The organism is Streptomyces sp. ISL-1 (genome assembly GCF_018614585.1).
GTDB classification, from domain to species: Bacteria; Actinomycetota; Actinomycetes; order Streptomycetales; family Streptomycetaceae; genus Streptomyces; species Streptomyces maoxianensis.
In genome coordinates this window covers 228,706-330,255 of record NZ_JAGGOI010000031.1, presented here as the reverse complement: position 1 = coordinate 330,255, position 101,550 = coordinate 228,706, and the positions used below count along the sequence as shown (strand labels likewise).

At 68.8% G+C, this 101,550-nt stretch carries 95 protein-coding genes and 11 pseudogenes; 44 read left to right on the top strand and 62 right to left on the bottom strand.

Translation table 11 applies throughout. The annotated features are described in order from the left end of the window. Nucleotides 1–27 precede the first annotated feature (27 nt). A protein-coding gene (locus tag J7E87_RS22985; RefSeq protein WP_374195214.1) for an IS5 family transposase occupies nucleotides 28–803 on the top strand; the annotation gives its coding sequence in 2 pieces (ribosomal slippage) (nucleotides 28–337 and nucleotides 337–803; 777 coding nt in all). A 69-nt stretch (nucleotides 804–872) separates the two neighbouring features. Here J7E87_RS22985 and J7E87_RS22980 read toward each other — a convergent pair. Beyond that, nucleotides 873–1,643, bottom strand: a complete 771-nt coding sequence (locus tag J7E87_RS22980) for a transposase family protein (protein WP_215096366.1) — start codon at nucleotides 1,641–1,643, stop codon at nucleotides 873–875. 299 nt (nucleotides 1,644–1,942) lie between these two features. Next, the gene (locus J7E87_RS22975) at nucleotides 1,943–2,935 is read right to left on the bottom strand and encodes a hypothetical protein (protein WP_215096365.1); all 993 of its coding nucleotides are present in this window, start codon (nucleotides 2,933–2,935) and stop codon (nucleotides 1,943–1,945) included. 479 nt (nucleotides 2,936–3,414) lie between these two features. On the opposite strand from J7E87_RS22975, the gene J7E87_RS22970 reads away from it, so the two are divergent. From J7E87_RS22970 to J7E87_RS36205, 5 genes and pseudogenes are all read left to right on the top strand, one after another. Beyond that, nucleotides 3,415–3,558, top strand: a complete 144-nt coding sequence (locus tag J7E87_RS22970; RefSeq protein ID WP_215096364.1) for a helix-turn-helix domain-containing protein — start codon at nucleotides 3,415–3,417, stop codon at nucleotides 3,556–3,558. Between the two features lie 15 nt (nucleotides 3,559–3,573). Then, a pseudogene (locus tag J7E87_RS22965) lies at nucleotides 3,574–3,909 on the top strand (helix-turn-helix domain-containing protein); the annotation flags it as partial. Beyond that, the gene (locus J7E87_RS22960; RefSeq protein WP_215096363.1) at nucleotides 3,836–4,624 is read left to right on the top strand and encodes a hypothetical protein; all 789 of its coding nucleotides are present in this window, start codon (nucleotides 3,836–3,838) and stop codon (nucleotides 4,622–4,624) included. The pseudogene J7E87_RS22965 and the gene J7E87_RS22960, both read left to right, overlap by 74 nt. A gap of 2 nt (nucleotides 4,625–4,626) precedes the next feature. Next, nucleotides 4,627–5,196: a hypothetical protein gene (locus J7E87_RS22955; protein ID WP_215096362.1), complete on the top strand. Its 570-nt coding sequence runs from the start codon at nucleotides 4,627–4,629 to the stop codon at nucleotides 5,194–5,196. Continuing rightward, entirely contained in the window at nucleotides 5,193–5,672 is a 480-nt protein-coding gene (locus J7E87_RS36205; protein WP_215096390.1) for a hypothetical protein, read from the top strand. The genes J7E87_RS22955 and J7E87_RS36205 overlap by 4 nt, the downstream gene beginning before the upstream one ends. 19 nt (nucleotides 5,673–5,691) lie before the next feature. Here J7E87_RS36205 and J7E87_RS22945 read toward each other — a convergent pair. Further along, nucleotides 5,692–6,348: pseudogene (locus J7E87_RS22945) on the bottom strand (hypothetical protein); the annotation flags it as partial. 270 nt (nucleotides 6,349–6,618) lie between these two features. Here J7E87_RS22945 and J7E87_RS22940 point away from each other — a divergent pair. Continuing rightward, nucleotides 6,619–7,485, top strand: coding sequence for a GNAT family N-acetyltransferase (locus tag J7E87_RS22940; RefSeq protein WP_215096361.1), 867 nt, complete (start codon nucleotides 6,619–6,621; stop codon nucleotides 7,483–7,485). A gap of 1,062 nt (nucleotides 7,486–8,547) precedes the next feature. Here J7E87_RS22940 and J7E87_RS22935 read toward each other — a convergent pair. Both J7E87_RS22935 and J7E87_RS22925 read right to left on the bottom strand, forming a co-directional pair. Then, on the bottom strand, nucleotides 8,548–11,220 hold the full coding sequence (locus J7E87_RS22935) for a DUF6461 domain-containing protein (RefSeq protein WP_251017823.1): 2,673 nt from the start codon (nucleotides 11,218–11,220) through the stop codon (nucleotides 8,548–8,550). A 92-nt stretch (nucleotides 11,221–11,312) separates the two neighbouring features. After that, nucleotides 11,313–11,584 (bottom strand): annotated as a pseudogene (locus tag J7E87_RS22925) (transposase); the annotation flags it as partial. 192 nt (nucleotides 11,585–11,776) lie between these two features. On the opposite strand from J7E87_RS22925, the gene J7E87_RS22920 reads away from it, so the two are divergent. Next, a complete protein-coding gene (locus J7E87_RS22920; RefSeq protein WP_215096360.1) occupies nucleotides 11,777–12,274 on the top strand; it encodes an N-acetyltransferase in 498 nt (165 codons plus the stop codon). Between the two features lie 52 nt (nucleotides 12,275–12,326). Then, nucleotides 12,327–13,094, top strand: a pseudogene (locus J7E87_RS22915) (IS5 family transposase). Between the two features lie 308 nt (nucleotides 13,095–13,402). Here the strand turns inward: J7E87_RS22915 and J7E87_RS22910 are convergent. The 8 genes and pseudogenes from J7E87_RS22910 to J7E87_RS22880 form a co-directional block, all read right to left on the bottom strand. Then, nucleotides 13,403–14,086 (bottom strand): SDR family oxidoreductase, encoded by a 684-nt coding sequence (locus J7E87_RS22910; protein ID WP_215096359.1) that lies wholly within the window; start codon nucleotides 14,084–14,086, stop codon nucleotides 13,403–13,405. Beyond that, nucleotides 14,083–15,366: a cytochrome P450 gene (locus tag J7E87_RS22905; RefSeq protein ID WP_308313021.1), complete on the bottom strand. Its 1,284-nt coding sequence runs from the start codon at nucleotides 15,364–15,366 to the stop codon at nucleotides 14,083–14,085. The genes J7E87_RS22910 and J7E87_RS22905 overlap by 4 nt, the downstream gene beginning before the upstream one ends. Next, nucleotides 15,363–16,028: a hypothetical protein gene (locus J7E87_RS22900; protein WP_374195213.1), complete on the bottom strand. Its 666-nt coding sequence runs from the start codon at nucleotides 16,026–16,028 to the stop codon at nucleotides 15,363–15,365. Before J7E87_RS22900 ends, J7E87_RS22905 begins: the two co-directional genes overlap by 4 nt. A 5-nt stretch (nucleotides 16,029–16,033) precedes the next feature. Then, nucleotides 16,034–16,942 carry a cytochrome P450 gene (locus tag J7E87_RS36200; protein WP_215096357.1) on the bottom strand — a complete coding sequence of 303 codons (909 nt, stop codon included), beginning with the start codon at nucleotides 16,940–16,942 and terminating at the stop codon, nucleotides 16,034–16,036. 592 nt (nucleotides 16,943–17,534) lie between these two features. Then, nucleotides 17,535–17,685: pseudogene (locus J7E87_RS22890) on the bottom strand (pirin family protein); the annotation flags it as partial. A 352-nt stretch (nucleotides 17,686–18,037) separates the two neighbouring features. Then, a complete protein-coding gene (locus tag J7E87_RS35320) occupies nucleotides 18,038–18,271 on the bottom strand; it encodes a hypothetical protein (RefSeq protein WP_251017822.1) in 234 nt (77 codons plus the stop codon). Between the two features lie 40 nt (nucleotides 18,272–18,311). Beyond that, nucleotides 18,312–18,719, bottom strand: a complete 408-nt coding sequence (locus J7E87_RS35315; protein WP_251017821.1) for a hypothetical protein — start codon at nucleotides 18,717–18,719, stop codon at nucleotides 18,312–18,314. A 212-nt stretch (nucleotides 18,720–18,931) separates the two neighbouring features. Further along, nucleotides 18,932–19,426, bottom strand: coding sequence for a GyrI-like domain-containing protein (locus tag J7E87_RS22880; protein ID WP_285427368.1), 495 nt, complete (start codon nucleotides 19,424–19,426; stop codon nucleotides 18,932–18,934). A 219-nt stretch (nucleotides 19,427–19,645) separates the two neighbouring features. Here J7E87_RS22880 and J7E87_RS22875 point away from each other — a divergent pair, with 219 nt between their 5' ends. Both J7E87_RS22875 and J7E87_RS22870 read left to right on the top strand, forming a co-directional pair. After that, the gene (locus J7E87_RS22875; protein WP_308313020.1) at nucleotides 19,646–20,038 is read left to right on the top strand and encodes a hypothetical protein; all 393 of its coding nucleotides are present in this window, start codon (nucleotides 19,646–19,648) and stop codon (nucleotides 20,036–20,038) included. Between the two features lie 278 nt (nucleotides 20,039–20,316). Then, nucleotides 20,317–20,862 carry an AAA family ATPase gene (locus J7E87_RS22870; protein WP_215096355.1) on the top strand — a complete coding sequence of 182 codons (546 nt, stop codon included), beginning with the start codon at nucleotides 20,317–20,319 and terminating at the stop codon, nucleotides 20,860–20,862. A gap of 387 nt (nucleotides 20,863–21,249) precedes the next feature. Here J7E87_RS22870 and J7E87_RS22865 read toward each other — a convergent pair whose 3' ends face one another. From J7E87_RS22865 to J7E87_RS35305, 4 genes and pseudogenes are all read right to left on the bottom strand, one after another. After that, entirely contained in the window at nucleotides 21,250–21,771 is a 522-nt protein-coding gene (locus J7E87_RS22865) for an AAA family ATPase (RefSeq protein ID WP_215096354.1), read from the bottom strand. A gap of 310 nt (nucleotides 21,772–22,081) precedes the next feature. Beyond that, nucleotides 22,082–22,705 (bottom strand): hypothetical protein, encoded by a 624-nt coding sequence (locus J7E87_RS22860; protein WP_215096353.1) that lies wholly within the window; start codon nucleotides 22,703–22,705, stop codon nucleotides 22,082–22,084. A gap of 148 nt (nucleotides 22,706–22,853) precedes the next feature. Then, nucleotides 22,854–23,024, bottom strand: a pseudogene (locus J7E87_RS36195) (low temperature requirement protein A); the annotation flags it as partial. Between the two features lie 67 nt (nucleotides 23,025–23,091). After that, nucleotides 23,092–23,445, bottom strand: a pseudogene (locus tag J7E87_RS35305) (low temperature requirement protein A); the annotation flags it as partial. A 69-nt stretch (nucleotides 23,446–23,514) separates the two neighbouring features. Here J7E87_RS35305 and J7E87_RS35300 point away from each other — a divergent pair. Continuing rightward, on the top strand, nucleotides 23,515–23,784 hold the full coding sequence (locus tag J7E87_RS35300; protein WP_251017819.1) for a DUF6193 family natural product biosynthesis protein: 270 nt from the start codon (nucleotides 23,515–23,517) through the stop codon (nucleotides 23,782–23,784). A gap of 133 nt (nucleotides 23,785–23,917) precedes the next feature. Here the strand turns inward: J7E87_RS35300 and J7E87_RS22850 are convergent, their stop codons facing one another. After that, entirely contained in the window at nucleotides 23,918–24,364 is a 447-nt protein-coding gene (locus J7E87_RS22850; RefSeq protein ID WP_215096352.1) for a cupin domain-containing protein, read from the bottom strand. Between the two features lie 284 nt (nucleotides 24,365–24,648). Then, a complete protein-coding gene (locus tag J7E87_RS35955; protein ID WP_308313018.1) occupies nucleotides 24,649–24,945 on the bottom strand; it encodes an Rrf2 family transcriptional regulator in 297 nt (98 codons plus the stop codon). A gap of 548 nt (nucleotides 24,946–25,493) precedes the next feature. Between J7E87_RS35955 and J7E87_RS22840 the strand changes: the two genes are divergently transcribed. Continuing rightward, the gene (locus tag J7E87_RS22840) at nucleotides 25,494–26,246 is read left to right on the top strand and encodes an SDR family oxidoreductase (protein ID WP_215096350.1); all 753 of its coding nucleotides are present in this window, start codon (nucleotides 25,494–25,496) and stop codon (nucleotides 26,244–26,246) included. 243 nt (nucleotides 26,247–26,489) lie between these two features. Here the strand turns inward: J7E87_RS22840 and J7E87_RS22835 are convergent, their stop codons facing one another. Next, on the bottom strand, nucleotides 26,490–27,353 hold the full coding sequence (locus J7E87_RS22835) for a LysR family transcriptional regulator (protein WP_215096349.1): 864 nt from the start codon (nucleotides 27,351–27,353) through the stop codon (nucleotides 26,490–26,492). A 93-nt stretch (nucleotides 27,354–27,446) separates the two neighbouring features. Here J7E87_RS22835 and J7E87_RS22830 point away from each other — a divergent pair, with 93 nt between their 5' ends. Further along, the gene (locus J7E87_RS22830) at nucleotides 27,447–28,184 is read left to right on the top strand and encodes an SDR family oxidoreductase (RefSeq protein WP_215096348.1); all 738 of its coding nucleotides are present in this window, start codon (nucleotides 27,447–27,449) and stop codon (nucleotides 28,182–28,184) included. Nucleotides 28,185–28,321: 137 nt separating this feature from the next. Here the strand turns inward: J7E87_RS22830 and J7E87_RS22825 are convergent. Further along, nucleotides 28,322–28,526: pseudogene (locus J7E87_RS22825) on the bottom strand (site-specific integrase); the annotation flags it as partial. Here J7E87_RS22825 and J7E87_RS22820 point away from each other — a divergent pair. Further along, on the top strand, nucleotides 28,497–28,964 hold the full coding sequence (locus tag J7E87_RS22820) for a hypothetical protein (RefSeq protein ID WP_215096389.1): 468 nt from the start codon (nucleotides 28,497–28,499) through the stop codon (nucleotides 28,962–28,964). The pseudogene J7E87_RS22825 and the gene J7E87_RS22820 sit on opposite strands and share 30 nt — an antisense overlap. A 174-nt stretch (nucleotides 28,965–29,138) precedes the next feature. Here the strand turns inward: J7E87_RS22820 and J7E87_RS22815 are convergent, their stop codons facing one another. From J7E87_RS22815 to J7E87_RS22805, 3 genes are all read right to left on the bottom strand, one after another. Further along, on the bottom strand, nucleotides 29,139–29,495 hold the full coding sequence (locus J7E87_RS22815; protein ID WP_215096347.1) for a DUF6256 family protein: 357 nt from the start codon (nucleotides 29,493–29,495) through the stop codon (nucleotides 29,139–29,141). A gap of 25 nt (nucleotides 29,496–29,520) precedes the next feature. Beyond that, nucleotides 29,521–29,757 carry a DUF6186 family protein gene (locus J7E87_RS35950; RefSeq protein WP_215096346.1) on the bottom strand — a complete coding sequence of 79 codons (237 nt, stop codon included), beginning with the start codon at nucleotides 29,755–29,757 and terminating at the stop codon, nucleotides 29,521–29,523. 239 nt (nucleotides 29,758–29,996) lie between these two features. Further along, entirely contained in the window at nucleotides 29,997–30,293 is a 297-nt protein-coding gene (locus tag J7E87_RS22805; RefSeq protein ID WP_251017818.1) for a hypothetical protein, read from the bottom strand. 412 nt (nucleotides 30,294–30,705) lie between these two features. Between J7E87_RS22805 and J7E87_RS36545 the strand changes: the two genes are divergently transcribed. From J7E87_RS36545 to J7E87_RS22790, 3 genes are all read left to right on the top strand, one after another. Beyond that, on the top strand, nucleotides 30,706–31,317 hold the full coding sequence (locus J7E87_RS36545) for an NAD(P)H-binding protein (protein WP_215096345.1): 612 nt from the start codon (nucleotides 30,706–30,708) through the stop codon (nucleotides 31,315–31,317). Nucleotides 31,318–31,565: 248 nt separating this feature from the next. Then, nucleotides 31,566–32,297, top strand: a complete 732-nt coding sequence (locus tag J7E87_RS22795) for an aminoglycoside 3'-phosphotransferase (protein WP_308313017.1) — start codon at nucleotides 31,566–31,568, stop codon at nucleotides 32,295–32,297. 450 nt (nucleotides 32,298–32,747) lie between these two features. Then, a complete protein-coding gene (locus J7E87_RS22790) occupies nucleotides 32,748–33,794 on the top strand; it encodes a LacI family DNA-binding transcriptional regulator (RefSeq protein WP_215096344.1) in 1,047 nt (348 codons plus the stop codon). 50 nt (nucleotides 33,795–33,844) lie between these two features. Here J7E87_RS22790 and J7E87_RS22785 read toward each other — a convergent pair whose 3' ends face one another. From J7E87_RS22785 to J7E87_RS22770, 4 genes are read right to left on the bottom strand one after another with little or no spacing between them, the layout of a single operon-like run. Then, nucleotides 33,845–36,085, bottom strand: a complete 2,241-nt coding sequence (locus J7E87_RS22785; RefSeq protein ID WP_215096343.1) for a glycosyl hydrolase family 65 protein — start codon at nucleotides 36,083–36,085, stop codon at nucleotides 33,845–33,847. After that, complete coding sequence (locus J7E87_RS22780; protein ID WP_215096342.1) at nucleotides 36,085–36,969, bottom strand: carbohydrate ABC transporter permease; 885 nt, start codon at nucleotides 36,967–36,969, stop codon at nucleotides 36,085–36,087. The genes J7E87_RS22785 and J7E87_RS22780 overlap by 1 nt, the downstream gene beginning before the upstream one ends. After that, the gene (locus J7E87_RS35290) at nucleotides 36,966–37,919 is read right to left on the bottom strand and encodes a carbohydrate ABC transporter permease (protein WP_215096341.1); all 954 of its coding nucleotides are present in this window, start codon (nucleotides 37,917–37,919) and stop codon (nucleotides 36,966–36,968) included. The genes J7E87_RS22780 and J7E87_RS35290 overlap by 4 nt, the downstream gene beginning before the upstream one ends. 14 nt (nucleotides 37,920–37,933) lie before the next feature. Then, nucleotides 37,934–39,346: an ABC transporter substrate-binding protein gene (locus J7E87_RS22770; RefSeq protein WP_251017816.1), complete on the bottom strand. Its 1,413-nt coding sequence runs from the start codon at nucleotides 39,344–39,346 to the stop codon at nucleotides 37,934–37,936. Between the two features lie 283 nt (nucleotides 39,347–39,629). Here J7E87_RS22770 and J7E87_RS22765 point away from each other — a divergent pair, with 283 nt between their 5' ends. Further along, nucleotides 39,630–39,767 carry a hypothetical protein gene (locus J7E87_RS22765; protein WP_215096340.1) on the top strand — a complete coding sequence of 46 codons (138 nt, stop codon included), beginning with the start codon at nucleotides 39,630–39,632 and terminating at the stop codon, nucleotides 39,765–39,767. A 15-nt stretch (nucleotides 39,768–39,782) separates the two neighbouring features. Here the strand turns inward: J7E87_RS22765 and J7E87_RS22760 are convergent. After that, nucleotides 39,783–41,256 (bottom strand): annotated as a pseudogene (locus J7E87_RS22760) (glucoamylase family protein). 468 nt (nucleotides 41,257–41,724) lie between these two features. On the opposite strand from J7E87_RS22760, the gene J7E87_RS22755 reads away from it, so the two are divergent. Further along, nucleotides 41,725–42,360 carry a ParA family protein gene (locus tag J7E87_RS22755; RefSeq protein ID WP_215096339.1) on the top strand — a complete coding sequence of 212 codons (636 nt, stop codon included), beginning with the start codon at nucleotides 41,725–41,727 and terminating at the stop codon, nucleotides 42,358–42,360. Continuing rightward, nucleotides 42,357–42,623, top strand: a complete 267-nt coding sequence (locus tag J7E87_RS22750) for a hypothetical protein (RefSeq protein ID WP_215096338.1) — start codon at nucleotides 42,357–42,359, stop codon at nucleotides 42,621–42,623. Before J7E87_RS22755 ends, J7E87_RS22750 begins: the two co-directional genes overlap by 4 nt. A 124-nt stretch (nucleotides 42,624–42,747) precedes the next feature. Here the strand turns inward: J7E87_RS22750 and J7E87_RS22745 are convergent, their stop codons facing one another. Then, complete coding sequence (locus J7E87_RS22745) at nucleotides 42,748–43,203, bottom strand: alpha/beta fold hydrolase (protein WP_251017815.1); 456 nt, start codon at nucleotides 43,201–43,203, stop codon at nucleotides 42,748–42,750. Between the two features lie 26 nt (nucleotides 43,204–43,229). Here J7E87_RS22745 and J7E87_RS22740 point away from each other — a divergent pair, with 26 nt between their 5' ends. Then, complete coding sequence (locus J7E87_RS22740) at nucleotides 43,230–43,667, top strand: hypothetical protein (protein WP_215096337.1); 438 nt, start codon at nucleotides 43,230–43,232, stop codon at nucleotides 43,665–43,667. A 24-nt stretch (nucleotides 43,668–43,691) separates the two neighbouring features. Here the strand turns inward: J7E87_RS22740 and J7E87_RS22735 are convergent, their stop codons facing one another. Both J7E87_RS22735 and J7E87_RS22730 read right to left on the bottom strand, forming a co-directional pair. Beyond that, nucleotides 43,692–45,092 carry a serine/threonine-protein kinase gene (locus tag J7E87_RS22735; protein ID WP_215096336.1) on the bottom strand — a complete coding sequence of 467 codons (1,401 nt, stop codon included), beginning with the start codon at nucleotides 45,090–45,092 and terminating at the stop codon, nucleotides 43,692–43,694. Between the two features lie 545 nt (nucleotides 45,093–45,637). Further along, nucleotides 45,638–46,576 carry a YafY family protein gene (locus tag J7E87_RS22730; RefSeq protein ID WP_215096335.1) on the bottom strand — a complete coding sequence of 313 codons (939 nt, stop codon included), beginning with the start codon at nucleotides 46,574–46,576 and terminating at the stop codon, nucleotides 45,638–45,640. A gap of 100 nt (nucleotides 46,577–46,676) precedes the next feature. Between J7E87_RS22730 and J7E87_RS22725 the strand changes: the two genes are divergently transcribed. After that, the gene (locus tag J7E87_RS22725; protein WP_308313015.1) at nucleotides 46,677–47,984 is read left to right on the top strand and encodes an ATP-grasp domain-containing protein; all 1,308 of its coding nucleotides are present in this window, start codon (nucleotides 46,677–46,679) and stop codon (nucleotides 47,982–47,984) included. Beyond that, nucleotides 47,981–49,228, top strand: a complete 1,248-nt coding sequence (locus tag J7E87_RS22720) for an MFS transporter (protein WP_215096333.1) — start codon at nucleotides 47,981–47,983, stop codon at nucleotides 49,226–49,228. The genes J7E87_RS22725 and J7E87_RS22720 overlap by 4 nt, the downstream gene beginning before the upstream one ends. Before the next feature lie 362 nt (nucleotides 49,229–49,590). Here J7E87_RS22720 and J7E87_RS22715 read toward each other — a convergent pair whose 3' ends face one another. The 4 genes from J7E87_RS22715 to J7E87_RS22700 form a co-directional block, all read right to left on the bottom strand. Further along, complete coding sequence (locus J7E87_RS22715) at nucleotides 49,591–50,214, bottom strand: glyoxalase (protein WP_215096332.1); 624 nt, start codon at nucleotides 50,212–50,214, stop codon at nucleotides 49,591–49,593. A 5-nt stretch (nucleotides 50,215–50,219) separates the two neighbouring features. Further along, nucleotides 50,220–50,693: a helix-turn-helix transcriptional regulator gene (locus tag J7E87_RS22710; protein WP_374195211.1), complete on the bottom strand. Its 474-nt coding sequence runs from the start codon at nucleotides 50,691–50,693 to the stop codon at nucleotides 50,220–50,222. 134 nt (nucleotides 50,694–50,827) lie between these two features. After that, complete coding sequence (locus J7E87_RS22705; protein WP_215096330.1) at nucleotides 50,828–51,238, bottom strand: VOC family protein; 411 nt, start codon at nucleotides 51,236–51,238, stop codon at nucleotides 50,828–50,830. A 252-nt stretch (nucleotides 51,239–51,490) separates the two neighbouring features. Then, nucleotides 51,491–53,191, bottom strand: a complete 1,701-nt coding sequence (locus J7E87_RS22700) for a penicillin-binding transpeptidase domain-containing protein (protein WP_215096329.1) — start codon at nucleotides 53,189–53,191, stop codon at nucleotides 51,491–51,493. Between the two features lie 630 nt (nucleotides 53,192–53,821). Between J7E87_RS22700 and J7E87_RS22695 the strand changes: the two genes are divergently transcribed. Continuing rightward, on the top strand, nucleotides 53,822–54,346 hold the full coding sequence (locus J7E87_RS22695; RefSeq protein WP_215096328.1) for a hypothetical protein: 525 nt from the start codon (nucleotides 53,822–53,824) through the stop codon (nucleotides 54,344–54,346). A 215-nt stretch (nucleotides 54,347–54,561) separates the two neighbouring features. On the opposite strand, the gene J7E87_RS22690 is transcribed toward J7E87_RS22695, so the two are convergent. Next, a complete protein-coding gene (locus tag J7E87_RS22690; RefSeq protein ID WP_215096327.1) occupies nucleotides 54,562–54,978 on the bottom strand; it encodes a VOC family protein in 417 nt (138 codons plus the stop codon). 550 nt (nucleotides 54,979–55,528) lie between these two features. Here J7E87_RS22690 and J7E87_RS22685 point away from each other — a divergent pair. After that, a complete protein-coding gene (locus J7E87_RS22685; RefSeq protein WP_215096326.1) occupies nucleotides 55,529–55,813 on the top strand; it encodes a hypothetical protein in 285 nt (94 codons plus the stop codon). Between the two features lie 413 nt (nucleotides 55,814–56,226). Here the strand turns inward: J7E87_RS22685 and J7E87_RS22680 are convergent, their stop codons facing one another. From J7E87_RS22680 to J7E87_RS22665, 4 genes are all read right to left on the bottom strand, one after another. Beyond that, a complete protein-coding gene (locus J7E87_RS22680) occupies nucleotides 56,227–56,967 on the bottom strand; it encodes a VOC family protein (RefSeq protein WP_215096325.1) in 741 nt (246 codons plus the stop codon). A gap of 200 nt (nucleotides 56,968–57,167) precedes the next feature. Continuing rightward, nucleotides 57,168–57,725: an XRE family transcriptional regulator gene (locus J7E87_RS22675; RefSeq protein ID WP_215096324.1), complete on the bottom strand. Its 558-nt coding sequence runs from the start codon at nucleotides 57,723–57,725 to the stop codon at nucleotides 57,168–57,170. A gap of 9 nt (nucleotides 57,726–57,734) precedes the next feature. Next, nucleotides 57,735–59,933: a helix-turn-helix transcriptional regulator gene (locus J7E87_RS22670; protein ID WP_215096323.1), complete on the bottom strand. Its 2,199-nt coding sequence runs from the start codon at nucleotides 59,931–59,933 to the stop codon at nucleotides 57,735–57,737. Between the two features lie 328 nt (nucleotides 59,934–60,261). Further along, nucleotides 60,262–61,377, bottom strand: coding sequence for an AI-2E family transporter (locus tag J7E87_RS22665; RefSeq protein ID WP_215096322.1), 1,116 nt, complete (start codon nucleotides 61,375–61,377; stop codon nucleotides 60,262–60,264). Nucleotides 61,378–61,651: 274 nt separating this feature from the next. Between J7E87_RS22665 and J7E87_RS22660 the strand changes: the two genes are divergently transcribed. Further along, nucleotides 61,652–63,388: an FAD-dependent monooxygenase gene (locus J7E87_RS22660; RefSeq protein WP_215096321.1), complete on the top strand. Its 1,737-nt coding sequence runs from the start codon at nucleotides 61,652–61,654 to the stop codon at nucleotides 63,386–63,388. Nucleotides 63,389–63,888: 500 nt separating this feature from the next. Here J7E87_RS22660 and J7E87_RS22655 read toward each other — a convergent pair whose 3' ends face one another. Next, nucleotides 63,889–65,115, bottom strand: a complete 1,227-nt coding sequence (locus J7E87_RS22655; RefSeq protein WP_215096320.1) for a cytochrome P450 — start codon at nucleotides 65,113–65,115, stop codon at nucleotides 63,889–63,891. 116 nt (nucleotides 65,116–65,231) lie between these two features. On the opposite strand from J7E87_RS22655, the gene J7E87_RS22650 reads away from it, so the two are divergent. Further along, a complete protein-coding gene (locus tag J7E87_RS22650) occupies nucleotides 65,232–66,464 on the top strand; it encodes an FAD-dependent oxidoreductase (RefSeq protein WP_215096319.1) in 1,233 nt (410 codons plus the stop codon). Between the two features lie 465 nt (nucleotides 66,465–66,929). On the opposite strand, the gene J7E87_RS22645 is transcribed toward J7E87_RS22650, so the two are convergent. The 7 genes from J7E87_RS22645 to J7E87_RS22620 all read right to left on the bottom strand — a co-directional run bounded on the left by J7E87_RS22645 (nucleotide 66,930) and on the right by J7E87_RS22620 (nucleotide 71,806). Beyond that, the gene (locus J7E87_RS22645) at nucleotides 66,930–67,859 is read right to left on the bottom strand and encodes a DUF4344 domain-containing metallopeptidase (RefSeq protein WP_215096318.1); all 930 of its coding nucleotides are present in this window, start codon (nucleotides 67,857–67,859) and stop codon (nucleotides 66,930–66,932) included. Between the two features lie 715 nt (nucleotides 67,860–68,574). Next, a complete protein-coding gene (locus J7E87_RS35285; RefSeq protein WP_374195212.1) occupies nucleotides 68,575–69,021 on the bottom strand; it encodes an SDR family oxidoreductase in 447 nt (148 codons plus the stop codon). 81 nt (nucleotides 69,022–69,102) lie between these two features. After that, complete coding sequence (locus J7E87_RS35280; protein WP_251017813.1) at nucleotides 69,103–69,333, bottom strand: SDR family NAD(P)-dependent oxidoreductase; 231 nt, start codon at nucleotides 69,331–69,333, stop codon at nucleotides 69,103–69,105. 27 nt (nucleotides 69,334–69,360) lie between these two features. After that, nucleotides 69,361–69,516, bottom strand: coding sequence for a hypothetical protein (locus tag J7E87_RS22635; protein WP_215096317.1), 156 nt, complete (start codon nucleotides 69,514–69,516; stop codon nucleotides 69,361–69,363). 258 nt (nucleotides 69,517–69,774) lie between these two features. Beyond that, entirely contained in the window at nucleotides 69,775–69,975 is a 201-nt protein-coding gene (locus J7E87_RS22630) for a DUF4236 domain-containing protein (RefSeq protein ID WP_215096316.1), read from the bottom strand. A gap of 599 nt (nucleotides 69,976–70,574) precedes the next feature. Next, a complete protein-coding gene (locus J7E87_RS22625) occupies nucleotides 70,575–70,778 on the bottom strand; it encodes a cold-shock protein (protein ID WP_215096315.1) in 204 nt (67 codons plus the stop codon). A 353-nt stretch (nucleotides 70,779–71,131) separates the two neighbouring features. Then, the gene (locus tag J7E87_RS22620; RefSeq protein ID WP_215096314.1) at nucleotides 71,132–71,806 is read right to left on the bottom strand and encodes a type III effector protein; all 675 of its coding nucleotides are present in this window, start codon (nucleotides 71,804–71,806) and stop codon (nucleotides 71,132–71,134) included. Nucleotides 71,807–71,934: 128 nt separating this feature from the next. Between J7E87_RS22620 and J7E87_RS22615 the strand changes: the two genes are divergently transcribed. The 3 genes and pseudogenes from J7E87_RS22615 to J7E87_RS35275 all read left to right on the top strand — a co-directional run. Further along, entirely contained in the window at nucleotides 71,935–72,369 is a 435-nt protein-coding gene (locus tag J7E87_RS22615) for an Hsp20/alpha crystallin family protein (protein WP_215096313.1), read from the top strand. A gap of 87 nt (nucleotides 72,370–72,456) precedes the next feature. Further along, nucleotides 72,457–72,852, top strand: coding sequence for a DUF2267 domain-containing protein (locus J7E87_RS22610; RefSeq protein ID WP_215096312.1), 396 nt, complete (start codon nucleotides 72,457–72,459; stop codon nucleotides 72,850–72,852). Nucleotides 72,853–72,927: 75 nt separating this feature from the next. Then, nucleotides 72,928–73,129 (top strand): annotated as a pseudogene (locus J7E87_RS35275) (IS1380 family transposase); the annotation flags it as partial. A 129-nt stretch (nucleotides 73,130–73,258) separates the two neighbouring features. On the opposite strand, the gene J7E87_RS22605 reads toward J7E87_RS35275, so the two are convergent. Then, a complete protein-coding gene (locus tag J7E87_RS22605; protein ID WP_215096311.1) occupies nucleotides 73,259–73,969 on the bottom strand; it encodes a calcium-binding protein in 711 nt (236 codons plus the stop codon). Nucleotides 73,970–74,736: 767 nt separating this feature from the next. Next, nucleotides 74,737–75,570, bottom strand: a complete 834-nt coding sequence (locus tag J7E87_RS22600) for an alpha/beta fold hydrolase (RefSeq protein ID WP_215096310.1) — start codon at nucleotides 75,568–75,570, stop codon at nucleotides 74,737–74,739. Between the two features lie 418 nt (nucleotides 75,571–75,988). Between J7E87_RS22600 and fabV the strand changes: the two genes are divergently transcribed. Then, nucleotides 75,989–77,197 (top strand): enoyl-[acyl-carrier-protein] reductase FabV, encoded by a 1,209-nt coding sequence (gene fabV / locus J7E87_RS22595; protein ID WP_215096309.1) that lies wholly within the window; start codon nucleotides 75,989–75,991, stop codon nucleotides 77,195–77,197. Nucleotides 77,198–77,359: 162 nt separating this feature from the next. On the opposite strand, the gene J7E87_RS22590 is transcribed toward fabV, so the two are convergent. Next, nucleotides 77,360–77,920, bottom strand: a complete 561-nt coding sequence (locus tag J7E87_RS22590) for a TetR/AcrR family transcriptional regulator (RefSeq protein WP_215096308.1) — start codon at nucleotides 77,918–77,920, stop codon at nucleotides 77,360–77,362. A 95-nt stretch (nucleotides 77,921–78,015) separates the two neighbouring features. Here J7E87_RS22590 and J7E87_RS22585 point away from each other — a divergent pair, with 95 nt between their 5' ends. After that, complete coding sequence (locus J7E87_RS22585; RefSeq protein ID WP_215096307.1) at nucleotides 78,016–78,618, top strand: DUF2867 domain-containing protein; 603 nt, start codon at nucleotides 78,016–78,018, stop codon at nucleotides 78,616–78,618. 46 nt (nucleotides 78,619–78,664) lie between these two features. Here the strand turns inward: J7E87_RS22585 and J7E87_RS22580 are convergent. Then, nucleotides 78,665–78,988 (bottom strand): annotated as a pseudogene (locus J7E87_RS22580) (IS5/IS1182 family transposase); the annotation flags it as partial. Here J7E87_RS22580 and J7E87_RS22575 point away from each other — a divergent pair. The 3 genes from J7E87_RS22575 to J7E87_RS22565 all read left to right on the top strand — a co-directional run bounded on the left by J7E87_RS22575 (nucleotide 78,962) and on the right by J7E87_RS22565 (nucleotide 81,604). Then, nucleotides 78,962–79,216 carry a hypothetical protein gene (locus J7E87_RS22575; RefSeq protein ID WP_215096306.1) on the top strand — a complete coding sequence of 85 codons (255 nt, stop codon included), beginning with the start codon at nucleotides 78,962–78,964 and terminating at the stop codon, nucleotides 79,214–79,216. The pseudogene J7E87_RS22580 and the gene J7E87_RS22575 overlap by 27 nt on opposite strands. A 189-nt stretch (nucleotides 79,217–79,405) precedes the next feature. Then, entirely contained in the window at nucleotides 79,406–80,365 is a 960-nt protein-coding gene (locus tag J7E87_RS22570) for a DUF6454 family protein (protein WP_215096305.1), read from the top strand. A gap of 159 nt (nucleotides 80,366–80,524) precedes the next feature. Continuing rightward, entirely contained in the window at nucleotides 80,525–81,604 is a 1,080-nt protein-coding gene (locus tag J7E87_RS22565) for a glycerophosphodiester phosphodiesterase family protein (protein WP_215096304.1), read from the top strand. Nucleotides 81,605–81,719: 115 nt separating this feature from the next. Here the strand turns inward: J7E87_RS22565 and J7E87_RS22560 are convergent, their stop codons facing one another. From J7E87_RS22560 to J7E87_RS22530, 7 genes are all read right to left on the bottom strand, one after another. Beyond that, a complete protein-coding gene (locus tag J7E87_RS22560) occupies nucleotides 81,720–83,117 on the bottom strand; it encodes an aldehyde dehydrogenase family protein (protein ID WP_215096383.1) in 1,398 nt (465 codons plus the stop codon). Between the two features lie 7 nt (nucleotides 83,118–83,124). Continuing rightward, entirely contained in the window at nucleotides 83,125–84,447 is a 1,323-nt protein-coding gene (locus J7E87_RS22555; RefSeq protein ID WP_215096303.1) for an NAD(P)/FAD-dependent oxidoreductase, read from the bottom strand. A gap of 37 nt (nucleotides 84,448–84,484) precedes the next feature. Beyond that, nucleotides 84,485–85,591 (bottom strand): ABC transporter ATP-binding protein, encoded by a 1,107-nt coding sequence (locus J7E87_RS22550; RefSeq protein WP_215096302.1) that lies wholly within the window; start codon nucleotides 85,589–85,591, stop codon nucleotides 84,485–84,487. A 4-nt stretch (nucleotides 85,592–85,595) separates the two neighbouring features. Beyond that, a complete protein-coding gene (locus J7E87_RS22545; RefSeq protein ID WP_215096301.1) occupies nucleotides 85,596–86,528 on the bottom strand; it encodes an ABC transporter permease in 933 nt (310 codons plus the stop codon). After that, a complete protein-coding gene (locus J7E87_RS22540) occupies nucleotides 86,525–87,427 on the bottom strand; it encodes an ABC transporter permease (RefSeq protein WP_215096300.1) in 903 nt (300 codons plus the stop codon). The genes J7E87_RS22545 and J7E87_RS22540 overlap by 4 nt, the downstream gene beginning before the upstream one ends. 4 nt (nucleotides 87,428–87,431) lie before the next feature. Further along, nucleotides 87,432–88,568 carry a spermidine/putrescine ABC transporter substrate-binding protein gene (locus J7E87_RS22535; protein ID WP_215096299.1) on the bottom strand — a complete coding sequence of 379 codons (1,137 nt, stop codon included), beginning with the start codon at nucleotides 88,566–88,568 and terminating at the stop codon, nucleotides 87,432–87,434. A gap of 216 nt (nucleotides 88,569–88,784) precedes the next feature. After that, entirely contained in the window at nucleotides 88,785–90,074 is a 1,290-nt protein-coding gene (locus J7E87_RS22530) for an aromatic ring-hydroxylating dioxygenase subunit alpha (protein ID WP_215096298.1), read from the bottom strand. 385 nt (nucleotides 90,075–90,459) lie between these two features. On the opposite strand from J7E87_RS22530, the gene J7E87_RS22525 reads away from it, so the two are divergent. The 8 genes from J7E87_RS22525 to J7E87_RS22490 all read left to right on the top strand — a co-directional run bounded on the left by J7E87_RS22525 (nucleotide 90,460) and on the right by J7E87_RS22490 (nucleotide 98,630). Beyond that, entirely contained in the window at nucleotides 90,460–90,900 is a 441-nt protein-coding gene (locus J7E87_RS22525; RefSeq protein ID WP_215096297.1) for a hypothetical protein, read from the top strand. A 38-nt stretch (nucleotides 90,901–90,938) separates the two neighbouring features. Continuing rightward, nucleotides 90,939–92,276, top strand: a complete 1,338-nt coding sequence (locus J7E87_RS22520; protein ID WP_215096296.1) for an NADH-ubiquinone oxidoreductase-F iron-sulfur binding region domain-containing protein — start codon at nucleotides 90,939–90,941, stop codon at nucleotides 92,274–92,276. An 11-nt stretch (nucleotides 92,277–92,287) separates the two neighbouring features. Continuing rightward, nucleotides 92,288–92,479, top strand: a complete 192-nt coding sequence (locus J7E87_RS22515) for a ferredoxin (protein WP_215096295.1) — start codon at nucleotides 92,288–92,290, stop codon at nucleotides 92,477–92,479. Nucleotide 92,480: 1 nt separating this feature from the next. Continuing rightward, the gene (locus J7E87_RS22510) at nucleotides 92,481–94,538 is read left to right on the top strand and encodes an acetate--CoA ligase family protein (protein WP_215096294.1); all 2,058 of its coding nucleotides are present in this window, start codon (nucleotides 92,481–92,483) and stop codon (nucleotides 94,536–94,538) included. A gap of 48 nt (nucleotides 94,539–94,586) precedes the next feature. Further along, complete coding sequence (locus J7E87_RS22505) at nucleotides 94,587–95,759, top strand: acyl-CoA dehydrogenase family protein (RefSeq protein ID WP_215096293.1); 1,173 nt, start codon at nucleotides 94,587–94,589, stop codon at nucleotides 95,757–95,759. 35 nt (nucleotides 95,760–95,794) lie between these two features. Continuing rightward, a complete protein-coding gene (locus tag J7E87_RS22500) occupies nucleotides 95,795–96,967 on the top strand; it encodes an acyl-CoA dehydrogenase family protein (RefSeq protein WP_215096292.1) in 1,173 nt (390 codons plus the stop codon). A gap of 72 nt (nucleotides 96,968–97,039) precedes the next feature. Further along, on the top strand, nucleotides 97,040–97,900 hold the full coding sequence (locus J7E87_RS22495) for a 3-hydroxybutyryl-CoA dehydrogenase (protein ID WP_215096291.1): 861 nt from the start codon (nucleotides 97,040–97,042) through the stop codon (nucleotides 97,898–97,900). 118 nt (nucleotides 97,901–98,018) lie between these two features. Next, complete coding sequence (locus J7E87_RS22490; RefSeq protein WP_215096290.1) at nucleotides 98,019–98,630, top strand: TetR/AcrR family transcriptional regulator; 612 nt, start codon at nucleotides 98,019–98,021, stop codon at nucleotides 98,628–98,630. A 253-nt stretch (nucleotides 98,631–98,883) separates the two neighbouring features. On the opposite strand, the gene J7E87_RS22485 is transcribed toward J7E87_RS22490, so the two are convergent. Both J7E87_RS22485 and J7E87_RS22480 read right to left on the bottom strand, forming a co-directional pair. After that, nucleotides 98,884–99,114 carry a hypothetical protein gene (locus J7E87_RS22485; RefSeq protein ID WP_215096289.1) on the bottom strand — a complete coding sequence of 77 codons (231 nt, stop codon included), beginning with the start codon at nucleotides 99,112–99,114 and terminating at the stop codon, nucleotides 98,884–98,886. Between the two features lie 11 nt (nucleotides 99,115–99,125). Continuing rightward, nucleotides 99,126–101,240, bottom strand: a complete 2,115-nt coding sequence (locus tag J7E87_RS22480) for a DUF1996 domain-containing protein (RefSeq protein WP_215096288.1) — start codon at nucleotides 101,238–101,240, stop codon at nucleotides 99,126–99,128. Between the last annotated feature and the right edge of the window lie 310 nt (nucleotides 101,241–101,550).

The window sequence follows — 101,550 nt, the reverse complement described above, 5'->3', positions numbered from 1 at the left end:
GCTTTCGATACAGGCCCTAGTACGGGCCTGTGGGAGATTGCGAGGCCGTTGTTGCCGCCGGCTCGAGTGCGGCCGCAAGGCGGCGGGGTCGCGAACATCGATGATGAGGCGGTCTTCGCCGCGATCATCTACGTACTGGTCAGCGGTTGTGCCTGGCGGGCCTTGCCCCCGTGTTTCGGGGCATCGAAGTCGACCGTGCATCGGCGGTTTGTCATCTGGTCGCGTGCGGGGGTCTGGGGCCGACTGCATCAGAGGGTTCTCCAACTCCTGGACGAACGGGACCTGATAGACCTCTCCCGCGCGGTCCTCGACTCTGCCCACGTCCGCGCTAAAAAAGGGGCGAACTTGCAGGTCCGAGCCCCGTGGACCGAGGTAAGCCCGGTTCCAAAATGCATGTCCTGTCCGACGCGGCCGGGCTGCCCCTACGCGTCGGACTCTCCGCGGCCAACACCCACGACAGCCAGGCGCTGAAGCCGATGCTGTCCCATTTCCACATGGGACACGAATCCCACGCAGCCGAATCCAAGCCCCAACGCCTCCACGCGGACAAGGCGTACGACGTCCCCCACCTGCGAAAATGGCTATGGGGCAAACACATCGGTGTCCGCATCGCCCGCAAGGGCATCGAGTCCAGCGAACGACTCGGCCGGCGCCGCTGGGTCATCGAACGCACCATGTCCTGGCTAACCGGCTACCGCAGACTCAATCACCGCTACGAACGACATCCGGGCAACTACCTGACCTTTCTCGGGCTGGCCGCCGCCATCTGCTGCTACAAACGCTTCCGCAACCTCACCATGTAGGACACGGTCTAAAGCGTGTTGCAGAAGGCTGCGATTTTGCAGGTCGGAGCGCGGTTGGTGCTTCTCTGATCACGTGGCGAGAGCGAGGTTGTGCATGTGAACCACCGCCTGGACTGCGTGGTGTAGACCGCTGCTTCGCTGCCGGCAGTCTCGGAGGATCTTGTAGTGCTTCATGCGGGCGAAGGCGTGCTCGACACGGGCACGGACCCTGTGGTGCTCTGCGTTGTCTTCTTCCTCGCCGGCCAATAGGTCCCGGCCGGGGCGTTTGCGGTGCGGGACGACGAGTCCGGTGTTGATGTAGGCGCCGTCGCCCAGCACGGTGACTCCTTCGCAGTGCTGGGCGAGGCCGGAGTTCCGCCAGACCTGGGCGTCGGCCTTGTTGCCCGGGGCCGGCCGGGCCGCGGCGACCACGAGTTTCGTGTCAGCGTCAATGATGACCTGCACGTTTGCTGAGAAGCGGTAGTTGCGCGAGGAGGCTCCGACCTTACGGTCGCGGACCGGGATCAGGGTGCCGTCCACGATCCACAGCCGTTCCACGCCGTCGGCGGGCCGGGACACCGGTTCGATGGCCAGCAGAGGCCGCAGCCGCTGGATGACCCGGCACACCGTCGCGGGCGAGACCCCGAACAGCGGCGCGAGCTGCCGCATCGTGAGGTTGGTGCGGTAGTAGACGGCCACCAGCAGCACCCGGTCCGCCAGCGGCAGGCACCACGGCCGCCCGCCACCGGGACCGTTTCCGCCCCGCTCCCGCACCACCCGCAACAGCTCCTCGAACTGCCTCATCCGCAGCCCGGTGAACGTCTCCACCCACAACGGCTCAGCCCTCAACACCCCACGCATACAAGGGAAATGCCCAGACCAAAGCCTTCTGCAACACGCTTTAGGGTGCGTCTCAGAAGTGGATCTCGATGTGGGTTCGTGCCGACACGGCGTACGGTTCCCGCGCGAATCGCGCCTACCTGCGCGAGCGGGTAATCCGCTGCACGATCCCGGAGAAGCGCGACCAGGTCGCCGTCTCCGGTAACCGACCGCTCAACGTCGCGGCCAGGCGGAGGCACCTCCTCGTTGCGTTCCGCTGTAGCGCGCGCATCTGCACGTTCCGTCCCAGGCCACGCTCCGGTGCCGTTCTCGAAATTGCGCTACGGCGTATATTCCGGGATGACGAAGTAGGCCCCGTACTTGAAAGAAATAAACGCCAGTACCGCGAACGTCATAGCCAGTGTGATCGGTTTAGCCTTGGCCAGAGAGGTGGCCGCGGGCAGCAGTAGAGTGAATCCGGGCAGCAGAAAGCGGGGCTTGATTTGAATGTAGCCGCTCACGCCTACAGCTACGGCTACCAGGACCAAGCTGAAGACGATTACGGCCGTCGGCGGACGCGAGCTCAGGAGGGCCCACAGGAGTACGAGGCCTGTGATCACGATGAGCACGGAGGCTTGCTCCACCGCGCTCACGTTGCCAGCGGCCACCCTGCTTGTGGACGCGATCACAGACTGGCCGAAGTCGACGCGCGTGTTCCAGTCGCGCTGCACATCGAAGTAGCCCAGCGGTCGCCCGGTACACACTCCGGCCCACACGAAATAGCCGAGCAACCCCAGTGGCGCGATGACGATCGCGGAGAGCGTTCGACGCCCGCGCGAAGAAGCGAGCACCGCCGTAATGACGACAGCAGCTACTACTGCGACGCCCAACGGGCGGGTCAGGCCCGCAGCCACGGCAAGGAGGGACGCCGTGATCAGACGCTGCGTCACCAGGGCATACAGCGACCAGGCGCACAGGGCGGTGAACATTGCCTCCGGGTAGGCCATGGACTGGATGAAAGCCTGCGGCAGCAGACCCCACAGGATGACGAGCAGTAGCCCAACGCGCCTGCCGTGCAGGACTGTTCCGAGAGCATGGATCCCCCATGCTGCGACACAGGAGGACACGCATGTGATCAGCAGTGCGGTACCGACGATCGTCATCGGTAGCAGTTCGCTGACCGCTCGCACGACACCCGGATACAACGGAAAGAACGCGAGGTCCTGCCATCTGCCGGCCGGGCCACCGCCGTAGCCGGGAATCAGATCTGCCTGCCCGTAGCCATGCTGCGCAATTCCCAGGTACCACTTCGCATCCCACACGTAGCCCAGCAATGTGACAAGAGACTTGTCACTCTCGCTTGATTGCAGCGCAATCCATGAGACACCTAGGACCTTGCATGCCAGGTAGCAGAAGAGTGCCAGTCTGGCGCGTCGATACGACAAGATGACACGTCGAACTAGAATGCTCCGCCGCGATTTCTGCAGAACTACCTGTCCGGTTTTCGCACCAGCCTCGACGGTCAATTCGTGCCCAATCATCGGCGCCGCACCAGTAACTCTCAGGAGTCTACTAAGAGCACGCCCGAGAATGCGCGCAATGGAAAGCTACTCGCCGAGGGCCAAAGATTGGTCACCGATCGGGTGACAGTCGGCAGTCCATAACGGGCGAGTTCCTCGTCGTCGACAAGGACACTGGTGATAACGGCCGGGCCGCGCAGTGACTCCCCGCAGTTCCAGGTGGTCCTTGCGCCCTAGGTCTAAAACTGACGGACGTTATTGACAGGTGGGTCTCTCATATCTAGGAGACCTGCATGACCGAACGCGAGCTTTCAAGGCGTGCCAAGCACCGGCTGGCGGTGCTGCGCCATGTGGAGGAGGTGAGCGGCAGTGTTGCCGCCACCTGCCGCTACTACGGCATCAGCCGCCAGTGCTACTACATCTGGCTGCGACGCTAGGAAGCCGAGGGGCTTGAGGGGCTGAAGGACCGCTCGAGCGCACCGCACCACACGCCGCATGCCACCAAGGCAGAGGTCGTGGAGAAGATCTTGTGGTTGCGGCAGCAGTACCACTTCGGGCCGGCCAAGATCGCGATGTACTTGCAGCGGTACCACGACGTCAAGGTCAGCTCGTCCGGCGTCTGGCGCATCCTGAAGAAGGTCGGCCTCAACCGGCTGCCGGCCTCCCAGCAAGCGCCGCTCCACCCGCATGGCGGCGGCGGCCGGAGGCACAGCGGTGGTGGACGCCGCCGGTTCGGATCTCTGGGCATGGTTCCGGACGCGGTGCGCCCGACTGGTCGGCCGGGGTGATCCGGGGCGCGAGGACGAGGCACTTGACCGACTGGACCGTACCGCCACCGTTCTGGACGCCGCGGGCGAGGCTGAGCGGGAACGGGTGCGCGATGTGCACGCGCGGTTGTGGCAGGGCGAGTTCTCGTCCCTGCTGGAGAGCCTGGAAGAGGCCGATCGGGAGCGGTTCGTGGCCGAACTGCGGGCCTTTAAGGAGGAGTTCGGCGGCGGTGTCACCGGGGGGGCCGTCTCGGGCAACACCTTCCACGGGCCGGTCGCCTTCCAGACCGGTGCGAACAGCACCCTGAACATGAACCACTACGCCGTGCCCGCCTCACCGCTCGACGCCTCGGCCGACGAGCTGGCCAGGGCGGTGGGCGCCCAGTGGGAGGAGGAGGCGGCGCTGCGGCGGCTGTTGGTACCCGCTCCGCTGCCGGTGCGCTGGCGGGTGACCAGCCGAAAGGTCACGGCCCAGGTCGCCGGTGCGACCGCCGAAGGGAGGCGGGCCCGGTTCGCCCCGCTGCCCGGTCTGGCGACGGTCACCCGCGAGCAACTGCGCCGGGGCGGCGGCCTCGCCGAGTTGTACGCGGTGTACGGCGGGCTGGCCTCGGGCCGGATGTACCTCCAGCGGCGGACAAGACGGCTGCCGCGGTGCTGTTGCTCCTGGATGGGCTGCGGTGCCGGGCTGATGCCGCCCCGCAGGACCGGGCGCGCGTTCCGGTTCCGGTACTGCTGACCTTGGACGGCTGGGATCCGGCCCGGGAGAGCCCGACGGAGTGGGCGGCGGGCCGGCTCTCCCGCGGGTACACCCTGTTCCGGGGCCGGGGCGGGCTCGAGCGTGCCCGGCGGCTGCTTGAGTCGGGCCGTGTCGCGCTGCTCCTGGACGGGCTGGACGAGGTCGGCGGCAAGCTGCGGAATGCCATGGTGAGCGCGCTGGAGCAGGCGCCGTTCCGGCTGGTCCTGATCTCCCGGGCCAAGGAGGCGGTGCTGACCGCCAAGTGGGCTGGCTTGGCCGGTGCCGTGGCCCTGGAGATCCTGCCGGTCGCCCCGTCCGACGCCGCCGCCTACCTGCTCGACGATCTTCCCGAGCAGGCTCCGCTCGCGTGGCGGGCGCTCACCGAGCGTCTTCTGCACGACCCCGACAGCGCGGTGGCCCGGGCGCTGGCCAGTCCGCTGGCCGTCACGCTGCTGCGCGAGGTGTACACCGACGCCGGCCCGGTCGACGAACTGCTCGACGACAGCCGGTTCGCCACCCCGGGCGCGACTACCTCACCACACTGCCGCTGGGGTTCACCGGGGTGCTGGTGACGGGCCGCGGGTACCGGATCGTGGCCGGCACGCCGTTCCTGTCCGCCGGGGCGGGCTCCTGGTACGACGAGGTACGGGAGTTCTACAACCACCCTCCCGTGGCGGACACCCGCTCGATCGGTCCGCGCGAGGCGTGGCGGCACCACATCGGACTGCGCCTGGTCCTCGGGCTGCTCACCGGACTCGCGGCGGCACTGTTCACCGCCCCTCTCGTGGCCTGGTGGTTCGGGCTCGGGGGCGGCGTGGTGAGCGGAGTCTCGGCGGCCCTGGTGGTCGGCGTCATGACGGGACCGGTCTGCAACCTCGCCGTCGCCACCGCCCTCACCGCCGTACAGCTCTCGGCAGAGGAAGGCACCCCTGTCCGCCTGATGGCCTTCCTCGAGGACGCCCGCCGCCGCAACCTCCTGCGTGCCACCGGCCCCGTCTACCAGTTCCGCCACGCCCGTCTGCAGAAGCGCCTGGCCGTGCGGGAGTGATCAGCTCGGCGCCCGTTCCTTCTCGCCGCATGACCCTCTCGCTGCTGCCCGCCGCGGCCGTCACCACCCGCGCCCGAGGCCCCTGCAGCGCATACGTCAGCCCGAACCCCTCCCCGACGACCACCGCGCCCCCGACCGCGTCCAGCACCCCGGTGATTCCGGTGACAACAAACGCGGTCACCGTGAAGAAGCGATGCAGCAACCCCAACCCCTTCATCCGCCACTTCGGCGCCACGACCGTGATGACGACCCCGCACCACAGCGACACCCGACGTTCCGCAGCCAGTCCACCTTCACGACCGCGTGATTCGCCCAGTGCTCGATGTCGAGGCGCAGCCACCGCTCCAGGTCCAGGATCTCCTGGCCGTGTGTCTCCGCCCTCGCCCGGCCCTCCGGGCTGCTGCCGCCCGTCGCCGCGAGGCGGACCCTCTGGTACGCCGTGTACGTGACGCGGATCAGCAGCAGCTCCAGGAGCAGGTTCGGGCGGCTCAGGACTCTGCGCAGGAACGACAGCAGCGGGATGTGCCGGAAGCGGGTCGGGACCGGTGGTGAGTACTGCGTCGGTATCGGTGACTGGTAGTACGAGGACGTGCGGGACAGGAACGGTACGAGCGTCGCTGCGGCCAGTGCCGCCAGCAGCACCACGTTGTCCCCGCAGCGGGTACAGCGCCGCCATTCAGCATCATCTTCCCCGGGAGGCCGCCTGCTCGCCAAGGCAGCGGGTCTTAACTTGCGTCCTGTTGTGTCAACGCTGCCACCGCTTGAGGCGACGGCCGAGGAAGGACACCCGGATGAAACCGCCGGCACCTTGGTACGCCCGCAGTCATGTCGGCAAAGGATCCTTTGCCGACAAGAGCCTGCGACTGATCGGGAGCAGTTACGTCACGTGGCTGAAAGACGTTGAGCAAGTGCTCCCCAGAGTCGAGGACATCCGGGATCATGGGGCATGCTTCCGGATGACTGGCACCTCACTCAAGACGTCGACGATTTCCTCGTCCGAGCCGGCGACTTCTTGCGCTCGCGCCCCGCCCTACACAACACGCCGCTGACGGACATTGAGAAAATGCGGATACGCGGGGCGGCCGGACACGACGCCGAAGCCCCCGTCTTCGGCCGATTGGAGTCAGGAGGCGAAGTCCGCGCGATCTTCTATCTCACTCCGCGCGGCCGTCTGGGCCTCACCCCCCTCTCTGTCGAGCAGACCGACGCCCTCGCTGCTCACCTGGCCGGCCTCGGCCACTCGCCCTCCAACGTCATCGCGGACCACGACACTGCCGGCGCTTTCGCCGAGTCATGGCAGCGGCACACGGGCGCAGCGCCGGTACCTTTCTGGCGGACGCACCTCTACCGCCTCGGCCCGCTCACCCCACCGCAGCCGCGCCCAGAGGGCCGGGGTCGCATCACGAGCGGGAAGGACCGTGAGCAAGTCGTGTGCTGGTGCCGTGAGTTCTGTGTCGACGTCGGGGAGCAGCCCTCCATAGACTTGATTGACGTCGGCTCCTGGGGCGACTCGCGTTTCGGCGACAGGCACTTCACGTTCTGGGAGACCCCGGACGGCACCCCCGTCTCGATGGCGGCCGCGACCTCGATCGTCGGCGGCATGGTCCGGGTGGACCCCGTCTACACCCCGGCCCATCTCCGGGGCCGCGGCTATGCGGGCGCCGTGACGGTCGAGGCGAGCAGGGCAGCGCTGGCCGCGGGCGCGACGGACGTCGTCCTGTTCACGGACCCGGACAACCCCACCAGCAACGCCCTCTACCAGCGCATCGGGTACGTCCACGTCGCCGACTTCGCCGGGTACAAGTTCTCCTAAGGCGCACCACAAGCAGGGTGAGGGGCATGATCGACGCAAACGCACCTGCCACCAGTACCGGCTGCGACCGCCGCGAAGAGGCTGACGAAAGCGGTGGCGCGCACTCTGATCAGCCTTCTGGTCGGTGACGCTCAGAGGGTGTTTCATCCCGTTGTTTCATCCCAGATTGCCGGTTTGAGTAGCGCAGCAAGCTGATCATCGCCGTCAACGACGTGGTCACCGTGTACCCCGCCCTGACCGCCCTCGGTATGGGGTACGACGTCCAGATTGTCGCCGACGCGGGCGGTTCCGCGGCACGTACCGCCGACGACTTCGCCCTCCGCCGGATGCGCAGGGCGGGTGCCGTCATCACCTTCACCTCCCAGGAGCGAAGACGACCGGCGCGTGCTGTGGTCCGAGTTCACCAGTTGGGTCATCCGAATGGCAGACGACTACGAGCTCACCACCGAGCAACTCCCCCACGCATGCTGGTGGCAGCACGGTGCCGTGGTCGCCGAACTCACATCCCTGTGGACCGGATGGGAGTCTGCGCACGCCGTCGAGGACCACGCCGCGGCAGGACCATATCTGTGGCACGACGCCTGGTCCCGTGCGATCGAACGCATCGGTCGCGTACGGCTCGGCGAATGCACCAATGGATACCACCAGGAGAATCCAGAAACTCGTGGGGCGCTGACATCAAATACAGGGTGACGGTTCGGGATGCAGGCCCGTCAGGCTCGGCGGCGGCGGCCTGATCGACATGCTGTGCGCGGCGGCCGCCGCGAGACCGACCTGGAGATGCTCGCCCTTTCGGCTACCCCTACCTGGACCACGTCGTCGGCGGCTTCCAACGGGCGAAACCCCGCCCCAACGGATGGACACCGCGTAGGACTGGTGCTGCGCCTGGGCTCTTCGACTGTCTACGCGGAATTGGCCGTAAATCGGCTCGGGCGGCGCTCGCGCTGTGAGCGCGGGCACCGCCCGGAGCGACATCGGCGGCGAGGAAAGCGAAGGAGCTTGATTCAGAGAGGAGTTGAGAAGGAAGTCCCTTCATGGCCTCGCCGTGAGCGACACTAGCAGTCAGCCCGGGATCAAGTCGCGCAGATTTTCGAGGGTGATGACCCGGGAGTCCGGGTGCAGCCCCTCGGGACGTTCGAGACCGATGTACATGACGGGCTCGTCCGGGACCGGCCCGCCGTCCCACAGGTCCACAGTCGTGGTGTCGTCGGACATCAGGCCGATCAGGTAGCGCACGGTCAACTGCTCGCGCTCCACGATGGCGCGCACCACCTTGGACACCGATACCTGGTTCTCCTCGACCCGGTTGGCCGACGAGATGCCTTTCAGATACAGGTGCAGCCACTTCGCGCGCCACCGGCCGTCATCCTCGCGGCGGAACACCAAAGGCAGTGCCACTCGGCCCACCCCGCGCAGCTCCGACTTCATCCGCACCGTGCGCGGCTCGAACGGCCGGCCCCTCTGCTGCCCGTCGCGCACCATGAAGCCGAAGAACGACTCCTCGACCTCCTCGAAGCTTTCGCCGGCGTAGATATTGACCTGCGGAACGATGAATGTGCTGCGTACCCGGTCCAGGGAGAGGTTGATGAACTCTGAGGCGCCGTCGGGCGCTTCGGTGATGTCGCCCGAGTGGTTGCCCCCGACAGCCCTGAGGGATGTGTAGGAGAGCCAGGAGTCGGTGCTGTAGTCGGCGTGGAGAAGCAGCGCCGAGAGGTCGTAGTCGGTCCGGTTCTCGGTCTCCTTCCAGTACACGAAGAAGCGCAGCTGGTCGCCGTCAACCGCCGAGAGCGACCCTCGCGGCAGTACGCCGAGTCCGGCTGCGGTCGCCCTGCCGCTGAGCGGAAGCGCCACGTCGAGAACATCTGGGTCCAGCAGCAGCGGGCCCGGTGCCGGGAGCCGACGGCGCATCTCGGCGTCGAGGGCGGCGATCAGACATTCGGTGTCGACGGCGGGGACTGGCGGCCGGAAATCGGGGGTGACCCAGCCGCGGCCCCGGCGGTTGATGAAGACCCGAGGTTTGTCGGTCTCCTGCTCCCGGTTCTTGAAGTGCTCGAGGACCGAAAACACGACGCGGCCGGAGACGTCGGGAGCGACCCGCACCGCGGCGGCCACCACTGCATCCCGCTCCTCCTGGTCAACGGCGATGCGCAGCAGAAGGTCCAAGGCGCGGAATAGTCTGCCGGGAGCGGACTGCAGCAGCTTCACCGCACCGAGGACGTCGAACTCGTCGAGCAGCTTCTCGACGCGGCTGTCGAAGGACCGTGCCTCCTTCTCGCCCCGCGCGACGGCGAACACATCGGCGGCGTGCGGCCAGCGCGGGTACTCGTGCGGGTGGAGGCGCTCACCGAGCCGCTTGAAAGGCTCGCGGTGCGCGTGCACATCCGCCAGCTTGGCTGGACTCGCCGCGACCACAGCGTCGAGGCCTGCAACCAGCGCCCGGCGGGTCGGCCGCGACAGCGCCCGAAACCGGGTCGGTTCCCGCAGCGTCACGTCCCCGCCCGACAGTACGCAGGCCAGCCGCAGCACATCGGTGACGGTGTCGAGGACGAGGGGGGCCCCGACGCCGAGCCGGGCCTCGTTGACGACCGCCCTGTTCTCCCGGACAGGGATCGCCTCCGGCTGAGGGCCGAGCGCGCACCGCTCGGCGAGGGTCTTGAGGTCGCGCAGGTCGTCCTCGCCCAGTGGCGTCGTGCTGCCAGCCAGGGCCAGGTACAGGTCGGTGAGTTCGTCGTCCAGGTCCCGCCCGAGGTGCAGTACGGTGACCCGGTCGCCGGCAGAGGCGATCAGCTCGTCCTGCGCCGCGAGCATCTCCTCGTAGGTGTGCTGGTAGCGGCCGTAGGTGGGGAGGATGAGGAGGTCCAGTACCCCGTGCGCCAGTTGCGTCAGCACGTTGTCGCGCGACATTTCGTCGCCGAGCGCCTTCGTCACACACTGCATCCAGAACTCTTCGGTGTCCGGCACGTTCGCCGGGAAGTCGATGAAGTACGAGTTGTGCCGGACGTGGTCGCCCACCATCTCGCTCACAGTGCTCAGCGTCCGCTTGGCGGTGTGCACGACTGCGGCCTCGGACAGCGTCGACAGCCGCTCCAGCAGCTCCGCCGAGAGCTTGAAGCCCACGGATGTCAGCGCCGCGTCGAACTGCCGTGCGGCGGTGGCCCCTTCCCCGGCGGAGCCCTTGAGGGAGGAAAGGCGGTGGGTGTGCCGGATGACCAGCGATTCGAAACTGTGCGCCATTCGGGGATGATCGCAGAGGTGTGCGAGCCAGCGCACAGGAGTTTCTTGCACGCGCACCGACGTTGAGCTCACGCCTGCCGCAGCAAGAGTCCGGCAGTGACCGTTCTCCCACCAGTTGAAGAGCTTCATACCCTTGGCGCTCTGGTAGTAGTGGGAGACGATCCGTGTCCCGGTCGAGGCAGGGCCCATGTACTTGGCGGAAGAGCCCATGAAGCCATCGGCCTCCACGGCGACGGTCCAGGGACCGTCACGGCCGGGCACCGATGTCGCACCGATGAACCGCCACGGCTCACCAAACTCAAAGGGATCGTCCCAGTGCTGGGGGGTGATCCTGTCCGCGGGGATCGTGGCGAAGTCCAGCGTGACGCCGTTGCTCAGGTCGACCGCGATGAACGGGCCCCACTCGGCGGTGATCTCAAGGCTCAGCAGGTTCGCGAAGAATTCTGCGGACTCCCGGTTGTCCCGAGCGTGGACGGTCGTGTGGTTCAACTCGACTGACAAGGAATGCCTCCGAGGGCATCTCCCTACACCTCCATGCCTCACCCAGCCGGTGACCGACACGCGATGTCGCCGTAGATCCTAGTCGCCGTTGTCTACGTAGTAAGTCGGCGGTAGGCGATGAGGCTTGCGGCTATACCGATGAAGGCCAGGAAGTGCTCGGCCTTGCGTTCGTAGCGGCGGTGCAGGCGACGGCAGCCGGCCAGCCAGGACACCGTCCTCTCGACGACGCAGCGGTGTCGGCCGAGCCGCTGGGATGACTCGATGCCTTGCGGGCGATGCGGTGGCGGATGCGGCGTTGGCGGAGCCATCGGCGCAGGTGGTCGTAGTCGTAGCCCCTGTCGGCCGTCGGCGGCACCACCCGCCGAAACAACACCCACAACTCATCCGGCGCCAACCGCTCAACCAGATTCATCATGCACAGTTCAACGAACGATCACGCCATAAGAAACGGCGTCTTGGTAGATGCGGACGGTCTTGTCGAAGCCCGGTGGTCGTCCGCCGTGGCGCCCGCGCCGTCTGGATCATCCCGCGCCGACCGGCTGTAGCATCGGACCTTATGAGTTGGCTGCCTGACGACTTCGTCCACCCCGTCTACGTGCCCGTGCCCGACACCGCGGTTCACCTGCGGCCGATCCGGGAGGCGGACACCGCGCTCGACTACCCCGCCGTGATGGGCTCCCGAGAACGCTTGTGGGAGATCTTCGGCCCGGCCTGGTCTTGGCCCAAGGAGACGATGACCTATGAAGAGGACCGCATCGACTTGCTGCGGCACGAGAAGGAGATAGCCACGCATCAGTCGTTCAACTACGCGCTGTTGAACGAGGAGGAGACGGCGATCCTCGGCTGCGTCTACATCGACCCGCCCGAGCGCACCGGCTCCGACGGAGAGGTCTCCTGGTGGGTGGTGGACGACCTTGTCGGCGGCGAGGTGGAGCGCGCGCTCGACGCGCTGGTGCCGCAGTGGATCGCCGCCGACTGGCCCTTCCAGCAGCCCCGTTATGTGGGCCGGGACACTACCTGGCAGGACTGGCTCGCGCTGCCGCGCGCCTCGTGACACGTCCGAGGCGATGCCTGGATCGTGTCTTTAAAGATCGTCTGATCGTTGCGTGGATGTGCCGTTGACTGATGCCCAGTGGGCGTGGATCGAGCCGTTGCTCCCTGACCGGTCGCCGCGCCGCGGCCGCCGGTGGCGCGATCACCGGCAGGTGATCGACGCGACCGCATGGAAGTATTAGACCGGCGCGCAATGGCGGCGCCTTCCGCCGGAGTACGGGTCCTGGAAGGGCGTATACACCCGGCTGCGCAACTGGGCGATCGACGGGACCTGGCAGAAGGTGTTTACCGCGTTGGTGTCCCGAGCGGATGCCGGGGGCGAGCTTGAGTGGGTGTTGGCCGTGGACTCCACCATCGTTCGCACTCACCAGCACGCCGCCGGGGCCGTAAAAAAAAGGGGCGGGAGTAGACGGCGAGCCGATCGACCATGCCCTCGGCCGCTCCCGCGGCGGCTTGACCACCAAGATCCACCTCGCGGCCGACCCCGCTGTCGGCCCTTGGTCCTGCTCATCTCCCCGGGTCAATCAGGCGACGCCCCGCAGTTCCCGCTGTCGATAGACGCCCTGCGGGTGCCGCGCTCTGTCGGACGCCCGCGCACCAGGCCCGAGGCGGTGCTCGCCGACAAGGCGTATTCGTCCAAAGCCATCCGCGAGCACCCGCGCCGCCGCGGCATCCGCGCGATCATCCAGCAGCCGGCCGACCAGATCACCCACCGAAAACGCCGCGGGCGCCACGGCGGACGACCACCGGGCTTCGACAAGACCGCCCGCATCTACCAAGCCGCCCTGTACATCGCAGCAATCTTCCTCTGGACCAAGTGATCCAACGGACAGGCTCTAGCCCATCGCCGAAACGCACTCCCGGCCTACGCGCCGAGAACCGCCACCCTCATCGACGAGCGCGCCAGCGAACACGCCGAGCAAGAGCGGCGACGCACCGGACGACGCATTTTGCGTCTTCACCCGCGCGAGCGTCCACCGCTGGGCCGACCCGGGAGGGGAACGTGGTGCTCGGTCACATCTACGGTTGCCACAACGTCACCAACGCCATCGCCGCAGCGCGGCCAGCCCTGCCTCAACGACTGAGGCAGTTCGTCACCGCATTACTTCTGCCGACTGAGGGTCAGTGTTCAATCGATGACGGTATTGGTCACAGTCGCGTCTGCCGGCGCCCTTACCGCGTTCAGCACGATGGCCGCCACCGACTCCGGCCGCAGGAACTGCTCCGGGCGGTACTCGTGGCCCGCCCGTTCGGCTGCCTTCCGCTGCAGCTCGGTGTCGGTCGGGCCCGGGTGGATCGAAGTCACTCGGACTCCGTTGGATTTCTCTTCGGTCTGAAGGGCGTCCGCGAACGCTCGCAACGCGTATTTGCTGGCGGCGTAGGGACCACGGTTCGACTTGATCCGGAGTCCGGATCCCGCATTGATCAGAACCACGTGTCCTCGGCCGTGGCGGAGCGATGGCAGGAGCAACCGAGTGAGTTCGGCGGCCGAGAAAAGGTTGACCGCGAAGATTCGCTGCCACACGTCCAGTGAGGCATCGGCGATCGTGCCGGGCTCGGCGACGGCGGCATTGTGCACGAGCACGTCGAGACGATCGATATCCGCCGTGGCCTGGGCGAGTTGGCCGGGGTGTGCCAGATCGGCCACCCATGGACGGGCCCTTCCTGGCAGGTCGCGGGCGAGCAGCTCGAGTGACCGGGCATCGCGGCCGCCGAGGAGCACATCGTATGTGGGCGCAAGTGCGCGGGCTATGGCCGCCCCGATGCCCCGGGAGGCTCCTGTCACGAGTGCGCGCGGTCGTGGAGTTGTCATGGCGTAGTACCTCGCGGAACGGGCCGGAAGGTGACCGGCAAGCTTGTCAGTCCACGCATAAACCGGCTGTGTCCCCAGGTCAGTTCGGAGGGATCGACAGCGAGGGCAAGTTCGTCGCAGCGTTCCAGGAGGGCGAGGAGCGCGATCGTGCCTTCCGCTTTGCCGAGCGGCGCGCCCAGACAGTGGTGGATCCCGTGCCCGAACGCGAGGTGTCCTCGGCTGTCGCGGAGGATGTCGAACCGGTCGGGCTCGGCGAAGCGGTCCGGATCCCGATTGCCGGCGCCGTAGGACAGCAGTACAGCTTCTCCGCCCCCGGGAACGGTGACGTCTCCGATCTGCATGTCGCAGGTCGTGATCCGCAGTACGGGCGCCATTTTGATGGGGCCGTTGTAGCGCAGGATTTCCTCGATCGCCTGCCCCATGAGGTGCGGGTCCCTCCGGAGCATGTCCAGCTGCCCGGGGTGCTCCAGCAGTGCCAGTACCCCACTGCCGATGAGATTCGCGGTCGTCTCGAATCCGGCCACCAGGAGGAGGAAGGACATGCTGATCACCTCGTCCTCCTGGATATCGGCCTCGAGAAGCCGTCCCAGCAGGTCGTCGGAACCGGTGGATGACTCCCTCTTCGCTCTCAGGAGTCCGCTGAGGTAGTCCCGCATCTCGGAGGCGGCATGAGGCATGCGGCTGTGGTCGCCCTCGCTCATCTCGACGTAGACGCCCGCCATCCGCGCGAAGGTGTCCCGCCCCTCGGCAGGCACGCCCAGCACTTCCGAAATGACCGTGAGCGGCAGACGCTTCGCGAAGTCGGTGATGACGTCGAAGCGTCCCAGCGGAAGGAACCGGGAAATGAGATCGTTCGTGATCTCCTGGATGCGTGGACGCAGGGCTTCGATGCGGCCCGGGGTGAACTCACCTGCCACCAGTGCACGGAGTCTGGTGTGGTCCGGGGGGTCGCAGCGGAGCATGTTGCGCGTGACGGTGTAGGTCTCGGTGGCGAAAACCCACGGAGCAGACTGCACGGCCCTGTTACCGCGCCGCGGATCGTTGCTCAACTGTGGATCCTTGCTCGCTGCCCGGATGTCCTCATGGCGCGTGACGAGCCACACGGGAACACCTGCGAACATCACGCGCCGTACAGGACCTTCGGCCCGCAGCTGCGCGAGCAGCGGATACGGGGCGTTGACGTAATTCTTCTGCTCCATGAGATCGGTGACACCGTCGGGGGCCATGCGCTCGGGTGGCATGCGGAAAGTGACGGCGTTGTCGGCCTGTTCGGAATTCACGGGTCCTCCATGTACCGCGGAGTCGCTTGTGTCCGGTGGACTCGTGCAGGAGCGGGCAGTGCCAGGCGCACCGGCAACGCGTCGCAATGCGGGTTCGAGGGATCAGAGATACGTGGGGTCCAAGCGCCCCATGAGTGATAGATGCTGCGGTTCCGGCGCTCCAGGTAACAAATGAGATTGACTGGCCACCCGGTATTGGCGAAGGCATACTTGTCCATCCGCGTCGGGCGCTCGCTCAGCGGTGGCCCTTTGCCGCCCGGTGAGTCGATGTTGTGCCAGTCGGGATGGAGGTGTATGGACCCGAGGATGTCAAGCTCGTCCACTTCGGCGTCCCGCATGATGCGAAGCAGGTCGGTGGAATCGCACCAGTACCCGCGATGGGGGTTTTTGTAAGCCGTTCCGAAACAGGGAACGATGGATTCGGAGAACTCCCCCAGGGCCGCACTGTCGGTGGCCCGGACATTGCGGCCGAACTCGACGCGCTCGATGCGGGCACTTTCGCCGCGCATCGATCCGACCAGCACACCGAAGCACGAGTAGGGGAAGCCCGGCCTGATCGCTTCATAGACACGAACAGCGGCGTCGAGGAACGTGGAGCAAGGGGCGCTCTCCAGGAAGACATGCACGCTGTCCGCGTGTTCATTGGGACCACTACCGTTCATCACGATCAGCGCTCCCCACGTATGACAGGAACAGACGTGAAACCGCGTAGCCGCCCGAACCGCTGACAAGGGGGCTGTGCCGGCGCGAGATCGGGAAGACGGTGCCGTAGCCGCCGCAGCAGCATCGACATCTCCAGGTAAACCAGTTCGGCGCCCAGGCAGTAGTGCGCACCTCCGCCGAAGCTCAGGTGACGTGAGCCGTCGCGCCCCGGCCTGAACTCATCCGGCTGTGAGAACACTCCTGGATCCCGGTTGGCGGCACCCAGCACCGGCCAGACCTGTGCCCCCGCCGGTATCGTCACTCCGCTGAGGACCACCGCTTTCGTGGGGATTCGGGGGGCGGGGGTGAACTGTACGGGCGCGTCGTAGCGGAGCACCTCGTCGACGAACAGCCGGGCGCCGACCGGGTCGTCCAGGAAGACCGCCCGGTCCGGGTGGCGCATCATCAGAACGACCCCGGTCTCGATCCCCGCAGCTATCTGCGGGTACCCGGCGACAATGAGTCCGGTGAGAACACTGATCAGTTCGTCATGAGGCAGAGCCTCAGGGCAGTCGGTGTGCGCACGGACGAGTTCGGACATCAGATCATCGCCAGGTGCGCGGCGCCGGCGAACCACTTCTCCCTGAAGGTAGTCGATGAGCATCCGCATGGCCGCAGCACCAGCACGGTCCTGTCCGGGCAAGGGCCCGGAGGTGGGAAAGATGTCGGCGACGAGCATCGACACGAGGTCTCGATCACCCGGGTACAACCCGAGCAAGTGCATGATCGTGTCGCGGGGAAATGCCTCGGCAAGTGCGGTCATGTCGGCCGCCCCGTTACGGAGGGTCTCGACCAGAGGTTCGAGCAGTTGGTCGCAGAGCTTGCTCAGCCACGGCTGCTGACGTCGCACATGCTCGACAAATCGCCTGGCCACCGCGGTACGCATTCTGGTGTGCCGGGGTGGGTTCTGTGAGCTCATGACACGCGACAGAACAGGCGTCGGATGGTGCACTGTCCGGCCGGAGGGGCCGTGGCCGCCCGGTGCCCGAAAGCATTCCCGTTCGACCAGAACACGCTGACAGTCCGTGTAACGGGTCAGCAGGTAGGAGCCGGTCCGGAACAGATGTACCGGTTCCGTCTCACGCAGTCGTTCATAGACGGGATACGGGTCGCCGGCGTGAACATCTGCAAGGGCGTCAGCGGAGCCGATGGTTCCCATGGCATCAACCCCTCGCGGTGACGGTGGTTGTGGCCCGTCCAGTCCTTTCCGTGTCCAGGGGGCGGAGGTGCCCCTTGCGGGGTGGAACGGAGATCTCGCGTCAGCTCACCACCATTGACCACTCCGATCGGGTGATGTGCGACTTGGAGCACAATCGGGTTACTCCGAACGGGTGAGTCGTCTCTCGTCCGCAATGGACTGGCGCTCCACCGTGACGTCGTCGGCTCAGCGCACCCGGCCGCGCGGTTTCAGTGGCGTCGCGGGCATCGGCCGGACAGCGCAGCAGCGCACGGGCGATAATCCCAGGTCAACGTACTCGTCCCCGCGGTTTCAGGGGCACTGGCGGGAGTTCGGGGAGCGGGCAGCGGGGCGCCGTCGTACCCCTACACCTCGCCGAAGCGGGAGCCGGTCATCCAGTCCGAGCGGGCCTGCTCGATCTCCTCATACGAACGGCCCACCACCCACGCCCCCGCCTGCCAGCAAAGCCCCCAACCCAAACAACCCGAACCCGCCCCCATGCCTGCGCCCAGCAAAAGCCGAGCGCAGCGGCGGTCCTCCCCGTGACCGACACCGCTCCCTTCATCCCTCACCACAAGGGAAGTCGGCGTGGCAGGACCACTCACCACGGCCCCTGAACTGGGCATATGAGGGTGGTGACGCTCCGTGGGCGCCACTGTTGTTGCCACCGTTGGTGCAAGGGATGTTGCCGCAGTCACTACGGGTGGGTAGCCGTCGGTGACCCCGTCCCGGGCTCTCCGGCAGCCGGCCATCCCTGCGCCCAACAAGTGACCAGCCAACTACTGCCACGGTTCAGCCGCCTGTCGGTGCAACCCTCCCCGCGGCCGGGATGGACTGCGGCAGGCGAGACGAAGGCCAGGACGGGTTCCACCGCCAGGCCGCCCGCGCCGCGGCGTTCGCAAACGGGCCGCCGCGTTTCTTGAGCATCGCCAGGACCTGGGCGCGGGCGTCGTCCACGGCCTGGTGCTCGATGTCGGTGATGATGCCGAGGCGGCGCACATGGCGTACTCGTCTTCGTGCTTCCACTGCCAGCGGGTCAGGTCGGGGTCGATGACGAGGTCCACGGTCAGGTCGAAGGTGTCGAACCCGTCTTCGGTGCGGCGGGTGGGTGCTCGAAGTTCACGTACCAGTTCCGCAGCCCGGCGCCGGTGTAGAAGGCGTTGATGCTGAACCACGCCGCCGGCGGCTTCCACAGCAGCAGTTCGGTGTCCTGCCACCGCCCCGGGGCGAGCTCCCACTCCCCCGTCGCCATCGCCTCGAACGCCTCGGTGCGCACCGAACGGTCGCCGTCGACGCGGGCCTTGGCGTACAGCGAGGGCCACAGCGCCTCGGCTCCGGGCAGGCAGGCGCTCACCAGGGCCTCGGTGCTGTCGGCGATGACCCGCAGCGCCAGCTCGCTCCACACCCGGCCGCCGCGATGAACGTCCCGCGGAACGACCGTCTCACCGACGTCGAAGTACCGCACTCCGGTCACCTCTTCCTGTCCCCGGCCGGGCAAGTCGCCACGGCTTGCCCGGGCTGGCAGTTGGCTGGCCCAGCGGCTCCACTCAAGCGCTCATCCGCCAAGGGAAGCGCACAGCCACATGGGCTTGTGACTGAGCACGCTAGTTGGTCACTCTGAGCATCACGGTTGGCCGCAGAGTAGCGATGGACCGGGGCCTGCGCTCGAATCCTGCTGCAGGTCTGTCAGTCCGCGACTGGCCAGTGGAGTTCGGTACGCAGGTCACGCGAGTCCATGTCCGGGGAGGGCTGCGTGACGTAGGTCTCCCACCTGTCTTCTGCGGCGGACAGCCCCCGCGCCCGCATCCATGAGCGCAGCCGTTCCCAGGAGGACCCGAGATCGTCGAACGACCCGAAGTGCGTCAGCCGCGCGACCTGCCCTCCGGGAAGCGAACCGACCACGACCCCAGCCTCCGGCTGCACTGCCCGGTCCGTGACGAAGCCGACCTCCAGGTCCAGGGTCTCTCCCGGCGACCCGTGGTAGAGGCCGAAGGCAGGGCTCAGCATGATGATCCGCTGTGCCCCGATGGTCCGGGCCAGGGCACTGAACGAAGCATCGAAGAAGTCCCGCAGGTCAGCCATCGGGACGACGCCACGGACAACCGCTGTCGTCGTCGGGTCCAGATTCACAAGTTCCGGCTCCGAGGCAAGGGCCTCACCATCAGATCCCCGACTGCTCATACCGCTCCCATCCAAGTTCCAGGGCTACTCAGGACGTGTAGACCCGACGGGCGCCGAGAACTCATCGCCCTGGCAGGCCGAAGGCCAACTGTGATGATCAGAGTGGCCAACACAGCACGCTCAGTCACAGTTGTGACTGACGCCATAGTTGGCCCGAGGGGCCAGATACGCACTCAGTAGCCGGTGGTGCCGATCCACAGCGTCCCATACGGTCGGTCCGTGATGATCAAATTCGGCGAGCCGCGCAGGCTCGGTGTCCCGGCCCCCGAGGCGCGGTTGCGCTTCGAGGCGGAGCAGCGGGAGACCGGGGGCGGGCCGGGGCGCAGGTTGCTCGTGGTCGACGGGGAACCCTTCTTCGAACTCAGCTTCTGGTGCGGAACATGCGCGTTCCTGTTCCGCCGGTTGGAAACCGCCCGGCAGACGTTGTCGCTGGAGAGCGTGCAGGAGCGGCTCACCGGCGCGCCGGCCGATCCGGACGACGGCGGCGTGATCGATGCGTTCGGTGCGTTGCTGCCGGAGGGCGAGTACCTTCCGGTACGACCGGCACCTGAACCAGCGCCGAAGACCACACCTGCGGGCCAACCACAGCGCACACTCGAAATGGCCAACTGAAGCGCTAAGTCACAATGTGTGTGACTGAGCGCTTGAGTTGGCGGGTTTCGCCAAATGGGACGCTCAGCCTTTCGGCCGCGTCCATGCAGGCTCCTCGTAGAAGCTGATCTCGGCTTGGCGGTGTGAGCTGACCCCGCATGTCAGGAGGTTCGACCTCACCTTGCGATCTTTCGGGCATGATCTGTCAGTGTGATTTTGCCCCACCTGGGCGTCGCGGTGTGCTGTCGGGACATGGCCGTGCCCAGGGCGCGGGCGGCCGACGACGGGGGGAGAAGCGTGTGATCGTCTGGGTGAACGGTGCGTTCGACAGCGGGAAGAGCACGCTGGTGGACGAACTGCGTTCGCGTTGGCCCGAGGCGCTGCTCTATGACCCGGAGATGGTCGGGTATGTGCTGCGCGAGATCGTAGAGGTGCCGACCGGCGATTTCCAGGATCTCCGACTGTGGCGGCGGCTGGTCGCGGACCTGGCCGCGGGCTTGGTGCATGAGTATCAACGCCCCGTCCTGGTCCCCATGACGTTGGTCAATCCCGGGTATGTCGGCGAAATCTTCGGTGCGCTGAAGGACGCGGGCATCGAAGTCCACCACTTCTTCCTCAACGTCTCGCCAGAGGTCTTGGTGAAGCGGATCGACGGACGGAGCTTCACCCCCGGTGATCCCGACAAGGATGAGCGGGTCCGGCAGTGGTGCAAGGACAGGATCGAGCCGTGCACCGCCGCGGCCGACACCTTGCCCAGTGACACCGTGTTCCTGGACGGCGAGCTGACGCCGGGGGAGCTGGCCGACAGCGTGCTTGCCTGTGCCAGCCCCAGTCCGAACGGGTAATCCGCCCTGCACGTAAGGAGCGCTTCAGTTGGCGGGCTGGTGCTCAGCCAACTCCAGCAGACCCGCGATCCGCGGATCGATCGTGTACGGCACGACAAGATCATCCAGGGTGCAGTGTGCGACCACACGGGCCCGGACCCGACCTCTGGCGTACAGACCGAAGACTCCATGCGCCCAGCACAGCCCTCGCCCGCAGCGTCCTGTACCACTTCACCAGAAACCGGATCGGGCCCATGGCCAAGCACTACCCTGCTGCGACTTTTCGGGATGGATGACACCGCGGTGCTGGGCTGAGCCGGGCCCCTGGTTGAGCCTGTTCGCACTACTCGACACAGGAAGGTCGTTCTTTGCTACCACCTGCGCCTGTTTTCGCGTGGCGGGCGGACCTCAACTCTCGACGGCCTCTGCGATCTGCAGGGCGGCCTGGACGGGCGTGAGGTGCGTGGTGTCGACGACCTCGGCCTCGCCGTGTAGCCACGTGCGGGCCGCCTCGGCGTAGGGCTCGAGGTATTTGAGACGGAATGGGGAGGGACCAAGAAGAGTGTCCCCCTCGATGCGCCCGCGGAGGGTGTCTTGGTCAGCGTGGAGGACGAAGTGCCGTACCGGAATGGCATGTTGGGCGAGGCCCGTGCTGATCTCACGCCAGTACTGCTCGATCAGAACAGTCATGGGCATCACCAGAGTGCCACCGGTGTAGTCGAGTACGCGGCGGGCGGTCTCGACTACGAGCGGCCGCCACGGCGGCCAGTGCTGGAAGTTGTCCGTCCCGGGCAGCCCCGGCGTGATGTCCATGAGCGTCTCGCCGACCTTCTCGGCGTCGAACACCCGTGAATCCGGGATCAGCTGCTGCACGAGTGCACTGGTCGTCGTCTTGCCCGCGCCGTGGGTGCCGTTGAGCCATACGATCATGGGACCCAACGCTAGCGCTGTGCGGGCCGCGGGAGCGGGCGCAGCAGAAATCCGGTACGGCTTCGGCGTTTCTCAGGGTCGTGTCAACCACCAAGATCAGGTGTCGCCTATCTCGAAAAGTCGCGCCTGCCCGCCAAGTGAAGCGCTCAGTCACGATGCGACAGAGCGCGCCGCGGCCAGGCTCGCTTTCCCTACTGGGAGACGCCGACGCTGCAGGGGAAGGTGGTCGATGCCCGGATGGCGCTGAAGCACGTCCACGAGCAGGCCGAGGACGAGGCGGCGTAACCCGTTCCGGGCTCGGCGCGGGTGTTCATTGGGGTGGGTGGGCGAGGGCTGCGGGCATCACGACGCCAGCGCTGAAGCGGGCGCGGACCTTGTCGGCGGCGGCTTCAATCCGGTGAGCTCTGTCGTCTCCCGGGTCGAAGGTGAGCTGCCGGGTGGCGCGTTCGGCGCCCTGAATGTCTTCCGCGCGCAGCGCGATGCCGCGGACGCGGGCCCGCTGGAGGCCGAGGGTGGTGTAGATGTCGTATGCGGTGCGAGCCAGGGCTGCTGTGTGGTTGGTGGGTTCGGGCAAGCGGCGGGTGCGCACGGTGGTGGAGCGGTCGGCGTAGCGCGCGGTCAGGGTGAGCCGGCTGGCCACCTGTCGCTCTTTACGGAGGCGGGCGCCGAGCTGTTCGGCGACGGCGAGTACGGCTTGGCGGTGGCGGGTGGGGGTCGAGTTCGTCGCGGGGGGAAGGCGTGGTCGGCGCCGCAGGAGCGCGCCGGTGCTTGGGGGGGTGACCGGGCGCGGGTCCTCGGCTCGGGCCCGTTCGTGGATCAGTCGCCCGGTGGCCTTTCCCAGGAGGGGCTGCAGGGTGCCCAGGGGTGTGTCGGCGACCGCGCCGATGGTGTGCAGTCCGTGACGAGTAAGGAGGCCGGCGGTCGACGGGCCCACCCCTACAGAGCGGTGACCGGGCGGGGGCGCAGGAAGGCTGCGATCGCCTCCTCGGTGTGGTCGAGGTGGGTGATAGCGGCCGCAGGGCGGTGAATACGCCGGCCGTGGCGAGGAGGCTGGGGACGTCGACAGGGGCATCGGCCATCGCACGGCCGGCAGTGAGGACGGTCTCGCCGAGAAGAATGATGAAAAACAGCCTGAGGCGCTCGATCATGTGCTCGGCGTCGAAGGCGAGCTCCCGGCTGCTGAGGGTACGGCCGGGCAGCGAGTGGGCGAGCCACGTTCCGGTGAGGTCGACCAGGGCGGCGGCCCACCACACAGGCGGGGTCCGAGCCGACCGCCGCACCGATGATCCACAGTGAAGCGGAGGCCGCCATCCAGACCATGGTGCGGCAGAAGTGCTCACGCAGAGCGTCGGTGCGGCCGGCCAGGGCGGTGACGGTGCCTGCGAAGAACAGGATCAGAAGCAGCGGGATCACGAACGCCCAGGCCCGGTCGTCGAATGCGTGGGAGATCGCGGCGTTCATGAACAGCCCGAGGCCCATAACGATGACGATCATCCACCGGGTGACGTTGCGATGGATGTCGAGGAGCGTGGCCTCGTAGCTGGTGTAGGCCCACGAGGGTGACGGCTTCCTTGATCTGGATGCGGTCCTCGTCCGTGAGGTCGTCGAGGTCGTCGCGGACTCGTTTGACCAGGCGGCGGACTCGGGTGATTTCCTCGTCGGAGGGCATGGCATCGGCCTTCGCCCACGGGTCAGCGGCGAACGCGGCGAGACGTTCCCGGCCCCGCAGGAGATCAGCGAGGTATGCCTCCAGGTCGGGGAGGTAGGAGACGTCGGTGCGGACGTGCTCGCACCCCACGCATTGGAACCGGACGGGGCAGTCGTGCCCGTCGGCGGCGACATTGGTGGGCTCGATGCAGAGCATGCCTGAGCGCGAACGGCGACGGCACGTACGGAGTGGGCAGGGGCTTCATCAGCCAGGACCTCGGCCTCTTCGCCACAGCGCAGGAGGCCGTCGCCGTGGCAGTGCGCCAGCTGTCGTCCAGCCCCGGCCCAACCTCGCTCGGCGGGTGATCCCGCTCCGCCAGCGGCTCGGTCGACAGCGCAGCAGCGGACTCAGCACCGCACCTGGCGAACAGGGCCCCTGAACTGCAGCGCTCAGCCACAAGTGGTGTGACTGAGCCTTGCAGTTGGCCCCTGAGCGTTCTCAGGACGGTCGTGGAGCTCGCCTGTCCTTGCGCTGTATGAGTTCGTCCTCGTCGACGAGGACGAGCATGGGCTGGCCGGGCTCGCACATCATCGTGACGACGAATCGACTCGGGACATCTTTGCGATTGTTGCCGTCCTGATAGTGGATCACGTCGCCTCCCGGCTCCCAGAACGCCTCCCCGGCGCGGATCACCCGCTCTGGCTCTCCCTCCAGCTCGAACAGCATCTCGCCCTCCAGCACATAGCCGAAGGCCGGTCCGGAGTGCCGGTGCGGAGGTGTGCCGGGGTCGCCGGGAGGAAACTCGACGAACAACGTCATGACCTCTGCGCCTTCGGGGACATGGGGAGGTTTCGCCTCCTGAATCAGGGTGACCGCCGTCTTCCACGCCTCGGACCGCTGCCCCTGGTTTTCCGGTGAGTCCGAGACGGGTTCGCTGTTCGCCATTACGCCACCTCCGGTCTCGGCGCCGATACGGAGCGCCGATCGGCTGCGTCACAGGTGTCGGCAAGAACCTGTGCGGCCCGGGTGTCGCCTCGTCATGCGGGCCAGGCAACCGATGACCGCCGTCCGCGCCAGGACGCCGACTGCACGGACAGCCGTACCAGAAAAAGCCTACGCCGCCTCCGTGCGCGCCAGCGCGCCGAGAACCCGGCGCTGCCGCACCCCGGCGCACACGCCTTACTCTCGGCCGAACACCCGGCGGACGGTCCTTGTCACGGCGGGGTCATTCAGTCGAGCTCTCTGCGGACATCGGAGAGTTTCTGCGTCGCAAGGGCTTCACGCCAGGCCAGGTCGGCCCGGTACATGGCTCGCTTGACGGCGCAGGCGGCGGCATCGTTGCCGCCCGTGTGGAGCTCGGCGATCTTCCCGCACTGGCGAATTTCCGTGCAGCGGAAGAGGCTTTCGTTTCCTTCGATGGCCAGCACGACATCGAGCAGGGTGATCGAGTCCGGGTCGCGGGCCAGCCTGAACCCACCGCGCGGCCGACTACCGCTACTCGCCCATGGCGTAGCCGGCCGGGCCACCCCGGCAGCCAGTCCCGGAGCACGGACACCCGTCCCGTGTCGCCGGCTGCCGCCATGGGGGGAAGCCGCTCGTGCGGCCCTCGCACCCTGCGGTGACCGGTCCACAAGCGGCGAAGGAGCCCGGCTCCTTCGCCGCTTGTCCGTATGCGTCGCCGACGGCTCTCGACAACAGCACCTCACCGCTCACGGCATTCGGTCAGTCCTGAGCGGGGCCGTCGAGAAGCGCACGCCTACGAGCGCGCCGCCAGGCCCGCCGTCTTCAGGCTGCTCTCCCGGCAGCCGTCCCGCAACCGGCACCCGACCAAGGCGCGCTCGACACCGGCCGGCCCGCGCCTCACCACTGGTGATGCGTACGGTGGTCGAGGGCGATACGTTCGATCCGTGGGCACGGGCGATGCCAACCGTTTCCGGCATCGGCGTCCGCACGCAGGGCACGGGCTCTGCCCGGTTCGGCCGGTTCGATGCGTACCCGGTACCTCCGCACACAACCGGACGGCGAGTCCGCCCGGACGCCCTCGTGAACCTGAACGCTCGACGAAGGGTGCGCCATGAAGTTCACAGTCCTGGGGGGAACCGGCCGGGTCGGCACACAGGTGGTCGAACGGCTGCGAGCGGCCGGCCACGACGTCGTACCCGCTTCACTGTCCACTGGAGTCGACGTGCTCAGCGGCAAGGGCCTGGACCAGGTTCTCGAGGGCGCAGACGTGCTGATCAATCTGACGAACTCCCCGGCGTTCGACGAGACTTCCATCAGCTTCTTCGAAACGTCGATGAACAACGTCACTGCCGCAGCGGAGGCGGCGGGAGTCCGCCACCATGTCATTGCCTCGATCATCGGCGTGGACCAGGTGCCGCAACTCGACTACTACCGGGCCAAGGTCGCCCAGGAGAACATCCTCAAGAACGCGCCGACACCGTACTCGATCGTGCGCTTCACACAGTTCTTCGAGTTCGTCGAACCGATCATGTCGTGGACGACCGACGGTGACACCGTCCGCCTGCCGGCCACCCCTGTGCAGCCGATGGCCAGCGCGGACGTCGCCGCGGCGGTCGTGCGAGCCGCCTCCGAAGCCCCGCTGCAGGGCATCCGCAACGTCGCGGGCCCTGATGTCTTTCCCCTTGACGAGCTGGGCCGGATCACTCTGGCCGCACGCTCCGACGGCCGCAGCGTGGTCACCGATGACCAGGCAGGCATGTTCGCCGTGGTCACCGGAGACGTGCTCACCGCGCCGGAGGACGCCGAGTTCGCCCCGACGCACTACAGGGACTGGCTTCAGGGGCAACAGCCGAACGCGCGCTGACACCGGCCCAGGAGAGGCGCGGGCGCAGCCGTTCCCGTGTTCCCGTGACGGAGCCCCCGGACGGAGCCGTGTCGCCGAAGCCGTCGCCGGCCACACGGGACACCGCCGAGGAACTCGCGCTCACGAACCACTGACTGGGTACCGTGCCGCCCGTGCCCGTGGGCGGGCGGCGGTGGGGTGTGGGGGCCGGCGGTCAGGGGGTGTGTCATCAGGGTGACGGTGGCGATGGAAGGCAGGAGAGCGTCATAGCTGTGCGGCCGTGCGGATCAGCCCGGCGAGGGCGAGGGAGCGGCTGTGCGCGGGCCAGGCGATGTGAGTAACGACGGGGGGTGCGTCGGTCAGGGGGACGGCGGTGTGCTCGGCCCACAGCCAGGCGCGGGCGGAGTCGGGGAAGACGGCCACGGTGCGTCCGAGGGCGATCAGCTGGGCCAGTTGCGTCTGGTCGTGGATCTCGGGGCCCGGGCCGGGTGTGTACGTGCCGTGGCGGGGCCAGCGGGCGAGCGGAAGATCGGGGACGTCGCTGACGTCGGCCAGGGACAAAGTCTTGCGCGCTGCGAGGAGGTGTCCGGCGGGCAGGATCGCGATCTGCCCCTCGGTCATCAGTTCCTCGCTGTCGAACCCGGCGAGGGAGTTGAACGGCGCGTGCATGAGAGCCACATCAGCGCGGCCATCGCGCAGCATCCCTTCCTGCTCACACAAGCCGCTCGGCAGCACCTCGATCTCGGCGGCATCGGGCGCGGCCGCGTAGGCGTCGAGCAGCTTCTGCAGCAGTTCGTGAGACCCGGCGGCCTTCACCGCCAGCACCAGGCGATTGCGGGGGCCGCCCGGACTGTCAGCGCCACCGGCGCGACGGGTGCGGTGAGCGGCGGCGGTGGTCGCGTCGAGGGCTGCGCGGCCCTCGTGCAGCAGCACCTCTCCGGCACCCGTCAGGGAGACGCCGCGGCGGTTACGTTCCAGCAGCGAGACGCCGATGCGCCGCTCAAGCTGCTGGATCGCCCGGGACAGCGGCGGTTGGGCCATGCCGAGGCGCTCGGCGGCGCGGCCGAAGTGCAGTTCCTCGGCGACGGCCACGAAGTACCTCAACTCGCGGGTCTCCAAGGTGTCCACGGCCACAACATACCTCAGTGATACCTACCGGGTATGACAGGACACCGTATCGGTGTTGGATGCACCGCTCGTCCGCGAGCGAACATCAACGGCATGAGCGAATCGAAGATCGCGCTGGTGACCGGCGCGAACAAGGGAATCGGGTACGAAATTGCGACCGGGCTGGGCGCCCTCGGCTACCGCGTGGGCGTGGGAGCCCGCGACGAGGCCCGGCGCGAGACCGCCGTCGAGAAGCTACGCGCCGCCGGGGTGGACGCATTCGGGGTGCCGCTGGACGTGACCAGCGACCAGAGCGTCACCGCTGCCGCGGAACTGATCGAACGGCAGGCCGGGCGCCTGGACGCCCTGGTCAACAACGCCGGCATCTCAGGAGAGATGGGTCCGGGGTGGGTGCAGGACCCGACCACGCTCGACCTCGACGTGGTCCGCACGGTCGTGGAGACCAACGTCATCGGTGTCATCCGGGTGACCAACGCGATGCTGCCGCTGCTGCAGCGCTCGACGTCGCCACGCATCGTCAACGTCTCCAGTGCCGTCGCCTCCCTGACCCGGCAGGCGGACCCGGACATCGAGATCGGCCCCGTCATGGCGGCCTACTCGGCGTCGAAGTCGTTCCTCAACGCCGTCACCGTGCAGTACGCCCGGCAGTTGGCCGATACGAACATCCTGATCAACGCCGCCTGTCCGGGCCTGGTCGCGACCGACTTCACCGGCTTCCACGGGCCCCGCACTCCTGAGCAGGGCGCAGCCACAGCGATCCGGCTCGCCACGCTGGCCGACGGCGGCCCGACCGGTTCGTTCTTCGAGGACGACGGCGTCATCCCCTGGTGACCCCGAACCTGTCGTGATCATGCTGTAGGCCCTGCCGTTGCTCGACGCGACCGCGGATACCGAGGCCAGTGGCGTGGGGTACTACTGCTCCCAGCCCGACAGGCCGTCCGCCGCACGCTGACCACCCGATCGTGTGGTCAGCGTTGGCTGTCGCCGGGCGCGAGCAGGCTCGTGACCTCGGCGATCGCCTCTGCCGAGGGATGGAAGTACTTCCGTACGTTCTCGGGCTTCTTGTGCCGGGACTTCGCCATCAGCATCAGCAGGCTCGCCCCGCCTCGCCGAGGTACGTGAGCCCGGAATGCCCTGTCACTCGTGCAGATCCCAGCCCGTGCCGCTCTGTCGTTGCAGGCCAACTCCTGGAATGACGGCGGCTGGCTTGCTTCCCTGGTGCTTCCTCCCCGGCAACTGGCCCCGCACCTCGGGAGTCATGTCGCCAAGGAACGCGTCGGCCTCAAGGGCGTCTACGGCGGTGTCAAGAACGTACGCGAAGGTCTCCACGCGTCGCGGAAGGTGTTCCCCGAGTGCTTCCTGCCGACCCGCGACGGACTGACCGAAGCCGGCCGCGGCCTGTTCCGCATGGTGGAGACGCGAAACGACCCGAGCTACGGCGTGTCTACGGTGGAGAGCTGGTTGGAGCGGGCTGAGGTCAACCGGAGACGCGGCGCGGAACTCATCGGTGAGAGCGCGGTGTCCGACATCATCAGGGAGCAGAGGACCGCACTCCGGTTCATGCGCGAAGGCCGCTTCACCGTCGTTCGTATGGTCTTCGAGAAGGTGTGAGTCCCCGACTGCCGCGGCCGGGCCCGTTCACACGCGGCGCTCTGGATCGCTGGGGCGAGCTCTCTGCCCACCACAAGCTCACGCCCGATGCTGGAGCGGAGCCGATGAGGTCATCGATGCAGTGGGCCGTGGGACAGAGACCGCGGATTGCCACTGCACGCCGGTGGCCGAGTCCTATCTGGGCCGGCGTGTGACCCATGAGGTGAGAAAGAACGCGGGCAGGGTGATGCCGACCAGCAGCGCGGGGCCCGTGACCGCGCTCGAGAGGAATCGGCCTCCCAGGTGAGCGACGCCGTGGTAGTAGCCGACCGCCACGGCCACAAGCATCATGTATCCGCCGAGCGCGGTGCCCGCGACTTGGCGGACCAGTGCGGGCCAGCCGCGCCCGGCCGGTGCCGGCGCGAGCCGTCGCGCAAGAGTCCAGGGTCTGGTTGGGTGGCGTCGCATCATGAGCAGGCCGAGGCCGAGATAGCCCATGACCAGGAGGTAACCGGTCAGTATGAGCGTGATGTTGAGGGATACGGGCAGCATGGCCGGCTCCTGGTCGTGATCGCTTTCAGGAAGGGTCTTGGAGAAGGAAGTGCCAGCCGCGGACGAAGGTGTGCCAGCCGAACCACAACCACAGGGCGAACAGGGTCCAGCGGCCTGCGGGGTAGCTCATGACGGCCCTGGTTGCGTCGCTGAGGGTGGGGAAGCCATCGTGCAGCCGCAGCAGGCCGATGCCTTCCCAGGCGAAGATGGCGCCGAAAAGCAGGGCCCAGACGAGGTAGCCGATCACCGGATGCTCTGCCACTGCGTCTCCCACACTCTCGTGCCCTGCCGAGGCTGTCAGCTTGATCATCGGCTATGACGAGTCCGGGATTCGGAGGCTCACCGTGAGTCCCATCCGCGGCCGCTAGCGGCGTCCGTCGGCCTGGTGTCCAGTCCTGATGTCAGCTTGTCGCTTAACTCGTGCGGTGCGGGTGAGCATGCCCATGCCAGGCGTCGCGAGCGAGGACGTGTAGTTGTCGTCAGTCCATTTTGGTCTTGTCTTCAGCGTCCCCCGCGGTCGAGGGCGGCGACCTCGCGTACGGCCTCGGCGACGGCCGGGGAGTCCTTCTTGAGGATTGCATCGTGATTGCTGGCGACTTTCGTGCTGATCTTGATGTTTGCGTTGCGGGCGGTCACCCCATCGAGGCTGGCGCGGATCCGCTCCTGCTCGTCACCCTTGCTTCCGAGGGACGTCCCCGAAGCAACCACATACAGCGCCGGTACGGTGATGTTGTCCAGCACGGGGCCCAACTCGCGCTCGCCGGCGAGCTTGCCAATCTCGATGTTGCAGTTGGCCATCAGCGGGGTGCAATCGGCCGGCGCCTCGCCAAGACGGCGGGCCTGAAGTGACCGCTCCTACGGCGGCTCCACGCCAGCGGAACCCGGCCCATCGCACCGTCATGCTGCGGCGGGGTGGTGCTGAAGCAGTGCCTCCAGCTGCTGCACGGCTCCGACAGCGGTGCTGACGAGGCCCGCCGCGTGGTGAGCGTGATGGCGAACTTCGCCTCGCCCACGCGCCACATTTCTTCTAACCGCTGCTTCGATCGCCTGCCGATGCTTCCCGCCACTGGAGACAGCGGTCAGCTGATGGGGAGAAACGACCTGAAAGCTCAGCCCCTTCGTTCGGGCACGGACTCGCTTTTGCTCTGCTCGCCAGGTCGCCGCGCCCGCCGACAATCCAGCAGAGCCACAACCGAGAAGGAGTTTCGACGTGAAGGTAGTTCTCTTTGGCGCATCCGGCATGGTTGGCCAAGGGGTACTCCGCGCATGCCTGGAAGACCCAGGGGTGACGGAAGTCATCGCCGTCGTCCGACGGCCACTCGGCCGCAACGCCCAAAAGCTTCGTGAAGTGGTTCACGCGGATTTCACGAACCTCGCCCCGATAGCAGCGGACCTGACAGGGGCCGACGCGTGCTTTTACTGCCTGGGAGTATCCGCGGCAGGGCGCAGCAGGTCGGAGTACGAGCAGATCACATACACCTATGCCGTGGAAGCCGCGCGGGTGTTGGCTGCCCGCAGTCCGCACCTGACGTTCGTGTACGTATCGGGAGAAGGCACCGACAGTACGGAAGAAGGGCGCGTGTTCTGGGCCCGGGTGAAGGGCGCGGACGGAGAATGCTCTGATGGCCATGGACATGGACATGCACGCCTATGCCTTCCGTCCCGGGTGGATCCAGCCCGTACACGGGGAGACCTCCGGCACGAGGTGGTATCGACTGTTCTACCGGCATTCTTCGGATCGGCTACTTCTGCTCAGCTCGGCAGAACAACGCACGCGGGCAACGGCTCGATGCTCACGATGTCCGATTTCGAACGGGAGTAGTTGTCAAGTCCTGTGGATCGAGCGGCGGCACAATGGCTGGGCGATCTTGCGATCGCGGCGGGGCGCCCGCGCCGCGCTGTGGGTCTCTCTGCGTTGCCGAGTCGCCGCAGTTGCTGGCGGCGGTGTCCGGGAAAATTGGTTGACCGACTACCGTCAGGTCCGGCGAGAATGGCCTGGTGATAGCCACGTCGCCTCAAGGACCGGTCGAGCTTCCATGGATCGTCACCGAGTTCGCGGCGGGGCGGCCGGTGCAGACCGTATGGAAGAACGAACTCGGCGGCCTGACGTTTCAGATCGGTCCGGGGGATGCACGGCAGTTTCTGAAGTGGACGCCAGCGGGCAGTGGTATCGACTTTTCAGCCGAGGTGGTGCGCCTGCGCTGGGCAATGGCTTTCACTGTGGTGCCGCGCGTAGTCGACGAAGGCGCGGACGAAACGGGGTCCTGGATCGTCACAGCCGGTCTGCCCGGACGCATGGCGGTGGACGACTACTGGAAGCGCGACCCCAACACCGCAGTACGCGCTCTCGGTACTGGGCTGCGCGCCCTGCATGAGGAACTGCCCGTTGCGGACTGCCCGTTCGGGTGGTCGGCCGAACAGCGGCTGGAGACGGTGCGGTCACGAGCGGCGGCGGGCCGGATCAATCCGGCGGACTGGCATCAAGACCTTCGGCACATCGGGACCGTTGAGTGTGCGCTCGGCGTGCTCGCCGACATCCCGCCGGTCGATGAGCTCGTCGTCTGCCATGGCGACGCCTGCGCTCCGAACACCCTGATCGGCGACGACGGCACGTGCAGTGGCCACGTCGACCTCGGCGCGCTCGGTGTCGCCGACCGCTGGGCCGACCTCGCCATCGCCACGTGGAGTACGCAGTGGAACTACGGTCCCGGTTGGGAAGAACCGCTGCTCGAAGCCTACGGGGTCGAGCCGGACCCAGAACGGATCATGTATTACCGGCTGCTGTGGGAGCTGTCGGACTGAGCCGGTGGACACGCATGGTGCGGTCCATGTCAGATCGTGCGCTAAGCCCTCTCCGGGGCTGACTGGCGCTTTGGCCTGGGGTGATCGGACGGGCGTCGGAGCCTTCGCGGGTCGTCGCTGTCGACCTGCGGACCTTGGCTCGGGCGAGATGTTCCAGCGTGGGCATCCCAGCCCCGCGTAGCCGCACGCTGTGTGGGGACTCCACACCCGTCGCACGAGAGGTGGGTGTGCACGGACACGTGAAGTAGCTGCTACGTCCGCCAACGCTCGTTGGTCGTGGCGCCCCTCCCCTTCCGTCCAGCCTCGACAGCCCAGGCTTGAACGATAAAATCGATCCGTCCGGCATGCGGGGCGCTGATCTCCGTTCATGCACATACATATGGGTCAACCAGCGGGGGGATGCACATGACAGCCGGTACCCATGGCCCACGTCTGACTCCGGGGCCGTCCGTGACCATCTCGGACGTTGCCGAGGCGGCCGGGGTGTCACGACAGACGGTGTCCAACGTGCTCAACGCGCCCGACCGGGTCCGCGCCGAGACGCGGGAGCGGGTCAACCGGGCTGTCTCCGACCTCGGTTACCAGCCCAACCGGGCGGCACGCTCGCTTAAGTCCAGCTCTCCCCGCATGGTGGGGTGCAGGATCCTGCCGGTCCACGCGGGGACGGTGGCCTCCATCCAGGACCGCTTCCTTCACGCGCTCGCCGAGGCGGGCCAGGCATGCGACCACCATGTGCTGCTGTTCACGGCGACGGATGCCGACGAGGAGACCGAGCGGTGCACGGCGCTGTGGCGCGCCGGGGCCGTGAGCGCAGTGGTGCTCTACGACGTCACTCCGCACGACCCGCGTCCACGGCAACTGGTGGCAGCCGGCGTCCCGTTCGCCGCGTTCGGGCGTACGGCGACCTGTGTCGACGGCTACAGCTGGGCCGACGTCGACAACACGGCCGGGACGGCCTCGGCCGTCGATCACTTGGTTGCCGCCGGCCACCGGCGCATCGGATTCCTGGGGTGGCCCGAGGGCTCCAGTGTCGGCGACGCCCGGGCGCACGGCTGGCTGGCGGCCATGGACCGGCACGGCCTGCTCGCTCAAAGCCACCGGCTCGACGTACGGGGCGACGACACCATGTCGAGTGGTACGCGGCTCATGGCGGAGCTCCTGGACCGGCCGGAGCCGCCGACCGCTGTGGTCGCGGCAACCGACACCCTCGGAGTCGGCGCGCTGCACGCCGTGCGCCACCACGGGCTGCGCCCCGGCGAGGACTTCGCGGTGGTGGGATTCGACGACACCCCGGCCGCAACGGCGGTGGGTCTGTCGAGTATCCGTCAGCCGATAGAGGAGGTCGGCCGGTTGATCATGGCGGAGCTGCTGCGGCTCGTCGGCCGGAACGCGGACAAGGACGTCGACGGGGCTGCCGACTCTCTGCACCGGCTGCTGGTTCCGGAGTTGGTCGTGCGCGCGAGTTCGGCGCCGCTGCGGCGCGCGCCCGGCGGCTGATCCGGACGCGCGCCCCTGCCCCTGCCCCTGCCCCTGCCCCTGCCCAACGGTTAACGGTCCGCCACTGGTGTGCGCGAAGCGAGCCTGACTTCTCCCCCGGCCGGGACGTGATGGAGCTGTCCCGCGGCCTCCACCGGGAGCGCTTCGCCCGCGTGCAGCCGTACCGTCGTACCGTCGTGCCGGATGTCGATGTCGAAGACACGGCCCCTCCAGCGCAGCCCCCGCAGAGCGATGCCGTCCAGCGGGTCGGGCAGGATCGGTGCGAGGACGACCCGGTCCGCGCGCCAGCGCAGTCCCGAGTAGCCGTGGAGGAACTCCTGCAGAAAGCCGCCGTGCCCGGTGAGGAAGGTGAAGGCTCCCCCGGTCCGGGCCTCGGCGAACTGCTCGAAGGGCGGCCGGAGGAAGGGCTCGACGCTGCGCCGGGTGTGCTCGAACGCCGCCTTGGCGTCGCCGAGTTCGGCGTAGACGATGGAGTGCACCGAATCAGTCATCGACGGCCCGTCCTCGTGCGTACGGGGCACGTAGTACTCGAGGTCGGCCCGGGAGACCTCCGCGGGCTGCGGGTTCTCCCACGGGTAGGCGAGCATCACCACGTCGGCCTGTTTGATCCGTTGGCCTTCGTATCCGGTGAACTCCGGGTGGATGCCTTGGGCTTGATCGAACGGGATGACAAGCCGGTCCGCGACGTCCGTCCAGCGCGGGTCGGCCGGCTGCCCCAACGTCTCGGCGGCCCGGGCAGCGAAGCGGAGTGCGGCCCGGGCAGCTACGTTGGTGTAGACGGAGTCGTCGTGCGGCCCTTCCGCGTACTCGTCCGGCGGAATCACCCCGTTGATGTGACAGCGGCCCTCGGCATCGGCGGTGACCCGGCTCGTCCAGAAGTCCGCGACCGCACTGAGCACGGGCAGTCCCGACGTACGCAGCCACCGCTCGTCGCCGGTGGCCAGCCAGTACTGCCAGAAGGCCAGCGCGACATCCGAGCTGACGTGTTGTTCGAGACGGCCGAACGGAGCCCATGCCGGTGTGTCCTCGTCGCCGGTGAGACCGCTCTCCCAGGGGAAGCGGGCGCCACCGTGCCCGCCGTCGGAGGCGTAGGCGCGGGCCGCGTCGAGCCGCCGGACCCGGTAGTCGAGGACGCTCTCGGCGATCTGCGGATGCTGGGCGAGGAGGCTCGGCAGGATCCAGGTCTCGGTGTCCCAGAAGACATGGCCGTTGTAACTGTCACTGGAGAGCCCGGCGGGTGAGGGCGACCACGGCGAGTCCTCGCGCACGCTGGTCAGGAGGTAGAACTTCGAGGCCCGCACCTGGCGTTGCAGGCGGGCATCGCCGCGGACGACGATGTCGCCCTCCCACTCCCGCGCCCAGGCCCGGTGGTTGTCGTCGGCGAGCCGGCCGTATCCCGCACGGGCGGCCGCGTCGGCGTGGGCTCGGGCGGCGCCGGGCGGGTCGTCGGCGTCGTGCGAGGTCACGACGGACACGTATTTGGTGAAGCTGCAGGGGTGGCCCGGCAGCGCTCGTACCGTGACCGTCCACGCCGCCGTCCCCTCCTCCACCGGACGCGGCGGCGCAGTGCCCGCGGCGTCGAGAACGGAGACGACCGCGGCCACGATGCCACTTCCCTCGGCCTCCGTGACGGTCCAGATCCGTCCCGCGCCCGCTCCCTGCCGGGCAGGTGTCGTGCGGGAAGCCGCCCGGTCGTCGAGGGTGTCGGTGACGACGAGTGTCCCCGCCCAGTGCGGAGTGACCGTCACGGTCACGGCGGCCACGTGGGGCCGGGACCGGTCGGTGAGCACCTGGTAGCGCACATCCGTGACCCGGCCCGCCGGCGAGGTCCAGCGGGCCTCCGTGGTGATCACTCCGGTGCGCAGGTCAAGGGACTGCCGGTACCGCTCGATGCCGCGAGCGGCTCCGGCTTCCGGCCGTGTCACCGCTGCCCAGTCACCTCCGACAAGCTGCTCCTCCGTTTCGCGTACGGAGCTGAACGCGTCGTTGAACGAGCCGCTGCCATCGCTCACGTCGAGCGTCGTCCAGGCGGGCAGGGACGCCTTGCGGGACCATCCGCCGCCGCGGCCGGTGTAGAAGCCGGCGACATGGAACTGGGTACGCACGGGGGCCTCGGCGAAGCCGTTGCCGGCCGCCGGCACGCGCGCGGCCAGCCGGCCGTTGCCGGTGAAGGCGGGGTGGTAGTCGGTCAGCGGGTCGTCGGTGCTCAGCACCCACTCGTCAAAGGCGGCGGACACTCCGCTGGTCGGGGCGCTCCCTTGGGTCGGTCCTCCCGCCGTGCGGGCGTCCACTATTTCAGTCCTCCTGCCGTGAGACCGTCCACGATCCGCCGCTGGAAGAACAACACGGCGACGACGAGCGGCAGGGTCACCACGACCCCGGCCGCCATCTGTGTGCCGAACGGCTGGTCGTACTTGTACTGGCCGGTGAAGAGCGACACGATCACGTTCGCAGTCATCATGTGACGGTCATTCACCACGCTGACCGCGATGAGGAATTCGTTCCAGGCGCAGATGAAGACGAGGATCGCGGTGGTGAAGACGCCCGGTGCGGCGAGCGGGAGCACGACCTTGCGGAACGCCTGCGCGGGTGTGCACCCGTCGACCTGCGCGGCCTTCTCCAACTCCGCGGGCATCTGACGGAAGAACGCGGTGAGGTTCCAGACGGCCAGCGGCAGGGCGAAGCTCATGCTCGGGACGATCATCGCCTGGTAGGTGTTGATCCAGCCCGCGTCCGTGAAGAGTTCGAGCAGCGGCACCACCAGGATGATCGGCGGGAACATCGATGCCGCGATGATCAGCGTCAGGATCAGTGTCTTGCCGCGGAACTGCAGCCGCGCCAGCGCGTATCCGGCGAAGATGGCGACGACCAGCGTGACGGCGGTGGTGACACCGGCCACGACGAGGCTGTTGACGAGGGCCCGGCCGAATCCGTTGCGCGCGTCAAAGGCCGCGGAGTAGTTGTCGAAGGAGACCGGTGCGGGCAGCGGCGCGTTGGAGAACTGGTCGGCCGGTCTGCGCAGGCTGGAGACGAACATCCAGTAGAAGGGCGCGAGGCAGTAGGCCACGACCGCCGCGATGCCGAGGCGGCGGGCCCAGGCCGTACCGCGCCCGGCCCGCGTCGTGCCACGCCGTACGGTGCTGGCCTGCCGGAGCCTGAAGATCGTCGTACTCATGTCTCGCTCCTGGTGCCCCGGCCGATCAGATCGGCCCCGAACAGCTTCACGAACGCGAGGGCGACCACGGCGACGTACAGGAACAGGACGGTCGCGTACGCGGCGGCGGTGCCGAAGCGCAGATTGGTCATCTCCTCGAAGGCGATCATCGAGAGTGTCTCGACCGAATGTTTTCGCGGCCCCACCAGAACGTACGGCAGGTCGAACATGCGCAGGACGTCCAGGAGACGGAAGAGCACGGCGACCGCGAGGGCCGGGCGGACCAGGGGCAGGGTGATCCGCCAGAAGACGCGCCATGGAGACGCGCCGTCGACGCGGGCTGCCTCGTACAGCTCGCCGGGGATGATCTGCAGTCCGGCGAGGACGAGCAGCCCGATGAACGGCGCGGTCTTCCAGGTGTCGGCGATGACCACGGAGAGCCAGGCCTGGAACCCGTCGCTGCTCCACAGCACTTGGGCGCCGAGGATCTCGTTGGCGACTCCTTGGCTGTTGAAGATCCACTTCCAGAGCATGCCGGAGATCGCGGTGGGGATGGCCCAGGGCACGAGGACGGCGGCGCGGACAAGGGCCCGGCCCCGGAAAGCCCGGTGCATCACCAGGGCCATGGCGACACCGATCAGGACCTCGAGGGTGACCGAGGCCAGGGCGAACGACGTGGTGTTCCACCAGGGCCGCAGCAGCCGGTCGTCGGAGAAGACGGACGTGTAGTTGTCGGCGCCGAAAGAGGAGGCGCTCACCTTGAAACCGGTGTCCGGGTCGATGGACTCGCTGGACACCTGGAAGGACAGCCGCAGGGCCGCCACCACGGGGTATCCGATGACCAGGACGAGGACGAGCAACGTCGGTGAGAGCAGGGCCGCGGCCAGACCGGCCGTCCCGGCCCGGCGCGATGAGCGCGCGGGCCGGGACGCCGCGGACTTGCGCACCGGCGCCGGCGTCGTGACGGACACGTGGGTGGCCCCGTCTACTTCGCGGCGACGGCGGCGGAGAGGTTCTTCTGCATATCGGCCAAGGCCTCGTCGACCGACTTGGAGCCGCTCAGCGCGGCCGCGGCACTCTCCTGGATGGCGGCCGTGGCATCGCCGTAGTGCACGACCACGGGCCGGGGCGTCGCCGTGTCCAGTGACTCCTTGAGTGTGGCCAGGTACGGAAACTGCTTGCGCAGCGCCGGGTCGTCATAGAGGCCGGTGTACGGCGGAGCCGCGGAGGTCACCTTCAGGTTGGTCCTGGCGTTGGCCTCGTTGGAGAAGAATTTGATGAAGTCGAGGGCGGTGGCCTTGTTCTTGGCGAACTTGCTGATGGCCAGGTCGAGTCCGCCGAGACTGGACTTGCCGGGGCCGTCGAGGCCGGGCAGCGCGGCGACGCCGAACTTCCCCGCCACCTCGCTCGACCCGTCCTTGGCGTTGGCGAGAGACCACTGATAGGGCCACTGACGGTGGAAGAGGAGCTTGCCCGCCTGGAAGGCGCGGCGGCCGTCTTCCTCCTTGTAGGTGGAGGCCTGTTGGGGAACGGTGCCGTCCTTGAACCCGTCGGCGAGGAACCGCAGACCCTGCTTCGCAGCCTCGGTGTCGACGGTGGCCTTGCCCTTGTCGTCGACGACGCTGCCACCGGCGGAGGCCACGGCCTCGGAGAAGTTGACGGTCAGCCCCTCGTACTTGTCGAACTGCCCGGCGTAGCAGTCGATGCCCTTACCCTCCGGGAGCTTCCGTACCTTCACGCAGGCCTGCTTCAACTCGTCCCAGGTAGTGGGGGGTTGGGTGCCGATTTTGCCGAGGAGGTCCTTGCGGTAGAAGAGCAGACCCGCATTGGTGTTGAACGGGACGGCGTACTGCTTGCCGAAGTACTCGCCGGTCTTCACGACGGCGGGGATCATCCTGTCGAGCGGGAACTCCTTGGCGGGGAGCTCGTCGATCCACTGGTTGGCCGCGAACTCGGCGACCCAGATCGGGTCGAGGTTGAGGACGCTGTAAGTACCGGACTTGGTCTGAGCGTTCTGGATGAACTGCTGGCGCTGCTGATCGGCGCTCTCCGGGAGCTCGACGAGAGTGACCTTCTGGTCGGGATGCTGCTTGTTCCAGCGATCGAGCTGGCCCTGCAGGGTGCCCGTGGTGTCCTTACCGCTGGCCAAGGTGATCGGGCCGCGGTCCTGGGACTTCTCCGGCCCTCCGGAGTCCGCGTCGGAGGAGTCCGAGCCACCGCATCCACTGAGCACCGAGGCGCACATCACCGCGGCCACCACCGCGGCCGCCCGCCGCACCGGCCTCGCGCCCGGGGGCTTCGGTCGGCCCTGTCCCGCACCGACGGCTATCCGCGAAGAACTCACGGTGTCCTCCTCGTTGTTCGCCGGCAGATGCAGTCGCTGCGTCGACCGGCTCATGGCAGCGGCCCTGCCAACGGCTGATTTGATCGTTCAAGATGCCCTCGATACGTTCTCCCGTCAACCCTTCCGACAGCGACTGCGCTCATTCTCTTCCAGCCGCTCTCACCAGGGAGTTGGTGCCCCAACTGGCGCCCGGTGAATGCCTCTGGACGGAGTAGTTTGATCGTTCATACCTGGGAACAGGGCGGACGGCTCGCGACCGGCAGGGGTGGCGGCTCACGTCGCGTTCGCTGTCACTTTGTGCAGCGAACGATTTCAGCCTGCCTTCCGGCACAGGAGCGTGACCGGACCCATCGTCCTGCAGCAGACCCGGTTCGCCGATGTGCCTGAGAGCCAAAAAGCCCAGGTGAATGCCTGCGACGGAATGACTTTCGCCGCCGAGCGGGGCGCCGTGTCGGCAGTGCACGGCGCGTGCTGACTGCTCGCCGGGACCTCAGATGCTGAAGTGCTCCCTGGCCAGCAACGGCCGCACCCGCGAGGCGAACCTGCCCGTGGTGAAGGCCCCCTGCAGCAGGCCGGGCCGCAGCTCCTGGGCCAGCGCCGCGGCGATCATCCCCTGGTCCAGGGCCAGGACGAAGTCGCTGACCCGGCCCGTACGGACATTCACCGAGTCACGGAAGCCGTAGCCGTCGTCGTAGGCGCCGAAGTCCCGCTCCAGGGCCCGCAGATTGGCGATGGCCTCACCTCGGGCGTGGGGCAGCGCGAGGAAGGAGGCGTGCGGGGTGACGACACCGTTCGTGTACGCCGCCGCGGGAGGCTGTGGCTGCCCCGAAGTGACGTACGTACGGTCGGTGTTGGAGGCGTAACCGTCGACCGCCATACCGATCGCGTCGACGCCGTACTCCTGGTAGCCGCCCTCGGGGACGTTGCACGGCGAGAAGCCCTAGTAGCCGTACTCCGCCTCGGCGAGTCCGTGCTCGATCTGGGACCTGACGAACCGGCGGTGCGTGGTGCCCCACGCGCGGGGACCAGGTGGCTTCCGGCACGAACAGGGGCACCATCAGCGCCTCGAACATCGAACCGCCCCAGGTGGGGATCAGCTTGCGCCCGCGGTGGACGTAGTGCCCTTGCCAGAGATGGACCCCGTCGACGGTGTCGTGGAATCCCCCGGGCTGCTGCTCCTGCTCATGTTCCGGCAGCATGGTGCGAAGCATGTGCCAGTAGTGCTCACCGGGCAGCGAGCCGTCCGCGACGCCGAGATAACTCGCCATGCGGGGCTCGGTGTTGAGTGCTCCGTAGTGGTGAGGCGTCGGCTCGCCCGTGTCCGTCCAGAACCCGCCGCGCAGCTGGCCGGGGCCGGCGACAGGATCGGCGGGGTCGTACGGCGTGTAGAAGTACGACCAGTCGGCCGGCGCCAGGAGCCGGGCGATGCGGCTGCGCAGGCGGGGCTCGGCCGCGGCCGCGATGCGCAGACCGGTGATCAGCCAGGCGTTGTCGACGGACGAGAGGAACGGCCGGACGGGGTCTCCGGTGCCGGGCCAGGTGGTGAGGACGGTGCCGTCGTGGGCGTCGTACCAGTTGAGCCAGAAGCCGTCGTGGCGTTCGAGTTTCTCCACGGCGGTCACGGTGCGGGTGAGCCGCCGGTGCAGGGTGTCGGCGTCGATGACACCGAGGCCCGCCGCGGCGACGGTGGCCCACAGCCCGCATCCGATGTTGGTGGGCGAGGTGTTCTGCGACGCTGCGGGGCCGCCCGCGAGTCCGAGGCGGAGCGTGTCGGCGGCCAGTCCGATGTCGGTCGTCATGACCTCGATCGAGCGATAGGTGTCGCGGAACCATCGGCGCAGGAGTGCGGGGTCGGCCTCGGGTGCGCGGGGCGCGGCGGCGGCCGTGCCGTTCAGCGGGAGCAAGGACAGGGCTGCGGCCCCGGTGCCTGCTGTGGTGGCTGCGAGGAACGTACGACGGTCCATGCGGTGGGCTCCTGAAGTCTGGGGACCGGGAGGGTTACGTACTGCAGGTGGTGCCGCGCCGTCGCGCGGCTTGGTGGTGCGGGGACGGGCGGATGTCAGGGGTCCGCCCGTCCCCGGTCCGTGCCGGGTGGTGTGCCCGGTGGCTCCGGGGCGGCACGCCGGGGTGCCGGCCGGAGATCAGACGTCGTCGCGCGGCAGCCGGCGGGTCCGGCCGAGGCCGCCGAGCCAGACGCCGCTGTACGGCGAGAGGCCGGCCCGCTGCCGCAGGCCGTGCACTTACACAGCTGAACGAGGGCGGACGAGCCACAGCGGACTACCGGCAGACTCGCCTCGGCCTGCCGGGCGGCACTCCACGTGCGGCTCGTCCACCGGCCGAAGAGCGGTTTCCTGGCTGCTTGCGAGTGAACGATGGAGCTCCGCACTCGCGTCGAACCCATCCGGTCGATCATGCCCGATATGGTTGGTTCCATGCTGCTGAGCTTTGCCTTTGTGAATCTCAAGCCTGGAGTCGGCAAGACGACCAGTGCCGTATGGCTGGCCCACGCGCTTCACGAGTCGGGCTACTCGCCGCTTCTGGTCGACGGCGACCCAGCCTCCTCCGCGCTGCGCTGGAGCGAGTTGGCCGACGGTTTTCCGTTTCCCGTCATCGCCTTGCCGGTGGGTGACGTGCATCGCCGCGTGAACGACTTCCTGGGCAATCGGCAGGCTGTGGTGCTCGATGCACCGCAGTTGGAGGATCATCCTCGCATCGCCCGCAGCATCATGAGGTACGCGAGTGCGTGGATCGTCCCGGTGACGCCCGCCCCTATCGAACTGGACCGGATGGCTCCCATCCGCTCCGAGATGGACGATGTCCAGTCCCTGCGCGCCGAGCCGGCCCGCACTGCAGTCCTCCTGAACCGGACCAATCGCCCCGACGCCACACGCACCGGCCCCGATTCCGACGCTCGTGAGGCGCTCACCGAGTTGGGGTTCGTGGTGCTGGACACCCAGATTGCGCGGCTCGAGTTGTACGCCCAGTCGTTCGGAAGTCCGGTGCAGGCCAAGGGGTCGGCGTTCATGGATCTCGCCGATGAACTCATCAAGCGTCAGGAAGAAGCATGAAGGAGCGCAAGGACAGGTACCGCGCGGCGTTGCAGCGCGGAGGGGACATCGCTGCCAGGTCCTCCAAAATCATCACGCTGAACAGCAGATACGTCCGGATGACCATCGAAGTCGACCCGAACCTGCAGCGAGACCTGACGCGATGGGCCAGTCTGCCGGTCTCAGCACTGGTGCTCGCCAGCACGACCGTTCTGCGCACCTTGGCCGACACCGCCGCGGCTGTGCCCCGATCTGTGGGCGGCGCCCGACATACGGGGCCGTAGAGGCCCAGGTCGTCGTAACGCGCCCGAAGGGGCAGCGGGAGGTCGCTTCAGTGGTTGCCCTTGCAGACTTGTGCGGGAGGGATGCGGCTCCGGCAGCTGGACCGGCCGGCAGGGCCCGGCCGCCTCAACTCTGGGCCTGGACTTGCCGCCAGAAGGCGTCGACCCGTGCGTTGAAGGTGTCGGGGACCTCCTGGAAGGGCTGATGGGCCTCGCCGGGCAGCACCTCGAAGAGCGCACCCGGGATCCTCTCGGCGACCGCGCGCCCGAGGCGCGGCGGCGCGGCGATGTCCAGTTCACCGGCCAGCACCAGTGTCGGCGCGGTGATCCGCGCCAGGCGGTCGAGCGTGTCATGCGTCCTGAACGGTGCGAGCTGGCGCTGGAAAGCCTCGACGGACTGCGGATGCGGGAAGGCCAGCGTCTCCTCGATGATCCGGTCGACCGTGCCGTCGGCGTGCGCCCGCGGAGTGTAGATCCACAGCAGGCCTGCGAGCGCTACGTCGCGGAGGTTCCCGAGGAGGCGGCACCGCTCGCCGTCCTCGGCCGGATACCGAAGGCCGAGGAGTTCCCGGGGGCGGTGCACGGTGAACCCTTCTGGCGCTCCTCGCCGTGTCCCTCGGTACGGGTGAGGCCGCGGCCGAAGAGGGGGAGCGCACGCTGCGGCCGCTCCGGGAGGTCACCGAGCCTCTCTGTGACCTCAGCGAGGTAACCGCCTACACCGAAGCGCAGCGCTTCCTGGACGAGGACTACCCGAACGGCAGGCTCTACTACTGGAAATCCGTGAACGCACCCGAGCTCAGCGACAAGCTGATCGAGCGTCTCGCCGAACACGCCGCCGCGGCTCCCTCGCCCGACTCGACCATCGACCTCTGGTACCAGGGCGGCGCGATGGCACGGGTGGGCGAGGAGGAGACCGCCTTCGCCAACCGCGGCGTGCCCTATCTTTTCGGACAGCGGTTCGTAGTTCCCGCCATAGCCCTCCCGCAGGAGTTGCTCACCCTCTTCCAGGAAGCCGGGGAAGTTGAGGTATCAAGTCAGGTGCCCTGACGTTGCCTGATCGAAGAGACACGCCTAATTCTTCTTCGGCGGCTTGGCCTTCATCGGCTGCAGCTCGGTCCTGTCACGCACCGGACTTCGCACGGCCGGGCTCTGCGGAGTGCCGGGCTTCCCCCTGGCGGCGGCGGGAGTATCACGCTCGTCGGCCGCCGAACTCGTCTTTGCGGCCGCCTCCTTGGCGGCGGCGGGAGACATCGTCAGCGGATCGGGAGCAGAGGCCGCTGGCTCAGGGGAGGAGGAGGGTCCCGGACGATCCGCCCGGGGCGATGTCGGTTCCGTCGTGGCCTGACGCGGTGGCCGAGAGGCCGCATCCTCACCCTCGGCAGGCAGGCCGCCGATCGAGCCGCTCAGCGTGACTCCGAGCACGGCCAGCGCCGCACCCGCAGTCAGCAGGGCGCGCCTGACACGAGGGGAAGCGGGTGCCGGGGAAATGGGCTTCGGGGCCGCGGGCCCATCGCTCGGTGTCGCCGCGAGCACCGGGACGGCGCCACCCGTTCGGGCACCCGCCCACTGCGACCGCAGCGTGTCGTCACCCGCGTCGCGGTCGTCCGGCACAGGGCCCGCCCCGTCGGGGAAGGACGCCGGGGGCCCGCCCTGCGGCACCAGGGCCAGTGCCCGGAAGCAGGCGTGGGCGTCCGGCCGGCCGTTCTCGTCCGGAGCCGTCATGGCCTCCAACAGCTCGACGAGATCCCCCGGAAGGCCCGGCGGGATGACCGGGGGCCGGTGCAGCCGCGCGATCGCGGATTCCAACGGGGCGCCCCCGTACTCCCTTTCACCCTTCAGGGACTCCAAGAGCACCAGGCCGAGGCTGTAGATGTCCGCGGCCGGCCCCGCTCCCCTGCCCCATACCTGCTCCGGCGCCATATACGCGGCGGTTCCCACGAGTACGCCGGTGGCGGTGTGGGTGGTGTTGTCGAGCAGCCGGGAGATGCCGAAGTCAGTCAGGTGCGGGGTGCCCCTCTCACCCAGGAGGATGTTCGAGGGCTTGACGTCGCGGTGCACGACACCGGCCGCGTGCACGTGTGCCAGTGCCGAGGCCAGTGCGGACCCGACCCCGGCCGCCTCGGCGGGGGTCAGGCGGGCCGCGGCGATACGCCGGCGCAGGGTCGCGCCCTTGATGAGCTGCATCACCAAGTAAGGCCGGCCGGCCTCCTGGCCGGAGTCGTACACGGTAACCAGCCCGGGGTGCTGCAGTTGGGCCAGCACGCGGCCCTCGTCGTCGAAACGCTCCTCCGTGTGGGCATCGCTTTCCGGGCGGAAGACCTTCACGGCTACCGGTCGGCGCAGTCGCAGGTCCAGCCCCTCGTACACGTCAGCCGCGCCCCCGCACCCCAGCAGGTCATCGAGCCGGTAGCGGCCGCCGACCATGTGCGTCGTCAGCCGGAAATCCGGCCGGTTCGACCACGGGACGTTCATCTGTACTCCCTGCGCTGGGTTGCCACCTGCCGTTATCCCCCGCCACCTGCGTCCGTGCCGGGCGGATGCCCCGGCCGGACGACTGCCGGGAGGCCGCCGCCGAACAGCCCGGCCGCGGGCCCGCCCCGTGTGCGAGCACGGACTACGCCTGCCCCCAGATCCTCCAGGCATCCGTGGAGACACCGGCACATCCGGACCGGAGGCGGGGCGGCACCGGACCCCTGCGGCACGCACCGGCATCGCGGCTGTCGCGCACCCGGCGGTTGTCCCGGGACTACGAGACGCGCCCCGACACCGCCGAAGCGATGATCACCTGGTCGATGACGAAGGTCATGACGCGGCAGCTGGGCCGGGCGCGAGCCGGTAGGCCCCCCGACCGCTCGGAGAATCACGTGACGTGCGGCTCCCGATCGTCGAAAGTCATGAGGCCGCTCAGCCTCCGTGCGGCGCACCGCACGGAGGTGCCGAACTGATCCTCCCCCAGCCGTGACGCCATTCCCGACTCCCGCGTCCGGCCGGCGCATGCCCCGAGCGGACGACGGCCTCTAGGACTCCACCGCCGCCGTGAAGCGCGCCGCCACCGCCGACACCGCCGCCCGGAGCTCCGGGCCGCCCTCGACGCGGAACCCGAGCGGAATCCTCGCCAGCCACTCCTGCGCGTACATCGCCGGAGTGCTCGTACTGCCGACCAGCACGCACTCGTCGCCCGACGCCTCAAGTCGTCCCATGGGGGGCCTGATCCACCGCGCCACCTCGGGCAGGGGGGCGTCGAACACCACGCGGGTGGGGTACTCCCAGCCCGTGCCCAGGTTCTCCTCCAGCGCCGCCACCGGGTCGAGGTTGTCGGGCGGGTCGAACGCGCGGGTCGTCTGATGGACCGCGCCGATCCGGTCGACCCGGTACGTGCGGATCGCGTCCGCGCGATGCGAGCGGCACAGGAGGTACCAGCGCCCATGGCGGACGACCACCGCCCAGGGGTCCACCTCTCCCTCCGACTCCTTCCCCGACTCGCTCCGATACGCCACCCGCACGCTCCGTCGGACCGCGGACGCCGCGACCAGTGCGCTGGTGGTGGCCGGATCAGGCCGGGCCGAGTAGGGGTCGGGCGCAGTCGACGCATGGTCGCGCAGCGTCGCCGCCTGCCGGCCGACGTTCTCCGGCAGCGCTCGGATGACCTTGCTCAGCGCACTTGCCACAAGCTCGTCGGCGTCGTCGAGCGCCGCCATGACCAACCCCAGTGCTTCAGGCTCCGTGAAGACCACCGGCGGCAGCCTCGTCCCGCGTCCCAGCCGGTACCCGCCGTAGGGGCCCCGGGTCGACTCGACCGGGATGCCCGCCTCCCGGAGGATCCCGATGTACCGGCGCGCTGCCCGCTCCGTGACACCCAGCGACGCGGCGAGCTCGTCCGCCGTCGCGCCGGGGCGGGTCCGGAGGATTTCCATGGTGCGCAGAGCCCGTGCGGTGGGGCTGAGATCGGTCGGCACACGAGCAGATTAGGTGGTCACTTCCTATACCGGAAGCAGATTGTCCGGAACCCCTCGTAGCGTGATGCGCCATCCAACCGCACGAAAGAGGGAACTGATCGTGAGAGAGGGAGCCACGTTGTCCGGCGATGGCGTACCCACCGGCCAACGGTCCTCGGCGGTCGCCACCGGACGGCCTCGCGTCCTGGTCATCGGCGGCAAGCTCGAGCATGTGCGCAAGGCGCGGGAGCTCGGCCTGGACGTGGTTCACGCCCAGTTCCCGGACGAGTATGACCGCGGCCACTGGCCCTACGTCGATCAGGCTCTGCTGCTCGACTACGGCGACACCGACCGACTCCTGCCGCTGGTCCGGGCGTTGCACGAGGCATACCCGTTCCAGGCCGCCGTGTCGCTGTTCGAACTCGGGCTGCTGCCGACGGCGCGGATCAACGAGGCGCTCGGCCTCGGCGGCGAGTCCGTCGCCACCGTGGAGCTGCTGCTGGACAAGTGGCGGATGCGCCAGCATCTGGCCGCGAAGGGCATCAGCCCAGTGGCCTCCGCGGTCGGCCGATCCGCGCAGAACGTTCGGGAGTTCGTATCGGCGCACGGGCTCCCGATCATCGTCAAGCCGATCCGCGAATCGGGCAGCCTGGGGGTGTTCTGCATCCGCGACCGAGCCGACGTGGACGTCGTCGCCGAACGGTTCCGATCCCTCGACGACGGGCATTGGGCCGCCAAGGACCTGTCCTGTGCCGATTCCTTCGACGAGTTCCTCATGGAGGAGTTCCTGGACGGTCCGGAGATCAGCGTGGAGACCCTGACCTTCGACGGCCGGCATGTGGTCGTCGCGGTGACCGACAAGGAGTGCGTCGGCCCCGGTTTCGTCGAGATCGGACATTCGCAGCCCAGCGGCTGCTCGGCGGAAACGCTGCGCGAGGTCACGCGGTTGGTGACGGACTTTCTCGACGCGGTGGGGCTCCTCAACGGTCCAGGGCACACCGAGGTCAAGCTGACCTCGCGCGGCCCGCGGATCGTCGAGTCGCACAACCGCATCGGCGGTGACCGGATCAACGAACTGGCCGAGATCGCCTACGGCGTCGACATGGAGCGCTACGCGCTGGGCGCCAGGTTCGGCGTGGTGGAGCCGCTGACCACGTCGCCCGAGCCTCGGGGCGGGGCGGCCGTCCGGTTCCTCACGCCGGAGCCCGGACAGGTCGTGGAGGTGACCGGCGTCGACGCTGTGCGCGCGGACCCGGCGTTCGTCGACCTCCAGTTGGAGGTGGAGCCGGGCGACGAGGTACGACCGCTGACCTGGAACGAGGACAAGGTCGGTCACGTCATCGCCCGCGGCGCCACCGCCACAGAAGCGATCGCCCAGGGCAGACGGCTGGCCGCAGCGATACACGTGCGCACCGAGCCCGTCGCGTGAGCACCGCGCCGCCGGACCAGCCGAGCGTCGACGAGCAGCGATTCCGAGACGCGCTGCGCGGGTTGCCCGGCCGGGTGTGGATCATCAGTCTCGGCATCCTGGTCAACCAAGTCGGCAACTTCCTGCCGGTGTTCATCGTGCTCTACCTGACCGGGCGCGGCTATTCCGCCGGTGCCGCGGGATTGGTGCTGGGCGTGTCCGGTCTGGGCAAAGTGCTCGGCAACGCCGTCGGTGGCTACCTCGCCGACAAGATCGGCCGGCGATGGACCATCGTGCTGTCCTCCGTGACCACCTCCGGGCTGACGGCGATCGTGCCGTTCCTCGGACCGCTCCCGCTCGTCGTCACGGTGGTCGGGCTCATCGGCGTGACGTCGCAGATCTACCGGCCGGCCGCGGCCGCGGTGCTGCTCGACTCCGTGGCGGCGACCAACCAGCAACGGCTCGCCGCCTTCGGGGTGTTCCGGTTCGCGATGAACATCGGCGCTGCCCTGGGCGGCGTCATCGGCGGTGTGCTGGCCAGCACCTCCTATGTGGGGCTCTTCCTGGTCAATGCCGCCGCGTGCCTGCTGTTCGGCGTGGTCGTGGCGGTGCTGCTGCGGGATGCGCCCCAGCCGCGGTCCGACCCGGCCGACGCCGACACGCGGGCGGACCGGGCGGTGGGGTACCGGCAGGCGCTCGCAGACCGCACCCTGATGCGATTCCTGCTGATGACCGTGTTCGCCGAGTTCGTCTACATCCAGTCCAGCGTCGGCCTGCCCCTGCACGTCAGCGACGTGGGTCTGAACGAGCGCGACTTCGGTCTCCTCATCGGGCTCAACGGTCTGCTGGTATTGGCCCTTGAGCTGCCCATCACCGGCGCGGTCTCCCGGTACCGGCCGGAGTACGTACTGGCCTTCGGCAACCTGATCGTCGGTGCCGGTCTCGCGCTGACCGGGTTCATGAGCAGCATGGTCCTGCTGTCGGCGACGGTGCTGATATGGACGTTCGGCGAGATGATAACCAGCTCCATCTCCCAGGCCTACCTGGGGAGTCTGGCTCCGCCGCGGATGGTCGGGCGCTACCAGGGGTTGCACGGCGTCGCGTACACGATCGGTACGGGCGCCGGACCGCTCATCGGCGGCGCCGTGTACGCGATCGGCCCATGGGCGCTGTGGGCCCTGGTCGGCGCGGCCGGGCTGCTGTCCGCCCAGCTCAGTCTGCCGCGCCGCCGCGCGAAATCCACAGTGGACGCACCGGATTCCTGACCTGGGGGTGGAACGATGGACGACGCGACGTCACCGGCCGCCGGCGTACACGAGATCTGCTACGCCTACGTGGCCGACTACGCCCGGCTGCAACCCGCCGGCCGACGGCGCCTGCTCCGGCGCCCTGGCGCGCCGCCCTCGGCCGATCCCGCGGCGGACCGACCACGAAGCTCCACCCCTTCCTCCAGGGGAGGGGCTCCGTCGGTCATCGGTCGGTTCATCGAAACCGCGGGCTTCGCGGACGGCATGGCCTCCAGCGCCCTGATGGCCTCGCGCACACCGCCCGTCTCGTGGGCCCGGTGGACACGAAGCGTACGCATCCGTTTCGGCGGCGACAGCACCCGAACCTCCGCAGTGACGGATCAGGGCCTGGGTGTCAGCGACATGGCCTCCCAGGCGAACCCGTCCGGGTCGGTGAAAGACCCGGCAGCGCCGCCGAGCATGAGCCGGTGCGATCCGGTGCCGTCGGCAGGAACGCCGACGTCCTTGGCAAGGGCACGGCGCCCGTACAGCGCCAGCTTGACGGGACACGACGGAGTGGCGAACTCGACGTACTTGCGGCCGAAGCTCTTGGCCACGGCGAGGCCGCGGTCGATGTAGAACCGCTTGCTCTCGGCCACGTCCGTGGCTCCCAGCAGGAGCACGATCTCGTCGATCTGCCGGGTGGCCGGGCCGGTGTCCTTCCTCGCCGACGTGGCGACCTTCCAGATCGTTCCGTCCGGGGCGCGTACGACGCCGCCGTAGCCCCAGAATGACTTCGCGGCAGGCTTCAGCGGCGTGGCGCCGGCGTCGAGGGCGGCGCCTATGAAGCCGTTGACGGTAGCCGGCTGGGACACCGTGAGCGACAGCGCGAACCCACGGAAGCCGGTCGTCGGCGCCTCCGAGGCCCGCAGGCGCACCTGAGTGCCCAAACCGAAAGCGGTGTAGAAGCGGTTGGCGGCCGTGGGGTCGGCCACCTCGAGGGTGACGGATTCGAAGGAGGTCATGTCCGTCACGCTAGTTGCGGCTCGGCCCCCGGCGCTTCTCGATTCCTGACCGGTCTGGTCACCTGTTTCGTCACGCACGACGGCATGCCCGCCCCAGCGCCCGCAGCGCCCGCCTCGCGGCGCTGGTAGGCGCTGGGCGGCATGCCGACCAGCTCGGTGAAGCGGGTGCTGAAGGTGCCCAGCGATGAGCAGCCGACCGCGAAGCAGACCTCGGTGACGCTGAGGTCGCCGAGCCGCAGCAGCGCCGTCGCGCGCTCGATGCGACGCGTCATCAGATAGGCGTACGGCGACTCGCCGTAGGCGAGCCGGAACTGCCGGCTGAGGTGCCCGGCCGACATGTTCGCGCCGCGGGCGAGCGCCTCGACGTTGAGCGGCTGCGCGTACTCCCGGTCGATCCGGTCGCGGACGCGGCGCAGTCGCGCGAGGTCGCTCAGGCGCTGCGCAGCGGTGAGTGCGCGCATCCGTGCGGGATGACACATGAGAGAACCCTTTCATCGATGTTCGCAAGCACCTGAGTACATGCTGAGGGTGAAGAACGTCTCGGCCTGGCGGCCGACATCGCGAGGACGCATGGAAGCGCCGGCCACCGATGCCCGATCCATTACCGAACGGCTCAGCGAAGCTCTTGGATGCGGATCAGGTTGCCCGCGGGATCACGGAAGGCGCAGTCGCGAACGCCGTACGGCTGATCGGTCGGCTCCTGGACGACCTCGGCGTCGCCGGCCTGCAGCTTCTCGAAGGTGCCGTCGAGGTCCCGGGTGGCCAGCAGGATCCAGCCGTAGGTGCCCTTGGCCATCATCTCGACGATGGTGCGGCGCTCGTCCTCAGTGACCCCGGGGTCGGCGGCCGGCGGTGCCAGGAGGATGGAAGTGCCGGGCTGATCGACGGGGCCGACCGTGATCCAGCGCAACTTGCCGTGTCCGACGTCGCTGCGGACCTCGAAGCCGAGGGTGTCGCGGTAGAAGGCCAGGGCGGCGTCCGCGTCGTCATGAGGAAGGGAGGTCGTGTGAATGGTGATGTCCATGGCCGTCACGTTAGCTGCGGCCGGTGACCGACGCTTCTCGATTCCTGATCCGTCCGGCCACCTGTCGCGCGCGCCGCTGCCTGCTGGCGTCCGTGGTCTTCGCGGGGCCTGGTGGACTGCTCGCATTCGTGATGCCTGCCACCACATACTGGGGCGCGCTCTCCTCCGCTGCGACCTCGTCATGGGCGGAACGCCAGCGGTCGGTGTACTGAGCAGGCGAGTGAGTTCCGTTCCCCCTGTGGGCGGCCGCCGTCAGCTGGCCGCCTTCAGCACCGCCGCCACCAGCGGCCCCGTCGACTTGCCGCCCCGGCCGCCCTGTTGGACCACCGCCGCTGCGGCGAGGTCGCCGCGCCATGCGGTGAACCAGCCGTTGGGCTTGGTCTGGCCGTCGACCTCCGCGGAGCCCGTCTTGCCGCCTATGTCCGATCCGACGCCCGCCATGGCCTCCGCGGCGGAGCCCGACGTCGCGGTGTAGTTCAGGAGTTCGTGCAGCTGCGTCTGCGCGGACGCGTCCAGCTTGCGCGCGGCCTTCGCGAGCGTGCGGTCGTCGACATCGGGCGAGACCAGGTACGGCTGCCGGAAGACGCCCGTCTTGGCCGTGGAGATGATGGATGCGACGTTCAGCGGGTTCATCCGTACCCCGCCCTGCCCGATGAGCGACGCCGCCATCTGCGCATTGCTCTGCACCGGCACGGCCCCGTCGAAGCTGGACACCCCGATCGACCAGTTGTTGAGCCCGAGCCCGAAGACCTGCTGGGCCTGTTTGGTCAGATCGTCGTCGTCGAGCTTCTCGGCCTGTGTGATGAAGGCGGTGTTACAGGAAGCAGCGAAGCTCGAACGGAACGTACCGTTCTTGATCTCGAACTTCTCCACGTTCTGGAACTTCCAGCCGCCGTACGACGCGTACTTGGGGCACGGATGCGGCTTGTCGACCGACGCGAGGGCCTTCTCCAGCAGCATCGACGCCGTCACGATCTTCATCGTGGAGCCGGGCGCCAGGGACCCCTGGAGCGCCGTGTTGAAGCCATGGCTCGAATTGGCGGCGGCGAGGATCTCACCGGTCGACGGCTTCATGACGACTATGGACGCCCCCTTGCGCTCACCCACTTCTCGCTCGGCGGCGGCCTGCGCGGTCGCACTGAGCGTGGTCTTCAGTGTCCCCGGCGTGCCATCGGACAGCGTCAGCAGCGTCTTGTCAGGGGTCTCGTCGTCGCTCTCCTCGCTCTTCCCAGAGCCGTCATTCGTCTGCGAGGCGTCCGCGCTGTGCCCGCGGACCACCCGCAGTTCGATCCCCGCCCTACCCCCGGCCTTCTTGCCGTACTTCGCCCGCAGCCCGTCCAGGACGGTGCCGAGCGAGGGGTACTTCGCCTCGGTGAGCTCCGCGCCGTCACGGTCCAGCGCCTTGACGGGCGGGTCCCCGGCCACACCGGTGACCAGGGTGTCGCCCTGCTTCAGGTCCGGGTGCACGACGGACGGCTGCCACCCGACGAGTGCCTTGCCGTCCTTCGCCCGGCGTACGACCGTGAGCCGGGAGTCGTAGGCCAGGGGCTTGCTCTTGCCCTTGTACGAGACGGTGCCGGAGACCTTGAACGTCACCGTGGCGCCGGACGCCTCGCCGCGGGTCAGCGTCACATCGCCGATGTGCGCGTTCTTGTGGAACCCGGTCAGCGCGGCCTGCGCCGCCGCCGCGTCGTCGGTGTACGCGGCGGCCTTCGCGGCGTTGCCTCCCTGCCACGCGGTGAGGAACCCGACGGTCGTGGCCCGGACTTCCGCGGCCGTCACCGGGCCTGCTTTGAGCGTCTTCGCAGTGCCGCCGCCCGTCGTGTCCTCGTCCGCCGTGGCGCCGTAGATGCTGTACGCGGCGAACCCCGCGCCGCCCACGACCACCGCGACCACGCCGCCGATCAGCGCAGGGTGCGTTCTCCTGCGCGGGGCGCGCCCTCTCTTGCCCACAAAGTCCTCCGCCGTTCGCCGATCCCCCAGCTCCTCACCAAGAGGTCCCCCACACTAGGGGCGGCAGATGTGCGGCCGCTCCTCAGCCCCCGCCCTCAGCCCCCGCGCGGACAACCGCCGCCACGATCGGGCCCGCCGCAGCGCCGCCGTGGCCGCCCTCCCGGGTCACCGCGGCCGCCGCGACATCGCCCCGGTATCCCGGGGACAGCACGGGTCGAGCACGTCGCCCGGGCTCCGCCCGCTGACGACCTTTCTTCGAGATCGCGGCCAGCACCGCCACCCAGGCGTCACCTCGCGTGACCATCACGCTACGTGTTCGGCATCGGTGACTCCGGCTGCTGCTGCGCTTCGGCAGGTGTGAATCGGGCGAGGGCGGTGATGGTGCGATCGGTGTCGAGGTGTGCCACGGCAGTCCAGCCGCGGCGCCGGACGGCTGCGCAATTGTCCGTCATGTCGTCAATGAGCAGGCACTGCTCGGGCCGTGCGTTGAAGGTTGCCTCGGCGAGGCATGCCGCCCCTGCAAACTGGCCAGGCAGTCTCGTTTGGATCTTGCCTGGCCCGCCCACCCTCCATGCGCCAACGGGGGTTACGCGTAGGGTCGGCTGACTCGACGATCACGGGGGGAATTCCATGTTCAAGTCCTCAGTGCGGGGCGCGGCCGTTGTCGCCGTAACCCTGGCCGCGCTCAGCGTCTCCTGCAGCACGACCCCGAAGGCCGACAAGCCGGACGGCGGCCCGGCCGCCGCCGCGGGCGAGGCCAGTGCGCCGGCGAGCACGCCCGCCTCGCCCTCGGCGTCCCGCGAAGCCTCCGCTGTCTCCGCACCGCCCTCGGCGCCCGCTGCAGCATCGGCCGAGAAGGTCCGCGACGCCTTCGCCGGGCTCCAGGCGACCCTGGGAGACTCGTGCACCCCGGGCAACTGCGCCTACTTCCTCGGGCGGGTCTACGACGAACTTCATCGCATGGACCGGGCCATGAAGGCGGACCCGAAGGGTCCCGGCCACTTCCCCGAGCCGATCGACCTGATCAAGAAGCTCGACGCGGAGCTCGGCGGCGACCGATCCTACGAGAACCTGAAGAAGCACCAGACCTCACTGATCGGCACCCGCGACAAGATCAACACGTGGATGCAGGGCCACCCCGACGACTACCGCTGATGTCCCGACCTAAGCGTTTCGTTCGGATCATCGGGTGGACCGGAGGGGGAAGATGCCCGCGACGAGCCCACCTTGCGAAGGGCTTCGGCGGGTGTGGGCCTACCCTCCCCGCGCGTGCGGGGAGCAGCGCCGGCCGGCGACGGCCGCCCATGACCCCGGGCCGTCCCAGGGGCCCGCACCGGCGGCAGGGCCCTTGGGGACGATGCCAGGGAGCATCAGGCCCCGGACTCAGCGATGTTGACCATCCAGCCGATCCCGAACTTGTCCGTACACATGCCGAACACATCGCCCCACATCTGCTTCTCCAGCGGGACCGACACATTGCCGCCGGCGGACAGCTTCTCCCAGTAGCCGCGCAACTCGTCGGCGTGGTCGCCGCTCAGACTCACGGCGAAGTTGTTGCCGGGCTTACGCTCCATGCCGGGAGGGTTGTCGGCACCCATGAGCGTGAAGCCGCTCGGCGTCTCCAGCTGGCCGTGCATGATCTTGTCGGCGTACCCGGGCGGCGCCTCGGAGCCGAAGTCGCCGAAGGTGTTGACCGTCAGGGTGCCGCCGAAGACGTCCTTGTAGAACTCCAGGGCTTGCTTGGCGTCACCGGCGAAACTGATGTACGGGTTGAGTCGAGAGGCCACAGCACGATCCTTTCATGACGATTTGTCAGGACTACACTGTAGCCCCGGTCGACCCCGCCGTCGTGGTCTCCATCGCTTTCTGGACGGCTTCGATCCCGCTGCACCGGCCACCTACATCCTGTGGGGGCCGGGCTCGCCACCGAGGCCGCGAGGTGTCTCCTTCCTCACTCTGACGCACGAGGCGTAGGAGTCGGCGAGGGCAAGATCCTCGGCGCCGACCGCCGCTGCGACGACGCCGTTGACGCCCGGACAAGGCTCGCGACCTCCATCGGGAGCTCGGGGGGACACCACTCAAGGCCCGGGGCGCTCACGACCTCGGCCTGCTTCACGCAAAGGCCGAGCGGTACGAGGACGCGCATCGCCACCCTGAGGGTGCCCTGACCCTCCACCGCTCCCTCGGCAACCCGCGCGGCGCGGCCGGAAGCCGCCGTTCGGATCACCAAATGCGGCCCCTTCCGGTGATGCCGTACGCCCCGCGAGCGAGATAGCCGTCGTATGGGTACGGCGTCTCAGCAGAGGACGAATCCCGGAACCCGCGAGGAGATCAGCCATGTACGCAGCAGTCCGGCGTTACGAAGGGGTGACCGATCCGGCCGAGGCGGGACGCCTGGTGAATGAGAGGTTCGTGCCGCTCATGCGCCAGGTCCCCGGCTTCGTGGCCTACTACTGGGTCGATGCCGGGAACGGAGTCATGGTCTCGACCAGCGTCTTCCAGGACCAGGCCGGCGCCGAGGAATCGGTCTTGAGAGCGGCAAACTTCGTGCGGGACAACCTCGCGTCCCTGCTCCCCACCCCTCCGCAGGTCATGGCCGGGACGGTTGTGGCTTCCGCTTAGCGGCGTTCGAGCCTGCACCTGGTTCGGAGCCGCAGTCGCGGGGAACGAACCGGGCTCGACAATCCCCGGGGCGAGTACGCCAGCAGCGCATGCGCGCCACTGTCGAATGCCGCGGGGTGGACCGACACGTAGCACCGTGCACCAACCGCCCCGCGAAAAACGCAAACTCTTTCGCCGCAAGGCTGGTGCGTCCCTCGATGACCGTGGTCAGTGCGGACCATGGGTGCGGGCAGGTGTGACTTAGCGCCTCAGTTGGCGAGTTGAGCGTTGTGGTCGGCGAGCGAGCTGATCTCGCCCCCGACACGCAAGCTCTCGCCGCCCGAATCGACCGAGACGCCGCAGCCCAACCCACCCGGGGTCATGGCGCATCAGCACACAAGGCTCACGTGTCGGGGTGTCGTTAAGGCTCCGCGTCAGGACCGGGCGAGGACGCAGAACTCGTGGCCCTCCGGGTCGGCCAGACACTTCCACGGGACGTCGCCCTGGCCGAGGTCGAGGTCGGTGGCGCCGAGGGCCCGCAGCCGGGCCACCTCCGCCTCTTGATCGTCACCGGGGTACGGCAGCAGGTCAAGATGGACGCGGTCCGGCACGGTCTTCACGCCGGGCGTGCGGAGGAACTCGAGATACGGGCCGACACCCCTGGCGGAGCGCAACACCGCATGATCGTCAGTCACCTCGTGCAGGGTCCAGTCCATCGCCTCACCCCAGAACCGGGCCATGGCCTGCGGATCCGCGCAGTCGACCGCCACCGCGGCGATCGGCCGGGTGTCCCGGTAGATCTCCCGAGGCTCCAGCACGCAGAACTCGTTGCCCTCCGGGTCGGCGAGGACCGTCCACGGCACTTTGCCCTGGCCCACGTGGGCGGGCGTCGCACCGAGAGACTGGAGGCGCGCGACCAACTCCGCCTGATGGGCCGCAGAGGTGGTGGCGAGATCGAGGTGCACACGGTTCTTTGTTGTCGTCTTGGGTTCCGGGACGGTGACAACGTCGACGCAGACGGTGACCGGGTCCAGCCAATCGAAGCCGACGGGTTGAACGGCGGTCACGCCGGATCCCTCGCTGGAAACACCCCAGCCGAGCGCCTCCGCCCAGAACCGGCCGACCGCCGAGTCATCAAGAGCCTTTATGTTCACCTGAACAGGTCGCAGTGCCATGCTGGCGATCCCATGCACGCTGCAACGACATCCCCAGGTACCCGTCGCCAAACAGAGATCAACTCGCTCACCCAGCCGCAAGGCTCAGCTCGCCCACCAGAGCGCTCAGCCCCGCCAGGCCAGCTGCTCACTCGCCAAGTGAAGCGCTAAGTCACACGGGTGCGGGCAGGGGGTTGCCGTCGTGTCCTCGCTGTCGTCGCCTAGAAGTCGAGTTCGACGTAGTCGATGTCGGTGAACTCCACGAGCAGCCCCTGGGCGCGGCGGCCGCGGTCTTTGAAGTACTGCTCCTGGAGGCCTTCGGCGGCGATGCTCTGCAGTTGTTGTTCAGTGGCTCCGGCGGCTTGGGCATCGAAGAGGCGGGCGGCGTAGTCGGGTGGGAGGTGCTGGGTGATGAGCCGGATCCGGCTGTCGTCGGTGGTGCCCGGGGCGGCGGTGAATCCGAACCGTGCGCGGGTCTCGATGACGATGCCCGTGGAGGTGGCGGCCTGCTTCTTGGCTTTCTGTCTCACGCGGGGCTGCCACCGCTTGCGGACTTCGGCCGGCAGCCGGGCTGCGAGTTGCTTGCGGGGTTTTCTGATCTGGCCGGTGAGGTAGCGCTCGACGGTGCGCTGGGTGATGCCCAGCAGGTCGGCGACGGCTTTCGTGCTGCCTTTGTGCTGCTGCACCAGGTATTGCATCTGTTTCTGCGGCGACTTGGGGATCGGGCGGGTGAATGTCCCCTGCGTCGCCTTGTCGAGACTGTCTGTGAAGATGCCCATCGCCCGGTCCTACTCTCCGCCGTCGGCGGCGTCGGTGCCCTTGATGTGGCGGGCGGGGTTGTGGCCCTGGTCGAGCATCTGGACGGCCCACAGCAGTTCCTGGGTGCCTTCGTGCTTGACCATTCCGGGGCTGACACCGAGGCGGAAGGTGCCGGGGCCGGGCTTTCCGTCCGGGGTGTGTGGCAGAACGTCCAGCGGGCTGGGGCCGTGGGAGAGGTAGACGGCGCAGTCTGACAGGAGGGCGATGGGGATCAGGGCATCGTGGCCGAGCATCAGGTGGCCGGTGGGTGTGGGGTCCGGTTGCGAGGCGAGCGCGGTTTTGAGGACTTTCCTGTGCATGTTGGCGCGGGCGGTCGCGATGACGGCGGCGCGGATGTCCGGGCGCCAGGTCGGGCGTTTGAGGGCGGGCCAGGGTTCGCCGTACTTGTGGGCGGCTCCTTGCGGGCGTTCACGGAGCTTGCCGATGCCGCCCTTGACCGTTGACTTGATCGCCGAGAGTACGGCTGCCATGCCCGGGTCGTTCTGCTTGTGGGTCTCCATCGCGGCGAGGAAGTCGACCTCGCTGATCCCGGAGGCGACACCGAGGTCGGCCATCGTCGCCTTGTACGCGTCGGCCAGGTGCTTGTACCAGGGGTCCAGGTACGGGCCGGACTCGGTCCGGATCCATCCTTCCAACGGCGCGATGCTGCCGGGGAGTTGGTAGGTGTCGATGAGTTCGGCCGCGTAGGCGACGGTCGGTGTCGCGTACCAGGCCGGTCCCGTCGGGCGGGTGCCGTGCGGGGTGAACGGGCTGGGCAGCCTGGGGTCCAGCTCGATGCCGGACAGGTCGACCAGCCAGGATCCGGGCACCGCCTTGTCGAAGACCGGGTCCTTGACATGGACCGGCGCTGAGAGGCCGACCACGAGCCGGTTGGCCGCGGCGAGGAATGCGGTGTTCACGTCGATACCGACCGCCCACCGGCGGGCGCACTCGCTGTCGGTGAGGAGCTGCGGGTCACGGATCCACTCGTACGCCTCCTCATCAAGGACCTCGCCGGGGGTGCGCTGGTGTCCGCGCGGGAAGAGGGTCGCGACCAGGGGGTGTTCGCCGGGGGCCTCCGGCGGTGCCGGGTCGACGGCCTCGGTCAGTGAGCCGGGCACCGGGCCCGGCACCCAGGTGCCCGTCGCTTCGTCCCGGACCGCGCGGGTCGGTGGCCGCAGCGCGGTCATCAACTCCAGACCGCAGACCGCACTCGAGCCGCGCGGGGTGATGACCCGCTGGGCGTAGGTGCCGAGCACGGCGGCGAGTTCGGCCGGCGGCAACTGGTCGGTGTCACCCCAGGTACGGGAGTCGAGTGCGCCCCAGGGCAGGACGGCGAGTTGCACGCACTGGCGCTGCCCGGCCTGGGCCGGGCGGTATACGCGGGCCCACGGGCCGAAGCCGCGACGGGTGAGCTGCCACCTCGCCTTGCTGATCTGCTTGACGACCTTGTGGTCCTCGGGCAGGCGCAGGCCCCTGCGGTCCTCCAACACGGCCGGGAGCCCGAGCCGTTCGGCGGCCGCGGCAGTGATGACAATCAGCGGGTCGGAGTCCTTGCCCGCCCGGTGCAGGCGGGGCGCGCCGAGTCCGGCCTCCGTCAGGGTCCAGTCGACCAGCGCGGGGATGGTCCTGGCCGGGCAGTCCAGCACCAGGCCGCCGATGCAGTACACGGTGGCGTCACCGTCCAGGACACCCAGCGGCCCATTCACGAACCGCGGGTCGACAGAGGGCGAGGCGGTGGCCAACTTTCTCGCTGCCGTCTTCGCCACAGCCTTCTTCACGCCCGGACGCCGCGACGTCGACGACGGCCCGGGCGCCCGCACCGGCGGGACGGGCACAGTAACGGGAGCAGGGGGCTCCGGCTCGCGAGCGGTGCTCGCCTCGGGCGGGGCGGGGTAGCGGGCAGCGAGACCCTCCAGCAGGCGGGCATAGGCGGCACGCTTCGGCTGCCGCGGCTCGGTGCGGCCCGCCTCCCAATTCCCCACCGCCTCACGCCGCGTCTCCAGTACCTTCGCGACCTGATCCTGACTCAGCCCTGCCGCCTCACGCAGCCGCTTACGCTCCCCAGGCTCCGGCAGAGGATCCTGCGTAACCCTCGCCAGCAGCGCGTCAACGGCACTGAACAGCTCATCGGACACATGAATCACCTCGTGCCACCACCCTATCTGAATCGCGCATAAATCCAACATGGATCGCTCACGAATCGAACATAAGGGGCCGAGTGCCACCGCTGCCCAACGGCGGCCCCCTGCCTGCCAGTACGCGAGGGACGCCGACGGGCGCTTCACCGGCGCCGGTGAAGACAGGCGCAGAGGACGACGGAGAAAAGCCACGCACACGAACAGGGGGCGGGCAGGAGTCGCTACCGCTCAACCACGCTCGCCACAGAGCAACTGGGGAATGTGGGGAGCGGAAAGCAGAAGGAGTCTCCGATCACACGGTCGGTGAGCCATTCGATGTGGCCGAGTCAGCGGGCGGGGACGAAGCCCTCTGACTGGTCGAGATGAACGCCAGATGCTACGACGGGACGGTGGCACCGATGTGCGACTCATCGGTCTCCGGCTCCTGCGGCGGGTCGCCGAGCTGCTCGCGCAGATAGTTCCAGACCACCGCAATCAGCGCCGCTACCGGTACCGCGAGCAGGCTGCCCACGACGCCGGCCAGACTGGCGCCCAACGTCACCGCCAGCAGGACCACCGCCGCATGTAGGCCAAGCCCGCGGCTTTGGATCATGGGTTGGAACACATTGCCCTCGAGCTGCTGCACCACGACGATGATCGCCAGCACGATCAGCGCGTCTGTCAGGCCGTTCGACACCAACGCGATGAGCACCGCGACCAAACCGGCGAACAGGGCGCCCACGATCGGCACGAACGCGGATACGAAGGTCAGCACCGCCAGCGGGACCACCAGTGGTACCCCCAGAATCCACAGGCCGAGGCCGATGAAGACGGCGTCGAGCAGGCCGACGACTGCCTGGGAACGCACGAACGCGCCCAGGGTGTCCCAACCGCGCGCGGCCACGATCGGTACATCGGTGGCGAGCCGACCGGGGAGCTGACGCGTGAGCCACGGCAAGAACCGCGGGCCGTCTTTGAGGAAGAAGAACATCAGGAAGAGCGCCAGGACGGCAGTGACCACGCCGTTGAACACGGTGCTCACTCCAGAGGCGACAGCGGTGACCATGCTGCCGACGCTGTTTTGTATGCGGGCGATCGCGGCGTCGAAGGCACCTGCGATCTGGTCGTCGCCGATGTTCAGCGGCGGCCCCGCGGCCCACTCGCGCAGCTTGTGGATGCCTTCGACCACGCCGTCGGTCAGCTCGCCGGACTGGGACGCCACCGGCACCGCGATCAGCGCCACGATGCTCGTAGCGACCAGGAGGAACAGCACGGTCACAACCGACGCGGCCAGGGCGGGGCGCCACCCGCGCCGGCGCAGGAAACGAGTCAGGGGCCAGGTCAGCGTGGTGAGGAACAGGGCCACTATCAGCGGCCAGACGACCGACCACATCCGGCCCAGAACCCAAAGGGCCACCGCTGCCGTCACGAGGACCAGCAGCAACTCAACGGAGACACGCGCCGATGTTCGGAGCGCGGCGGCGGTTTTTGTGGAACTCAACGTGGCAGGCATGGGGTCACACTATGGGTACTCCAGTCGCACTTCGGTATCGCTGCCGGTCAGGAGCAGCCTTGCGGGTCTCGTCGGCTGACTGGCTGTCAGACCCCAGAAGTTCGCAACCTCTGACGCGACGGTGGTAGTGGCAGCACTGAGCGACGAAGCCGTACCGGCAGGCGAAGGCCGGCCCCTGGGTCGTCGCGCTTCCCCTCCGTTGCCGGCAGCACGGCGGGCGCCCGGGGCCCGGGTCTCGGTGCCCGGCTCGCCGTCCGCGCCCCGCCGGGCGACCATGGAGTACGGGACCGGCCCGGGGGCCAGGCACTGGGAGGCACCCGTGGCGCACACCCAAGCAACCGACGTACTGATCGCGGGCGCCGGCCCGGTCGGACTGAGCGCGGCCGCCGAACTCCGCCGCCACGGCGTGCGCTGCCGCCTCGTCGACCGACTGCCGGCCCGCCTCCCACACGCCAAGGCAGTCGGCATCCAGCCGCGCACCCTGGAGATCTGGGACCGGATGGGCCTGGCCCGCACCGTCCTGGAAACCGCCGTTCCGCTGCGCGGCCAGCTGATCTACGTCAACGGCCGGGAGCAGGCGCGGATCGACCTCACGCTGCCGCCCGAGGTGCCCTACGGATTCGCCGCGCTGCCGCAGTACGAGACCGAGCGCCTCCTGGAGGAGTACCTCGCAGGTCTGGGCACGGTCATCGAACGCGACACCGAGCTGCTGTCGTTCACCCAGGACTCGGACGGGGTCACCGCACGGCTGGGCACCGCCTCCGGCACCGCCGTAGAGGTCCGTGTCCGCTACCTGATCGGCTGCGACGGCGCGCACAGCATCGTCCGCAAGGGGCTGGGACTCGCCTTCGGTGGCGGGGCGTTCCCCGAGGAGTACATGCTGGCCGACGTCGAGGCCGACTGGGACCTGCCGCACGGATACGGCGTACGCTCCAGCCACCGCGCCGACGACGGCACAACCGACGACCTGCTCGTCTGCATCCCGCTGCCCGGCGCAGGCCGCTACCGCATGTCGATGCTGGTCCCGCCCGAACTCTCCACCCGGGCGACGGACCGGGCTCCCGCGCGGGGCGACGGCGTAGCGCACGGCCTGGAGGGCGGCCGCGGCCCGGAGCTGTTCCACATCCAGGCCGTCGTCGACCGCCTGGCCCCCAGGCCGGCCACCGTCTCCCGGATGCGCTGGTCCTCCGTCTTCCGCGTCAGCCACCGGATCGTCGACCGCTACGGCGACGGCCGGGTCTTCGTCGCGGGCGACGCCGCCCATATCCACCCGCCCACCGGCGCCCAGGGTATGAACACCGGTATCCAGGACGCCTGCAACCTGGCGTGGAAACTCGCCCTCGTCGTCCATGGGGAGGCCGGGCCCACCCTGCTCGCCAGCTACGACGCCGAACGCCGCCCGGTCGGCGAAGAGGTCGTCGGCCGGACCGTCCGGCACGCCACCCACGGCATCGAGACCGACCCCGACGACCCGCGGACCCTGATGCTCCGCGAGGCCCAGCTGCTCGTCGACTACCGGGCCGGCCCGCTCGCCGGCAGCCCGTACGGGCCGACCGACGCGCCCCAGCCCGGCGACCGGGCCCCTGACTGCGCCGGCCTGACCGCCCCCGTCGCCACCTACCCGCTGCGCCTGCTCGACATCCTGCGCGGCCGCGCGGGGCACGTGCTGCTTCTGTACGCGGCCGGCCCCGCCGACCTGGCCCAGGCTGCCGAAGCGGCCGGGGCTACCGGGGTGCCGTGGGTGCGCGGCGCCAGCCCGGACACCCCGGACCCCGGGGCCCGCCTGCAGGCCATCGCCGTCCTCGCCCGGCAAGCCGCACCGACCGCCCCCGGCACCCTGCCCGTCCCCGGATACCGCGACGCGGCCGGGGAGTTCGCCCGGCTCTACCGCCCTGACGGCCCGACCGGCTTCGTCGTCCGCCCGGACGGGCAGCTCGGCGCCCGCTTCCCTCTCGCCGGCACCGCGGCGGCCCTGTCCGGCTACCTCGCGGCCCTGTCCGCGCCGGCGTGAACACGATGGGCGCGTGGTCAGTCGATGATGTCGACGCCGAAGTCGCGGGCCAGGGTGGCGAGTCCGTGTTCGTATCCCTCCCGACAGCGCGCATGCGCCAGACCGAGCCGGGCGGTGGGGCTCGGTGAGCAGCAGCGTGCGTTCGGTGGTCGCGGCGTCCAAGGTGGCCTGGGCCAAGGGGCGTGCGCCCGTACCCAGTTGCTCGACGCTGCAGCCGTACGTCGCGCTGCTCAGGCGCTTCCGTGCTCTGCAACCCGGCCTGCCTGATTAAGGGGTTTCGGAGCCGCCCCGCGGACTCATCCGCACGCCTGCCCCGCCTCCTCCCCCGCCGCCCCCGGAAGACACGACCGCTCAGCCCCTCACCCGGCCCACCCGGCCTCACAGGCGGGTGCGCGGCACGTGGCGAGTCGGGTGAGTCAGTCGAAGGCGGTGACGTGACGGCCGTGTCGATCACGGCCATCGAGCACTGGTGGCGGGGGACGGGGAACGGCGGGGTGCTCTCAGTTCGCGCCGTCGGAGGAGAAGGTGACGGGCAGGCGCTCGGGGCCGCGCAGGCCGCCGGGCCTCCATCGCAGCTCGCCGGGCGGCACGGCCAGGGCGAGGCCGGGAAGACGGCGCAGGACGGTCCCGATGGCGACCTGACCCTCCAGCCGGGCCAGCGGAGCCCCCAGGCAGTAGTGGATACCGTGCCCGAAGGCGAGATGCGCGTTGTCCTGCCGGGTGATGTCCAGGTCATCCGGGTCCGGGAACTGCCCCGGGTCGCGGTCGGCGATGGCGGAGGCGATCAGCACGGTCGCGCCGCGGGGAATGGCCACGCCAGCGATGGATACGTCCTCGCGCGCGAACCGCGCGATGCCGGGGCTGACTGGCCCGTCGTAGCGGAGGAGCTCCTCGATCGCGCCCGGCAGCAGCGCCGGGTCGTCTCGCAGCATCTCCATCTGGCCGGGATGGGCGAGCAGCACGGCGATGCCGCCGCCGATCAGGTTGACCGTGGTGATGTATCCGGCGGCCAGCAGCAGGAACGCCATGGCGATCAGCTCGTCCTCGTCCAGTCGCTGCTCCTCGTCCCGTGCGGTGATCAGCGCGCTGAGCAGGTCGTCCCCCGGCCGGGCTCGTTTGGCTTCCAGGAGCCCGGTCAGATACGTGCGCATGTGCTGCCATGCCGTGTCCACCACGGCCGGATCCGGTTGCTCCGCCCTTCGCAGGATCATGTCGTCGGTCCACCCCTGGAAATCGTGCCGGTCGGCCACCGGCACGCCGAGCAGTTCGCTGATCACGGTGACCGGGAGGGGGAGCGCGAAGTCCGCGACGAGGTCGGCACGGCCGGCCGGCACGATGTCGTCGAGCAGCCGGTCGGTGATCTCCTGGACGCGGGGCCGCAGTTCGGCCACCCTCCGCGCGGTGAACGCCTTCGAGACCAGCCGGCGCAGGCGGGTGTGGTCGGGCGGGTCGGTGCGGAGCATGTTGCTCAGCAGGGAGGCGCGTTCCGTCGCGGGCAGCTGTTCCAGGAGCCGGGGATCCGACGCATCGTGGACATCGCTGCTCAGCCGCGGGTCCGAGAGGGCCGCGAGGCCGTCCTCGTAGCGCGTGACCAGCCAGGTCTCCAGCCCGCCGGCGATGACGGCCCGGCGTACCGGGCCTTCCTCGCGCAGCTGCCGGTAGAGCGGGAAGGGGTCCGCGAGGAAAGCGGGGTCGGCGTAGGGGAGAAGGACCGGCTGCTGGCTCATCGTGCCTCCCGAAGCGTCGCGATCGTTTGCAACGTATGAGTGCGGATGGGTAAGTGATTGAGGGTATATGTCCAAGTGTGGCAGGCGCCTGGATTGCGCCGAAGGGAGCAATGGCCATGGAGCGGACCACGTGCTGTGTGGTGGGTGGCGGCCCCGCCGGAATGGTCCTCGGTCTGCTGCTGGCCAGAGCCGGTGTGGCGGTTACGGTCCTGGAGAAGCACGGCGACTTTCTGCGCGACTTCCGCGGTGACACCGTGCATCCGTCCACCCTGGCGCTGCTGGAGGATCTCGGCCTGGCCGAGCGGTTCGCCCGGCTGCCGCAGCGGCGGGTGACGACGGTTCAGCTTCCGCTCGGCCCGGCCCGTTCGCTGGTCACCGTCGGTGACATCGGCTCGCTGCGGGGGCCGTACAACTACATCGCGATGGTGCCGCAGTGGGACCTGCTCGATCTCCTGGTGGACGAGGCCCGGCGGGAACCGTCCTTCTCTGTGCGAATGAGCACCGAGGCGACCTCCTTCCTGACGGAGCGCGGGCGGGTCACAGGGGTGCGGTACCGCACCTCCGACGGCCGCACCGGTGAGCTGCGGGCCACCCTCACGGTGGCCTGCGACGGCCGGAGCTCGCTGGCCCGGTCCCTGCCCGAACTGGGTCTGCGGACCTTCTCCTGCCCGATGGACGCCTGGTGGTTCCGGCTGCCACGGCAGGAGGGCGACCCGCACGGTCTCGTGGGCGGCGCCGGCGAGCAATTCCTCACAGCCATGATCGACCGCGGGGAGTACTGGCAGTGCGCCGCGCTCATCCTCAAGGGAACCGACGGCCGACGCCGAGCCGAAGGTCTCGAGAAGTTCATGGCCGACTTCACGGCCGCCATCCCCTGGCTCGCCGACCGTGTGCACACGCTGCGGTCGTGGGACGAGGTAAAGCTTCTCGACGTACGGCTCGACCGCCTCCGGCGCTGGCACCGCCCCGGGCTGCTCTGCATCGGCGATGCGGCACACGCGATGTCGCCCGTGTTCGGCATCGGCATCAACCTCGCCGTCGAGGATGCCGTGGCCGCCGCCCGCTGTCTCGTCGAGCCGCTGCGACGGGGCGACGTCGGCCTGCGGGACGTACGCGCCGTCCAGCGCCGCCGGTGGCCGACCACGGCAGGGACACAAACGCTGCAGCGATTCGCCCACAAGCAGGTCATCGAACCGGTTCTGACGGGACAGCCGCCCTTCGGTGACGCCAGGCGGGCCAAGCGGATCATGGAGCGGATCACCACCTCACGGTGGCTCAACCGGGTGCCGGCGTACTTCCTCGCCTACGGGGCCCTGCGCGAACGTCCGCCGGCAGCGTCGGTACGGTGAGGCGGTCGCCCGAGGCCGTATAACGATCGTCGGTCCACCACACGGCGGCTGACGGACTGGCGGCACTTCCCTCCCACGCACGTCGTCGCTGGACATGTCCCGGCCGCGAGCGGACCCGCCCTGCCTCGGGGGGCCGGGAGCGGACCCGCCCCCCGGCTGCTGCGACCGCCCGCATGGTCGCTGCCGAGTTCGCGCGTTTCTGGGCCTGCCGGTCCGTGGGTGACCAGGGCCCTGAACGGGTCGATGCCGGTGCGCGGCTCGCAGCGGCCGAACACGCGGGCGTGGTGGACGTCGTAGGCGGCCAGGTAGGCCAGGGCGCCCCCGCGGCCGCGGAGTCCATAGAGTCACCGCCGCCGCTTCCAGCGGCACACGTGTCCGATTAGCTGCGCGACCTACCTCCGCGGCGCTTGCTGCAAGAGCGGGGCCAAGGGACGGCCGGAGATGCGGGCCGATGGCTCTGAAGGCTCATTGCCCGCTGCGGAGCTCATCGAGCTTCTTCTCGAAGGCCTTCGTCTCCGCGATCAGCTGGTCGCGTGCGTTCTTCTGCGCCTTGTCGCCCTGGTCCTTGAATGCCCCGCTGAAATGTGGCTTGAGTTGGGTCCACCAGCCGAAGTCCAGCATCGCCCATGCCTGCGGACACAACGGGGCGCGGGTTTTCGGCAGGTAACCCGCACCGACCAGGGGCCCGCGGAACCTCTTCGGGTCGCTCCCCTCAAGGTAGCAAAGGATGTTGAAGACCCGTTGCTGGGTGACGGGGTGATCGCTCGAGAGCCCCTCCAGCGTCAGCTTGCCCTGCTCGCGGGCGATCTCGTCGAAAAGGATTGCGGCTGCCAACGAAGGATCCGGTCCAACCTCGTTGACGGTGTAGAACGACGCGAACCCGTCTGCGGCGTCCTCCTCGAGGCCGAGGTTCGCAAGCAGAAGCTGACGCTGCAGAGCATGGCCCATCTCGTGACCGAGGATGAACTGGGTCGACAGCGCGGTCAGGTCGTCGGCGTTGAACCTGGCCTTGGGGAACAGGGCGGGACGCTTGACGGTCTTGACCACGTTGCTGAGGACCCCTTCGATCTGGGTCAGGAACGACGGGGGCACAAAGATCGTCCTGCCGTCGGGCTGAGTGACCGCATCCGTAACCCCGGGTGGGACCTTGTCGGTGACTTTCACGACCAGGTCATGCGGGAGGGCGAGGGACTTGTTCACCCAGTCGGCGACCTGCTCGAGCACGCGGGACTTCCGGATCACCTCTGCGGCCTGCCGGTCCTTCGGCTTGATCGCGTTGTCCTGGTAGACGACCGTGACCTTGCCGTTCGCTTCATCCTTGTTGCCGTCGCCGCCACAGGAGGCGACTGCGAAGCCGGCGACGAGCAGCGCCCCCGCGAAAGCAGTCCTGTGCATGGCCGAGTACCCACCACTGCTCAGCACCCTAGTCAGCTCTTTCCTTGGTCAAGGCGTTGGGCGGGTGGCCTCCGGAGCCACTTCCCGATGCCGGAGGAGGGACTCGAACGGAGCGAGCCGGGACTCGAGCGGTATCGCAGGTTCGATCGTGCCGACGGCCGGATGCCGGAGGCAGAACTCGGACCTGACACGCGGATTATGATCGACGGACCCTGCGTCCGCAATCTTCCGTTTGCGGCGGTTTCGTCGCGTTAGTTCGGCTTAGCCGTGATCTTGCACCAAAGGTGAAGCGCCCCGAGTCTCCCGGGGCGCCGTTTCGTCCGCCCGAGCAGCGATTCTTCGGTTCCAGATCGAAGATCGAACCCATGAACATTCACCTTGAAAGTGCAGCGCGATGGCCGCTCATCCACCCAACCCGTCCGGGCTGACGGCTTCTACAGTGCGGGCGTGTACTGGACGACCGTGGTCCCCCACGGCCCGTCGGCGAAAACCTTCAAGGCCGCCAACCCCCGAAGTTGCGCCCATCAACATCAGTTGCTCTGGGCGTCTATCGACGCCACGTCAGGCTGGTGAGCGCCACGACGGGGATTGCCGACGTCACGAGTATCTGTGGACAGATCCTCGGCAACTTGACTCGATAGAGCCGCTGACCAGCACGTTATCCACGAGGCGAAGGCGCCTCCGGAGCCGTGTGGGATGCCCGTCGCGAGCCAGCTCAGCCAACGAGTTGCTGGCCACCATCGACGTCGTACGTCGCGCCTGTAAGTGCCGTGTTGGTCATGATGTGAACGGCGAGCGCCGCGACGTCGTCCGGTCCGACAACACGGCCGATCGGCAGCGTGGCTCGCAACTCCTCGCGGCGGGCGTCGAGTCCGTCGCCGAGGAGCTCTGCCGACAACGGCGTGTCGACGAAGCCGGCTGCGATGAGGTTGACGCGTACCGGCGCAAGCTCGAGCGCGAGGCCGGCCGTGAGCGCAGGCAACGCGGCGGTGACCGCCGGCGCAATCCCGAGGTCGGGTCTGATCCGCCGGCCTCCGGTACCACCCATGAACAGCAGCGTGCCACCGGGTTGCACCTTGCCGACGGCGTGGCGTGCGACCTCGAGCGCCAGCAACATGTGCTGGCTCATCGCCCGGCGCGCCTGATCTGAGTCCATCTCCAGGAGCCGCCCTTAGGAAGGGTGTCCAGCCGTGACCATCACATGGTCGATCGGCTTTGGCAGCTCCCGGAAGAACCGCTCCAGCTACTCCGGGGCGTTCGCGTCGAAGGCGGCGGTGCTGACTGCACCGACGTCCGTCGCCGCGCTCCGTAGCCGGCCGGGGTTCCGGCCGGTCAGAATCACGCCGGCACCCTCGGCGCGTGCGTGCCTGGCTGTCGCGAGCCCGATGCCGGCGCTCCCGCCGATGATGACAACGGTCTGGCCGAGCAGGGCCGGGTCTCGGCGACTGGGAGATACAGATGGCGCGGTGCTCATGGTTCCTCCCCGGTCGGGTTCGTCGTGTCACGCCCCGATCGGCTGCCGCACTCTTTTGATCTCGCGGCTGAGCGCCTTCAGTGCGGCGGCGTAGATCTCCGAGAAGCTGGGGAACGGCTGGATCGTGTCGCGCAGCACGCCGAGTGTGGTGCGGGCGCGGATCGCCAGGGTGGCTTGCTGCATCCACTCCCCGGCCGGGCGGGACGGCGACGGATCTCGACTCGGTCGATGGCCTGCCGGCCTGCCGCCTGCCGTCCGCCGGCAGCGCCCCACTCGCCCGGCTCGGCCCGCCGGCAACTCCCGTACGGGAAGAGCGAAATGGACTGCGAGCGCCTCGCAGTCGCCCAGCATCCAAGCCGCGCCCCGCCCGCCTGACGCACCCCGGCGCGATCGCGAGCGCAGCCTGCAAAGTGGCCGTCGCTTGCTCGCATACGGCTGTGGTCAGTCGCGGCTGCGGCGTGAGGTTGTCTTGCGGTAGCCGAAAGGCCCGGGAAGGTCCACTGAGGTCGTGCGCCGACCTGTCGACGAGTAAGTACGCCTGGCACCATCGCCCTTGCTGACCGTGATGGACACGGACTTACGGTTGACGTTGAGGCGGACACCCGGGAATATCCGGAAACTCTTGCGGAAAGTGACGGGCACGGTGTGCTCCTTTCGTTGATCGTTCGTCTTCCCCGAGTTCCCGTCTTTACGCGGTTCGGTGCCACAGCCGCGTCTCGCCGACGCCGTCGGCCGGTCAACTGCGCGGGGATTCAGACCTCGAGGACATCCACCTCTCGGGACGCCCGGCCCGGCCCGTCAGTCGGCAGCGTTGCTACCACAGCGGGAATCGGCCCTGACGGTCTCGGCGAGCGTCGCGGCCCTGGCCGCGGCGGGCCGGGCAACCGGCCGCTCAACTGCCCCTCTGTGCAAACCCAGTCCACTGACCTGCCCGGTACTGCGTCGGGGCCATGGCCCGGCACGATGCCCCGGCCGCGGACCCGGGTCTGTGGTGGAGATGCCGTGGTCGTAGCCACGGCCGGCGAAGAGCCCGCCCGGTCTGCGACCAGGGTGTCCGACGCCGCCTGAGCGGCCAGTACTTCATAGCCACACGCACCGGCCGCAACTGTCGGAAACCTCGCGGGGGGTGCAACGACGCCGGACGCCGAGCCCTGATCACGCAGGACCGGCGCCGCGCATGTGTCGGTGTCCGTACCCGGCCGGGCCGGGTACGGACACCGACAACGGTCCGCCGCTAACGGCTAGGAGGGGAGGATGTTCTCCGCCTGCGGGCCCTTCTGGCCCTGCGTGATGTCGAACGTGACCTTCTGACCCTCCTGCAGCTCACGGAAGCCCGACGTGGCGATGTTGGAGTAGTGCGCGAAGACGTCAGGACCGCCACCGTCCTGGGCGATGAAACCGAAGCCCTTCTCCGAGTTGAACCACTTCACCGTTCCGCTGGCCATGTGTCCTCCAAGGACTCGAAGTCGGCTCCCGCACCGTGCGGAAGCCGGAGGTGATCGCCCTGGTCCTCAGCCTCTGCACAGCAAGATGCCCGTGAACTCGCGCTCACGGGCGGTTCCTCGAACCACGACAGCTGACAGACACGCTACACGGACCAGTGCAGCCAATCACGTAGATCAGAAAGGCTTGTTCGCTGACGGGCGCGTGCCTCACCGTCAGCGGCCGTAGTGAAGCCCCCTGGCGAGAACCCAGGGTCGGCTGCACACCGTGGGCCGGCCCCCGCTCGTCGGGCAACTCGGGGCGTCCGAGCCGCTCCTGGGGCGCGCTGGGCAGCGGCCAGACGGACCGCCGTGTGTCAGGTGGGGGTACTGCGGTGGCCGCTGCTGTCTTGCCGAAGCCGGTCGGCGCGGCGGGTGATGGTGTCGATGCGGGCCGCGAGTTCGGGGTAGCCGGCTTTCAGGTGTGCCTGGGTGGCGGCCAGTGGGTCGACGAGGTTGGCGGCGTCGTTGTCGGCCAGGGCCTTCTCGAGCCGGGCGAGTGGGGTGCGGGCCTCGGCGGGGAGATCGGTGAGAGCGGTGATCTGCCCGGCGAGTCGGCGCAGGCCTGCGGCGTTGTCGCGGGCCCAGGCGGTGACGGTTCGGTCGGCGGCCCGGAGGTTGCGGGTGGCTTGCACGCGTTGTTCGCCGGTGGCGCCGGGTGTGCCGGGGCGCACGCGCAGGTAGCGGCGTTCAGCGGCCTGGCGGCTGGCGACGCCGAGGGGGTGGGCGAGGTCGGCCCAGCTGGCCCCCGCCTCGCGGGCCGCTTCGATCAGTCCTGGTTCCCATCCGGCGAGCTGGCCGCGCAGTTCACGCAGCAGCAGTAGCGCAGCCAGCGCCTCCTCGGAACCGGCCTGCCCGGAGTCGGGCTGTGGTCCGCTCTGGGGCGTCTGGGCGGTGCGTACGGCCTGCGCGATCGTGTCCAGCGCCGCTGCGGCTACATGGAAGGAGGTGGCGGTGGGGCCGGTCTCGCGGGGCTGGTCGGTTGCGGTCATGGAGCCCTCCCGGACGTCACCCTTTCGACGACGTCATTCCTTGTCATCCTTTGGATGACATGCTACAACCGGATGTAGGTGAAGCGCATTGGCTGTTACTGCCTTAAAGCCACTGGAGGTGTTTCGCGATGTTGATGCGCACCGACCCCTTCCGCGAGATCGACCGTCTCACCCAGCAGCTCCTGGGCACGTCCGGCACGTGGTCCAGGCCGTCCGCGATGCCGATGGACGCTTACCGCGAGGGTGACGAGTACGTGATCAACCTCGATCTGCCCGGCGTCACGACCGACGCGATCGACATCGACGTCGAACGGAACATGCTGACCGTCAAGGCCGAGCGCCGGCCGGCCACGAACGCCGACGACGTGCAGATGGAACTCTCCGAGCGCCCGCTGGGTGTGTTCTCCCGCCGGCTCATGCTGGCCGACACGCTCGACACCGAGCACATCAAGGCCGACTACGAAGCCGGTGTCCTGACCTTGCGCATCCCGATCGCCGAGCGGGCCAAGCCCCGCAAGATCGCCATCGGCGCAGAATCCGGACGCCGGCAGATCAGCGGCTGAGCCAGATTCTCACCCATCCATCGCGGAGGACGGGAACCGATCTCCCCCTCACCCCCGTCCTCCGCGCTCACCTTGAAGGGGGCAGCAATGACCATGCGATGGGAGGCGTTCCTCAACCAGGTCCAGGAACGCGGCGAGTACGGCACACCCCAGGAAGCCGAACGGGCAGCACGCACCGTTCTGGCACTCCTGGGTGCACACCTGGTAGGCGAGGTACGGGCCGAGCTGGCCGCCCGGCTCCCTGAAACCTTCGCCCTCATCCTGCTCAACCCCCTACAGACCGCCGAACCACTCTCCCCCGAGCGATTCGTGCGAGCCACCGCGGCATGGATCGAAGGAGCCACCGAACAGACCGCGACCTGGGACGTCGGAGCCGTCCTCAGCGTCACCGCCGACGCAGCGGGCGAAGACATCACCCGCCGCGTCCTGCTCCAACTCCCGCCCGGCTACGACCTCCTCTTCGGCCACCCCCAACGCACGTAGCCTCAGCGAGGCCAACACCCACCCCGCAACATCCGCGGGGCCGTCGGCCTGTGCCACCCTGCCGATCAGCCACCTGACTCCGGCGGCGGCACCCACGAGTTCCTCGACTGGCCCGCCGCGCGCGGCCGGTGGCTGTCGTATTCGGTGGGGATGACCATCACCCACCGACGCGATTCACCAGGCCGTGCTGGAGGTCCCGGCTTCGGCCTGGACCTCCAGCCGTCGAGCCGGACGGAGAGGGTCCGTGACGGTGCCTGGGTCGCCGAGCTTGCCGCGCACGTTCTGACCCGCCTGCGCAAGTGGGTGCGTGAGGCCCGGACCAACGCCGGCCCGCGCCCTGGGGTGACCACCGACATGACGGCAGAGAACCGCCGCCTGCGGACGGAGAACCGGGGCGCGGCCCGTTTCAGGCGTTGCAGCCGGGGCCGTGTCGTGGGTTGATGCAGCTGTTGGTTCCGGGGCCGCCATTGTTGGTATTCGTGCCGAGTCCGCCGTTCAGAGCGTCATCACCGGCTTCCCCGAAGAGCCGGTCGTTGTCCTCGTCACCGTCGAGCCGGTCGTTGCCGCTGCCACCGCGGAGATCGTCGTTGTCCCTGCCACCGGAGAGGGTGTCGTTGCCGGTGTCACCGTGGAGGGTGTCGTTGTCCTCGTCACCGTGGAGGGTGTCGTTGTCCTCGTCACCGTCGAGCCGGTCATTGCCCCTGCCACCGTGGAGATCGTCGTTGTCCGCGCCACCGGAGAGCAAGTCGTTGCCCAGGCCACCCCGGAGCAGGTCGTTGCCCGAGCCACCGGAAAGCTCGTCGTTGCCTGGTTCCCCGCGGAGGTCGTCATTGCCCGAGCGACCGCGGAGGTCGTCGTTGCCCAGGCCACCGTCGAGGGTGTCGTTGCCCGAGCCACCGGAGAGCTGATCGTTGTCCTCGTTACCGTGAAGGGTGTCGTTGCCCGAGTCACCGCAGATGAGGTCGTTCCCCCCGAGTCCGTAGACCATGTCGTTGCCTTCGAGTGCGAAGATCACGTCGTTGCCGGGGGTCCCGACGATGATGTCGTTCTTCTTGGTGCCCACGATGGTGGGGGTGGCGTCCTCGCAGAACGAGGTGGTCGAGTGCATGGCTGCCATCAGTGCTCCCGGTGTGGCGGCCGTGGTCGATTGCCTCAGTGCTACCGGTGTGGCCGCCGTCGTGGGGGTGGACCAGACGAACAGTCCTCCGATGACAAGGGCGATGATTGCGGGTAGGGACCGAGGACTGACACGGCGTCGGCCGGAGCACGCTCGAGCCGTCATCGGGCGGTCGTCGCCGGAGGAGCGAGGCTCGAACATGGCTCGACTGTCTCCCAGGTGAGGTGCACAGCTGTCTCGTACAGACAGTCACACTCTCGCCCGGCCCGCCTGCGCACTGTAGAGAGGACGGAATTCGTCCACGGGCATTCCTCGCAGGTCACGGCCGACACACCGGGCCACCATGACCACTCCTTCGGCCGCAACCCGCACGGACCCGTCGGGAGAGCAGTGGCCGGCCTGGGAAGGCCGACAGCCCTGCAGAGGCTATGCACGTCGGCAGGATGATCCCAGTGGCCGCTGCGGTCCGCGGCATGGTTGCGACGGCGGAGCAACGGCGCCGGCGAACGCACACCGTAGGCATTCCGGCGTGCGCAGCGAGCCTGCCGGCTCAGCCCATGCAGTTCCGGCACGGAGCGAGCCGGCCGGCTGCAGGCACTTCCGAACCCTGGCTGACCAGTGGCAACGACCTACCCCAACGAACCCGCACCACCCCGGAGCCGTGGAATCCGGCGCTCACCTGACGCGACGATCGGGCCCTCTGCCTGCCCATCCCCAGAACAAATCAAGACGCGGCTCGCAGAGGAACTTCACCGCGTTGTTGGCTGTCAGCGGGGGTGCTGCAGGAAGGCGATGAGCGCGGCCGTGAGTTCGGCGGGTGCGTCTTCCTGGACGAGGTGGCCCGCACCGGCAATCAGCTCAAGTTGCGCGCCCGGGATGCGGGCAGCGAGCTCCCGTCCTTTCGCCACCGGAATCCAGGCATCGTTCTCGCCCCAACACACCAGCGTCGGAATGCTGATCTCGCCGTACCGGCCTTGCACCTCATCGGTGTAGAGCTGGTCGGCCTGGGCGATCTGCCGGTAGAAGGCCGCCTGGCCGAGGTCCCCGAGCCAAGGCCGCACCAGCCGGTCAAGAACCGCCGGATGCAGTCCGGGACTGCTGGCCGAACTCATGTACTCACGCACCAGGGCATGGTGCAACGCGGGCGGCAGTTGTTCGAAGACCTCGGAGTTCCGGCCCACAAGCCGGAAGAACGGGGACCCCCACGGCGCCAGCGCGACCGGATCGACCAAAGCAAGCGCGCGGTAGCGGGCGCCATGCAGCAAATGCGCCCGCAAGGAGACAGCACCGCCGAAGTCGTGGGCGACCACCAGCGGTTCCTCCAGCCCCCAGTACGCCAGGAGCTCAGTGAAGACCCTGGCCTGCGCAGCAAGGGACACATCCTGGTCGGCGAACATCTGCGATGCCCCATAACCGGGCATGTCCCACACAAACACCTGGTGACGGCGAGCAAGGGAGCGGGCGACGGCGCGCCAGACATACGAGGAGAAAGGTGTGCCGTGCAGGAGAACAACCGGATCCTGGCCAGGTTGTCCGAGGGCATCCCAGCGGACATCGCCGGACGTGGTGCGGAACGTCTCGGTCAACTGCCATTCGCTCACAGGGCTGTTCCTCTCGGATGTGGCCTCCGGCCCGAAAGGGTGATCAAGCCGGGTTCAGTCTGGACGGCACCGTAAAAGGCCAACCGGCCACGAGACACTTGCGCCAGCAGCCACCTGAACCTACCCGGTCAGAGCGTCCGCACCGTCTGGCGTCCACCCCTTCGGTACGGAGTCAGTGGAGTCGTCAAAGCCGGCATCTCGCATCATCAGAATCCACATCCGGTGCTACCCCGCGGGATGGGACTTGGGTGCCGCCAGCTGCCCCCGCCAGAGCTAGTGGGAACCCTCCAAGCCCGGCTGGACATCGTTGTGCCGGTCAAGATCACCGTGTTCATCCGCATGGCCGCAGACTTGCAGGACGGGGTGGCCGAGGCGGCCGCCGCGTCCTTGTCCGTGACGACACCTGGGACACCACACCGTGAGCGAACGCATCATTGCGCCCAAGAGCCGGGGCTTCCTGTTCCTCGACTCCCATCCTGGCGGCTGCCGACAGCTGGTGGACGAGATGTGGCAGGCCGTCCCCGCCCCGGTCACCGCCGGGGGCGAAGGGCCAGTGGCTCTGGTCATCGGCTCGTCCGCCGGGTATGGCCTGGCCGCTACGATCGCGGGCCTGGCCCGTGTCGGTATCCGTGGCATCGGCGTGTGCTTCGAGAAGGCGCCGGCGCGGCGCACCGGCACGGCCGGCTGGTACCGCACCGCCGCCACCGCCCGGTTCGCCCAACAGCACGGGCGGGACATGGTCTTCCTCAATGGCGATGCGTTCAGCGACACGGTGAAGGAGCAGGTTGCCGACCTCCTCTCCGAGCGGTTTGGGGGACGACTCGACTTCCTGATCTACTCGGTGGCCGCGCCTCGCCGCACCGACCCGGACACCGGCAACGTGTATGCCTCGGCCCTCAAGCCGATCGGCTCGCCGTACACCACCAAGACCCTCGTCTTCGACGAGTACGGCGCCCCGGAGGTGAAGGAGGTCACCACCGCGCCGGCCGAGGGCGACGACATCGAGCAGACCGTGGCGGTGATGGGCGGCACCGACTGGGAACGGTGGATCACGTTCCTGGCCGACCGGTCCCTGCTCGCCGACGGCTTCGCCACCGCCGCCCTGTCCTACATCGGCTCGCCGCTCACCGCGGCGATCTACCGGCAGGGCACCATCGGCGCCGCAAAGTCCCATCTGGAAGCCACCGCACGCACGTTGGACGAGCGCCTCGGCAAGACCCTGGGCGGCCGGGCCGTGACCTCGGTCAACGCCGCTGCCGTCACCCAGTCCTCCACCGCCATCCCCGGCATCGCCCTGTACGTCGGGCTGCTGCGCGGCGTCCTCGGCGACGCCATGGTGGCGCCGATCGGCCAACTGGTGGAGCTGTGGGACCAGCTGACCGGCGCCCGCCCCCTCGACCTCGACGACGAGGGCCGGGTCCGCCTCGACACCTGGGAACTCGACCCCGCCGTGCAGAACGCCGTCGCCGAATGCTGGAGCACCGCCACCAGCGACACCATCACCGAACTCGCCGACCTCGACTGGTTCAGCGCCGAAGTCCGCCGCCTCTACGGCTTCTCTGTCCCCGGCGTCGACTACACCGCCGCTGTCGAAACCGACGTCCCCTGGCCCACTCTCACCATCTGACCCGCGCCACGAACGCCCCCTATCCCGTCGTAAAACGAGGTCGCAGGCCAACCCTGGTGACCTGGGCCGTTGATTCCGCCGGACAAACCCTGGCCGTGACCGGGGCCGCACGTTGAGCCACGTGAGAGTGACGCCACGCGCGGGTGGCGATGGCGGGGGCGGCTATTCCAGCAGCCGTTGCCTGATTAGCTCCATCACTTCCGCGCGGCTGCGCTTGCCGTTGTCGGCGGCGTTGAAGTGGTTGCCGATGCGCACCGAGACGGCGAGCAGGCAGCGGACCTCGACCTCGTCCTCGTCGGGGCAGAAGGAGGAGAACAGGGAACGCAGGTAGTCCATACGGCGGTTGTCGACGCGGCGCAGGCGCTCGGCGACGGCCGCGTCGCGGCGGGCCCAGTCGCGGATCGCTATATCGGCGGTGGTGCCCCGCACCGGCCCGTCGGTGGCGGCGGCGACGACGGCGAACAGCCGCTCCAGTCTGGCCCTGGCGTCTCCCCCGCCGCTCTCAACCTGCTCGATCACGCTCTCGGCGACCTCGTACTCCCAGGTGTCGAGCATTTCGGTGAGCAGCGCGTTCCGGTTGCGGAAGTACCCGTAGAAGCCACCCTTGCTGACGCCGAGCGCCTGCGCCAGTGCCTCGATCCGGACGGCTTCGGGGCCGCCTGCGACCAGTGCCCGCAAGCCTTCCTCGATCCACTTGCCGCGTGGCGTGCGGGTCGCGCCCATGGTGTGTGCCTCCTCACGTCCCTGCCGAGTATACGGGTGCGTATAGATGGGTCTACGCTCGACATATACGCAACCGTATAGACAGGGGCCTGCTCATGCGACTTCCCCGAACCGCTCACACCGACCGCCCCTGGCGGATCCACGAGATCGCCGACGACTTCACGGTCGAGGACGTGTGGGCACTGCCCACCCCCGGCGGACCCGACGACCTTGTGTGGCTGGTGCGCCAGACCGCCGAAGGAATCAGGAGCGGGGTGAACGGAGAAGGTCCTGTCTCCCGCGTGCTCTTCGCCGTCCGCTGGAAGCTCGGAGCACTGCTCGGCTGGGACAAGTCCGGTACCGCCATCAGCACCTCGCGGCCTTCCCTGCGCGACCGGTTGCCGGCGGACCTTCGCGAGGGCCCCCAGGGTCCCGACCTCGGCTCGTCCCCGTTCACCTCCATCTATCAGAGGGACGACGAGTGGGCCGCCGAGATGGGCAACAAGACCGTGCACGCGGTGATGCACATCGGCTGGGTCCCGGACGGGTCCGGCGGCTACCGCGGCCAGATGGCCGTCCTGGTGAAGCCGAACGGGCTGCTCGGCACCCTCTACATGGCCGCCATCAAGCCCTTCCGGTACATCGGGGTGTACCCGGCGCTGATGCGCTCCATCGGCCGCGAGTGGCAGGCGAACGCCGCCGGGCGGAGCGTGCGCTGACCGCCTCCGTCCTCAGCCAACGCGCGCCGCATCTCCGGCAGATGGGTCACGAACGCAGCCAGAGCCGAATTGCTGCGACGGTGACGGTGCCGTCGAAGATGTAGGCCCGCTTGCCGTATCTCGTCGCGACAGCCCGTGAGTTCTTGAGCGCGTTGATCGTCCGCTCGACTTCGTTCCTGCGCTTGTAGGTCGTCTTGTCGAATCCGGTGGGCCGGCCGCCTGTACTGCCTCGTCGTTGGCGGTTGGCCCGCTGGTGCTTCGTCTCAGGAATGGTGTGCCTCATCTGGCGTCTGCACAGACAGCGGCGGTTTCGACGGGACGAGTACGCCTTGCCGCCACCGAGGTGACCGGGTCGAGTACGGGGGGCGCGCAAGCCGGGGAACGGCTGTCGGCCGAACAGGAGGCACAGCTCACCGTCTCCACCGCGCACAAGGCCACGGGCCGCGAATGGGTCCGTATTCGTATCGGCAAGAGCTTCACCGCTCCGCTGTTCGACGAGGACGGCATCCAGCGCCTTCTGCGCGCGGACGAGGCCCGCCTCGTGTACGTGGCCGTCACCCGCGCCCGCCGACTGCTCGACCCGGCGGCCCCGGCCTGAAGGCCGGGGCATCCTCGGAGGCATCCGGTGGGTGACCAGCCCATTCCCGGCTCCGACGCCCGCGGCGCAGGAACCGGCCGTGTTCGGCTTCAAGCCACGGGGTCGCCGCGCCTCTGTCACAGCCCCGACACCGGCGGCCCGTAGACATCCCGGGTACGCCCTTCCACCCGGACTCGAGGAGAGGCCCCGATGAGATCGACCCGCGTATTTCGCGTCGCCGCCCTGGTCACGACCGTACTGGCGACGGCTGCGGCAACCGTGGTCACCACCCAGGCCGTCGGCGCCGACAGGTCTGCGCACGCACCACTTGCCGAGGCGGTCTCGCACGTGAACCGGTCCACACAGTGGACCCTCGCGCGGCGGATCAAGCTGGACTTCCCGACGTACCACCCCCAGGGCTTCGCCCGCGTCGGTAACCGCCTCTTCCTCTCCAGCGTGGAGATCATCGAGGCTCCGGTGAAGTATCCGGCCCCGGTCGACGGCTACGACCGGACACCGGGCAAGGGGCGGGGGCACGTCTTCGTGCTCGACTTGCAGGGCAACCTCATCAAGGACATCGTTCTGGGCGAGGGACACATGTACCACCCCGGCGGCATCGACGCCGACGCGACATCGCTGTGGGTTCCCGTGGCGGAATACCGGCCCCGCAGTCACGCGATCGTCTACCGCATCGACCTGCGCACCCTCACGGTCCACGAGGCGTTCCGCGCCGCCGACCACGTCGGCGGTGTCGTGCCGGACCCCACGACCGGGCGCGTGCACGGAGTCACCTGGGGTTCCCGGGAGTTCTACGTCTGGAACGGCACGGGCAAGGAACTCTCCCACGCGGTCAACACCAGTCACTTCCTCGACTATCAGGACTGCGCGAACGCCGACCGCCGCACGATGCTGTGCACCGGTATCACCGCTTACAAGACCGCGACCGGTGCGGACTTCGAGCTGGGCGGAGTCGCCGTGCTCGACCTCGACTCGCATGCCGCCAGGCACGAGGCACCGATCCAGCAGTGGTCGGCCGCCGGCCACGTCGCCACCCGCAATCCGGTCCATCTGGAGACCGACCACGGCACGCTGCGCATGTGGGCGGCCCCGGACGACGGCGAGGAGCGCGCGGGCACCGAGATCCTCGTCTACGAAACGACGGTCGGCTGACCTGACGACGGCCGACGATACGCACGGAGAGCGTCTGGGCCGGTGAGCCGGAAGTCGTTCCCCCAGCATTCACGACACCATCACGTCCAGGCCGTTGAGCCCGCCCGAGGCCGAACTAGCGTCTCCTGGTCGCTCAAACCAACACGAGTAGGGTTTTTGATGTCCTCAAGCCACTTCCTCAGACACTGCCTCGCGGGCCTGACGCTGGTGCCGGTGTTCGCCTTCCCGGTGGCCTCTCATGCGACGCCGTCCGACGGCTCCGGCGCGCCGCCTCAGAAAACCCACTTCGACCTGCAGGCCCACCGCGGTGGCATCGGCATGACGACCGAAGAGTCCCTCGAGGGATTCGGCAAGGCGATGCGCCTCGGGGTGTCCACCTTGGAGCTGGACACTCAGATCACCAAGGACGAGCAGGTCGTCGTCACCCACGACCGGCAGGTCAGCGCCGTGAAGTGCCGTGACACGGCACCGGTCACGCCGGGCGACCCGATATTCCCGTACGTCGGGAAGTACATCAAGGACCTGACGCTGGCTCAGATCAAGACCATGGACTGCGGTTACCAGCAGCTGCCCGGCTACCCCGAGCAGGAAGTGATCAAGGGTTTCCGGATGGTGGAGCTCAAGGACGTCCTGAACCTGGTCAAGAGCTACCGCGCCGAGCAGGTCACCCTCAACGTCGAGACGAAGGTCGAGGCGGGGGCGCCCGAACAGACCGCACCACGTGAGCTGTTCGTGCGCCGGGTCTACGAGGAGATCCACTCCTCGGGCATCGAACGCCAGGTCACCGTCCAGTCCTTCGACTGGGGCGCGCTGAAGGCGATGCACAAGCTGGCGCCGCGATGGCCGCTGGTCGCGCTCACGAACTACGACTTCCTCCAGGTCGGCAAACCCGGCGCTTCCCCATGGCTCGGCGGGATCGACGCCGACGACTACGACGGCGACTTCGTGAAGGCCGCCGCCACCATCCCCGGCGTCAAGGCCCTCTCCCCCAACTACGGCTTCCCGCAGAGCGGCAAGGTCGGCGACCCGGGCTTCCGCTTCTACCCCGACCGGACAATGATCTCCCAGGCACACGCCCGCGGCCTGAAAGTCATCCCTTGGACCTGCGACGATCCGGCCACCGTCGAGGCACTCATGGACATGGGCACAGACGGCATCATCACCAACTACCCCGACCGGGTGCGGCAGATCATGGCCGACCGCGGCATGCGCCTCCCCAAGGCCTACCAACTCCACTGACCTGACCCAGAGGTCACCGCCGGCTTTTCCGAGGATGCCGGACCGGCCCGGGCCGCACATGCGGCTACGGGCCGGCTCTGCACGGGCTCAGCGCGGCAGGAAATCCTGAACCGGTCTACAGCATCACGTGCTTGACCTGCGTGTAATCCAGCAGGCCCGCCATCGACAGATCGCTGCCGTAGCCCGAATGCCTGACACCGCCGTGGGGCATCTCGGACACGGTGGTCCCGTGCGTGTTGACCCAGACAATGCCCGTGTGCAGAGCCCGGGTCGCCCGCATCGCCCGCTCGTGGTTCGTGGTCCAGACGCCGGCCGCCAAGCCGTACCGCACATCGTTGGCGAGCCGGAGAGCTTCGGACTCGTCCGCGAAGGGCTGGACGGTGACGACCGGGCCGAAGATCTCCTCCTGGACGATCTCGTCGCTCTGGCGGACGCCGGTGACGACGGTGGCCTCATGGAAGAAGCCGGGACCCGGCACCGCGGAGCCGCCCGTCGCGATCTTCGTGTGGCCGGGCAGGCGGTCCAGCAGACCCTGGACGGCCCCGCGTTGGGAGGCATTGTTGAGGGGGCCGAAGTCGACTCCCGGGGTCAAGGCTGCCGCGCAGGCCGCGAAGGCGTCCACGAAGCGGTCGTGGATGCGGACGTCAACGAGCAGGCGGGTGGGAGCGGTGCAGTCCTGGCCCGCGTTGTAGTACGCAACGGCGGCCAGCTGCACGGCGGTTGTCTCGATGTCGATGTCGTCGTGGACGATGACCGGGGCGTTGCCCCCGAGTTCCAGATGGACCCTTTTTAGGTCCGCGGCTGCCATGGCGGCGATCTCCCGGCCCGCCCGGACGCTTCCGGTGACAGCGATCAGCCGGGTTGCCGGGTGGGTGACGAGGGCCCGGCCGGTGTCACGGTCGCCGCACACCACGTTCAGAACGCCAGGAGGCAGATGGCCGGCGGCGATCCGGGCGAGCAGGGCGGCCGAGGACGGGGTGGTGTCGGCGGGTTTGAGTACGGTCGTGTTGCCTGCCGCGATCGCCGGTGCGATCTTCCACGCGGCCATCATCAGGGGGTAGTTCCACGGCGTGATCTGGGCACAGACACCAACCGGTTCGCGCCTCAGCAGCGAGGTGCGTCCTTCGGTGTACTCGCCCGCGGCGGCGCCGGGCAGATTCCGTGCCGCTCCCGCGAAATAGCGCAAGGTGTCGGTGATCGCCGGTAGTTCGTCGAACCGGAACAGATCGGCGGGCTTGCCCGTGTCCGCGGTCTCCGCCGCGACCAGATCGTCCGCGTGCCTCTCCACGGCGTCGGCGATGCGCAGCAGTGCCAGCCCGCGTTCGGCCGGTGTGGTCGTGGACCACATCTCGTACGCGGCTGCCGCGGCGGCGCAGGCCGCGTCGGTGTCCTCAGGTCCGGAGAGCGGGGCGGTGCCGTGTGTGCTGCCGGTCGCCGGGTCGACGAGCTCCGTTGTCGCGCCCGAGACTGCGGGCAGGTCCGCTCCCCCGATGTGGTTGAGGACGCAATGCATGGGGGTGTCAGCCACGGGTGAGTGCCTCTTTCGCCGCGGCGCGGCCGGTACGTACCGCGCCTTCCATGTAGCCCGCCACCCACTGGTCGGATCCGCAGACGTAGAAGGGCGGTTCGTGGGTTGCGTGCAGGGGGCCGACGGCCATGACATCGCCGGGGGTCCACTGGGTCACGTACCCCTGGGTCCAGGGATCGGTGCCCCACATCCGTGTGTACGTGCTCAGGGGGCTGTGCGCCTCCTCTCCGTAGAGGCGGGCGATGTCGCCGAGCAGTTCGTGCTCCCGCAGTGCCTCGGGCATGCCGAGGAGCACGCCGTACCGTTCCGGTGGGACGAGGGCGGAGAGGATCCCTTCGTTCTGCGGCCAGGTGCTACCGAGGACGCCTTCGCACTCGGACAAGCCGCTGAGTTCCGACGCCCTCCAGAACGGCTTGTCGTAGGCGGCGACGAACTTGGCTGCGACGGCCTGTCGTTGCCGGTGCAGGGAGGCGAGTCGCGCGTCCGAGACGCCGGTGAGGGTGAGGCGGCGCAGCGGGCCGACGGGCAGGGCGCTGACCACTGCGCCGGCGGTGAGGGTCTCCCCTCCGGCGAGGTGCACGGTGCACCCGCCACGTCGTACGGCGACTTCGTCGACGGGTGCGCCGAGCCGGATCCGTTGCGCCAGCGCGTCGGCCATCCGCAGAGCCACCGTCGCCGATCCTTCGGCCACCCGCAGCCCCTCCCAGTCCTCGTAGTCGTAGTGGTCCGTCTCGTCGCCGCCGGGGACGGCGGCGTGCTTGCGCAGGGCGGACAGGAGCGAGGTCCGTTCGTACGAGCCGCTCGCCAGGGCGAGTTGGCCGATCTCCCACAGGCGTACGACGGCGTGGCTCGCGCCCTCGGAGCGCAGCCATTCGGCGACGGAGAGGGCATCGAGGGCGGCGGCCTCGGGGTGTGACCATGGGTCGTCGGGGTCGACGCTGTGGGCCAGGGCCGTGAACGCGGCGGTGAGCCGTCGGTGGCAGGCGTCGTCTGCGGCACCGAACCAGTGGGGCGGGTCCCCGGCGGAAATCCCCTCGGGTGTGGCACGGGCCATGAAGCCGGGTTCGGCGACATAGCTGGGGACGAGGCTGAGTCCGAGTTCTTCGACGAGGGTGAGGTAGGCGGTGTGAGCCCGGCCGGCGACCTCGCCGCCGAGCTGGACGAGCCGGCCGTCGGGGAGTTCAGTCTGTTCGACGCGTCCGCCGACCCGGTCGCGGGCCTCGAGGACGAGGACGTCGGCTCCGCCCGCGGCGAGGTCGCGTGCGGCGGCGAGACCTGCGAGCCCTGCGCCGAGCACGATGACATCGTGGTTCATGGTGAGTTCCTTCGTGGGTCGACGGACGGCGCAGGGGTCAGTCGAGTACCAGGCAGTGCTCGGGCCTCCAGCCGATCTCGACGCTCTCGCCACCGCTCCAGCGGTCTTCCATGCGGGATCGGTCGGTGTTCTGCTCCAGTACGGACAGGGTGATGCCGGGGGCGAGCTCGATGAGGTAGGTGGTGGTCGGCCCGGAGTAGACGGTTTCCCGGACGACGCCGTTCACGCGGGTCATGCCGGGTTCGAGGTCGGAGAGCCAGATCTTCTCCGGCCGGACGGACAGGCTGACCCGGCTGCCGTCGCTGACGCCGGCGCGGGGACCGACAGGGAGCGCGGGGCCGCCCTCGACCACGACCTCACCGGCGCGGTAGGTGCCGGGCACGAGGTTGGAGGTGCCCATGAACGAGGCGACGAACCGGCTCGCCGGGCGTTCGTACACGTCCTCGGGGGTGCCGCACTGCTCGACGCGGCCCTCGTTCATCACCGCGACCCGGTCCGACATGGTGAGGGCCTCGTCCTGGTCGTGCGTGACGAACACGAAGGTGATGCCGATCTCCCGCTGGATCTGCTTCAGTTCGACCTGCATCTGGCGCCGGAGTTTGAGGTCGAGTGCGGCCAGCGGCTCGTCGAGGAGCAGGACTTGGGGGCGGTTGACCAGGGCGCGCGCCAGGGCGACGCGTTGGCGCTGCCCGCCGGAGAGGGTGTGGGGCTTGCGGTCGGCCAGGCTGCCGAGCTGTACCCGCTCGAGCATGCCGGCAACGCGTTCGCGTATCTCGGTGCGGCCGACGCCTGCGCGCTTGAGGCCGAAGGCGACGTTGTCGGCGACCGAAAGGTGGTCGAAGAGGGCGTAGCTCTGGAAGACGGTGTTGACGTTGCGCTTGTTGGGAGGCAGGGCCGTGACGTCTTCGCCGCCGAGCAGGATGGTGCCGTCGGTGGGGTCGGTGAATCCGCCGATCATCCGCAGCGAGGTGGTCTTTCCGCATCCGGAGGGGCCGAGAAGGGAGAAGAACTCGCCCGGCGCGATGTCCAGGGTGAGGTCGCGGACGGCGAAGGAGTCGCCGTAGCTCTTGCTGATCGACTCGAGCCGGACCGCGGATGCGGTGTCTGTCGCCGCCAGGGCGGCCGTGGTGGTCGTCGTGGTCACGGTGTCACTTCCCGGAGAGGAGGTCGAGGCCGCCGCGACGGCCGAACAGGCGCGGGATGAACAGGGCGAGGGCGATGAGACCGATGGACCCGGCGAGCATCAGGGTGCCGACGGCGTTGATCGTGGGCTGTACGCCGAAACGGATCGCCGAGTAGATGCGGACGGACAGCGGCTGGGGGTCGACGCCGGTGGTGAAGTAGGCGAGGACGAAGTCGTCGAAGACGAGGGCGAAGACGAGTACGGCGCAGGCGAGAATGCTGGGGAGCAGCGCGGGCAGGGTGACCAGGCGCAGCGCCTGCCAGCGGCTGGCTCCGAGGTCCATCGCGGCTTCTTCGACTTCGGGGTTGAGGGCGGCGATCCGGGACCGGAGGATGACCGTCACGTAGGAGATGGAGAAGGTGATCTCCGCGAGCATGACGGTGCCGGTGGACAGCGTGATGCCCAGGCCCTTGAAGAGCATCATGGCCGCGACCCCTGTGACGATCTCGGGGGTGATCAGGGGAACGAGCATGATCAGGCCGGCGAACGAGCCGAGGCGGCTGCGGCAGCGGACCAGGCCGAGTGCCAGTGCCACGCCGAGGATCAGCGAACCGGCCATGGCGACCAGGGACACCCGCAGGCTCATCCCGAGCGAGTCGAGCAGGACCTCGTCGCGGAGGAAGGCCGAGTACCAGCGGAGGCTGAAGTCCTTGAAGACGGTGAGGGACTTCTGGGAGTTGAAGGAGAAGAGGACGACGACGCCGATGGGCAGGTAGAGGAGCGCGAAGAACGCGGCCGTGACGGCGAGGGCGAAGCGAGGCTTGCGGTCGGTGCCGCGGCGGCGCCTGCGGACACGGGAGGCTCGGGTGGCCGGGCTGCTTCCCGTGCGCGTGGCGACGGCGCGGAGCGGGCGGGGGGCGGGGCGGCGCTGAGGTTTGAGGGCCGGGCGCAGAGTCATCGCGTCGCCTCCGCTTCGTCCTTGCGGGCCCGGCGGAGGTAGCCGACCATCCCGAGGAACAGGACCGCCATCATGAGCATGGTGAGTGCCGAGCCGAGCGGCCAGTTCTGGCCCTGGAAGAACTTGTCCTGGATCAGGTTGCCGATCATGATCTGGTCGGGGCCTCCCATCAGCTGGGCACTGACGAAGTCGCCCATGGCGGGCAGGAAGACGAGGACGCAGCCGGCTGCGGCGCCCTGCCGGGTGGCGGGCAGGGTGACGAAGAAGAAGGTCCGCAGGGGGCCTCCGTAGAGGTCGCGGCCTGCCTCGATCAGTGACACGTCCATGCGCTCCAGCGCCGCGTACAGCGGGATGATCATGAACACGATGAAGCCGTAGACGAGTCCGGCGATGACGCCCACGCCGGACTGCAGAATCTTCGTGTCGCTGTCGGCGATCCCGACGGCGCGCAGTGCCTTCAGCAGGGGGCCGTCGTCGGACAGGACGACGGACCAGCCGTACATCCGGACCAGGTAGTTCGCGAAGAAAGGGACGACGATGGCGGCGATCAGGAGGTTCTTGAAGCGTCCGCCGTGCAGGGCGATGGCGTAGGCGACCGGGTAGGCCACGGCCAGGCAGATGACGCAGGTGAGCAGTGCGTAGCCGAGGGAGCGCAGCAGCACGGCCCGGTAGGCGGGTTCGGCCAGTGCCGTGATGTTCTCGAAGTTGAGTCCGAATTGCGGATTGCCGAGCGGGTCGGTGGTGCCGAGCGCCAGTGCGGCCACCAGGACGAGGGAGGCGACGAGGAAGGCGGACATCCACAGGGTGCCCGGGACCATGAGCCAGACCCACAGCCGGTTGCCGCCCGCGGACGGTCCTCTGCGGGGCCGGGTCAGGACGTGATCTGTGCGTCGTTTCATGTCGTCAGCCGGCCTTCACACGGGTCCAGGCGGTGTCGCGGGCCTGTTCGCCCTTCGAAGTGGCATTGCGGAAGTAGAGCTCGTCCTTGAGGTCGTCGCTGGAGACCTGGCACTCGGGGAACGGCTCCACGAGCGCGGCGTAGGTGTTCTCGGTGCCGGCGACAGGCATCGGATAGCCGATGTACTCGATGTTCTTCTTCACGTTCTCCGGGCGGAGCATGTAGTCGATGAAGAGCATCGCCGTGCCCGGATGGCGGGCGTCGGAGGGGATGGCGTAGCAGTCCGAGTTGACCGGAGCTCCCTCCTTCGCGACTTCGAAGCCGAAGATCGAGGGGTCCTTCGCCTGGTTGAGCATGGCGGCCATGTCGCCGCTCCAGGCCTGGGTCATGGCCGCGTTGCCGGTGAGCAAGTTGTTGTAGCTGTCGCTGGAGAAGCCGCGCAGATGGGGCCGCAGGGAACGCAGGGAGTCGGTGACGCGGCCCAGCTCACCCTCGACGCTCGTGGAAATGTCGAGACCGAGCTTGAGCGCTCCCATGCCCAGGACTTCGTCCCGGTCGTCGAGCAGGAACACCTTGCTCTTGGCGCGGGCGTTCCACAGATCGCCCCAGGAGCCGGCCAGGTCGCTGCCGATCTTGTCCTTCCGCCAGCCGATCCCGGTCTTGTACATCGTGAAGGGGACGGTGTGCCGGGCTCCGGGGTCGTACCAAGGGTCGGCGAAGTAGTCGTAGTGGCTGAACACGGCATCGGCGTTCTTCAGCCGGGTGTGGTCGATGGGACGCAGCCGGTCTCCTTGCGCCAGCCGCTGGGCCCATTTCGCCGTGGGGAAGATGATGTCGTAGCGGTTGCCTGCGTTGAGCTTGGCGGCCATGCCTTCCATCGAGTCGAAGTTCGACTGGATGACCTTGACTCCGTACTCCTTCTCGAAGCCCTCGAAGACGGCCGGGTCGACGAAGTCCGCCCAGTTGAAGTAGACGAGGTCACCGTCGACCTTGACGTCGATGGGTTTGTCCTCGGCCTTCTTCGCGGCAGGGTCGGAGGAGGAGAATCCGCAGCCGGCCGCGGTCAGGCCGAGACCGACGGCCGTGGCGGAGCCGGTGCGCAGGAAGGAGCGGCGGGAGCGGGGAAATGCTTCGGGGGACATACGAGGTCCTCTCCGTGGGGTCCGCGGGGCAACGGACACCTGGTGCGGGCGGTGTGGTCCCTGGCACGCGTGCACGTGCGGGACCGGGAGCGGCGGGTCGGTTCGGGGGGACCGCCTGTGTGCTCGACAGGGGGGTGGCCTTGGCGGTTCATGCTTCACACCGGCCGCGAGGCGGTACTGCTCAGTGCTGCCCGGCGGCCGTGGGGGTGGTTCGGCTCAGGGCTCCACGCCGTCCAGATCGGCGCGGACGCGGCCGGCGAACCAGCCGACCGCCGACTCGCGCCGGGACAGAGGGCCCGGTTCGAAGCCCGGGGTGGAGAGTCCTTTCTGCGCACGGGCCACCAGTTCGGCGTCCTCGTCGTTGGTGATCCAGCCGATGTGGATGTTCAGCCGCCGGGCGAGCCTGGTGCGCAGTCCGGTGCCACGCCGGGTGTAGAAGGCTCCGGGTACGGCCACGCGGTCCACCGCCGTCGGGATCGCGGTCCAGGCAAGCACATGGTCGGGGTAGAAGTCGATAAGGGTGTTGGGGTAGATCACGGCGTACCGCCAGACGCGGCGGTCGGCCTCGGTCAGACCGGGCATGGGGGCGGCGATGCGCTGGTAGAGGCGCTCCGCCCAGTTCGAGGACGGCTTGTCGCGCAGCGGTGAGGCGAACAGCGTGTACGCCTCGCTGATCTCGCTGGTGTAGCTCTGGTAGTCGAGCAGCCGCATCAGCCCGGGGTGGGCGACCGGTACGTGGTAGCCCTCGAGATAGTTGTCGACGGCGACCTTCCAGTTGGCGTGCTGGACCTCGGCGCCTTCCAGGTCGTGGATTCGGCTGCGTCCGACGGGCACCAGATCGGTTCCGGCGTAGTGGCCGACGGCTTCCGCCAGTCCCGCGCACTGCTCGGCCAGGGGTACGGCGTCCTGGTCGAGGTTGACGAAGACGAAGCCGAGGAACGACTCCACGCGGACGGAGAACAGACCGAGCTTCGGCTTGTCGAGGCACGGGATCTGCCGCGCCTCGGGCGCGCCGACCAGACGGCCGTCGAGTTTGTACGTCCAGCCGTGGTACGGGCAGCGGATGGCCTTGCCGAACGGTTCGGGCCTGGTGACCAGCCGGGTGCCGCGGTGGCGGCAGACGTTGAGATGGGCGGCAAGACTGCCGTCCTCGATCCGTACGACGAGTACCTCGCGGTTTGCGACGGTGGCGGCCAGCCTGGCGCCCGGCCCGGGGAGGTCGGATTCATGGCACACGATCTGCCAGGACCTGGCGAAGATGTGACGGGTTTCCGCGGACGCCAGATCCGGGTCGGTGTAGTAGCGGGCGGCCAGGGCAGGGCCGGGGTCGTCCTGCCGCGGGCTGTCCCGGTCCGCAGTGGTGCCTGTGTGGCCTGTGTGGCCTGTCCAGCCGGGGCTTTCCTCAGGGCCGGGGTTTTCCTCGTGGCGGGGGTTTTCCTCGGGACGGGGAGGCTCGTGCTGAGGCGGTGCTGCGGGAGCTGCTGGGGCTTCGGCTTCGGGCTGCATCGGCTGACTCCTCAATGCCGCACAGGCGGCGATCGGTGTTGAGGCGGCCCAAGAGCGGTACGGGGACCTGGTGCACCGGTGCCGCGTATCGCACTGACTAATTGGTCAGTCAGATTGCTGGCGGGTTGCCGCAGTGTCAAGTCTTGTGGACTGACTAATTGATTAGTTAGCGTAGTAGCCATCGCTGCTCCCGGCGATCCGAGGCTTTCCGCCCCGGACCCGACGTCTGCAGCTCCCGGGCGGCCCCGCCCGGTCCCGTACCGCCGAATCCCCGTCGCACGGCGCCCCCGTCCCCGTCAGCAGGCCGGACACGCCCTCACCGCACCTCGGCCCCCGCCGGCCCGGTTGCGCCGTGACGACTCCCACCCCTCTCCCGGAGGCACGCATGAGCGGTCGTCGGAGTTTCGTCTGGCTCGGGCTCACCCCCGAACCGGAACGGGAACTGCCCTCTGCAGTCGCTGCCCTGCGCACCCGTGCCCCGGACACGGACACGGTCGCGTCCGGACCTGCCACCGCCGAGCGACTCCGTGTCAAGGGCCTGATCCTGCACGGCAACCGGCGCAGCTGGCTGCGCTACCTCTCCGAGGTCACCTCGCTGGTGACCTCCGTCGCCGACGGTTCCCTGCCGGGCGACCGGGGGGCCGCGCTCCTCGCGGGAGAAGTCGTACTCGACCACCACCGGATGCTCATCGGCCTGCCGGGCTCCGGCTACGACCGGACAGCGGCCGACCGCAGAGCCCTGGAGCAAGCGGTACGGGCGCTACGCACCGACACGAATGCGCATGCGAGCGGACGAGAGCCGCGTACGGATGGAGGCCGGGGATGACGGCGAGCGCACGGCCGGGAACCGGGACGGCAACGAGCATGATCGAAGACACGGCCACGACCGCCACCCGAATCCGGTCTCTGATACCCGGCGGGCCCGGCACCCTGCTCGGCCCGGCCCCCGACGTCACCGAAAGCGCAGAGGCGTACGCAGACGTCGGCGGATACCGGTACACCGGCGCTCCGGCAGACCTGCTGGAGCGGATCGCCGACGCCGGGCTGCTCGGCCGCGGCGGGGCAGGATTCCCCGCCGCCGTGAAGCTGGCAGCCGTGCGGGACGGCGACGGCGTGCCTGTCGTCGTGGCCAACGGTGAGGAAGGCGAGCCGGGGTCCGTCAAGGACCGCTGGCTGCTCAGGGCCCGGCCCCATCTCGTCCTGGACGGGCTCGCCCACGCCGCCGCGATCACCGGGGCCGCACACGGCTATGTCTACCTGTCCGACCCCTACGCGGCCGGACATGTCCGGCGCGCCCTGGCCGAGCGCCCGACGCCGCTGCCCATCGAGGTGATCGAGACCGGTCACACCTATGTGGCGGGCGAGGAGACCGCGGTCGTCCGGCGGATCAACGGCGGGCCCGCCCTGCCGACCGCCAAGCCGCCCCGCCCGTTCGAGCGCGGAGTCGCCGACCGGCCGACCCTGGTCTCCAACGTCGAGACACTCGCCCGGATCGCGCTCATCGCCGCACGCCCCGACCTGCGTCACGACATCGCCCGCACCACCCTGCTCACCCTGTCCCGCGACAGCGGCACCGACCTCCCCGGCGATGACTCCGCGCTCCTCACCGAGGTCCCCTACGGCACGACTCTGGGCACTCTCGCCGCCGAACTCGGCGCTGCCGATTCGTCCGGAGCACTCATGGGCGGACTCTTCGGCGGGCTCGTCGGACCCGGCTGGCCGTCCCTGGCGCTCGACCACGCCGCGCTCGCCGACGCGGGCACGGCACTGGGCTGCGGCGCGATCCGGTTCCTCGCCCCGGCCGCGTGCCCGGTAGCCGCCGCCGACGACGCGGTCGACCACCTGACGGCGGAGAGCGCCCGGCAGTGCGGTGTCTGCGTCTCGGGCACCGCCGCGATCCGCGACACGCTCCGGGCCCTGGCCGCCGGCACGGCGGGCATCGACGCCCCCGAACGGCTGGAGCACTGGTCGAAAACCCTGCCGAGACGCGGCGCATGCGGCCTGCTCGACGCCGCCGCCGCCGGTACGGCCGGCAGCCTCCTGCGTGCCTTCCCCTCCCTCGTCCGCAGCCATCTCGGCGCGCCGTGCCCGGTCTGCGCCTCGCGTCCGCCCAGTGGCGGCCACCGGCTCGTGGTCCCCGTACCGCATGTCGCGGACGCCGTCCCGGGCACCGAGCCCTTCCCCCACCTGTGCCCCCGCTGAAAGGAAACGCCGTGAAACTCTTCCTGGACTCCACCCGCTGCCAGGGCTATGGCCTCTGCCAGGAGCACGCCCCGGATCTGCTCGAACTCGACGAATGGGGCTACGCGTCGGTGGTCGCCGTCGACGTGCCACCCGAGGAGGAGGACGCGGCCCGCGCCTGCGTCGAGAGCTGCCCCAACTCCGCCCTCCGGCTGGAGAATTGACATGGAACGTGACCTGACGCCGCTCTTCGATCCCAAGTCCGTCGCCGTCGTCGGAGCCAGCGACGACCCGGCGAAGTACGGTCACGCGGTGGCCGCCCAGGCGCTGCGCGCCCCCGGCCGCCGGCCCGTGCACCTGGTGAACCGTCGCGGCGGGACCGTCCTCGGCCGCCGGGCCGCAACCAGCCTCACCGAGATCGGCGAGCCGGTCGAGCTCGTGGTGGTCTCCGTACCCGGCGCCGGCTTCGAGGCCGCCGTCGAGGAAGCCCTGGCCTGCGGCGCACGCGCGATCGTCGGCATCACCGCCGGCTTCGCCGAGACCGGTACGGCCGGGCTGGCCCGGCAACAGGCCCTCGCCGCACGGGTGCGGGAGGCGGGCGCGGTGCTGGTCGGCCCCAACTGCCTCGGTATCGCCGACAACACGACCGAGCTGTATCTCGCCTCGGACACATTCACGCCCGGTGGTGTCGCTCTGCTGAGCCAGAGCGGCAATCTGGCCCTCGAACTTCAGCTCCGCATGCAGCGCCACGGCCTCGGCTTCTCCCGGTTCGTCTCGCTCGGCAACCAGGCCGATGTCACGCTCGTGGACCTGGTGCAGGACTGCGCCCGGCACGAGGGCACCGCGGCCATCGCCGTATACGCCGAGGACTTCGGCGACGGCCGTGCCTTCGCACAGGCGGCCGCCGTCGCGGGCAAACCGGTGGTCCTGCTCACCGCGGGCCGCGGCACCGCCTCCGCCCGCAGCGCCCAGTCCCACACCGGGGCACTCACCACATCCTCCGATGTCGTGGCCGCCGCATGCCGGGACGCAGGCGTGGAACTGGTCGCCACACCACGCGAGATGACCGTCGTCCTGGCGGCACGCAGCTCGGGATCGCGCGCCTGCGGTCGGCGCACCGCGGTCTTCACGGACGGCGGCGGGCACGGTGTGATCGCCGCCGACGCGGCGGAAGCCGCGGGCCTCGACGTCCCCGAGCTCGGTGCCACGACCCAGGGTCGGCTACGGGCCCAGCTGTGGGAGCAGTCCGCGGTCGGCAATCCGGTCGACCTGGCCGGAATGGGCGAGCAGAACCCCCGCTCGTACGCCGAGACCATGGGCGGACTACTCGCCGCCGACGAGGTCGACGCCGTCCTGATGACGGGCTACTTCGGGGGCTACGCGGCCGCCGGCGGCGGTCTCGGCGGAGGTGGGGCCACGCTCGCCGAGGGCGAGGAGCAGGCGGCGCATGAAGTCGTCGCGCACTGGCGGGCCACACCGAAGCCGCTGGTCGTGCAGTCGATGTATCCGCAGTCGCCGAGCTGCCGGGCGCTGGCCGCGGCAGGGATACCGGTGTTCTCGGCGACCGAGGACGCCGCCCGTGCTCTGGCCGCGACGGTGACAGGCGCGTCCGGGCCGCCCGGGGTCGCCCCGCTGCCGCCGGCCGCCGCGCCGCTGGGCGACGCCGGGTACCACGGAGTCCGGGGGCTGCTGACCGCGGCGGGCGTGCCGTTCCCGCAGGCGCGCGAAGTCAGCAGTGAGGCCGAACTGCTCGCCGCGGCCGACGAGTTCCCCGGACCGTACGTCCTCAAGGCGCTGCATCTCCTGCACAAGTCCGACGCGGGCGGAGTCGCCCTTCGGCTCGCCGACCGGCAGGCGCTCCTGGCGGCGTACCGGCAGATGCACGCCAGGCTCGGCGCGCCCGCCTACTCGGTCGAGGCCATGGCGGATCTCGACGACGGGATCGAGCTGATCGTGGGGGTCAACCGGGACCCGAGGTTCGGTCCGGTCGCCATGGTCGGTCTGGGCGGCGTCCTCACCGAGGCCCTGCACGATGTCGCGTTCGCGCTGGCACCCCTGCCCGCCGGCCGTGCCGCCGCGCTGCTGCGCGGCCTTCGGTCCGCAGCTCTGTTCGCGGGTGTGCGCGGGAAGCCGGCCGTCGACGTGGCGGCCGCCGCAGACGTCATCGAGCGCATCACCACCGTCGCCGCGGCCCATCCGGAGATCGCCGAACTGGAGGTCAACCCGCTGCTGGTCCGTCCGGACGGCGTCCTGGCCCTGGACTCCCGCGCCGTACTCGCCTGATCACGCCACCACTCCCCCGTCACCGACCCGAAAGGCCCGGAGAACACGATGGACTTCCGCTACACACCCGAGCAGGCCGCCCTCAAGAACCGGGCCGCCGCATACACCCGGCTCCTCATGCAGTACGAGAACCAGTCCGAGGAAGCGGGCGGCCCGCTTCCCGCCGACACCGTCCACGAGCTGACCCGCGCCGCGATCGACGCCGGCGTGTACGCCATCAACATGCCGGCCGAGTGGGGCGGCGCAGGACTGTCCCTGCTGGACCAGGTCATCGTCGAGGAGGAGTTCGGAAAGGTCACCAACTGCCTCTGGGACATCCCGTGGCGGCCCGCCAACGTGCTGGCATACGGCACCGAGGCGCAGCGCGAGAAGTATCTGCTGCCCGTCATCCGCGGTGAGCGCTTCGACGCGTTCGCGGTGACCGAACCGGGCGCGGGCTCCGACCCCTCCTCGGGCACCAGCACCGCGACCCGTACGGACGGCGGCTGGCTGCTGAACGGCGAGAAGTGGTTCGTGACCTGTGGTGACATCGCCGACTTCCTGCTGGTACAGGCGGATGCGGGCCCTGAGCGGGCGGCCACCCTCTTCTTCGTGGACAAGCAGGCGCCGGGTGTGGAGATGACGCGCGTGCCCCGATTCATGCACTCCGCGGTCAACGGACATCCCGAATTCACGTTCACCGATGTGTTCGTTCCCGACGAGGACGTGCTCGGCGGTGTCGGCAACGGCTACGAGCTGACAAAGGAATGGTTCACCGACGAGCGGCTGATGATCGCGGCACGCACCACCGGAGCCGCCGAACGGGCCCTGGAACTGGCCCGCGACTGGGCCGTGGAGCGCCGCCAGTTCGGCTCCCCCATCGCCGACTTCCAGCTCATCCAGGGCATGCTCGCCGACTGCGCCGTCGACATCGCCGTCAACCGCGCGTACACCCACCAAGTCGCCTGGGAAGCCGATCAGCCGCACACCGACCGCAAGGCGCTGCACGCCAAGGCGTCTACGGCGAAGCTCGCGGCCAGCGAGGCGGCCGGCCGGGTCATCGACCGCTGCGTCCAGATCTTCGGCGGCCGCGGCTACGACCGCTCCTACCCGGTCGAACGCCTCTACCGCGAAGTGCGCGTCGACCGCATCTGGGAAGGCACCTCCGAAATCCAGCGCCTGATCATCGCCAACGAGCTGATCAAGCGCGGCACCCGGGCACTGGCACTGCCCACCTCCTGACACCACGCCCAGCCGCCCCGACCCCGAGGAATGACATGGACTTCCGTCTCACCGCCCGTCAGGAGGAGCTCAGGAGCTCCGCGCGCGGGCTCACCGAGTTCATCATGAAGTACGAGCTCGACTGCGAGGAGAACAACGGCCTGCCGCCCGAGGCCCACGCCGAGATCCGCGACGCCGTACTGGACAGCGGGCTGCAGGCCGTCAACATGCCGGAGGAATGGGGCGGCGCCGGACTGACGATCCTGGAGCAGGCCGTCGTCCAGGAAGAACTCGGCCGGCTGACAGGTGCCCTGTGGGACATGGTGTGGCGCCCGGCGAACGCGCTGCGCTTCTGCACGCCCGAGCAGCGCGAGCGCTACCTCGTCCCGGTCGTCCGGGGACAGCGCCGCGACTGTTACGCGGTGACCGAGCCCGAGGCCGGGTCCGACCCGCAGAACATCAGGACGACAGCGACGCGGACCACGAACGGCTGGGTGCTGAACGGCGAGAAGTGGTTCGTCACCGTCGGCGACCACGCCGACTTCATGATCGTGCTGGCAGCCGCCGGTGAGGAGCATGCCCCCACCCTCTTCCTCGTCGACAAGGACACGCCGGGCATCGAGATGACGCGGGTGCCGCGCTTCATGCACACCTTCGTCTACGAGCACCCCGAGTTCACGTTCACCGACGTCCATGTCGGCGACGACGCGGTGCTCGGCGGCATCGGGAACGGGTACGACATCACCCGGTCCTGGTTCACCGAGGAGCGGCTGATGATCGCGGCGCGGACGACCGGAGCGGCCGAACGGGCCCTGGAACTGGCCCGCGACTGGGCCGTCGAACGCCGCCAGTTCGGCTCCCCCATCGCCGACTTCCAGCTCATCCAGGGCATGCTCGCCGACAGCGCCGTCGACATCGCCGTCAACCGCGCCTACACCCACCAGGTCGCCTGGGAGGTGACCGAGGGCGCCTGCGACCGCAAGACGCTCCACGCGAAGGCGGCCATCGCCAAACTCTCCGCGAGCGAGGCGGCCGGCCGGGTCATCGACCGCTGCGTCCAGATCTTCGGCGGCCGCGGCTACGACCGCTCCTACCCGGTCGAACGCCTCTACCGCGAACTGCGCGTCGACCGCATCTGGGAAGGCACCTCCGAAATCCAGCGCCTGATCATCGCGGGTGAACTGGTCAAGCGGGGCACGGGTGTTCTGCAGATGCCGTCCGCCGCCTGAGTCCGCCGGGCCCCGCCGCAGCCGTCGGCCGCGGCGGGGCCCGCTCCCCTCACACGCTGTACAGGAGGACCAATGGACGACATCGAGCGGATCGGGGTCGTGGGCTGCGGCCTGATGGGGTCGGGTATCGCCGAAGTGTGCGCCCGGGCAGGACGGGACGTCGTGGTCCTCGAGACGAGTCACGCCGCCGCGGAAGCCGGGCTTCGGCGCATCAGCCGGTCCCTCGCTCGCGCCACCGCCGCCGGGAAGCTGTCCCCCACTGACCGGGACGCCGCGCTGGCCCGCATCGAGACGACCACGGACATGAACCGGATGGCGGACCGGGACCTGGTCGCGGAGGCCGTCGCCGAGAACGAAGCGGCCAAGGTGGACGTCTTCGCGCGCCTCGACGCGATCGTGCAGCGGCGGGACGCGATCCTGGCGACCAACACCTCGTCGATCCCCGTCATCCGCCTCGCCGCGGCCACCGCCCGCCCGCAGCAGGTGATCGGTCTGCACTTCTTCAACCCCGTCCCGGTATTGCCCCTGGTCGAGTTGGTCCCGTCGCTGCTCACCGACGAGAGCACGGTACGGCGGACGAAGGAGTTCGCCTCCGGGGTTCTGGGCAAGCAGGTGGTACGCGCCCGGGACCGGGCCGGCTTCATCGTGAACGCCCTTCTCGTCCCCTACCTGCTGGCCGCGGTCCGGATGGTCGAGTCGGGCACTGCGTCCGTCGAGGACATCGACCGTGGCATGATCCTGGGCTGCGCCCACCCGCTCGGTCCGCTCGCGCTCATCGATCTGATCGGGCTGGACACCACCCAGGCGATCGCTGAGTCGATGTACGAGGAGTTCCGCGAGCCGCTGTACGCGCCCCCGCCGCTGCTGGCCCGCATGGTGGACGCGGGCATGCTCGGGCGTAAGTCGGACCGCGGCTTTCACACCTACCGGTGAGCGCCGCACCGTGCCGGAGCGGCCGAAGAGACCGGAGGGAGATACGAGAAGATGGAACGCGGGGGACCCGGTATCCCACCGACCACGACGCCGCCGAGCCGACCCAGGGAGTACCAACGTGACGAAGGCCGAACGCACGCGTGAGACGCGTGAGCGGATTCTCGCCGCGGCGTGCGAGGTGATCGCCGAGGTCGGCTTCGAGAAGATCCGGATGTGGATGGTGGCGAAGCACGCGGGGGTGTCAACGGCGCTGCTGCACTACCACTTCGAGACCCGCGAGAAACTCTTCACCGAGGCGATGACGTACTCCTTCGCACAGACCGGGACCGAGCTCGACAGGGACGCGGGCTCGGTGCCGGCCTCTGTCATTCTGGCGCGGATCCTCAACAGTCTGCTCCCCACCGATCCGGAGCTGCGGCAGGACTGGCGGCTCTGGCAGGAGCTGTGGGTTCGGGCCCTGCGTGACGATTCGGCGCAGCACCTGGCCATCGATCTGTACGGTCAGCTGCACACCTGGGTCGCGGAGGCGCTGCAGCGGGGCATCGACTCGGGAGAGTTCGCACCCTGCGACATCGATACGACGACCACGCTGCTGCTCGCCCTGTGCGACGGCTTCGGCATCCGCCTGATGCTGGCCGACTCCCGGGTCAGCCTGGAGGCGGCGAAGGGTGCCATCTGGGGTGTGGTGGCCGACGCTCTCGGGGTGCCCGCGAAGTTCCCGGCTCTGTGAGGCCGACCGGTTCGACACAGGGCAAGGTTCTGCCGCTCTGCTTGGCCGCGACGTACGGAACCGACGCACCCGTGGCGTAACCGCCTGCCGTACTACTGGTGTTGACGATGGAGCCGGGCTCGCAAGGGCGGCCGGGCGCCGGCCGTTGCGGCAATCGGCGCGGCCGCTGCTCGCGGGGTCAGGTGGCGATGAAGGACGGCAGGAATGGCCCCGCCCGCTTACGGGCGGGGCCATCGTGCGGCTTACCGGATCGCTACCGGACCGGTGTTCCGCCGGCCGCCGTGCTCGGCGCCGGGGAATAACCGGTGGGCCGCGTGGTGAAGGTCTCCCGGCCCTGGGTCACGGGACGGGCGGATTCCGGATGGAGCCTGCGCGTCACCGCTTCGATCACCTGCTGATCAAGTCCCATCAGTTGCCGGGCGGCCTCGACACCGGAGCCCCCGGCCGGACCTGCGAACTCCAGGTCCGGCCAGGGCCGGGGCACAGTCGGCATCATCAATGCCGGGCGGGCTCACGTCGGTTGCGGGTGCGCAGGAGCACGATGCCCACGATCAGCAGCACGGCTCCGGCCACGGAGGGCCACAGCTGAGCACCGGTGGCGGCGAGTCCGCCGCGGTCGCCCTGCGGCTCGCCGCCGGCCTGGGTTTCGCTGCCGGCCTGGGTTCCATTCCCGGTCTGCGACTCGCCGCCGGTGCCGGGCGCCGGGGTGCTCCCACCAGTATCCGGCGTTGCCTGCGTACCGGACGTGCCCTTGCCCGACCCGGTGAGCACCCCGGGCTGCTGAGCACCGCCCGCTGTGTCCGGCTTGGCCTGACCGCCAGTTGTGCCCGCACCCGCGCCGGTCGTGCCCTCCGGCTCCTGCACGTCACCCGTGGCGTCCGGCTGGGCCTGCCCACCGGTATTCCCGGCGTCGGGACCGCCGGTCGTGGGTATGCCTCCATCGCCGGCCGACGGGTCCGCAGGCTTGCCGGGCTCAACCGGATCACTGGGCTCGGCGGGCCGGCCGGGGTCTGCGGGGTTCTCGGTCTCGCCGGGCTCCGCCGGATCGCCAGGGTCCGCGGAGTTCCCAGGCTTGGTGGGCTCAGCAGGGTCCTCGGGGGCGCCGGGGTTCCCGGGCTCGCTGGGCTCGCCGGGTTCGCCGGGTTTGGCAGGGCCGTCGGGCCCGCACTCGCGGCCCTCGTTGATGCAGTCCACCAGGTCCCGCATGAGGCTGTCGTCGAAGACGTTGATGAAATCGCCGTGGTCGGTGACCGGCTTGTGCAGTTGCTCCGGGAAGGAGTCGACCGCGAACGCGGCCCGGTTGTTTCCGTCGAAGACCGGGGGCGGAACGTCGTAGACGATGCGTTGCATCAGCTGCGGAATGGCCCGGAAACCGTTCTGGCAGCGGCCGTTCTCATCCGCGAAGGCGACATGGGTCCGGTGATTGGCGCTGTCGGTGTTCTGGCCGTCCCAGCAGCTCTGGAACTTGAACGACCGGACGACCTTGCTGCCCTGCGGGCAGAGTGGGTACTTGTCCTTCAGCTGACGGTCCTCGAATCCGGTGCAGCTCCAGGACGCGTTGGCGTTCGCGTTGCCGTTGACGAAAGCCTTGGCGTCACCGGTGATGATCCGCAGGAATCGCGGCATCGCCGTGACCTTGGAGACCGGACTTCCCACGAAGTTCAGCGTCACCTGTGCCGGCGTCAGGATCGTTCCGACATTCTTGTCCTTGCCGCCGCCGTCGGCCTGGGCATCGTTCTCGTCCTGTCCGTTCTGCAGTCGCAGGACCGGCCAGTAGTAGGTCGACCTGTCGCCCTGGTCACGGCAGGTGGTGGCACCGCCGGCGAGATCGTCGTCGCTCGCGAACGCGTCGTTCGCCTGGTTGCCCACATAGTCGTGCATGTGGTGCGCGCCGTTGCTCACACCGGGGGCGACGATCACATTGTCCGGGTTGAACTTGCCGTTCTCGTTGCGGCCGCAGTCCGTGGCGAAAGTGCCGCGTGAGGCGTCGCCGAGTTCGCGGGGGGTTCGCACATTCGGCTGGACGGACGCGATGTCGACGAAGTCGGACGCCTCGGGACCGTTGCCGGCCTGACCGCCGCTGCCCTGGTCGCCGCCACCGTCACCGTTTCCGTTGTCCTGGCCACCGTCACCGGTGTTCTGCCCGTCGCCCTGGTCCTGGCCGTTGCCCTCACCGCCGCCGGCGCCATCCGCGTCATCCACCTGCAGGGTGCATGGGGCCATCGCCTCCAGTCCCTGCGGGCGCTGCCCGGCCACACGGCCGAGGGCTGTGGCGATGCGGTCGATGCTCGCCGTGCGCTTGCTCTTCAGCGGTTCGAGGACGGCGTCCCGGGCGAACTGTGGGTCCCGCTCGATCTGTTCCTTCTGGTCGACGAACCCCTCGTACGCCTCGGTGATCTGGCTGTCCAGCGTGGCCAGTTCGCGGTCAACCTCCGGCCTCGCCGCATCCGGCACCTCGGGGAGCCCGTTCGCGACCTCGGGGCACTTGATGGTGGAAGGTCCGGCACCGAGGGTCTGCGTCTGCTCGTTCCGGCCGTCGGACCGGAGTCCCCATCCCTCGCCGGCGGCGGCATAGGAGTTGACCGCGATCAGTCCACCCCCGCCCAGCATCAGCGCGATCGAGGCAGCGACGACTCTTCTGCCACTCTTTGAGCGTCTTCGTGAGGTGGGCGTCAAGGGAACTCCTGTGCATCGCGGTGGGGGCTGAGCCGTGTTACATACGTAAGCGGCCCCTGGCGTGTTCAACGCACACGGCAATTCATAGGAACCTCCAGCATGGGCGGCTGAGAAGGCGTCAGAAGGCAGCCCGGAGCAGTCGGCGGCGGGGAGACGGGGCGGGCGCCACGCATGTGCCGGGCATGACGTCTGTTGCCGAGCACACCGAGGCCGACGGCAAGATGGACTCTCACGTCATGTACCA

Bases quoted from the DNA above. Each gene is read 5' to 3' on its own strand.
- J7E87_RS22980 (WP_215096366.1), bottom strand. From the start codon at position 1,643: ATGCGTGGGGTGTTGAGGGCTGAGCCGTTGTGGGTGGAGACGTTCACC.
- J7E87_RS22970 (WP_215096364.1), top strand. From the start codon at position 3,415: ATGACCGAACGCGAGCTTTCAAGGCGTGCCAAGCACCGGCTGGCGGTG.
- J7E87_RS22940 (WP_215096361.1), top strand. From the start codon at position 6,619: ATGCTTCCGGATGACTGGCACCTCACTCAAGACGTCGACGATTTCCTC.
- J7E87_RS22920 (WP_215096360.1), top strand. From the start codon at position 11,777: ATGAGTTGGCTGCCTGACGACTTCGTCCACCCCGTCTACGTGCCCGTG.
- J7E87_RS22910 (WP_215096359.1), bottom strand. From the start codon at position 14,086: ATGACAACTCCACGACCGCGCGCACTCGTGACAGGAGCCTCCCGGGGC.
- J7E87_RS22900 (WP_374195213.1), bottom strand. From the start codon at position 16,028: ATGAACGGTAGTGGTCCCAATGAACACGCGGACAGCGTGCATGTCTTC.
- J7E87_RS22880 (WP_285427368.1), bottom strand. From the start codon at position 19,426: ATGAGCAGTCGGGGATCTGATGGTGAGGCCCTTGCCTCGGAGCCGGAA.
- J7E87_RS22865 (WP_215096354.1), bottom strand. From the start codon at position 21,771: ATGATCGTATGGCTCAACGGCACCCACGGCGCGGGCAAGACGACGACC.
- J7E87_RS35300 (WP_251017819.1), top strand. From the start codon at position 23,515: ATGCCTCCAGGTCGGGGAGGTAGGAGACGTCGGTGCGGACGTGCTCGC.
- J7E87_RS22850 (WP_215096352.1), bottom strand. From the start codon at position 24,364: ATGGCGAACAGCGAACCCGTCTCGGACTCACCGGAAAACCAGGGGCAG.
- J7E87_RS22840 (WP_215096350.1), top strand. From the start codon at position 25,494: ATGAAGTTCACAGTCCTGGGGGGAACCGGCCGGGTCGGCACACAGGTG.
- J7E87_RS22830 (WP_215096348.1), top strand. From the start codon at position 27,447: ATGAGCGAATCGAAGATCGCGCTGGTGACCGGCGCGAACAAGGGAATC.
- J7E87_RS22815 (WP_215096347.1), bottom strand. From the start codon at position 29,495: ATGCTGCCCGTATCCCTCAACATCACGCTCATACTGACCGGTTACCTC.
- J7E87_RS22805 (WP_251017818.1), bottom strand. From the start codon at position 30,293: ATGGCCAACTGCAACATCGAGATTGGCAAGCTCGCCGGCGAGCGCGAG.
- J7E87_RS22780 (WP_215096342.1), bottom strand. From the start codon at position 36,969: ATGAGTACGACGATCTTCAGGCTCCGGCAGGCCAGCACCGTACGGCGT.
- J7E87_RS22770 (WP_251017816.1), bottom strand. From the start codon at position 39,346: ATGAGCCGGTCGACGCAGCGACTGCATCTGCCGGCGAACAACGAGGAG.
- J7E87_RS22755 (WP_215096339.1), top strand. From the start codon at position 41,725: ATGCTGCTGAGCTTTGCCTTTGTGAATCTCAAGCCTGGAGTCGGCAAG.
- J7E87_RS22750 (WP_215096338.1), top strand. From the start codon at position 42,357: ATGAAGGAGCGCAAGGACAGGTACCGCGCGGCGTTGCAGCGCGGAGGG.
- J7E87_RS22735 (WP_215096336.1), bottom strand. From the start codon at position 45,092: ATGAACGTCCCGTGGTCGAACCGGCCGGATTTCCGGCTGACGACGCAC.
- J7E87_RS22715 (WP_215096332.1), bottom strand. From the start codon at position 50,214: ATGACCTCCTTCGAATCCGTCACCCTCGAGGTGGCCGACCCCACGGCC.
- J7E87_RS22710 (WP_374195211.1), bottom strand. From the start codon at position 50,693: ATGTGTCATCCCGCACGGATGCGCGCACTCACCGCTGCGCAGCGCCTG.
- J7E87_RS22705 (WP_215096330.1), bottom strand. From the start codon at position 51,238: ATGGACATCACCATTCACACGACCTCCCTTCCTCATGACGACGCGGAC.
- J7E87_RS22695 (WP_215096328.1), top strand. From the start codon at position 53,822: ATGTTCAAGTCCTCAGTGCGGGGCGCGGCCGTTGTCGCCGTAACCCTG.
- J7E87_RS22685 (WP_215096326.1), top strand. From the start codon at position 55,529: ATGTACGCAGCAGTCCGGCGTTACGAAGGGGTGACCGATCCGGCCGAG.
- J7E87_RS22680 (WP_215096325.1), bottom strand. From the start codon at position 56,967: ATGGCACTGCGACCTGTTCAGGTGAACATAAAGGCTCTTGATGACTCG.
- J7E87_RS22675 (WP_215096324.1), bottom strand. From the start codon at position 57,725: ATGGGCATCTTCACAGACAGTCTCGACAAGGCGACGCAGGGGACATTC.
- J7E87_RS22670 (WP_215096323.1), bottom strand. From the start codon at position 59,933: ATGTTGGATTTATGCGCGATTCAGATAGGGTGGTGGCACGAGGTGATT.
- J7E87_RS22665 (WP_215096322.1), bottom strand. From the start codon at position 61,377: ATGCCTGCCACGTTGAGTTCCACAAAAACCGCCGCCGCGCTCCGAACA.
- J7E87_RS22660 (WP_215096321.1), top strand. From the start codon at position 61,652: ATGGAGTACGGGACCGGCCCGGGGGCCAGGCACTGGGAGGCACCCGTG.
- J7E87_RS22655 (WP_215096320.1), bottom strand. From the start codon at position 65,115: ATGAGCCAGCAGCCGGTCCTTCTCCCCTACGCCGACCCCGCTTTCCTC.
- J7E87_RS22650 (WP_215096319.1), top strand. From the start codon at position 65,232: ATGGAGCGGACCACGTGCTGTGTGGTGGGTGGCGGCCCCGCCGGAATG.
- J7E87_RS22645 (WP_215096318.1), bottom strand. From the start codon at position 67,859: ATGCACAGGACTGCTTTCGCGGGGGCGCTGCTCGTCGCCGGCTTCGCA.
- J7E87_RS35280 (WP_251017813.1), bottom strand. From the start codon at position 69,333: ATGAGCACCGCGCCATCTGTATCTCCCAGTCGCCGAGACCCGGCCCTG.
- J7E87_RS22635 (WP_215096317.1), bottom strand. From the start codon at position 69,516: ATGCAGCAAGCCACCCTGGCGATCCGCGCCCGCACCACACTCGGCGTG.
- J7E87_RS22625 (WP_215096315.1), bottom strand. From the start codon at position 70,778: ATGGCCAGCGGAACGGTGAAGTGGTTCAACTCGGAGAAGGGCTTCGGT.
- J7E87_RS22620 (WP_215096314.1), bottom strand. From the start codon at position 71,806: ATGACCGCAACCGACCAGCCCCGCGAGACCGGCCCCACCGCCACCTCC.
- J7E87_RS22615 (WP_215096313.1), top strand. From the start codon at position 71,935: ATGTTGATGCGCACCGACCCCTTCCGCGAGATCGACCGTCTCACCCAG.
- J7E87_RS22610 (WP_215096312.1), top strand. From the start codon at position 72,457: ATGACCATGCGATGGGAGGCGTTCCTCAACCAGGTCCAGGAACGCGGC.
- J7E87_RS22605 (WP_215096311.1), bottom strand. From the start codon at position 73,969: ATGGCAGCCATGCACTCGACCACCTCGTTCTGCGAGGACGCCACCCCC.
- J7E87_RS22590 (WP_215096308.1), bottom strand. From the start codon at position 77,920: ATGGGCGCGACCCGCACGCCACGCGGCAAGTGGATCGAGGAAGGCTTG.
- J7E87_RS22585 (WP_215096307.1), top strand. From the start codon at position 78,016: ATGCGACTTCCCCGAACCGCTCACACCGACCGCCCCTGGCGGATCCAC.
- J7E87_RS22570 (WP_215096305.1), top strand. From the start codon at position 79,406: ATGAGATCGACCCGCGTATTTCGCGTCGCCGCCCTGGTCACGACCGTA.
- J7E87_RS22565 (WP_215096304.1), top strand. From the start codon at position 80,525: ATGTCCTCAAGCCACTTCCTCAGACACTGCCTCGCGGGCCTGACGCTG.
- J7E87_RS22560 (WP_215096383.1), bottom strand. From the start codon at position 83,117: ATGCATTGCGTCCTCAACCACATCGGGGGAGCGGACCTGCCCGCAGTC.
- J7E87_RS22555 (WP_215096303.1), bottom strand. From the start codon at position 84,447: ATGAACCACGATGTCATCGTGCTCGGCGCAGGGCTCGCAGGTCTCGCC.
- J7E87_RS22545 (WP_215096301.1), bottom strand. From the start codon at position 86,528: ATGACTCTGCGCCCGGCCCTCAAACCTCAGCGCCGCCCCGCCCCCCGC.
- J7E87_RS22540 (WP_215096300.1), bottom strand. From the start codon at position 87,427: ATGAAACGACGCACAGATCACGTCCTGACCCGGCCCCGCAGAGGACCG.
- J7E87_RS22535 (WP_215096299.1), bottom strand. From the start codon at position 88,568: ATGTCCCCCGAAGCATTTCCCCGCTCCCGCCGCTCCTTCCTGCGCACC.
- J7E87_RS22530 (WP_215096298.1), bottom strand. From the start codon at position 90,074: ATGCAGCCCGAAGCCGAAGCCCCAGCAGCTCCCGCAGCACCGCCTCAG.
- J7E87_RS22525 (WP_215096297.1), top strand. From the start codon at position 90,460: ATGAGCGGTCGTCGGAGTTTCGTCTGGCTCGGGCTCACCCCCGAACCG.
- J7E87_RS22520 (WP_215096296.1), top strand. From the start codon at position 90,939: ATGATCGAAGACACGGCCACGACCGCCACCCGAATCCGGTCTCTGATA.
- J7E87_RS22510 (WP_215096294.1), top strand. From the start codon at position 92,481: ATGGAACGTGACCTGACGCCGCTCTTCGATCCCAAGTCCGTCGCCGTC.
- J7E87_RS22505 (WP_215096293.1), top strand. From the start codon at position 94,587: ATGGACTTCCGCTACACACCCGAGCAGGCCGCCCTCAAGAACCGGGCC.
- J7E87_RS22500 (WP_215096292.1), top strand. From the start codon at position 95,795: ATGGACTTCCGTCTCACCGCCCGTCAGGAGGAGCTCAGGAGCTCCGCG.
- J7E87_RS22495 (WP_215096291.1), top strand. From the start codon at position 97,040: ATGGACGACATCGAGCGGATCGGGGTCGTGGGCTGCGGCCTGATGGGG.
- J7E87_RS22480 (WP_215096288.1), bottom strand. From the start codon at position 101,240: ATGCTGGGCGGGGGTGGACTGATCGCGGTCAACTCCTATGCCGCCGCC.